At 27.8% G+C, this 115343-nt stretch carries 100 protein-coding genes, 1 pseudogene, 1 riboswitch and 1 other annotated feature (2 of these 103 cut by a window edge); of the genes and pseudogenes, 23 read left to right on the forward strand and 78 right to left on the reverse strand.

From position 1 onward, the window contains the following. The 22 genes from dpaL to ACTG44_RS11035 form a co-directional block, all read right to left on the reverse strand. Positions 1-966, reverse strand: the 5' portion of a protein-coding gene (dpaL, locus tag ACTG44_RS10930; RefSeq protein WP_479916892.1) for a diaminopropionate ammonia-lyase. It extends 249 nt beyond the left edge of the window; the window shows 966 of its 1215 coding nt (coding positions 1-966); its start codon is at positions 964-966; the stop codon falls past the left edge of the window. Between the two features lie 357 nt (positions 967-1323). Then, positions 1324-1995, reverse strand: a complete 672-nt coding sequence (locus ACTG44_RS10935) for a flavodoxin family protein (RefSeq protein ID WP_021384946.1) — start codon at positions 1993-1995, stop codon at positions 1324-1326. Positions 1996-2076: 81 nt separating this feature from the next. Next, positions 2077-4293: a xanthine dehydrogenase family protein molybdopterin-binding subunit gene (locus ACTG44_RS10940; protein ID WP_479920451.1), complete on the reverse strand. Its 2217-nt coding sequence runs from the start codon at positions 4291-4293 to the stop codon at positions 2077-2079. A 2-nt stretch (positions 4294-4295) separates the two neighbouring features. Continuing rightward, positions 4296-4766, reverse strand: coding sequence for a (2Fe-2S)-binding protein (locus ACTG44_RS10945; protein WP_021384954.1), 471 nt, complete (start codon positions 4764-4766; stop codon positions 4296-4298). Between the two features lie 61 nt (positions 4767-4827). Beyond that, complete coding sequence (locus ACTG44_RS10950; RefSeq protein WP_479920452.1) at positions 4828-6222, reverse strand: amidohydrolase family protein; 1395 nt, start codon at positions 6220-6222, stop codon at positions 4828-4830. 73 nt (positions 6223-6295) lie between these two features. After that, positions 6296-7657: a uracil-xanthine permease family protein gene (locus tag ACTG44_RS10955; RefSeq protein WP_021384951.1), complete on the reverse strand. Its 1362-nt coding sequence runs from the start codon at positions 7655-7657 to the stop codon at positions 6296-6298. 288 nt (positions 7658-7945) lie between these two features. Beyond that, positions 7946-9268 (reverse strand): uracil-xanthine permease family protein, encoded by a 1323-nt coding sequence (locus ACTG44_RS10960; protein ID WP_479920294.1) that lies wholly within the window; start codon positions 9266-9268, stop codon positions 7946-7948. Positions 9269-9623: 355 nt separating this feature from the next. After that, positions 9624-10664: a sigma-54 interaction domain-containing protein gene (locus tag ACTG44_RS10965; protein ID WP_021384940.1), complete on the reverse strand. Its 1041-nt coding sequence runs from the start codon at positions 10662-10664 to the stop codon at positions 9624-9626. 353 nt (positions 10665-11017) lie between these two features. Next, a complete protein-coding gene (locus ACTG44_RS10970) occupies positions 11018-12286 on the reverse strand; it encodes an McrC family protein (RefSeq protein ID WP_021384945.1) in 1269 nt (422 codons plus the stop codon). After that, complete coding sequence (locus tag ACTG44_RS10975) at positions 12279-14213, reverse strand: McrB family protein (protein WP_479920453.1); 1935 nt, start codon at positions 14211-14213, stop codon at positions 12279-12281. Before ACTG44_RS10975 ends, ACTG44_RS10970 begins: the two co-directional genes overlap by 8 nt. 27 nt (positions 14214-14240) lie before the next feature. Then, positions 14241-14969: an FtsZ/tubulin family protein gene (locus ACTG44_RS10980; protein ID WP_234781116.1), complete on the reverse strand. Its 729-nt coding sequence runs from the start codon at positions 14967-14969 to the stop codon at positions 14241-14243. 42 nt (positions 14970-15011) lie between these two features. Further along, positions 15012-15989: a helix-turn-helix transcriptional regulator gene (locus ACTG44_RS10985; RefSeq protein ID WP_021384943.1), complete on the reverse strand. Its 978-nt coding sequence runs from the start codon at positions 15987-15989 to the stop codon at positions 15012-15014. 30 nt (positions 15990-16019) lie between these two features. Further along, positions 16020-16547 carry a QueT transporter family protein gene (locus ACTG44_RS10990; RefSeq protein WP_479920454.1) on the reverse strand — a complete coding sequence of 176 codons (528 nt, stop codon included), beginning with the start codon at positions 16545-16547 and terminating at the stop codon, positions 16020-16022. Between the two features lie 283 nt (positions 16548-16830). Next, positions 16831-17139, reverse strand: coding sequence for a hypothetical protein (locus ACTG44_RS10995; RefSeq protein WP_021384952.1), 309 nt, complete (start codon positions 17137-17139; stop codon positions 16831-16833). 140 nt (positions 17140-17279) lie between these two features. Then, the gene (locus ACTG44_RS11000) at positions 17280-19544 is read right to left on the reverse strand and encodes a xanthine dehydrogenase family protein molybdopterin-binding subunit (protein WP_479920455.1); all 2265 of its coding nucleotides are present in this window, start codon (positions 19542-19544) and stop codon (positions 17280-17282) included. A gap of 3 nt (positions 19545-19547) precedes the next feature. Beyond that, positions 19548-19997 (reverse strand): (2Fe-2S)-binding protein, encoded by a 450-nt coding sequence (locus tag ACTG44_RS11005; RefSeq protein ID WP_479916899.1) that lies wholly within the window; start codon positions 19995-19997, stop codon positions 19548-19550. After that, positions 19997-20785: an FAD binding domain-containing protein gene (locus ACTG44_RS11010; RefSeq protein ID WP_479920456.1), complete on the reverse strand. Its 789-nt coding sequence runs from the start codon at positions 20783-20785 to the stop codon at positions 19997-19999. Before ACTG44_RS11010 ends, ACTG44_RS11005 begins: the two co-directional genes overlap by 1 nt. 192 nt (positions 20786-20977) lie before the next feature. Next, the gene (locus tag ACTG44_RS11015; protein WP_021384937.1) at positions 20978-22246 is read right to left on the reverse strand and encodes a cation:proton antiporter; all 1269 of its coding nucleotides are present in this window, start codon (positions 22244-22246) and stop codon (positions 20978-20980) included. A gap of 346 nt (positions 22247-22592) precedes the next feature. Next, positions 22593-22754, reverse strand: coding sequence for a hypothetical protein (locus tag ACTG44_RS11020; RefSeq protein WP_021384941.1), 162 nt, complete (start codon positions 22752-22754; stop codon positions 22593-22595). Between the two features lie 148 nt (positions 22755-22902). Next, positions 22903-23985: a lysylphosphatidylglycerol synthase transmembrane domain-containing protein gene (locus ACTG44_RS11025; RefSeq protein ID WP_021384944.1), complete on the reverse strand. Its 1083-nt coding sequence runs from the start codon at positions 23983-23985 to the stop codon at positions 22903-22905. A gap of 103 nt (positions 23986-24088) precedes the next feature. Beyond that, on the reverse strand, positions 24089-25684 hold the full coding sequence (locus tag ACTG44_RS11030) for a putative ABC transporter permease subunit (protein ID WP_479920457.1): 1596 nt from the start codon (positions 25682-25684) through the stop codon (positions 24089-24091). Between the two features lie 46 nt (positions 25685-25730). Further along, complete coding sequence (locus tag ACTG44_RS11035; RefSeq protein WP_021384953.1) at positions 25731-26438, reverse strand: ABC transporter ATP-binding protein; 708 nt, start codon at positions 26436-26438, stop codon at positions 25731-25733. Between the two features lie 254 nt (positions 26439-26692). Between ACTG44_RS11035 and ACTG44_RS11040 the strand changes: the two genes are divergently transcribed. Further along, a complete protein-coding gene (locus ACTG44_RS11040) occupies positions 26693-27838 on the forward strand; it encodes a DEAD/DEAH box helicase (protein WP_479920458.1) in 1146 nt (381 codons plus the stop codon). 93 nt (positions 27839-27931) lie between these two features. Here ACTG44_RS11040 and ACTG44_RS11045 read toward each other — a convergent pair whose 3' ends face one another. Then, positions 27932-29308, reverse strand: coding sequence for an NCS2 family permease (locus ACTG44_RS11045; RefSeq protein ID WP_021384949.1), 1377 nt, complete (start codon positions 29306-29308; stop codon positions 27932-27934). A 93-nt stretch (positions 29309-29401) separates the two neighbouring features. Further along, a riboswitch (purine riboswitch) is annotated at positions 29402-29504 on the reverse strand. Positions 29505-29890: 386 nt separating this feature from the next. On the opposite strand from ACTG44_RS11045, the gene ACTG44_RS11050 reads away from it, so the two are divergent. Continuing rightward, the gene (locus ACTG44_RS11050; RefSeq protein WP_479920459.1) at positions 29891-31285 is read left to right on the forward strand and encodes an SLC13 family permease; all 1395 of its coding nucleotides are present in this window, start codon (positions 29891-29893) and stop codon (positions 31283-31285) included. A gap of 127 nt (positions 31286-31412) precedes the next feature. On the opposite strand, the gene fsa is transcribed toward ACTG44_RS11050, so the two are convergent. Continuing rightward, positions 31413-32087 carry a fructose-6-phosphate aldolase gene (fsa, locus tag ACTG44_RS11055; RefSeq protein WP_479920460.1) on the reverse strand — a complete coding sequence of 225 codons (675 nt, stop codon included), beginning with the start codon at positions 32085-32087 and terminating at the stop codon, positions 31413-31415. A gap of 270 nt (positions 32088-32357) precedes the next feature. On the opposite strand from fsa, the gene ACTG44_RS11060 reads away from it, so the two are divergent. Then, the gene (locus ACTG44_RS11060) at positions 32358-33122 is read left to right on the forward strand and encodes a DeoR/GlpR family DNA-binding transcription regulator (RefSeq protein ID WP_479920461.1); all 765 of its coding nucleotides are present in this window, start codon (positions 32358-32360) and stop codon (positions 33120-33122) included. 245 nt (positions 33123-33367) lie between these two features. Here the strand turns inward: ACTG44_RS11060 and ACTG44_RS11065 are convergent, their stop codons facing one another. The 6 genes from ACTG44_RS11065 to ACTG44_RS11090 form a co-directional block, all read right to left on the reverse strand. Continuing rightward, a complete protein-coding gene (locus ACTG44_RS11065) occupies positions 33368-33589 on the reverse strand; it encodes a hypothetical protein (RefSeq protein ID WP_021384971.1) in 222 nt (73 codons plus the stop codon). 407 nt (positions 33590-33996) lie between these two features. Next, positions 33997-35274: a sensor histidine kinase gene (locus tag ACTG44_RS11070; RefSeq protein ID WP_021385000.1), complete on the reverse strand. Its 1278-nt coding sequence runs from the start codon at positions 35272-35274 to the stop codon at positions 33997-33999. Next, positions 35258-35926 carry a response regulator transcription factor gene (locus ACTG44_RS11075; protein ID WP_003424455.1) on the reverse strand — a complete coding sequence of 223 codons (669 nt, stop codon included), beginning with the start codon at positions 35924-35926 and terminating at the stop codon, positions 35258-35260. Before ACTG44_RS11075 ends, ACTG44_RS11070 begins: the two co-directional genes overlap by 17 nt. Before the next feature lie 159 nt (positions 35927-36085). Next, positions 36086-38584 carry a heavy metal translocating P-type ATPase gene (locus ACTG44_RS11080; RefSeq protein WP_479920462.1) on the reverse strand — a complete coding sequence of 833 codons (2499 nt, stop codon included), beginning with the start codon at positions 38582-38584 and terminating at the stop codon, positions 36086-36088. Positions 38585-38874: 290 nt separating this feature from the next. Continuing rightward, the gene (locus ACTG44_RS11085) at positions 38875-39066 is read right to left on the reverse strand and encodes a hypothetical protein (RefSeq protein ID WP_003424459.1); all 192 of its coding nucleotides are present in this window, start codon (positions 39064-39066) and stop codon (positions 38875-38877) included. A gap of 148 nt (positions 39067-39214) precedes the next feature. Then, a complete protein-coding gene (locus tag ACTG44_RS11090; protein WP_021384973.1) occupies positions 39215-39457 on the reverse strand; it encodes a hypothetical protein in 243 nt (80 codons plus the stop codon). 210 nt (positions 39458-39667) lie between these two features. On the opposite strand from ACTG44_RS11090, the gene typA reads away from it, so the two are divergent. Then, on the forward strand, positions 39668-41491 hold the full coding sequence (gene typA, locus ACTG44_RS11095) for a translational GTPase TypA (RefSeq protein WP_021384963.1): 1824 nt from the start codon (positions 39668-39670) through the stop codon (positions 41489-41491). A gap of 89 nt (positions 41492-41580) precedes the next feature. Here the strand turns inward: typA and trxB are convergent, their stop codons facing one another. Beyond that, complete coding sequence (trxB, locus tag ACTG44_RS11100; protein ID WP_021384962.1) at positions 41581-42489, reverse strand: thioredoxin-disulfide reductase; 909 nt, start codon at positions 42487-42489, stop codon at positions 41581-41583. Positions 42490-43358: 869 nt separating this feature from the next. Beyond that, positions 43359-43590, forward strand: a binding site (T-box leader). Positions 43591-43695: 105 nt separating this feature from the next. Here trxB and thrC point away from each other — a divergent pair. The 3 genes from thrC to ACTG44_RS11115 all read left to right on the forward strand — a co-directional run bounded on the left by thrC (position 43696) and on the right by ACTG44_RS11115 (position 47265). Next, a complete protein-coding gene (gene thrC, locus ACTG44_RS11105; protein WP_479916907.1) occupies positions 43696-45177 on the forward strand; it encodes a threonine synthase in 1482 nt (493 codons plus the stop codon). Between the two features lie 9 nt (positions 45178-45186). Further along, positions 45187-46080 carry a homoserine kinase gene (gene thrB, locus ACTG44_RS11110; protein ID WP_021384974.1) on the forward strand — a complete coding sequence of 298 codons (894 nt, stop codon included), beginning with the start codon at positions 45187-45189 and terminating at the stop codon, positions 46078-46080. A gap of 126 nt (positions 46081-46206) precedes the next feature. Continuing rightward, positions 46207-47265 (forward strand): NAD(P)H-dependent flavin oxidoreductase, encoded by a 1059-nt coding sequence (locus ACTG44_RS11115; RefSeq protein ID WP_079747000.1) that lies wholly within the window; start codon positions 46207-46209, stop codon positions 47263-47265. A gap of 164 nt (positions 47266-47429) precedes the next feature. Here the strand turns inward: ACTG44_RS11115 and ACTG44_RS11120 are convergent, their stop codons facing one another. After that, positions 47430-47942 carry a flavin reductase family protein gene (locus tag ACTG44_RS11120; RefSeq protein ID WP_021384966.1) on the reverse strand — a complete coding sequence of 171 codons (513 nt, stop codon included), beginning with the start codon at positions 47940-47942 and terminating at the stop codon, positions 47430-47432. 501 nt (positions 47943-48443) lie between these two features. Here ACTG44_RS11120 and ACTG44_RS11125 point away from each other — a divergent pair. Next, complete coding sequence (locus ACTG44_RS11125; RefSeq protein ID WP_021384983.1) at positions 48444-49379, forward strand: magnesium transporter CorA family protein; 936 nt, start codon at positions 48444-48446, stop codon at positions 49377-49379. Between the two features lie 91 nt (positions 49380-49470). On the opposite strand, the gene ACTG44_RS11130 is transcribed toward ACTG44_RS11125, so the two are convergent. Continuing rightward, positions 49471-51342, reverse strand: a complete 1872-nt coding sequence (locus ACTG44_RS11130) for a tetratricopeptide repeat protein (protein WP_021384960.1) — start codon at positions 51340-51342, stop codon at positions 49471-49473. 191 nt (positions 51343-51533) lie between these two features. Here ACTG44_RS11130 and ACTG44_RS11135 point away from each other — a divergent pair, with 191 nt between their 5' ends. Both ACTG44_RS11135 and ACTG44_RS11140 read left to right on the forward strand, forming a co-directional pair. Continuing rightward, complete coding sequence (locus ACTG44_RS11135; protein WP_479919020.1) at positions 51534-52460, forward strand: AEC family transporter; 927 nt, start codon at positions 51534-51536, stop codon at positions 52458-52460. Positions 52461-52598: 138 nt separating this feature from the next. Continuing rightward, on the forward strand, positions 52599-52745 hold the full coding sequence (locus ACTG44_RS11140) for a hypothetical protein (protein ID WP_021384980.1): 147 nt from the start codon (positions 52599-52601) through the stop codon (positions 52743-52745). A 110-nt stretch (positions 52746-52855) separates the two neighbouring features. Here ACTG44_RS11140 and ACTG44_RS11145 read toward each other — a convergent pair whose 3' ends face one another. Next, the gene (locus tag ACTG44_RS11145; RefSeq protein WP_479920463.1) at positions 52856-53380 is read right to left on the reverse strand and encodes an N-acetyltransferase family protein; all 525 of its coding nucleotides are present in this window, start codon (positions 53378-53380) and stop codon (positions 52856-52858) included. A 46-nt stretch (positions 53381-53426) separates the two neighbouring features. Beyond that, the gene (locus tag ACTG44_RS11150) at positions 53427-53651 is read right to left on the reverse strand and encodes a hypothetical protein (RefSeq protein WP_021384965.1); all 225 of its coding nucleotides are present in this window, start codon (positions 53649-53651) and stop codon (positions 53427-53429) included. A gap of 197 nt (positions 53652-53848) precedes the next feature. On the opposite strand from ACTG44_RS11150, the gene ACTG44_RS11155 reads away from it, so the two are divergent. Then, a complete protein-coding gene (locus ACTG44_RS11155; protein ID WP_479920464.1) occupies positions 53849-54970 on the forward strand; it encodes a DUF3810 domain-containing protein in 1122 nt (373 codons plus the stop codon). Between the two features lie 478 nt (positions 54971-55448). Here ACTG44_RS11155 and ACTG44_RS11160 read toward each other — a convergent pair whose 3' ends face one another. The 5 genes from ACTG44_RS11160 to ACTG44_RS11180 form a co-directional block, all read right to left on the reverse strand. Next, the gene (locus ACTG44_RS11160; protein ID WP_479920465.1) at positions 55449-56273 is read right to left on the reverse strand and encodes a DUF5780 domain-containing protein; all 825 of its coding nucleotides are present in this window, start codon (positions 56271-56273) and stop codon (positions 55449-55451) included. A 345-nt stretch (positions 56274-56618) separates the two neighbouring features. Continuing rightward, positions 56619-57674, reverse strand: coding sequence for a flavodoxin-dependent (E)-4-hydroxy-3-methylbut-2-enyl-diphosphate synthase (ispG, locus tag ACTG44_RS11165; protein WP_021384984.1), 1056 nt, complete (start codon positions 57672-57674; stop codon positions 56619-56621). 188 nt (positions 57675-57862) lie between these two features. Then, positions 57863-58867 (reverse strand): RIP metalloprotease RseP, encoded by a 1005-nt coding sequence (gene rseP / locus ACTG44_RS11170; protein WP_021384977.1) that lies wholly within the window; start codon positions 58865-58867, stop codon positions 57863-57865. A 12-nt stretch (positions 58868-58879) separates the two neighbouring features. Next, positions 58880-60034, reverse strand: a complete 1155-nt coding sequence (locus tag ACTG44_RS11175; RefSeq protein WP_479919025.1) for a 1-deoxy-D-xylulose-5-phosphate reductoisomerase — start codon at positions 60032-60034, stop codon at positions 58880-58882. Between the two features lie 162 nt (positions 60035-60196). Beyond that, complete coding sequence (locus ACTG44_RS11180; protein ID WP_021384994.1) at positions 60197-60400, reverse strand: helix-turn-helix domain-containing protein; 204 nt, start codon at positions 60398-60400, stop codon at positions 60197-60199. A gap of 545 nt (positions 60401-60945) precedes the next feature. Here ACTG44_RS11180 and ACTG44_RS11185 point away from each other — a divergent pair. After that, positions 60946-61305 carry a hypothetical protein gene (locus ACTG44_RS11185; protein ID WP_479920466.1) on the forward strand — a complete coding sequence of 120 codons (360 nt, stop codon included), beginning with the start codon at positions 60946-60948 and terminating at the stop codon, positions 61303-61305. A gap of 128 nt (positions 61306-61433) precedes the next feature. Beyond that, a complete protein-coding gene (locus ACTG44_RS11190) occupies positions 61434-62015 on the forward strand; it encodes a hypothetical protein (protein ID WP_479916914.1) in 582 nt (193 codons plus the stop codon). Positions 62016-62107: 92 nt separating this feature from the next. Here ACTG44_RS11190 and ACTG44_RS11195 read toward each other — a convergent pair whose 3' ends face one another. The 12 genes from ACTG44_RS11195 to ACTG44_RS11250 all read right to left on the reverse strand — a co-directional run bounded on the left by ACTG44_RS11195 (position 62108) and on the right by ACTG44_RS11250 (position 76027). After that, complete coding sequence (locus ACTG44_RS11195; protein ID WP_479920467.1) at positions 62108-63919, reverse strand: putative bifunctional diguanylate cyclase/phosphodiesterase; 1812 nt, start codon at positions 63917-63919, stop codon at positions 62108-62110. A 158-nt stretch (positions 63920-64077) separates the two neighbouring features. Next, a complete protein-coding gene (locus ACTG44_RS11200; RefSeq protein ID WP_479920468.1) occupies positions 64078-67119 on the reverse strand; it encodes a diguanylate cyclase domain-containing protein in 3042 nt (1013 codons plus the stop codon). A gap of 684 nt (positions 67120-67803) precedes the next feature. Beyond that, positions 67804-68583, reverse strand: a complete 780-nt coding sequence (locus ACTG44_RS11205) for a phosphatidate cytidylyltransferase (protein ID WP_021384981.1) — start codon at positions 68581-68583, stop codon at positions 67804-67806. 12 nt (positions 68584-68595) lie between these two features. Next, positions 68596-69330, reverse strand: a complete 735-nt coding sequence (locus ACTG44_RS11210) for an isoprenyl transferase (protein WP_021384985.1) — start codon at positions 69328-69330, stop codon at positions 68596-68598. Positions 69331-69358: 28 nt separating this feature from the next. After that, complete coding sequence (locus tag ACTG44_RS11215) at positions 69359-69562, reverse strand: hypothetical protein (protein ID WP_021384961.1); 204 nt, start codon at positions 69560-69562, stop codon at positions 69359-69361. Positions 69563-69564: 2 nt separating this feature from the next. Next, positions 69565-70122, reverse strand: coding sequence for a ribosome recycling factor (frr, locus tag ACTG44_RS11220; RefSeq protein WP_021384992.1), 558 nt, complete (start codon positions 70120-70122; stop codon positions 69565-69567). Positions 70123-70147: 25 nt separating this feature from the next. Then, on the reverse strand, positions 70148-70852 hold the full coding sequence (gene pyrH / locus ACTG44_RS11225; RefSeq protein WP_021384989.1) for a UMP kinase: 705 nt from the start codon (positions 70850-70852) through the stop codon (positions 70148-70150). Between the two features lie 84 nt (positions 70853-70936). After that, positions 70937-71848: a translation elongation factor Ts gene (tsf, locus tag ACTG44_RS11230; RefSeq protein ID WP_021384993.1), complete on the reverse strand. Its 912-nt coding sequence runs from the start codon at positions 71846-71848 to the stop codon at positions 70937-70939. A gap of 78 nt (positions 71849-71926) precedes the next feature. After that, entirely contained in the window at positions 71927-72640 is a 714-nt protein-coding gene (gene rpsB / locus ACTG44_RS11235; RefSeq protein ID WP_003424537.1) for a 30S ribosomal protein S2, read from the reverse strand. Positions 72641-72847: 207 nt separating this feature from the next. Next, entirely contained in the window at positions 72848-74032 is a 1185-nt protein-coding gene (locus ACTG44_RS11240; protein WP_021384995.1) for a D-alanyl-D-alanine carboxypeptidase family protein, read from the reverse strand. A gap of 103 nt (positions 74033-74135) precedes the next feature. Continuing rightward, positions 74136-75191: an ion channel gene (locus ACTG44_RS11245; RefSeq protein ID WP_021384996.1), complete on the reverse strand. Its 1056-nt coding sequence runs from the start codon at positions 75189-75191 to the stop codon at positions 74136-74138. A 191-nt stretch (positions 75192-75382) separates the two neighbouring features. Then, complete coding sequence (locus ACTG44_RS11250; RefSeq protein ID WP_021384958.1) at positions 75383-76027, reverse strand: helix-turn-helix domain-containing protein; 645 nt, start codon at positions 76025-76027, stop codon at positions 75383-75385. 182 nt (positions 76028-76209) lie between these two features. Between ACTG44_RS11250 and ytaF the strand changes: the two genes are divergently transcribed. Then, positions 76210-76833 (forward strand): sporulation membrane protein YtaF, encoded by a 624-nt coding sequence (gene ytaF / locus ACTG44_RS11255; protein WP_021384999.1) that lies wholly within the window; start codon positions 76210-76212, stop codon positions 76831-76833. Positions 76834-76887: 54 nt separating this feature from the next. Here the strand turns inward: ytaF and ACTG44_RS11260 are convergent, their stop codons facing one another. The 7 genes from ACTG44_RS11260 to ACTG44_RS11290 all read right to left on the reverse strand — a co-directional run bounded on the left by ACTG44_RS11260 (position 76888) and on the right by ACTG44_RS11290 (position 85791). Continuing rightward, a complete protein-coding gene (locus tag ACTG44_RS11260) occupies positions 76888-78804 on the reverse strand; it encodes an endonuclease MutS2 (protein WP_479916920.1) in 1917 nt (638 codons plus the stop codon). A 524-nt stretch (positions 78805-79328) separates the two neighbouring features. Continuing rightward, positions 79329-80396, reverse strand: coding sequence for an RNA ligase RtcB family protein (locus ACTG44_RS11265; RefSeq protein ID WP_479919030.1), 1068 nt, complete (start codon positions 80394-80396; stop codon positions 79329-79331). Positions 80397-80647: 251 nt separating this feature from the next. Next, a complete protein-coding gene (locus ACTG44_RS11270) occupies positions 80648-81628 on the reverse strand; it encodes a protein kinase domain-containing protein (protein ID WP_234781117.1) in 981 nt (326 codons plus the stop codon). Between the two features lie 181 nt (positions 81629-81809). Further along, on the reverse strand, positions 81810-83069 hold the full coding sequence (locus ACTG44_RS11275) for a VanW family protein (RefSeq protein ID WP_021384988.1): 1260 nt from the start codon (positions 83067-83069) through the stop codon (positions 81810-81812). 237 nt (positions 83070-83306) lie between these two features. Further along, positions 83307-83936, reverse strand: coding sequence for an endonuclease/exonuclease/phosphatase family protein (locus ACTG44_RS11280; RefSeq protein WP_021384987.1), 630 nt, complete (start codon positions 83934-83936; stop codon positions 83307-83309). A gap of 192 nt (positions 83937-84128) precedes the next feature. Then, positions 84129-84290 (reverse strand): hypothetical protein, encoded by a 162-nt coding sequence (locus tag ACTG44_RS11285; RefSeq protein ID WP_003424559.1) that lies wholly within the window; start codon positions 84288-84290, stop codon positions 84129-84131. 340 nt (positions 84291-84630) lie between these two features. Continuing rightward, a complete protein-coding gene (locus ACTG44_RS11290) occupies positions 84631-85791 on the reverse strand; it encodes a DUF819 family protein (RefSeq protein ID WP_021384976.1) in 1161 nt (386 codons plus the stop codon). 474 nt (positions 85792-86265) lie between these two features. Here ACTG44_RS11290 and ACTG44_RS11295 point away from each other — a divergent pair, with 474 nt between their 5' ends. The 6 genes from ACTG44_RS11295 to ACTG44_RS11320 all read left to right on the forward strand — a co-directional run bounded on the left by ACTG44_RS11295 (position 86266) and on the right by ACTG44_RS11320 (position 92182). Next, on the forward strand, positions 86266-87306 hold the full coding sequence (locus tag ACTG44_RS11295) for a M42 family metallopeptidase (protein WP_479919032.1): 1041 nt from the start codon (positions 86266-86268) through the stop codon (positions 87304-87306). Between the two features lie 378 nt (positions 87307-87684). Then, on the forward strand, positions 87685-87936 hold the full coding sequence (locus ACTG44_RS11300) for a TM1266 family iron-only hydrogenase system putative regulator (RefSeq protein WP_003430584.1): 252 nt from the start codon (positions 87685-87687) through the stop codon (positions 87934-87936). A 14-nt stretch (positions 87937-87950) separates the two neighbouring features. Further along, positions 87951-89159, forward strand: a complete 1209-nt coding sequence (gene hydF, locus ACTG44_RS11305; protein ID WP_479920469.1) for a [FeFe] hydrogenase H-cluster maturation GTPase HydF — start codon at positions 87951-87953, stop codon at positions 89157-89159. 35 nt (positions 89160-89194) lie between these two features. After that, positions 89195-90280, forward strand: a complete 1086-nt coding sequence (gene hydE / locus ACTG44_RS11310) for a [FeFe] hydrogenase H-cluster radical SAM maturase HydE (RefSeq protein ID WP_021385018.1) — start codon at positions 89195-89197, stop codon at positions 90278-90280. Beyond that, a complete protein-coding gene (hydG, locus tag ACTG44_RS11315; protein WP_479920470.1) occupies positions 90281-91657 on the forward strand; it encodes a [FeFe] hydrogenase H-cluster radical SAM maturase HydG in 1377 nt (458 codons plus the stop codon). A gap of 90 nt (positions 91658-91747) precedes the next feature. After that, a complete protein-coding gene (locus tag ACTG44_RS11320; RefSeq protein ID WP_021385013.1) occupies positions 91748-92182 on the forward strand; it encodes a hypothetical protein in 435 nt (144 codons plus the stop codon). Between the two features lie 74 nt (positions 92183-92256). Here ACTG44_RS11320 and ACTG44_RS11325 read toward each other — a convergent pair whose 3' ends face one another. The 7 genes from ACTG44_RS11325 to ACTG44_RS11355 all read right to left on the reverse strand — a co-directional run bounded on the left by ACTG44_RS11325 (position 92257) and on the right by ACTG44_RS11355 (position 98682). Then, positions 92257-93576, reverse strand: a complete 1320-nt coding sequence (locus ACTG44_RS11325) for an aminotransferase class III-fold pyridoxal phosphate-dependent enzyme (RefSeq protein ID WP_044213613.1) — start codon at positions 93574-93576, stop codon at positions 92257-92259. A gap of 292 nt (positions 93577-93868) precedes the next feature. Beyond that, the gene (locus ACTG44_RS11330; protein WP_021385009.1) at positions 93869-94657 is read right to left on the reverse strand and encodes a putative ABC transporter permease; all 789 of its coding nucleotides are present in this window, start codon (positions 94655-94657) and stop codon (positions 93869-93871) included. Positions 94658-94772: 115 nt separating this feature from the next. After that, positions 94773-95732 (reverse strand): VanZ family protein, encoded by a 960-nt coding sequence (locus tag ACTG44_RS11335; RefSeq protein ID WP_479916925.1) that lies wholly within the window; start codon positions 95730-95732, stop codon positions 94773-94775. A gap of 155 nt (positions 95733-95887) precedes the next feature. Then, positions 95888-96205 carry a hypothetical protein gene (locus ACTG44_RS11340; protein ID WP_479920471.1) on the reverse strand — a complete coding sequence of 106 codons (318 nt, stop codon included), beginning with the start codon at positions 96203-96205 and terminating at the stop codon, positions 95888-95890. Between the two features lie 96 nt (positions 96206-96301). Then, entirely contained in the window at positions 96302-96802 is a 501-nt protein-coding gene (locus ACTG44_RS11345; protein WP_021385039.1) for a GNAT family N-acetyltransferase, read from the reverse strand. 52 nt (positions 96803-96854) lie between these two features. Then, positions 96855-98054, reverse strand: coding sequence for a DHHA1 domain-containing protein (locus ACTG44_RS11350; RefSeq protein ID WP_479920472.1), 1200 nt, complete (start codon positions 98052-98054; stop codon positions 96855-96857). A 262-nt stretch (positions 98055-98316) separates the two neighbouring features. Continuing rightward, positions 98317-98682 carry a hypothetical protein gene (locus ACTG44_RS11355; RefSeq protein WP_479919038.1) on the reverse strand — a complete coding sequence of 122 codons (366 nt, stop codon included), beginning with the start codon at positions 98680-98682 and terminating at the stop codon, positions 98317-98319. 347 nt (positions 98683-99029) lie between these two features. Here ACTG44_RS11355 and ACTG44_RS11360 point away from each other — a divergent pair, with 347 nt between their 5' ends. Continuing rightward, positions 99030-99998 carry an L-lactate dehydrogenase gene (locus ACTG44_RS11360; protein WP_021385008.1) on the forward strand — a complete coding sequence of 323 codons (969 nt, stop codon included), beginning with the start codon at positions 99030-99032 and terminating at the stop codon, positions 99996-99998. Between the two features lie 110 nt (positions 99999-100108). After that, positions 100109-101062 carry an L-lactate dehydrogenase gene (locus ACTG44_RS11365; protein ID WP_479920473.1) on the forward strand — a complete coding sequence of 318 codons (954 nt, stop codon included), beginning with the start codon at positions 100109-100111 and terminating at the stop codon, positions 101060-101062. Between the two features lie 148 nt (positions 101063-101210). Here ACTG44_RS11365 and ACTG44_RS11370 read toward each other — a convergent pair whose 3' ends face one another. The 5 genes from ACTG44_RS11370 to ACTG44_RS11390 form a co-directional block, all read right to left on the reverse strand. Continuing rightward, positions 101211-102341 carry a helix-turn-helix domain-containing protein gene (locus ACTG44_RS11370; protein WP_479920474.1) on the reverse strand — a complete coding sequence of 377 codons (1131 nt, stop codon included), beginning with the start codon at positions 102339-102341 and terminating at the stop codon, positions 101211-101213. A 149-nt stretch (positions 102342-102490) separates the two neighbouring features. Next, positions 102491-103444, reverse strand: a complete 954-nt coding sequence (gene msrA / locus ACTG44_RS11375; protein WP_021385038.1) for a peptide-methionine (S)-S-oxide reductase MsrA — start codon at positions 103442-103444, stop codon at positions 102491-102493. A gap of 125 nt (positions 103445-103569) precedes the next feature. Next, positions 103570-104475 carry a patatin-like phospholipase family protein gene (locus ACTG44_RS11380; protein ID WP_021385003.1) on the reverse strand — a complete coding sequence of 302 codons (906 nt, stop codon included), beginning with the start codon at positions 104473-104475 and terminating at the stop codon, positions 103570-103572. A gap of 359 nt (positions 104476-104834) precedes the next feature. Beyond that, positions 104835-106427: a hydroxylamine reductase gene (gene hcp, locus ACTG44_RS11385; RefSeq protein WP_021385025.1), complete on the reverse strand. Its 1593-nt coding sequence runs from the start codon at positions 106425-106427 to the stop codon at positions 104835-104837. A gap of 57 nt (positions 106428-106484) precedes the next feature. Then, positions 106485-107213, reverse strand: coding sequence for an ATP-binding protein (locus ACTG44_RS11390; protein ID WP_479919041.1), 729 nt, complete (start codon positions 107211-107213; stop codon positions 106485-106487). 161 nt (positions 107214-107374) lie between these two features. Between ACTG44_RS11390 and ACTG44_RS11395 the strand changes: the two genes are divergently transcribed. Beyond that, complete coding sequence (locus ACTG44_RS11395) at positions 107375-108079, forward strand: Crp/Fnr family transcriptional regulator (protein ID WP_044213616.1); 705 nt, start codon at positions 107375-107377, stop codon at positions 108077-108079. Positions 108080-108248: 169 nt separating this feature from the next. Here the strand turns inward: ACTG44_RS11395 and ACTG44_RS11400 are convergent. From ACTG44_RS11400 to ACTG44_RS11430, 7 genes and pseudogenes are all read right to left on the reverse strand, one after another. Then, a pseudogene (locus ACTG44_RS11400) lies at positions 108249-109520 on the reverse strand (dicarboxylate/amino acid:cation symporter). A gap of 592 nt (positions 109521-110112) precedes the next feature. Further along, positions 110113-110862, reverse strand: coding sequence for an amino acid ABC transporter ATP-binding protein (locus ACTG44_RS11405; RefSeq protein WP_479920475.1), 750 nt, complete (start codon positions 110860-110862; stop codon positions 110113-110115). Between the two features lie 106 nt (positions 110863-110968). Beyond that, positions 110969-112144, reverse strand: a complete 1176-nt coding sequence (locus ACTG44_RS11410) for a M20 metallopeptidase family protein (RefSeq protein WP_479920476.1) — start codon at positions 112142-112144, stop codon at positions 110969-110971. Between the two features lie 132 nt (positions 112145-112276). After that, complete coding sequence (locus ACTG44_RS11415) at positions 112277-113074, reverse strand: amino acid ABC transporter substrate-binding protein (protein ID WP_021385033.1); 798 nt, start codon at positions 113072-113074, stop codon at positions 112277-112279. A 59-nt stretch (positions 113075-113133) separates the two neighbouring features. Further along, complete coding sequence (locus tag ACTG44_RS11420) at positions 113134-113796, reverse strand: amino acid ABC transporter permease (protein WP_479920477.1); 663 nt, start codon at positions 113794-113796, stop codon at positions 113134-113136. A gap of 237 nt (positions 113797-114033) precedes the next feature. Further along, positions 114034-114702 carry an amino acid ABC transporter permease gene (locus ACTG44_RS11425; protein WP_021385036.1) on the reverse strand — a complete coding sequence of 223 codons (669 nt, stop codon included), beginning with the start codon at positions 114700-114702 and terminating at the stop codon, positions 114034-114036. After that, positions 114695-115343, reverse strand: the 3' portion of a protein-coding gene (locus ACTG44_RS11430) for a transporter substrate-binding domain-containing protein (RefSeq protein WP_479920478.1). 155 nt of this gene lie beyond the right edge of the window; the window shows 649 of its 804 coding nt (coding positions 156-804); its start codon lies off the right edge, out of view — the gene reads right to left on this strand; its stop codon occupies positions 114695-114697. Before ACTG44_RS11430 ends, ACTG44_RS11425 begins: the two co-directional genes overlap by 8 nt.

Raw genomic sequence — 115343 nt, forward strand, 5'->3', positions numbered from 1 at the left:
CCAGTCTGGTGCTGAAACAAATGCTGCAGCATGATTTTTTAATACTTCAAATCCTATAGTATTTGGTTCTCCACAAGCAAGACCAGCCATTATAGTTGGCATATCTCCTCCAACAAATCTTGGTTTTCCATCTCCTGCTTCTGCTGATTTATAGTAACAATCAGCTTCATCAGCCTCTACTACTACTGTTATTGGGCATTCATCGTATATTGAAGCAACATATCCTTGAACTGCTCCAGCAAGTGAACCAACTCCTGCTTGCACAAATACATGTGTTGGTCTATCTACTCCATATTCTTTTAATTGCTCTATCGCTTCTTGAGCCATAGTTCCATATCCTTGCATTATCCATGCTGGTATTTCTTCATATCCATCCCATGCTGTATCTTGAACCATTACTCCATGGTCATCAGCTTCTGCATAGTCATTAGCTAATCTTACTGCATCATCATAGTTTAAGTCTGTTATACTAGCGTCTGCTCCTTCTCCTTTGATTTTATTTAATCTAAATTCAGAAGAACCTTTTGGCATTAATACAACAGATTTTTGACCTAATTTATTAGCTGTCCAAGCAACTCCTCTACCATGATTTCCATCTGTAGCTGTAAAGAAAGTTATTTCTCCTAACTTTTCTTTTATTTCATCTGAAGTTAATTTATCATATCCTAACTCAGATATATCTGTATCTAATCTTTGAGCTAAATATTTACCCATAGAGTAAGAACCACCTAAAACTTTAAATGCATTTAATCCAAATCTATAAGATTCATCTTTAACATATACTCCTGCAACTCCTAATTTTTTTGCTAAACCTTCTAGGTTTGCTAATGGAGTTTCTTTATATTGAGGAAAGCTTTTATGAAAATTTCTAACCTTAGTTATTTCTTCTTCATTTAAGAATTTAATACAATTTTCCTTGTCACCTTTTGGCAAATTATTTACTTTCCATTTAATCTCTTTTAACATCTAAAATACCTCCAAATTATTGTTAAATTTTTATACTTTAATATATAAGCAATTAACATGCCAACACTAAATATATGTTGGATATTTTTCTATGACTGTTTAATATAGAAATTGCAATGCTTTTATTGTTTTTTCTTATCTACCTTTAGTTAATACAATGTGTGTAGAATTTAATAACTGAAAAACCTTTTCTATCTTCTCACTTTTTAATTCTCATTTTTAAAATTTAAAAACAATTCTTAAAATACTCTGTTTGTACATTTTTAATATCTAATATATAAAATCTAAATTAAAACATAAATAGTGATGCAATAATCTATTACATCACTATTTACATATTCATAATATAATAAGTTTTTAATGGTCTCTAAGAGGTGACTTCTCGTCTTTTTTAACATCCAATTCCTCTTTTACAACATTCCATTTTTCAAGACCAAACTTAGAAACCATAACAGCTTCTGCTGCTCCTTTTCCAAGTCTTTTTACAGTATCCATACCTGTCTCGTCCTCTTGAGCACCTTTTGCTTTTCCATCTTTACTCCATATTGTACCACCTATATAACATCCACCTAAACCTCCAGATACTAACATTTCATGCATTAGGAAGAAATTTATTATAGGAAGTTTTGTAAGTTCTTGACCACCATATCTAGTTCCACCAGTAGTTATTGCTGCCCCAATCTTATTTTGAAGCTTTCCTGGATGTACTAAATACATTGGACGAAGCCTGTTAAATACTGCTGTAAGTTGAGCAGTTATATTCATATCATATACTGGAGAACCTACTATAATTCCATCTGCTTCTAATATTTTTTGCTCTAATTCTTGTATATCGTCTTTTATAATACACATAGTTTCTTTTCTTATACATGCATCACAATGTACACAAGGACTTATTTTTTTCCCTCTAACTGACCAATACTCCGTTTCTATACCAGGTATAGTTTCAGCTTCTTTCAAAGCTTCTAATACTGCATATTCTGTTGCTCCTTTACGTGGACTTCCACAGATACCTAATATCTTTGCCATAACAATATCTCCTCATCAAATAAATCTATTTTTATTATCCATTTACAGTACAATAAATTTTTATTTCTACTTTAACTTCTATTACTTTAATTTTATTGGTAATGAATGTATTTCTACATTAGTTGCATTGTATACTGCATTTGCAACAGCTGGTGCAACTGGTACAACAGCACATTCTCCAATACTCTTACCACCAAAAGGTCCAGCTTTTTCATAACCATTTACAAATGCAACTTGACACTTTGGCATATCTACAGTTCTAAATAATTTATATGTTTTAAAATCAGTAGCTTTAGGTCTACCTTGCTCATCAAATGCCAACTCTTCACTTAATGCGTAACCTAGACCCATATGAATTCCACCTTCTAATTGACCTTCTAAGTTTAAAGGATTTATAACTCTACCAACATCATGTACAGCTACAAAATCAACCACTTTAATATCCTTAGTTTCTTTATCTACTAAAACTTCAGCAAAATGTACACCATATGAAGTAAGTCCAGCTGGAGAAGAATAGTCTTCAACAACAGTCAATTCTCTTAAAGACTTACTTTGACTATATACTGCAACATCAGATAATGATGCTTTGATATTTTCATCAAGCTTACTAATTACATATCCACCATCTAAATATAATTCATCTCTTGATGTTTCAAGTAGTTTTTCTGCTTCTTCTAATATAAGTGTTTTTAATTTTTCTGCTGTTTTTTTAGCTCCTCCACCTTCTACAAACACACCTCTACTCGCATAATCTCCAAGATTGAATGTACATGCATCAGTGTCAGTTTCAAATGTATCAACTTTATCAGGTGTTATTCCTAAAACTTCAGCTACCATCATTGTTTGCATAGTTACAACACCATTACCCATATCATGTGCTCCTGTAAGTAGTGTCAATGTACCATCTTCATTTAATTTAAGAGTCAATGTAACGACGTCCCTATGTGCACCAAAAACTCCATTACCATGTGCACCTATTGCCATACCTATACCTCTTAAATATTTTCCTTCTTCTTTTGGAAGATTTTTCTTTTCATCCCACTTAAACATTTTCTTACCTTGTTCTATACAATCCAGTACTCTAGGATTTCCAAGAGAACCATGGAAAATTATATCAACATCATCTGGCTTTACTGCATTTTTATTTTGGAAATCAACTAAATCCATACCTATTTCCTTAGCTATCTTAGCAAATTGAGCCTGTTGAGCCATAAATATCTGAGGTGAACCATATCCTCTCATAGCTCCTGCTATTGGTGTATTTGTATACACAGGCATTCCAGTAAATTTTATATTTGGTATTTTATAAACCTTAAATACTTTATGGCTAAGTGCACCTATAACATTTAAAGCACTTGATGCATAAGCTCCTGTATTTGTATATATTTTTATATCTTGTGCTATTACTTCTCCATCTTTATTTACACCAGTTTTTAATTTTACAAAAGACCCATGACGAGTTCTTGTTGATATCATAGATTCTTTTCTTGTAAGAACCATTTTAACTGGTCTTCTAGTCATTTTTGATAATGCTGCTGCTACTGGTTCAATTGTAAGTTCTAATTTTCCACCAAATGAACCTCCAATAGCAGGTCTTATAACTCTTATTTTATTTAGTGACATCCCAAAAATTTGAGATAGTATTATTCTAAATCCAAATGTATTTTGGCAAGGTGTATGTACAGTTAGCTTATCATTATAATCATAGTGTGCAATTACACTGTGAGTCTCTATTGCACTATGATGTATCGCTGGAGTAGAGTATTCATCTTCAAATATATAATCACATTCTTCGAATCCTTTTTCTACATCTCCTCCATTTATGTTGTTTTGGGAAACTATATTTGAATCCCCATGTATACATATAGCATTTTCTTTTATTGCATCCTGTATAGTAAATACAGCTGGTAATTCTTCATATTCTACTTTTATAAGCTTTACAGCTTTCTCTGCTATTTCTGGCGTTTCTGCTGCTACTGCTGCAACACGGTCACCAACAAATCTAACTGTATCTGAAAATATAACTTCGTTTTCAGGTATATTATGTTCATAAAATCTCAAAGAACCGTTGTATTTTCTTTGTGATGTATTAAGATGAGTAGCTATAGCTCTAACACCGACTACTTTCTCTGCTTCACTTATATCTATACTTTTTATCTTTGCATGTGCTACAGGACTTAAAAGCATTTTAGCATGAAGCACATTCTGTGGTTTCATATCAGCCACATATTTCATTTGACCAGTGACTTTTAAAGCTGCATCTTTTAGAGGGTATGATTTTCCTATTACCTTTTCCATAATTATCTACCCCCTAATCTAGCTGCAGATAATTTTACAGCTTCTATAATTTTCACATATCCTGTGCATCTACAGAGATTTTCTTTAAAGGCCTCTCTAATTTCATCCTCATTAGGAGATGCATTTCTATTTAAAAGAGCTTGTGTAGTTATAATCATACCAGGAGTACAATACCCACATTGCACAGCTCCAACTTCTATAAAAGCTTCTTGTATTGGATGAAGATTTTCTCCATTAGCAAAACTTTCTATAGTGTATATAACTTTACCTTCGCAGTTTCTTGCAAGAAGTTTACAGGATTTAACGTCAACTCCATCTATCAAAACTTTACATGCTCCACAACTGCCACTATTACAACCTTGTTTCGCTCCAGTTAGATTTAATTTTTCACGAAGTACATGTAAAAGGGTTTCACTCTTTTCAACTTCTATTTCATACATGTAATCATTAATATTTAATTTTATTTTTTCCATTTTCTCCTCCTACAGATAAACTAATGTTGTAATAGAATATTATTACAATCTCATTTTAATATTAGTATAAGCTATTCCACTTATGCCCTTCCATTCTATTAGTTACATTAGCTCTCTTACATAATTCTTCTGCTGCATGTTGTGCATTCAATAATACTTGTTCTTCACTTTCGATTGTAGTTACTTTTCCATTTTCAAGTATTATATTTCCATCAACTAGGACACTTTCTACATTATGCATACTAGCTGAGTATACCAAAGTCGATACAGGATTGTGAAGAGGTATTGATTTTGGAGAAAGCATTGAGTTAAATATTACTAAGTCAGCTTTTTTTCCAGTCTCCAAAGAACCTATTTCATCTTCCATTCTAAGAGTTCTTGCTCCCTCTATTGTAGCCATTTCAAGAACTTTTTCTGCAGAAATAGCAAGAGGGTCACAATTATTTACTTTATGTTGTAAAGCTGTTAGTTTCATAAGCTCTATCATATCTTGTGCATTATTACTTGCTGCACCATCAAGACCTAAACTTACATTTATACCTTTCTTTAACATTTCTGGAACAGGTGCAACCCCAGAAGCAAGGTACATATTACTTGCCACATTATGAGAAACTTTTATATCGTACTTTTTAAGCATTTCCATGTCTTCATCAGTTACGCATACACAGTGTACTGCTACAACTTCTGGACCTACTATACCCCATTTTTCAAGTAATTTTATATCGATTTCTCCATGTATATCCTTTGTTGCTGTTCTTGCAAATTCTGTTTCAGATATATGAACTGTAAAATATGAGTCATATTCTTTAACTATATTCCAAAGCATTTTACCCATTTCTTCAGATATAGCCCACATTGAAGAAGGTGCTACACAGATTTTTATTCTTCCATTTTCTGAGTTATGATATTTATCAAATACCCTTCTCAAGTCTTTTTCAACCGTTTCCACATCTTCTATAAGCTCTTTATGAATACCTAAGTCTATACAGCCTCTACCTACAACTCCTCTTATACCTAAATCTTTATATGCTTTTACTATTCCATCTGTAAGACCTGGTCTATTATGTGTATGCATATAATCAACCATTGTAGTTATACCACTTTTTAAACCTTCCATACATCCAAGCATTGCAGCATCATAAGTATCTTGCTCTGTTAAGAATTTTGCTGATGGAAACATCATTGTATTTAGCCACTCATGAAGTGCCATATCATCACCTAAACCTTTTAATAACACTTGGAATAAATGGTTATGAGTATTTATAAAACCAGGGAATATCACTTTTCCATTAGCATCTATAACCTTTTTAGCATCAAGATACTTTGGCTCAATATCAGCTGTATTTCCTATATCTAAAATTCTGTCGCCTTGAATAGCTATTGCTCCATCAAATATGACTTCTCTACCTTTATTAACTGTAACAACTATTGCATTTTTTATTAGTATATCAATCATCTTAAATCCCCCTTATTAATACTTTCATTACAACATTTTATCATATGGCTTTCTCATATCATATCTAATACATTTATCCAATATTTTCCTCAAGGTTTGAAGTAACGTTTTCAGACTTTTTACTTGATTTTAATTTAAATAATGTTTGAAGTAATATAGCTATTATTGCTCCAGAAACTATACTTGACCCTCCAAGGACAGTTCCAATTGTTGCTGGGAATTGGTCTAAAACTTGTGGTGCAGTTGTAAGACCCATACTTGTTGCTATAGATACTCCTGCTATAAGATTGTTTTCTTCAGTAAATCCATCCATACTCATAATAGAGAAACCAGACATTGCTATTGATGAAAATACAACTAACGTTGCTCCACCAACAACACAAGATGGTATAGTTGTCATTATTGCACCTAATGCTGGAGATATTCCTGCTAGTAACAATACAAGTGCGCCAAGTGCTATTACAAATCTACTTGTAACTTTATTCATAGATACTATTACTGTATTTTGGCTAAATACTCCAGTTGGAAGAGCTGCAAATAATGATGAAATTATAGAAGTTATAGAATTTCCTAAAACAACTGATGATAACTCTTCGTCAGTTACCTCTCTATCCATTGCTCCTATTGTAGCTATTGTACATGCACCCATCATATCAGCTATACCTATTATGTAAATAATAGTAAACATTACTATTAACTCTGGTCTAAACTCTAATCCGAAAGCTGCTGGTGTTGGTAAAGATACTATAGCTGCTCCTTGAACTGCTGAGAAATCAACCAATCCTAAAACTAAAGATATAGCATAACCTACTAATATTCCTATTAATATTGAAGAATTTTTTACTAGACCCTTACCGTATTTATTTATCATTATTATTACAAAAGCAACTATAACTCCTACTGTAAAGTTTACTGGGCTTCCAAACGTTTCTGCCCCTTCTCCACCTGCTAAATTCTTTATAGCAGTTGCAAATAATCCAAGTCCCATACATGCTATTATTGTTCCAGAAACTATTGGAGTGAATATATGTCTAATTTTCTTAACTCCAAATCCTACAAAGAATACGATTACCCCAGCAGCAATCTGTGCTCCAAATAGAGCTGCTAAACCATCCTTAGCTGCTACTGAAAGACAGGCTCCTAAAAATACATAACTCATTCCCATCATTACAGGTAATCTTGAACCTAACTTAAATCCTTTAAATAAAGGTATTGGATATAATTGTAAAAACGTTGCCAAACCTGCTGCTAACATAGAGCCTTGAATCAACATTGTCGCTTGCCCCTGGTTAAGTCCTACCACGTTTGCTATTAATATCGCAGGTACCATGTTTCCTACTATCATTGCTAACAGATGTTGTAAAGCTAAAGGTATTGATTCCTTTAGTGGTGGTATCCCATCGACATCATATTTTGAAGTATTACGTGTTTTCATAAAATAAATCCTCCCATACATAAATATCTTGACTAAATATTTTTATAATTATTTTCTATAAATATTTTTATGACCATGAATTTATTGCTCAACCGATAAACACAGCTAAACTGAGCTATTTTTATAAAAAATTAACAAATATACCCTCCCCGATTTTCTTTTTGAATAAATATTAATTGTCTGGTATACATTTTTTTGATAAATTTTTTATTAAAATGAATAGCTATCAAAAATAATCTAACAATCTCATAATAAATAATTTAAACAACCCTTTCAAATTATCATATCTTAATTGGCCTCTTCCATAACAGCTCTTTCTTTAGCCTCATCCTCTAGGCTTTTATTTGGTATTATTAGATTTAAAACGAATGCAACCAATGTTGCAATTACTATTGGAGATTCTCCAAATACTAACTTTACAAATGAAGGAAATGCTTCTTGGGCTGCTGGGACTGATGTTATTCCCATGCCTAAAGCAATTGCCAAACCAACAATGGTAATATTTCTTGATGACAACTCTTCTGTAATAATTAACTTTATACCTGTCATTGTTATCATACTAAATATAGATATTGTAGCTCCTCCCAAAACTGAATATGGTATAGTAGTCATTAATGCACCAAATTTAGGTACAAACCCCGACAATAACATAAATATACCAGCTATTCCAAGCACAAATCTACTTATTACTTTGTTCATAGCTACCATCCCCACGTTTTGGCTATATGATGATGGTGGCAAACCTCCAAACAAAGCTCCTATCATAGTACAAATTCCACTTCCTATTACTCCACTTGATAATTCTTTATCTGTAATATCCCTGTCCATACCTCCCATTGTAGTAGCTGATAAATCTCCAATTGCTTGAACAGCATTGATTATACTTACAATTACTACTGATATTACTACAGGCATATCAAATTCTAATCCAAATTCAAGTGGTTTAGGTACTGCAAACCAAGCTGCCTCTCTAATAGGGTCAAAATTTATTATACCCAAAACTAAAGATACACAATATCCAACTATAATTCCCAAAAATATTGCCGCCAATTTTGCATACCCTTTCGCAAATTGACTAAGACCTATAACTACCACTAGTGTTATAGCTGCTACTGCCCAATTTTGCATAGAGCCATAAGTAGGGCTATTTACACCACCTGCCATATAATTTATTGCTATAGGATATAAAGATAATCCAATTGTAAAAACTACTGTTCCTGCAACTATATTAGGAAAAAATCTTCTTATCTTTTTTATAAATAATCCTATTAATACTGTAGCAACTCCCCCTATTAGTTGTGCACCCAAAATGCTTGCTAGTCCGTAATTTCCTCCAACTGCTACAAGTGTTGGTACATAAGTAAATCCAACTCCAAAAATTATAGGCAATCTTGAACCAATATTTCCTATTGGATATAGTTGTATAAGTGTCGATATGCCAGCTATTATTAATGCATATTGGACTAAAAGCGTTATTTGCGTAGGGCTAACACCCACAGCTCCTCCTACGACTATAGGTACTGTAACAGTTCCAACTATCATTGCTAATATATGTTGCATTGATAGTGGCAGACACTTTAAAATTGGTGGCCTTCCATCAATATCAAACATAGAAACACTTTTTTGATATTTACTCAAGGTTATCACTCCCAACTATTTTTTAATGACAGTTATTATTATCTCATACAACATCCTTTCTTTTTTTATTTTGTCATCTCAATTTACTATGAAGCAATTATAATGCCAATTTTTTAACAGAATTGTTTTACACATATAAATTTTATTATATTTGTTAGTATTTGATAATTTGATAAAGCATTTATTTTTTTTAATTCTTTTAAATTTTTTTTATTTTTGGATAATAAAATACTATTACACAAAAAAACACTTGGAAAATTATTTTCCAAGTGTTTTTTATCAATTTTATAATTTCAAATTTTAGAATTGAGAATTAAAAAGTTAATTATTATACATCTATTTTTCTGTATAAAGTGGCTAATGATATTCCAAGTTTTTTAGCAGCTAACTTTTTAGACTTAGTATCATTACCATAAAACTTCAACACTTTCTTTATATATGCTCTTTCAAACTCTTCAAGCGTAAGTATCTCTTGTTCCATACTTATCTCATAGTCATTTTCCTCAAGTAGTTTTATATTTATATTGTTTAGCTTAAAATATTCAATTATCTTTCTATTTATTATACCTTTATGTATTATACCATCTTCTTCAAGGAGATTTAAGGCTAATTCTATAGTGTTTTCCAACTCTCTAATATTCCCTGGCCAAGGATATTTAAGCAACATTTGCTCTACATCTGGTTCTATATGGTACACATTTTTCTTCATCTTTCTGGAATATTTATCTATAAAATTATTTATTAGTATTTGTATATCGTCTCCTCTTTCTCTAAGTGGAGGTACCTCTAGAGGTATTACGTTTAATCTATAGTATAAGTCTTCTCTAAATTTATTTTCTTTAACCAATTCAAATAAGTCTCTATTAGTAGCTGATATGATTCTAACATCTATATCAATCAGTTCGTTTGAGCCTATTCTCGTAAACTTTTTTTCCTGTAACACTCTCAATAACTTCGATTGTAGTTGAATTGGCATATCTCCTATCTCATCTAGAAATACAACTCCACCATTAGCCAATTCAAATTTACCAATCTTACCTTTTGAATCTGCTCCACTAAAAGCTCCTTTTGTATATCCAAAAAGTTCACTTTCCAGTAGAGGTTCTGGTATAGCAGCACAGTTTATAGCAACGAATGTTTTATTCCCTCTGTTTCCTGCGAGATGAATGGCCCTTGCTATTAACTCTTTTCCAGTACCACTTTCTCCAGTTATAGCTACAGTAGAATCACTATTTCCAATTTTGCGAATTCTATTTTTTAGAGCACGCATTACATCAGAATCTCCAATTATAGAGTCTACTGTTGTTGTCCCCCAAATATTGTATACTTCCATTCCACCATACATTACTGAATCACTGTGTTTATCCATAAAATATCAACTCCAAATAAGTATTCTATATAATAATCCTTCAAATTATCTATTTAATTATATCATAACAGAAAAGTTTAGTTATAATTTAATAATATTTTATTTTTCAAGTTAAGATTAATAAAAAGTATATCTCCCAAATCGCAAATTAGTAGATATACCTTTCTTAATCTTACGCACATCCTATATTAAACAAGCAATTAGAATGCCACACTTTACATATAAATACTTTTCAAAATTTTAAATTTAAGATTTTTATAAATTTTTTTCTATACATCAGAAATTTTTCTATACGTATAGAATCATATTTACCCTTTTTTAAAGTATTTTTATTATTTTTATAATTCTTATTTCTAAAATTTATAATTAAAAATTATTTTTTTCAAATCATCTTTTGTGTTTTTCACATCATCTAATCTCACAGTTTTTGCTTCTATAAATTTACCTTTAAATGATTCTGATAATTTCCAAGAACTATAATTTTTATCCTTTTGAATACAAGGATATAACAATATGCATCTTTTTGCATTTTCATAGGTTGTTATGTATGCATACATCTGATATATATCACTTGACCTATAAAAAACATTTGAATCTACTTCAATAGCCTTCCATTTTGTATCAATTATAATTTCATATTCATCTTTTAAATCATATAATACTATATCTGGTCTTAGATTAAAATTTTTCTTTCCTGTTTGTTCATTTTTTAAAAGAAATTTACTCTTATCTTGTATATAAGTTTCTCTAAATGAATTATCCCATATATTTTTTATTAAGACACCTATATATTCTTCATATAAAGTATTTATTTCAAATAATATAGAAAAGGCCTCTTGATTGTTTTGACTATTATCCATAGATAAATTTAGAAGTATAAGCCTAGCCAACAAATAACAATCTTTAAATCTATCATTATTTTTATAAAATTTATAATCTAATAGTTTTTCTTTATCTACATAAATTAGGTCTACATTTTGAAAATAACTCAAAATTTTTTTAATCTTACTTTGAATTAAGTTATCATTTATTCTACATAAAATAGATACACATGCTTTTTTAAGAACTTGATTCAAGAAATTATTTTCACTATATTCATCGTACTCACATTTTATTTTCATTGGGGAGATACCTTTTTCTCTTGCATATGTACTCAATAATATTTTACCTCTTATAACATTTGAATTTTCTATTTTATTTACATATTCAAAGTGAATTCCTCTTTTAATTTGTGTTTGCATATTTTCAATAAAATACATAACAAAGAAATTTAAAAGATTATAATTTTTTAAACTTAATCTTATGCTTTCATTCATTATAATTGGAATTTTATTACATATAGAAAGCATCTGTAATAACATTTCTCTGTCTTTTACAAGATTATCACTTAATGACAATTTTGGAAGTACTTCAAGTATTACATTTTCAAAGCATATGATACCTACATAGTTTATAAATCTAAGTTTTTTGTACTTAATATCTATTATATTACTCTTTAATACATCATTATTATTATCTATATATTTAAGCAATTTTTCATATTCAATTTCTGTAAGCTCATTTTCACCATTACCTACTCTTATCCATTCATAAGTTTCTTTAACATATATATTTTTACTCATATATATTTTTTAACTCCTCACTAGATATGTTTTGCTTTATACAATAGTTAACTTTATTTTCAATCACAGATGTATTATTTTTTTTAAACAATTCAGAGGCCATAAGTTCTTCTTTGTAAACAATATATTTATCTTTTTCATCTTTTCCTATACCACCTAAAATAAGACCTACTTTTTCTGAATCATAATAAAAATACTCTTGAAGGAGTGGTATTATTTTACTTCTAAATACCAACACTATATCATCAATATTATCTACATTAAGTAAGTAAGCTTGTCCAATAACATGGTCTCTATCATATAAAAACTCTATCCTTTTATTAATTGTATATAGCATATTTTTAACATCTATACCATCTACAGTAGACAATAAATCATAATCTGGCATAATTTCTTCAAAACTAAATCTTCTTCTCAAAGCTATATCTAAGAGCGCTATTGATTTATCTGATGTATTCATAGTTCCAACTATATACAAATTTGGAGGTAAAGAAAATTTTTCTTTTGAATATGGTAACTTGACAATAGTTTGATTTGATTTAGTGAGTCTTTTATCTTCCTCAAGTAATGTTATTAACTCACCAAATATTTTAGATATATTACCTCTATTAATTTCATCTATTATTAAAATATAGCTTTCTGATTCTTCAAAATTAAAACTGTCACTAAACTCTATATTTTCTAATATCAATTTCTTTTTTCTAGCTTTTATCTCTTCTAAAGTCAAATTATTTTTTTCCAACTCAAGATTCAACTTTTTTTCAAACTTCAATGCATCATAACATGCTTCTATAGATATATCCTTTAATATTCCATCCTCTGGTTTGAAATTTCCCTTACCATCAGACTTTAGCCCTTCTATAAACTCCTCATATCCATATGATTGATGAAATGTACAAAATTCCACATTATTTCTATAATTTACATTACTTATATAATCTCGATTTTTTAAATTAGTTTCATTTATCAGATTATAAACTATTTGTTTTGCATTGTATGTTTTACCAGTTCCTGGGGGGCCATAAAGTATAGTATTTAAAGGCATTTTATTAGCAAACCTTTTTGTGTATTTTTCAACTAAACTATTATTTTCAAATATAACCCAAGCGTTCCCATCTATATTTTCTTTTTCATACTCTATCCACTTAACAGGTAGATAATATCCACCTTCTAAAATGCTTATCTTCTCTTTATCGAATCCTTCCATGACTTGACATACCCCAAATATACTCTTCATTGTATGGTCATTCTCACAGATTACTTTCTCACTATTATGTAATAAGATATAATCATCTGTATTTATATTTTTCAGATATTCTAATTGCTCTATATTAGTAGGCTGAATAAATAGCTCTTCATTGTCTATACATTTATCTACATTTTTATAATAATAGTTTTTTAGATACCATTTATTATTGTCACTCGCTTCTATCATTTTTCTCAATGATTTCTCATCTTGTAACTTAATAATTTCTAAGTATGAACTAATATCATCATTACTTAATTTATAAAACTCACTTGTATATGCTTTGCAACTTGAAACTGTATCAAAATTGTACATCCATTTTACTGGTAATGTATGCCCCAAAATATGACTTAATTCATAACCATTTTCAAAGCTTTCTTCAACTATACCAATAGATACACTACATTTAATTTTTTCTTCTATATTTTGATATGCCTTATATAAAAAGTAATCACCCTTTTTAATTGACATAAACCTTTTTATAAAGTCTTTGTCATTACAGTTGTCATTGATATATTTTTCTGATTTTTTTCCCATATTGAGTACTTCTTTTAAATTTATTTTTATATCAAAACCAAGTGCAATTATACTTTCTTCTCTAAAAACTTGTGGTGTATCTGTTTCCTGATAAAAAAATTCTTCCATTAACCAATATTCTGTAACTCTTATATTTTCAGACATATCTTTCTCCTTAATATCTAAAACATACTAATTATACAACAAAGCAACTTTAATCTTTCCGTCTAAATTTTCTTTTAAGTATAAAGAAAATATCACTTCATATTTTTCTTCTATTTTACTTTGAATATTATTTATTAAATCATTCAATTCTACTAGAGAAAAGTCCATATTTCCTTCAACAAATACAATGCCTTTTTTGTTTATGAATTCTTCACCTAAATACTCCATTTTTTCAAATAAAACGTTGGCTATGTCACTATATTCTTTTGTATCTTCAAATTCTTCAAAAGAATACTTAATTCCCTTATCTCCTATAATAGCTTCCTTTAAATCGGTTATATCTATATTTATCATACAGGAATCCGAAATAGACTCTATCATAATATTCATTAAATCAACAAATTTAAAGATATTATCATTATTGATTTTAAATTCTCTCCCAAGTTCTAAATCTTCTTTATTTTCCTTCTCTGAACAATTCATTCCTATAGATAAAATTCTTCTTTCATTTGACATATATGAAATAGCTTTTATAATCTCTCTACTTTGTTTGTCTTCAGTTGAATATGCTAAAAATAATATCTCTACTCCATCTAAAAGGCTTCTGACATATTCTTTTTCAACTTCTTGATTTATATTAATTCTTTCTATGTCTACATTTTCTTTTATTTTTTCTTCTATTTCATTTATTATATTAATACCTTCAGTTCCAATACCAATTATCTTAGCATTCTTATTAAAATCTTCCATTATCATACATATCTCCTTAATAATTATTTGGTTTTAACATTTTAAATATTATAACATATTTTCTTCAAAAAAATATTTTAACTCTTTAGCCTTGTTATAAAGCAATTTGTTTATAAATTTTGGCTCTATCACTCTTGCATCTTTACCTATTGAAAATAAAGTAGATACATACCAATCTATCTCACCTTGCTTTATGAATGTATCAATTATACCACTACCATCTTCCTTTATTCCCACATCTAAATCGTAAGAATTATTCTTTATTTTGGATATACCTTCTTTAGTTAATAGTACACATAGTTTAATACTTTCACCAAATTTTTTAGTAAATGACATATTTTCATATGCTTTCACATATACTGTATCTATCCACTCTTTCAAACTTATATTTTTCTTTTTACTCTTACCTATCCTTTTAAATTCAATCACATTTTCCATACAAATTAATATAATCTTATCACTTTCATAGTCATATACAGGTGTAAACCACACACACCTCTTTAAAAATATACCCATAGGACATACATTTTTCTCTAATAATTGATTTCCAGACTTATATTTAATATTTAAAATGCAGGACTCTGAGGAAGCTCTAAAAATTTCAACTATATCACTACTTTTATACCTTCCTTCATTAGGTATAAACTCAATATAACTTTTTATATTATCTATCCCTTCTTTTATACTGCTTTTACGCTCATAACTTATTTTTCTTATTATAGAATCAATTTCTTTATCTATCAACATTGACTTATAAATTTGAAGTGATTTAAGAGCAAAGAAGATAGACATTACTTCTATTTCTGTAAATACAACAGGAGGTATATAGCTATTATTTAAAACCCTATACCCTCCATTCCTACCCTTTTCTGTCTGAATTGGAAGTCCCATTTCGTTTAATTCTGTCAAGTATCGTTGAATAGTCTTAGTTGAAAGATTAAACTCTTCTGACAACTCTTTAATTGTAAACTTCTGCTTATCATTAATATATGTCCAAACATCAGTTAATCTTTTTATCTTTGACAAATAAAATCCCCCTCATTATTAATACTAATCTTAATCTATGAAATGATAGTGTATTTTTTTAAATTTAATATCAATGACATTCTTATATTTTTTCATTAAAAAACTAAAAAATGGTACTCCAACTACTGTCACAACCACAAATTCTCCAAAACCTACCTGTATCATAGATAAAATCAAAGGAAGTCCAAAAAATATGTTTAACATCAATCCAACTACAACTGCATTTACGATAGTTGGCCATATAGAAGCTATAATCAATGTACCCTTACTTTGTCCACCTATTTTTCTAGTAAAATAAATCAAACTCCCACTTATAAATGTAGCTAATGTCCCAAATACTATATCAGGTACACCGTATGGACCTATAACATTTGCTAAAAAACATCCTAATGTAAGACCTACTATGTATCCTTTATCTAAAAACGCTAAAAGCATCATAATCTCTGCTACTCTAAATTGTATTGGACCATAACTTATAAATCCCAATGACAGGGTTAAAACCGCATAAATTGCTGTAACAACTGCTGTTAATGCTATATTAATACTCTTTCTTCTCATATCTGTCTCCTAGTAAAAATTTTCTTGCTAAAAATTAATAATATAACTTTATTTTATACAAATTCTATAAACTTAAACAGTTATTTTATATAAACAAATTATTTTAACGAACTATTTTATTAATTCAATTTATATTATACAATATGATACATATAAACTCAAATAGCTATATTTTAAATATATGTTATAATTATTGTATACAAATTCAATTTTAATTTTCTATTATTCTATAAAAACATTAAAAAAGAGCCTTAAAATTAGGCTCTAATAATTTATGTCAAAATCAATGAACTCTGCTATCTTTTAATTTAGATAATATCATCCAAGTACCTACACAATCAATTTCTAATTGTTTTTCTATCTCATCATACAGCATTTCTTGATATGATGTATTTAAAACAACATTTTCAACAAGTTTAGAAATTTCCTCTTCTGCAAAGTCAATTTCTATTTGGTTTTGCTTTTCCTTAAAAAACACTCTTACTTTTCTCTGACTTATCGAACGACCCTCAAAGCTGACTAAACATTCTAAAATGTTTTTATCTCCTCTAAAATTATTTACTGCTCTCATGTTATTTAGATTTCCAGCCAAAACATCATCCCCTTAGTTAATTTTATATTTTATAAGTAAAATTCATAATATTATAATAACTACTTATTAAATATCTTTCAACAGGTATGACATAACTGGTTGTTTAACATGTAAAACTAGTCTAAAATCTTCATAAATAATTATTTATTCATAGCCATAAATACTTTTTCAGGTGTAATAGGAAGTGTATTTATTCTCACACCAACACCATTAAATACGGCTTCTTGTATTGCTGGCAAAGGTGTATTTATAACAACTTCTCCAACCGACTTAGCACCAAATGGCCCTGTTGGTTCATAAGTTTCAACAAAATCTACTTCTACATTTCCAATATCACATCTAGCTGGAATCTTATATTGCATAAATGTATTTGTATCCATACTACCTTTTTCTGTATATCTAACTTCTTCAAATAGTGCCATTCCAATTCCTTGAACAATTCCACCTTCCACTTGTATCTTAGCTAGATTTTTATTTATAACTGTTCCACAATCTACTATAGCTACATAATCTACTAAATCAACCTTACCAGTTTCTTTGTCGATTTCAGTTTCTGCAAAACCAGCAATAAAAGGAGGTGGAGATACTGGACTACCATGAGAAGCAAAACCTATCAATTGATTAGTATCTGGTCCAATTGTAGAATCTACTGCTATATCAAACAATAATGTACTACCTTTTTTGCTAGTTAAGTTTACACCATCAAATTCTACTTCATCTTTATCAACACCCAGTTTAGTTGCTCCAGCAGAAATTATTTTTCCCCTTAAGTCTTGAGCAGCTTTAACTACTGCCATACCAGTTACATAGGTAGTACTTGAAGCATATGAACCTGGGTCATATGGAACCAAGTCAGTATCAGCTGATATGACTGTTATATTTTCGATACTTGTTTCAAGTACTTCAGCAGCCATTTGAGCTAGGATTGTGTCACTTCCTGTACCCATATCAGTAGAACCTATCATAAGTGTATAATCTCCACAGTCATTTAATTTAATTTCAGCTGAAGACTTGTCAAGACCTTGTATACCAGACCCTTGCATAGTAATTCCCATACCAACACTTCTAATTTTTCCATTATCAAGATGTTTACAAGGATATTTTTCATCCCATCCAATAAGCTCTTTGCCCTTATTTATACATTTTACTAAATCCACACTATTTAAAGTTTTTCCATATGCAAATGTAGTTTCACCTTGTGTTACTACATTTTTTAATCTTAAATCTGTTGGGTCCATGTTTAATTTATCAGCAAGCATATTTATAGTTGATTCAACAGCAAAACATCCTTGAGAAGCTCCATATCCTCTAAGTGCTCCTGCTGGCATTTTATTAGTGTATACTACATCTGCAATAAATCTTGTTGCTTCAACTTTATTATACATTGGTAAAGTTTTTTCTCCAACCAAACCAATAGTTGTAGAGGCATGCTCTCCATATGCACCTGTATCAGAAAGTGCATTTATATCTATAGCTTTTATTATTCCATCATTAGTAGCACCTAATCTAACCTTTAATCTCATTGCGTGTCTACTTGTTGAACAATTGAAAGTTTCTTTTCTATTATAAATTATTTTAGCTGGTTTACCTGTTTTTAAAGTTACAATTGCCGAAAAAATCTCCACACATGCAGTTTGTTTTCCGCCAAATCCACCGCCAATTCTAGGTTTTATAACTCTAATTTTACTAGCTGGTAGCTCTAAAGCACGAGATAAATGTCTTTTAACATGAAATGGTATTTGAGTTGAACTTACTACAACCAATCTTCCAGTATGGTCCAAGTAATTGTAGGCTCTATATGTTTCCATCATTGCATGTGCTTGAGCTTGAGTATAGTAAGTTTCTTCAATCACTATATCACAATTACTTAATACTTTTTCAATATCACCTTTTGTATAATCATGATGTGATACTATATTATTTTCTCTCTGCATACCTATGTCAAAGTTACAATGTCTATCTTCATCATGCACTATAGCTTTATTTCCTATTGCCTCTTCAAAATCCAAAACAGGTGTAAGTACTTCATACTTTACCTTGATAAGATTCATTGCTTTAATTGCTGTTTTTTCATCTACAGCTGCAACTATAGCTACTTCATCACCTACATATCTCACAACATCTTCAAGAATTAATCTATCATATGGAGATGGTTCTGGATATGTTTGACCAGCAAGTGTAAATCTAGATTTTGGTACATCTTTATATGTTAAAACACATTCAACACCATCGACCATTTCTGCCTTTGATGTATCTATATCTTTTATCTTTGCATAAGCATGAGGACTTCTAAGTATCTTTACCACCAAAGCATCTTTTGCTGATAAATCATCTGTATATACAGGTTTCCCCGTTGTGATACTCATTCCATCTATTTTTTTGATTCCTTTTCCAACTATATTCATGTTCTACTTTACCTCCAGATAAGTTTTGATAGCTCTTAACTGTCCCATATACCCTGTACATCTACATAGATTTCCTGTCAGATAATGTTTTATTTCTTCATCTGTAGGATTTTCAAGCTCATCTTTCATTGCAAGTACAGTAAGTATAAAACCAGGAGAACAGAAACCACACTGTTCAGCTCCCTCTTTTACCAAAACCTCACTAAATTCTCTAACTTCATTTTCTAAACCTTCAATTGTAGTTATTTCTTTATTTAAAACCCTCAACGTTAATGTTGCACAAGATAATGTAGGTTTCTTATCAATTAAAACTGTACAGAGACCACAACATCCTGTGTCACAACCTCTTTTTACACTCAGATTACCAACTTTTCTCAAAGTATCAACTAGATATTCTTCTGGCTCTATATCTACACTTTTTTTCTTTCCATTTATATTAAGCTTCACTAACATTAAATAACCTCCATTATAGCTCTTTTTAAAAGTACTTTACTCATAGCTTTTCTATAATCCCTAGATGCTCTCATATTAGAACCAAAAGTTAATTCTTCTGATGCTATTTCTATTGCTTTATCTATATTAACTTCATTAACTTCATTATTAGATAGGAATTCACTAGCTTGTTTTGCAATCATAGCTTTTTGAGGTCTTGCACCTACACATAATTTAAATTTTCCCATGTATTTTGATACAGATACATTTAAGAGAGGATAATCACTCTTTGCATTTCTCAGTGATTTATAAGAAGCATTTTTATTTGTCTTCTTTATATATACCTTAATTAGTAAATCTTTCTCATAATCTCTATTAAGAAAATCTTCAAGACTAATCCTTCCAGCCTTATATAATTCTACTTCTGTATCTAATGAAAGTAATGCTACTATCAAGTCAGAAAAACCATATTTAGAAAATACTGTAGCTCCAACCGTTACTACATTTCTAAACTGGATTCCTATTATATCTTTAACTGAATCCTCTATTATTTGTCCAAAATTTTTTTTGATTATTGGACTTATCTCTAATGTTCTAAAAGTAGTCATAGAACCAATCTCAATATAGTCTTCATCTTCTTTTATATAATCTAAATTTAAATTAGATAATTCTATTCCTGTCCCTATTCTTTTTTTCCCCATTCTTAAAAAAGCACTTCCACCAATCACCTGATTAGTTTTTCTTTTATTTAAAATTGAGTACGCTTCTTCTACTGTATTTGGCTGTACAATATCCATAACCGTAAACATAAATTTCCTCCCTTATTTGCTATTCTTATTTTAAATACAACTAATTATATCATAGCTTCAACAAATTTTGATAATAAATATATCCCATATGTAAATTCTGTAAATTAGTTCTACATAAAAAATGACTATTTCAATAATTATCATTAGATAATTTTAAAATAGCCATTATTGTGTATTATTTAAAGTGAAATTTTAAAAAGTTGATACTTTTTCACTTATATTTATCACTTCTTCTTCTAATAATCCAAGTTTTTTAGCTACCAATTTTGTAGTACTTCCTTGTATTACTAATGTGATTAGTATAGTCATAAATACTACTGATGAAATTACTTCGTATCCAGGAACTTTCATTGCTGAAATGATACCACAAAGTGCAGCTGGTATTACTCCTGTTTCCCTTACCCACATCATAAATAACATTTCATTTTTACTCCATTTTGCTTCTCTATCCACAAGTGTACAAACTAAAACACAAAGTGGTCTTGCTATAAACATTAATACTAGTACTGTAATTACAGATGGCACAAAATATTTACCTAATTGAGCTAAATTAACTTGGCTACCTAATATTATAAATATTGCCATACGACAAATAGTACCTAAAGTTTCAGCAACATAGAAATCTGCATCGTAAGATTTTTGACTTAACCAAATTCTAAAGTTTTTCTTATTTCCAGTTATTATACCTACAATAAAGCAAGACATGTATCCACTTCCACCTAATTTTGTAGATAATTCATACGCAACTACAACTGAAATAACAGATATTATTGGTGCAAAATCTTTGAATATTCCATATGGTTTATCATTAACCAATTTCAAAAGCAGTATTCCTGTAATTAAACCAATCACAACTCCGACAATAACCATTGTCCCTAATTCATAAATATTTTCACTTAATGAAAATTTATTTGATAAAATTACAGCTAACACTGCTGATGTTAATATAGCTCCTGTTGCATCATTAAAAGCTGATTCACTTATTACAGTTTGTTTTACTCTATCCTTTATTTTTACCTGATTAAATATAGGTACAAGAGTAGCTGGGTCTGTTGATGCTATTATAGTTCCTGCTAATAAAGCAGTCATTGCACTTATTCCAAAAGCAAAGCTTATTACTTGTTGCATTATAAAAGCAGATATCACAACTCCTAAAGTAGCTAGTAAGAATACAGATATCTTTACATTTCTCAACACTTTTAAACTTATTTCTTTTCCACCTAAGTATAAGATAAATGCAGAACCAAATGTAAGTATTAGTTGATTTTCTATTTGAAATCCGCGAATATCTATAAATTTTAAAAATGATGGTCCTATTAGAATTCCTACAAGTAAAAATAGTACAACATCAGGAACTTTCAATATTTCGCTAAGCTTGCTACAAATTATTCCAGTTATACTTACAACAGCAAAAATCACCAATAAATTATTACTGGCAATTGTGTGTATAGATGATTCCATGTCAGTCTCTCCTCCCAATATGCATGCATTATATGACATACTCGTTTATTCATTTTACTATATAATTATAGCACACAAATAAATGTTATCAATCATATTTTTTGGACTCTGCAACTTAACCTTCATTTTTGATAATTAAATAACGCTTATATAATTTTAATATTTTTTACCAGTCGTTAAAAGGTTGATTTTGTCAAGTTTATAGTATATATATAATAGCATTATTTATATGTATATCTTTTTTAGATATTTTTCGACTTTTTTTCTTATTAAAATAACTTTAAATTTAACAATAAAACATTTCATTATATATTTTTTTTAAAATGTACTATTTTCAACATTTTCATTAGCTTGGTCTATTCATTTTTTTCTTATCTATTCTATATCCAAGCATACTTCCTATATTTTTATTTGGTTGTAATTCTTCAGCTACTTCAAGTTTATTATCAAGATTTTTTTTCATCCTAAAAATCTTACTTTTATTTTCATCTTTTCTATCTTTTTTCATATTTTCTCCTTTCAAAACAATATAAATTTTTCTATTTATTACTTATTATTTCAAATTTCTATAATTTTAATCAAAAAAGGGAAATTTCTCAATACAATATAGCTTATTTAACACTATATTTATATCTAGAATTTCCCTAATTATTTTGCTAATTAAATTTTTCAATGACTTCTTCTAAATTAGAATTTACTCTTTCTTCTTTTTTCCAATTATTTAATGTATAATGCGTCCTAAACGTAAATATACCTGAAATTATTAATATAAAATAATATACAAACCCACTATATAAGAGTACTGAATACCCTAATAACTCTTTTGGAATTATTTTTGAAAACATAGTAAAGAATGTAACCTCATTTGCTCCAACATTTCCTGGTGTTGGCACTGGCGATATTGCCATATACAAAAATACTTGTAGTGTCATTATATGTATATAAGATACTCCTTTTAAATTTGAAGCTTTATAAACACAATAGACTATACTAAAATACGCGATTAGTTGTAATACAGTAAGCAATATACTTAAAACTAAAACTCTCACATTTTTGATAAATATTTTTATAGAGTAATTATAATCATCAATATAATGATTTACTCTATCACGTTTTGAATCTAAGAATTTAAACGTCTTAAATTTAGATAAAAGATTAATCAAAATTTCTGCTACCATTTTTACTTGTTTGGGACTAAATACTATTAGTAGTCCACCTAACAACATACTTACATTCATAATCATACCAACTGTTATTAACACTCTAACAGAATGTACTTGTTGCATTAATAACGACTTATTTAACAAAATTAAAATTCCACAAAACAGAGTAACTGTACTTTGAAATACCACTGTCTTATTAGTAACTATAGCTACTGACTTACTAAGACTCACATCATATTTTGTAAGTGCATATATTTGCATGGGTTGACTTCCAGATGCAAATGGAGTAACTAAATTATAGTAAAATCCCATTGTAGCCATTTTAATACCAATAAATTTTACTTTTGTTTTTTGAACTGCATTTATTATCAAATGAGTTACAATAGCTTCAATTAGCATATATACTAATATTATTAATATTCCAAAGAATATATAAGCCTTATTTACTAGCCTTATAATTTTAGGTATTAGTTTTATATCTAAAGTAGTTAACACTAAATAAGTAGTAATACATATCAAAAATAGTAAAAATCCATATTGAATAAAATCTTTTTCTTTTTTGGATAGTTTTCTCATTCATTTTCTCCTAAATTTTTTCATATCACTATATCATAGTATACTACTTAACATATTCTTTGCAATACTAAAAAAAATAAGTCTCTATTAGACACAAACACATCTACAAACTTTTAAATATTTTTACTCCTTTAGTAGAAATAATTCTCCATATCATAAAATCTAATATTAATGTAAGCACACTTGCTAAAACAATATACATATTTAAAAATGAAATTCCCAGTAATATATAGATACCTCCAAGTATAACTATATATACTAATGATGCTAACATTGTAACTATCATACTTGCACTTCTCTTTACCACAGCCACTTCATTTTTCCAATCAAGGTTTGGATATAATAAATTTGTTAATAAACCCATCAAAGCTACAAACATTGAAAGACTTGTAATTAGACAAATTGATACAATAATAAATTGAACTTCAAAACCTAATCTTATAGATACCAGTATTAGACATAAAATAGATAATGGTGCATTTAATAAAAAATTCATCAATATCTTTGACCAGAATATTTCTTTCTCATCTATTGGAGAAGACTTTAATATCCATAAATTTTTTCCTTCAAAAGAAATCGAACAATATGTTGTACAATTCATTACTATTATAAAGAATATTACACCTAATAACTGCATTTTTATAAGGCTAAAATCAATATTCATTTTTAGTAATTCAGCCATTTTATCTGCACCAAATACTAATATTAAAATTGTCCCTACTATTAGAAATAACAGACCAACAGACGAATTTAAAAAGTAGATGAATGAAGAAGAATATCTCTTAAACTCCTTTTTTAATAGAGCTTTTGATGGTCTTGAAATTTTTTGACTCTTGAATTCATAACTTTTTGATTTATAACTTTCACGCATCTTAGAATTTATATTTTTAAATCTTTTAGCAAATAAAGTTACAAACATAAAAAATGGTATTATTGATATTGCTATAAATACCAAAAATGAAGTTATACTTCCTGTTTTAAGAGCATCAACAAAATAATATGTAGGTGGATATATTTTTCTAATAGTCTCTGAAATAGATGCACTATTTTTTAACATTTCAACTGATATAGAATTCAATTTTGACATAAATAAAGTATAAAATAGAATCAATATAACACTACCTATGATTAACACTAAATTTTTATATTTTATTCTTGATGATATCTGCCCTATAAATAGAAAAATTATTGATGAAACAATTATTGGTAATAAAGGCAAAGCTAAAAATAATAATATTAAATAAGGGAAATAGGTTATACTTACATCAGAATTTAAAAAATAAACTACTGCTGGTATAATCATACATATTGAAGAAAATAAATAGTTTGCTCCAATTAGCATCACTATTTTACTTGCTAATACAGTAGATTCTTTTATTGGTAAACTAGTCAAGAGGTCTAAATCTTTTGCTTGAAATAGATATGATGAAGTTTTGTATAATGATGTAACAATTGTTGTCAATGTTGATAGTCCAAATCCAAATATCAGTAATATTTCCATTTGATTTATTTGTTTCAAAATATCAACTAAATAAAGACTTAAACTAGTTACATAAAAAATCAACAGACCTGCTATAATAATAATCGAAAATACCATTCCTATTATTTTTTGCTTTTCTCTGCCATCTGCTTTTTTTAAGGCATTTAATTTAAATTCATTTATTATATTAGTTTTTATTAATATACTTAGATTGCTCATATTTTATCATTCCTCACTTTAGACACTATATTGTATAAAAAACATTTTATTTTTCTATTAATTCCATAAAGATACTTTCAAGTGAATTACTTCCTTTAACTTCTTCTGTAGTTCCATAGGCAATTATATTTCCATCTTTTATTATGGCAATCTTATCACAAATTTTTTCAGCAACTTCTAAAACGTGTGTTGAGAAAAATATACAACCACCTTTTTCACAAAACTCCTTCATAATCTCTTTCAATATAAATGATGCTTTTGGGTCAAGACCTACAAAAGGTTCATCAAGAATTAAAATTTTTGGATTATGTATTAAGGCTGAAATTATGGCTAATTTTTGTTTCATACCATGTGAATATGAAGATATTAAATCCCCTAATGCTTTATTAAGTTCAAACTTATTTGAATAATATTTTATTAACTCTTCTCTTTCATTTTTATCAACTTCAAATATATCTGCTATAAAATTGAGATATTGTACTCCAGTTAATGATTCATATAAATCTGGATTATCAGGTATATATGCCATTTCTTTTTTACATTCAACAGGCTGTTTTTTTATAGATTTAGAATTTACAAGTACCTCTCCCTCTTCAAAATCGTGTATCCCAACTATTGCTTTAATAGTAGTAGTTTTACCTGCTCCATTATGACCTATAAACCCAAAAAGTTCTCCATCATTTACATCAAAAGAAACATTATTTACTACTTTTTTATTTTTATATGATTTAGATACATTGATTATCTTTAACATAATTTTCCTCCTTAATTATAGTCTTGATATTTGTTATATATAATATATAACAAATATCAAATAATTACAACTTTTATTTGTTTATTTTTAAAGTTTATACAATACAAAATCATCAGAAATATAGAAATACAAATTATATTTAATTCTAAATTACACATAATTATAAAAGAATGTATAGTTCGATTTGCCTAAACAATGTATAATAAAAAATAGTTGACTATAATAATATAATGATTAAATAGAAGGAGCAAAACATGAATACATTTGAACAATTAAAAATAAGTTCTACTCTAATAGATGGGCTTAAAAAACAAGACATAACTTCTCCAACAGAAGTTCAATCACTTGCTATAGAAAATATAATACAAAATAAAGATTTATTGATTAACTCTCAGACTGGTACAGGGAAAACACTAGCATACCTTCTACCTATATGTGAAAAAATTGATACGTCAAAAAGAGAGACACAAGCTCTTATACTTGCACCTACACATGAATTAGTAATGCAGATTACAAATCAAGTGGAATTATTAGCTAAAAACTCAGAAATTCCTTTGACCTCTTTAGCTTTAATCGGGGAAGTAAATATACAAAAACAAATAAAAAATATAAAAACAATAAAACCACATATAGTAATCGGCTCTTGTGGAAGAGTTTTAGACTTAATAAAACAAAAGAAATTAAAATCGCATAATATAAAAACTATTGTCTTAGATGAAGTGGACAATCTATTAAATGGAAAAAATATAACTTGTATAGAAGATATAATAAGAACTACATTAAAAGATAGACAAATTATAGGATGCTCTGCAAGCCTTACTGATAATACTATAAAAGTTTGTGATAAAATTATGAAAGAATTTGAAATAATAAAGACGAAAGAAAAGTCACAAATAAATCCTAATATAAATCACTCATATTTATTAGGTGAGATAAGAGATAAGTTCACTTTTCTTAGAAAGACATTAGCTGCCACAAATCCAAAAAGAGCAATTGTATTTGTAAATAATGAAAAAAATATAGAAGTTTTAGTATCAAAACTAAATTATCATAACTATAAAGCAATAGGGATTTTTGGAAATATGGCAAAAGAAGATAGAAAAAATGCAATAAATAAATTTAAACTTGGAAAAGCAAAAGTTTTGATTACAACTGATTTATCTGCTCGTGGACTGGACATAGTAGATGTAAGTCATGTTTTTAATTTAGATTTTCCAAAAAGTAAAAATGAGTACTTGCATAGATGTGGTCGAACTGCTAGAGGAAATCGAAGTGGTAACACAATATCAATAGTAACAAAACAAGAATTAGATATTATAAAGGATTTGCAAAAAGAATTCAATATAACAATTACGCCTAAAACTTTACAAAATGGGAAACTAATAGATACAATTAAATAGTCTAATAATACAAAAGAGCTATAATTTCTCATCAAAACAGATTAGAAATTATAGCTCTTTGTTTTATTAAATTAACTTTTTAAATAATATCTATTATAATAGCCAAAGTTTTATTATAAATAATATAGCCAAAACAATCATTACTATAGAAACATGTTTCTTGTCCTCTGCCTTTTTCGCTCCAAATATATTGTAAAATACATTTACGAAAACATAAGTTAATATACCTAAAGTCAAACCATCACCTATACTATAAGTTAATGCCATACAAGCAATTGTAACAAACGCTGGTACACCTTCAGTTATATTATCAAACTCGATATCTTTAACTGTACCAAGCATTAAGTATCCAACATATATTAAAGCTGGTGCTGTAGCACATGATGGAATTGCTATAAATACAGGAGAGAAAAACATTGCAGCCAAGAATAAAATACCAACTGTTACTGCTGTCCATCCAGTTCTTCCACCTGCTATAACTCCTGTTGAACTTTCAACATAAGTTGTAACTGTAGATACTCCAAGTCCTGCACCTACTGTAGTTGCAACTGCATCTGTAAGTAAAGCTCTACCTACATTAGGAACATTTCCTTTTTCGTCTAGCATATTTGCTTTAGAGCAAACACCAACCAATGTACCTACTGTATCAAAGAAATCAACAAATAAGAACGTACAAACTACTACTAAAAATCCACCTATATTTGTTGGATGTAATACATATCCTAAATCTATTTTACCTGCTATTGGTGCTAAACTTTCAAATTTAAATAATCCACCAGGTAAATATATACCTAATTTTTGTGCATACTCTGGATTCATAAAAGCAAATCCCCAAGCAAGTAATGAACTTACTACTATTCCAAAAAGTATAGAACCTTTAACTCTTTTTTTATCTAATACGGCAATAATTATTAACCCTATACAAGTTATTATTACTGCTGGTGTAAATCTACCCATTTTGATAAGAGTAGCTTGGTCTCCAATAACAATTCCACTATTTACTAAACCTATAAGTGCAATAAATATACCAATACCACCTGTAACAGCTAATTTCATATTTTTTGGTATTGCATTTACAACAGCCTCACGAACTCCACTTACTGATAACACTATAAAAATAATACCTTCTACAAACACTGCTGTAAGAGCTACTTCCCAAGGAACACCCATTTGTAAAACTACTGTATATGCAAAAAATGCATTAAGACCCATGCCTGATGCTAAAGCAAAAGGAAGATTTGCAACTACACCCATTAAAATACATCCAAATGCTGCTGCTAAACATGTCCCTGTAACAAGTGCACCTGCTGGCATACCTGTTTCAGATAAAATATTTGGATTTACAGCTATTATATAAGCCATAGTTAAAAAAGTAGTTACTCCTGCAATTACTTCCTTCTTCATATCGACATTTTTATTAGTCAAAATTGGAAAAAGTTTCTGCATGGTACTACTGTTTGTTGTTTGCATAACAACACCTCCTATTAAATTTTACAAAAAAACGACACAGTAATTGATAAGCTGAGCCGTATCCTTCATAATTCAGTTAATTAAATATTTAATTAACTAAATAATAGTATACATAGTCAGAATATTTACGGTATTCCGGTAGAAACTTATGACCCATATTGTCAAAATTATATGTTATACAATACAAAACATTATTTTTTCTTTACGAATATTATTTTAATTTATATAGTTAATTTTGTCAATATATACGTATATATTATACTGATTTTGTATTAATATTCGATTATATTAAGTATTAATTTCTTTAATTCAGATTATAATTATATTCTTTACATTTTCGAAAAATATATGATATTTTAATACAATTTATTTATAATTGAAATATAAAACTTAGTCTAAGATTATATTATAATAAATTGATAAATTTTTTATTTAGAAAAATAAAGTGAAGAATTTAACTATATGCCATAAAGGGCATTAAAAAATTAAAGTTATTGCAAATCATATAATCAATGAATAATCTTTTGATAAAATGTATTTACCTCCATTATGATATAATAAATTATGGAGGTGAATATAAAAATGGGTATTATTCTTAAGCCAAAAAAATTTTATATGACTATCATAGCTACAATAATTCTGTATTTTTCTCTTAATTGCAGTTTTAATATAAAATTTTCTATATGCTTATCTTTTTTAACCATCTTAATTTGGGCTATAGACTCTGTTGAAAAAACTGTAGTTGCATTATTTTTCGTAATTCTAGCATTTATTTTTAACATTGCACCCTTAAATGTAATTTTACAATTTTTATTTACAGAAAATTTTTATATAATAGTCCTTGCCTACATAATTACTAATGCAGTTACAAAAACAGGAGTTGCAAAGATTATTTCTGAAAAACTAATTTTAAATATTGTAGATACACCTAAAAAAATGATTCTTTTATCATATATTTTGGGTATATTGTTAATATTTTTTATCCCACAACCATTTCCGAGGGTTATTCTAGTATCAGCTTTTTACAAAGAGTTTTTAAAAGAGCAGAAAATAACTGAAGATTCAAAATTTATACTTTTGTTTAGTATATTTACAGCATCTACATTTACATCAATGTTTTTTATAAATGGGGATACTCTTTTAAACTATGTTGTATTAGAACTTGGAAACTGTAATATAAATTGGGGTCAATGGGCTTTTTATATGTCTGTTCCAACCATAATTACATGTTTTATAACTTATTTTTTATTTATTTTTATCTTTAAAAAAGAATTATCTTCAATAGAATTTATTTCTCATGGAAATCTTGATTCCAATAAATTTCAGTTTTCATATTCTAATTTTAAAAAGGAATTTAATTTATTAAATAAAGAACAAAAATATACTTTTTTATGCCTAGGAATAATGTTTTTCATGTTTTTAACCCAGTTTATGCACAACATAAATACTCTAATTATAATGTCAATTTGTGTACTTCTTTTATCACTGAGAAAAATAGTTGGATTCAATACTTTAAAAGAAATAAATTGGAAAGTACTTATTTTTTTCATAGCAGCATTTTCAATTGGTGGAGTATTAAAGTACTCTGGAGTTGTAGATATAATGGGAAATTATCTGATAAGGTTTATACCAAACTCTTCAGAAATTATTTCAATCTTATTTTTAATAACTCTGACAATAGTATTGAACATATGTCTAGGAAGTGCTGTTACTACATCATCTGTGGTAATACCATTACTTGGTAGTTTGCACATACTAAGAGAAAATAGCATTACTTTGTGTCTATTTGTCTACATTATAGTAAGTATACAATACATATTACCATTCCATCATGCCACAATAATGGTTGGGCATGGTGAAAATCTATATAATAGCAAGGTTATTTTTAAGTATGGTTTAACTCTGATTCCTTTAACTTATTTTATAATAATATGCGTGACATTCCCATGGTGGAAACTTATAGGTTTAGAAATCTAAAAAAGATGAAAATATGAATTAACTTAAAATAATAATAGCTTAGATTATTAAAAAAAATTCATATTTTCATCTTTTCATACAAGTCTACTTATATAATTGTACATAAAACTACTTTTTAATCATAATGCTAAAAATTATTTGTTTTACTACCTTTTCCAAAAGTATTCTCCCAATCTTCTATAAACTTATCTACACTCCAGTCTGTCAATGGATGATTCATCATAGCTTTACAAATATCATATGGTACTGTAACGCTATGTACTCCATGTTGCATTAATTCTATAACTTGCTGTGCATTTTTAAAACTAGCGGCAAGTACTTTTGTATCCATTTTATAGGTATCTATTATTTTTATAAGTTCTGAAACCATGGATACTCCATCGCCAGATATATTATCAAGTCTATTTACATAAGGTGCGATATAATTTGCTCCAGCTTTTGCAGCTAGAAAACCTTGATGTGCTGTAAATATTGCAGTAGCAGTTATTTTTATCCCTTTTTTATGAAGGTCTTTTATAGCTCTTAAACCATCTTGTGTTACAGGTATTTTTACATATATATTTTTTCTCAAACTACTTATGTATAATGCCTCTTCTAATATTTCTTCATACTTTGTACTTAGCACTTGAGCATGTATAGGCATATCCTCACCTATAATCTCACCTATCTCATTTATAAGTTGCTTAAAATTCTTTTTTTCTTTTGAGACAATACTTGGATTTGTAGTTACACCATCTATTGGTAAACAAGTACATAATTCCTTAATCTCCTCCACATTACCTGTATCTAAGATTAGTTGCATTAAAATATCCCCCTTTAATCTTTATTTATTCTTATTATATATTGATTTGGTATTATTTTCAATAATTTTATTATTGTTTTATCTTTTTTATTATTGTTTTGATTTTTTTTAATTTTATAATCTCTTTATTTATTAAATTTTAAACAGATAATTAGTAAAAATATACTTTTTATATTAAATTAATTTTGTATTCCATGTTAAAATAGTTGATATATTGTATTTTATCTTATAATATTTACTATAATACTACATTAGGAAAAGAGGGAAAAAATGTTTGCAGAAGAAAGGATTCAAGCTATATTAAATATCCTAAAAAAAGAAGGCAGAGTTACTGTAAAAGAACTCAGTTCTAAATTTAATGTTACAGAAGATTGTATAAGAAAAGATTTAAAAAATATAGAAAAAATCTCTTCAATACGAAGAATTTATGGTGGGGCTGTATTAGCCAGAGAAACTCTAGAAAATCAAGATACAAAAGATAGAAAAGAAATCAACATTCCAACAAAAAAAATAATAGCAGAAAAAGCATTTAATCTAATTATGGATAGAGAAACTATATTTTTAGACATCTCTACAATTAATATATTACTTGCAAAACTTTTAGCTGAAAGCAATAAAAAGGTAACACTGGTCACAAATATGTTAGATATACTAAATGTAGTTACTTCAAAACCAAATAATTTAAATATAATTTCTACTGGGGGTTTATTAAATCTTAGCTTAGATGGCTTTGTTGGTACTCCAACTATAGACTTTATATCAAAATATAAATTTGACAAGACTTTTATGGGTAGCTGTGGTGTAGATGTATTCAACTCTTCACTTACAACTTTTGAAATTGAAGATGGTCTTACAAAAAAAGCTATAATAAATTCAAGTAAGAAAGTGTTTATAGTTATGGAAGATAAAAAATTTAAATTTGATGGAAACTTCAAATTTGCTCATTTAGAAGATATTAGTTCTATAATTACAGAAAAATCTCCTACCCCTGATATAGTAAGTACTTTAGCCGAATTTAATGTAAATATTTTATAAACTCAATTACAGATTTTATATATTTACACCTAAATATATATTATTATTTTGTAAATATCCTTAAAAAGCCTAATTCTACAACAATCATTTTATAATTGAATTTAATGGTTAAAAATTAATTTGAAATAGACTTTCTAAATATAATACAGTTATTTTTAGAAAGTCTATTTCTTTAACAAACCATTTAATAATACTATTCACTTTAATATATTAGCAGAATAAATATATTATAGATGAATAAAGTCTTATTTCATTTCATCTTTCATTTGCTTTTCTATTTCTTTAGCAAATTTTTTTTGCTCGTATCTTTCCATCATCTCATCTTTTTTCATTTCTAAATTTACCATAGCACCTTGTGCATCATCTTTTAAATCCTCAGCAGTATTCTTCATTACATAAGCTGTCTTTTTAACACCTTCTTTTATATCTTCTTTCATATTTTTCATGTCTCTTTTTAATCTATCCATCAAAACTACCTCCTCTGTAAATATAATATTTCTTATATTTATTTTTCCCAAAGTGCATATATTTATTTGTAATATCAATTATAATTTTTAAGTCATTAAATGTAATTTAAAAGTATCTAAATATATAAATTTCAATATATTAGATATTTTTTGTTTCAAAATAAAAATAACATCAAGCATAAATTATATACTTGATGTTATTTTTTAAATTCACAGTAACTTAATTGTTGGGATTACTATAATGATGACTTATATGGAGGATGTAAGGGAATCTCATCATTATAGTTTGGTGTATTTTATGGTTTAAAACTTCTTTTATTTATATTTATATAATACATTTTTAGTATGAATTTTTCATGATTTTAAAATGAACTATTATTGAAACTTATATTATTTATATAAACAAATCAACTTTTAAATTCAACTGTAAATACTACAGAGTTTTCTTTGTTTTTTATACTATAATCAAACCCATGACTTTTAAAAATTTGACTAACTATATAAAGTCCAAGCCCACTTCCTCCAGTTTTTCTTGAGCGAGATTTTTCTATTCTATAAAATGGATTAAATATCTCTTCCAAGTAACGTTTCTCTATAGTCACACCAGTATTTTCAATTTCTAAAACTACTCTTTGATTAGAAGTCTTTTTATTTATGCGTTTATTTTTATCATAAAGTCTAATTATAAGCTCTGAACCCTCAGGAGAATATTTTATGGCATTATTTATTATATTATTAATTGCCTTAGTTATTCTCTCTTGGTCTGCTTTAACTTCTAGGTTTTCTTCTATATTTAAAATAGTTTTCATATGTTTTTCTTCTATTAAAAATACTTGTCTTTTTACCAATCTATTTAAAAGCTCAGTTATATTTATTGATACCAATTTCAAATCTTTTTCAAGTATCTCTGATTTTGAAACTTCTATCATTTCATTTACTAAATCTTTTAATTCTTGCGTACATTCATATGATTTTTTCAGATAAGTATCCCTATCTTTATACTTCCCTACACTATAAATCATACCTTCAATTTGACCACTTATTATGGTTATTGGAGTTTTTAGTTCATGTGATATTGTGGCGACAAAATCCTTTCTTCTATATTCTTGTTCTCTCTCACTCTCTATTATATTTATAAGAGGTTTTGTTATTACAATTGAATATATATAAGCTCCAATAATTGCTATTAATATCGCTATTGATATGATGTATGGCATTAACTTTCTTATAACTTCGTTTGCTTCATCAATTGGCTGTAATGGCATAACGAGTTCTAAAGTATATGGCCCATCTTTTGCATCTTTAGTATATATAGGTATAGATGTTCTGTATTCATCCTCAATACTATTAATCATGTACTTACTATATCTTAAAATAACTACTTCATTTTTTCCATATACAATTTTTCCTTGACTATCTTTTAATAAAATAGCTAGATTTTGGTCTTTAGCCATATAATAAAGTCTTTCTTCTAAAGTATATGTATCAAAGTGAATTGAACTATCTACTAAAGATTTTAAACTCTCTTGAAGAGACTCAATTTTATACTCATGATAATATGATGGCAATAAAAAATATAAAATTAGATATATTATTAAAGCTAATGCTATTAATAATGATGTCGTTATAGAAAATAACTTATATTTTATGCTTAACTTTTCCCACTTATCAAATATCCTTCTCAAGTGTATATCCTATCCCTTTTACAGTTTTAATATATGGTAATGATATTTTTTTTCTTATATTTTTTATATGTGCATCAACAATTCTAGTATCTCCATAATAGTCATAACCCCATATACTATCTAAAAGACCTTCTCTAGTTATAACCTGAGGATACTTCTCTATCAGAGCTTTCAATATATTAAATTCTTTTAGTGTAAGCTCTATAGGTTCTCCATCTATCTCAGCTATATATGTGTTTAAATCAAGCTTTAATTTTTCAAATACTATAAATTTATCATTTATAGTTTTGTTACTTCTTCTTAATATAGCTTCTACTCTTTTTATAAGAAGATTAAATGAAAATGGCTTTGTTATATAGTCATCACATTCTAAATCAAACCCTTTAAGTTGGTCCCCTTCATCATTCAAAGCAGTCAAAAATATAATTGGAACGCTTGATGATTTTCTTATCATTTTACAAACCCCATAACCATCTAGATTTGGCATCATTATATCTAATATTACTAAATCATAACTTCCTTGTTTAAACTTTTGTATACCTTCCAATCCATCATTAGCTGTATCAACTTGATAACCTTCTGCACTTAAAAATTCTGATATTAATTCTTGTATATTTGAATCATCTTCAATTACAAGTATTGACGAGTTCATTCTATCAATCCTTTCTATTTTATTTAAAATTTCCTATATTACTTATATTTTATCTCATTGTTGTGAATTTTACATGAAAAAAGAGCTATCTTAATTTGTAAATTAATTCTTTTAATTTAAAGATAGCTCTTTTTTATACATTTTATTTAACTTATTAATCTAGTTTCTTTTATATGCCTTGAAATTTTTAAGTCTAAGTGCATTTGAAACAACTGAAACTGAACTTAAACTCATAGCTGCTGCTGCAATCATTGGGTTTAATAGAGGTCCTCCAAATACATACAACAATCCCGCTGCTACAGGTATACCAATCGTATTATATCCAAATGCCCAAAATAGATTTTGTTTTATATTTTTTATAGTTTCATGACTAAGTTTAATTGCTGTTGGAACATCCATCAAGTCACTCTTCATAAGCACTATATCGGCAGACTCAATCGCTACATCCGTTCCACTACCTATTGCTATTCCTATATCTGCTTTCGCAAGGGCTGGAGCATCATTTATTCCATCCCCCACCATTGCAACAAACTTACCTTGATTTTGTAACTTTTCAACTTCTTTTGATTTATCTTCTGGCAAAACTTCTGCTAAAACCATATCTATACCTACTTGAGTTGCTATAGCATTTGCAGTTTTTACATTATCTCCAGTAACCATTGCAACTTTTATTCCCATATCATGAAGAATCTCTATTGCTTTTTTACTACTTTCTTTAACTACATCTGCCACTGCAATTATTCCTGCTAACTTTCCATCTACAGCTATATACATAGGTGTTTTACCTTGACTTGCCAATACATTAGATTTTTCTTCTAAAGCTTCAAGGACAATATTATTGTCATTCATAAGTTTTTTATTTCCAAGTAATATATTTTCGTTATTGATAATAACTTGTATACCAGCACCTGGTATAGCTTTAAAATCATCAACTTTTTCTAATTTTATATTTTCTTCTTCTCCATATTTAACTATCGCTTCCCCAAGTGGATGTTCTGAACCTTTTTCTGCACTCGAAGCAATCTTAATAAGATATTCTTCTTCCACATTATTTAATACAATATCTGTTACCTTTGGTTTTCCTTCTGTTATTGTTCCTGTTTTATCAAATATTACTGTATTTACTTTATGTGCAGATTCTAGTGCCTCTCCACCTTTTATCAATATACCATTTTCTGCACCTTTTCCAGTCCCAACCATTATAGCAGTTGGTGTTGCTAAACCTAATGCACAAGGACAAGCAATTACAAGTACTGATATAAATATAGTAAGTACAAAGACTATATCTTTTCCACCTACTAAAAACCACAATAATGACGCCACTACTGCTATTGCAATTACTATTGGTACAAAATATCCAGACACAGTATCTGCAAGTTTGGCAATAGGTGCCTTTGTACCTTGAGCATCTTCAACTAATTTTATTATCTGAGCAAGAGCTGTATCTCCACCAATTTTTTCAGCCTTAAACCTAATAACACCATTTTTATTTATGCTAGCTCCTGTAACTCTACTTCCAACGTTCTTCTCTACTGGTATACTTTCACCAGTAAGCATTGATTCATCAACTGATGTATACCCTTCTATTACAACTCCATCCACAGGTATTTTAGTTCCTGGTTTTACTAATATTATATCTCCTATTTCTACTTCTTCTATAGGAGTTTCTACTTCTTTACCATCAACTAATACTATTGCAGTTTTGGGCTGTAATCCCATAAGTTTTTTAATTGCCTCTGATGTTTTTCCTTTTGATTTTGATTCCAGATATTTACCAAGTAAAATAAGTGCTATTATTATTCCTGCACTTTCATAATACAACTGATGATGGTGCATACCTTGAATTTGACCATTTGCTATTTGTATTGTTGTGTATAAGCTATACAAAAATGCTGCTAGTGTCCCAATTGCAACTAAAGAGTCCATATTAGGACTTAATGAAAAAAGTGCTTTAAATCCATTTATATAAAATTTATATCCAGCTATCATTACTGGTATTACTAAAACTAGTTGAATTAATGCATAATTCAAAGTATTCGTCATAGGATTTATAATTTCTGGCAAAGGCCATGGCCCTATAGGCTTTATTATCATAGGTCCCATTGCTATATAAAACAATGGGACTGCAAATACTATTGCTACTATAAATTTAACAAATAAAGACTTCATTTCTTTTTCTTTTCTTAATTTATCTTCATCTACATCAACCTTATCTCTTACCTCTTCTATTGGCTTATATCCAGCTTTTTCAATAGCTGCTTTTATTTGAGATAATTTTACCTTTGATGGATTGTAGTCTATATTAGCTTTATCTGTTGCTATATTTACACTAATACTCTCTACTCCATCCAATTTTTTTACTACTCTTTCTACAGCTTTTGCACAAGCTGCACATGTCATTCCATCAATTTTCATATCAATTTTTTTATTGCTTTCTTCCTTTATAATTCCATATCCAGCTTTTTCTACAACCTGTTTTATATCATCAAAGCTAACTTTAGAATTGTCATATTCTATTTTCAGTTTTTCAGTAGCTATATTTACGCTTTGGTCATATACTCCATCCATTTTCTTGGTTACTCTTTCTACTGCCTTTGCACAAGCTGCACATGTCATACCTGTAATTTTATAGCTTTCTACTACTTTATTTGAACTCATAATAATTCCTTCCTTTCTTTCAACATATTTTCAATCAATTTATAACTATTTACTTTGATATGTACTCTTGATAAATTGTTTATTTAGAAATCTATATTTTAATTATACCCCCTATAGGTATATTTAATCAATATTTTTTTTATAAATAAATTTATTAGTTATATTTATTTGTATTTACTAGAAAAGTATACTCATAATTAAATATATACATAAAAATAGAGTATATAAATTGTTTAATGTTTGTACAATTTATATACTCTATTTCTTATAATTTATATTCTATTTATAGTTTATTCCTTACATGCTTCGAAGAATTCTGCTTCTGTTTCTTTTATTTCAAGCTCATTGTCTATTATTCCAACAGCTTCTTTTTTAAATGCTCTACATTGACCTATACAACCAGTCTTTACATTTTCTTCTCCAACTAAAGTTTTTAACTTATTTACATCCACATTTGAACAGTTTGGACATACTCTTATCATATTTAAGTTCCTCCTAATTAATGTCTAATTAATAATTTTATACCCAAATATAAAATTTATAAAAATCTTTTTTGTTATAAATTATTTCCATATATTCCATTTTTATCATATTATCAACATTATATAGCCATCTTATAGTTTTTTAGTACTACATGTATGGTGGTATTTGCTGTTTTCTTATTATTTCTAATTCTTTAATTTCTAAAGATTTAATTACATTTACTTTGTAGTTTTCTTTAGATTTTATATATAAAACATCTTCTGTCTTTTTGCCTTCAATAAATTTATGAGACCATTCTAATAGTTCATCAAAATTACAAATCTCTTCTTTTAAGAAAGTATCACTTTCACTAGCGAAATACTTGATTATTATTTTGGTTACTTCCAACATATATCACCCTTTGCTTTTTATTAATATTTTCATTTATAAAGTTATTATTTGTCTAAAAACTTTTTTTAAACAGAATAAATTTTTACATACAAAACTAGCATTTTTGCTCAATTTAAGCTATATTAATACATTTTAATCTATTTCTCCTTGTACCTAATAGTATATTGTGATATAATTAGTAAGTTATTTTAATCGAAGGGAGCAACAAAAATGTCACAAAAACATAAAATTATAAATATCGCAGTTATAGCCCACGTTGATGCTGGAAAGTCAACATTGGTTGATGCTTTCCTTTCTCAAAGTGGTGTTTTTAGAAAGAACGAAGTAGTTAAAGACTGCGTTATGGACAGTAACGACCTTGAAAAAGAAAGAGGCATAACTATATATTCAAAAAACTGCGCAATAAACTATGAAGATTACAAAATAAACATAGTTGATACTCCAGGACATAGCGACTTTTCTTCTGAAGTTGAGCGTGTTATGAAAACTGTTGACACAGTTATTTTATTAGTTGATGCTAGTGAAGGCCCAATGCCTCAAACTAGATTCGTTTTACAAAAATCTTTAGAGTTCGGTTTAAAACCAATATTATTTATAAACAAGATTGATAAAAAAGACCAAAGAGCGGAAGAAGTAGTTAATGAAGTTTTCGATTTATTTGTAGACTTAAATGCAACAGATGAACAATGTGAATTCCCTATAATTTATGGTATAGCTAAACAAGGTATAGCTAAACTTGAAATGGATGATGATAGTGAAGACCTTTCTCCTCTATTTAAAACTATTGTAAATCATGTTGAGGCTTATCCTGATTACGACAATGAACCTCTACAATTCCAAATATCAGCTCTTGCATATGATGATTATGTAGGTAGACTTGGTATAGGTAGAATTTATAAAGGTACTCTTAAAAGTAATACACAAGTTGCTATATGTAGAGAAGATTCTGCTATATCTAAAGGAAAAGTATCAAAACTTTCTGTATATGAAGGTTTAAAACAAGTTGAAGTTGATGAAGCTACTAGTGGAGAAATAGTAGTTATATCTGGTATACCAGATATATCTATAGGAGAAACTCTATGTGATTTAGATAATCCACTACCTATGGAGATGATAAGAATAGAAGAACCTACTCTTTCAATGAACTTCTTGGTAAACGACTCTCCATTTGTTGGAAAAAGTGGAAAATTCGTTACAACTAGACATTTAAAAGATAGACTTGAAAAAGAACTTGAAGTAAATGTAGGGCTTAAAGTTGAACCTCTTGAAACTACTGATGGATATAAAGTTTCTGGACGTGGAGAACTTCACTTATCTATACTACTTGAAAATATGAGACGTGAAGGTTATGAAATTGGTGTTTCTAAACCTGAGGTTTTAATGCATAAAGAAGATGGAAAACTAATGGAACCAGTAGAAAGAGTTGTTGTAAACTGTCCTGAAGTTTATTCTGGTACTATTATAAACGAATTGAACTTAAGAAAAGGTATGATGGAATCTATGTCAATAGAAGGAGACTATGTAAAAATAGAATTCTTAGCACCTACTCGTGGTCTTTTAGGATATAGAAGTGAATTTATAAATGCAACTCGTGGAGAAGGTACTCTAGTTCGTTCATTCGAAAAATTTGAAGAATTCAAAGGAGAAATACCTTCAAGAGGAAATGGTGTTTTAATAGCACAAGGACCTGGTGTTACTATGGGTTATTCTCTTAATGCTTTAAGTGATAGAGCAGTAATGTTTGTAGACCCTGGTGTAGAAGTTTATGAAGGTATGATAATCGGTATGAATTCTAGAAAAGATGATATGGTAGTCAATCCTTGTAAAAATAAGAAAATGAGTAACGTTCGTGCTTCTGGTTCTGATGATGCTATAAAATTATCTCCTCCTAGAATATTTACTCTTGAAGAAGCTCTAGAATTTATAGAAGATGATGAATTAGTTGAAATTACACCTGATTCTATAAGACTTAGAAAAAGATTCTTAAATGAACATGATAGATTAAGATATAATAAATCTAGACAAGGTAAATAGAACATATATTTATCTCTAGTTACTAAAATAGCCATATATACTAAAAGATATCTTTAAGTATATATGGCTATTTTTATTTTAAATTTATATTATTCAATATTTATATAATTAGCTGCTTGAACAGCTGCGATTGCTCCATCTGATGCTGCTGTTATTATCTGGCGTAAAAATTTAGTTCTACTATCTCCTGCTACATATACACCTTCTACCGATGTTGTACAAGATTCGTCTGAAATTATATACCCACCTTCATCCAAGTCAAGAACATTTTCAAACATTTTATTATTAGGTTTAAGACCTATAGCAATGAAAATACCACTCACATCTATGATTCTTTTCTCTTCAGTTTTTAAATTCTTTACTTCTATTTTTGATACAGTCTTTTCTCCTTCTATTTTTTCTACACCATGACTATAAAGTATCTCAATATTCTTTCTTGCCTTCACGGATTTCTCCAGTACTTCTTCACCTCTAAAGCTATCTCTTCTGTGAATTAAATACACTTTTGTACAATTATTGGCTAAAAATAAAGCATCTTCTAAAGCAGTATTTCCTCCACCTACTATAGCTACTTCTTTATCTTTAAAAAATGCCCCATCACATGTGGCACAATAAGATACCCCTCTACCTGTAAATTTTTCTTCTCCAACACAACCTAGTTTACGTCTTTCAACTCCATTTGCAAGAATAACAGCCTTTGCTTTATGCTCACCTGAAGATGTCTTTACAACCTTTATCTTTCCTTCTAAGTTTATCTCTTCAACTTCATCAAACTGAATGTCAACACCTTGAGCAACAGCTTGATTGTATATATTATTAGAAAATTCTACCCCAGAAATTTTTTGAACTGCTGGATAATTTTCTACCTCAGAGGTACTTGCAACTTGACCTCCATAAATACTTTTTTCAAATACTGTAACACTTAATCCTGCTCTCATAGCATAAATTGCTGAAGTTAAACCTGCTGGACCAGCACCAATTACAATGATATCTACCATAACGTTTTACCTCTCTTTATATTATTATTTCTTATATATTATTCTCATTATCTTTATACTTTACTATTATTATCCATATATACTATAAATAAAACATTATTTTTTATTGGTTGATAAAAAGCATTCGTTTAAAAGTTAATAATTCTTTATTTAAATATAATGATTATTTTTTATTAGTTAACTTTATTTTGCAAATATATAAAAAAACTGCAAATAAAATTGACTTTTATTTACAGTTCTTACTCATTTATATAATTTAAAACCTTATTGGTTATCATTTACAGTGTCTTCTAATATATTGTTCTCTGATATATATGATAGAATTGAAAGTCCATACATAACCAAAACTAATGCTGTTGTTATAAGTACTATTCCCATATTTAATACCTCCTTTTGTTTACAGTATACTATTATTATGTGAAATACTTGTGAATTTAATTTGAATATAGCTGTAATTTTACATTAACAATTTCTTCAAATTAAATATTATTAATTATATACTTTTATTAAGTCAATTACGATTAATAGTTTAAATATTAACATTATTTGCTTATATTTATATCATATACCATATAATTACATTTTTCAAATTAAAGTTTTGTAAACTTTTTTTGTAATATAGTGTAATATAAAACTGTAATATTACAGAGATGTAACTGTTCTCTCTTAATTAATTATATTAAAAACAGCTTCACTACTATGAAAATCCAGATTCCCAAGAATTTAAAAAAAGTTAAAAAAATATTTTTATTTGACTCAATTTGATTACAATTTTTTTACAATTTAAAAAACATTTTTTCCAAATTTTTATATTAATGCTTGACTTTGTCTGTTTTATAATCTAGAATAATTAATAATATTAAGAATATTGAAAGGCTTTGATTAGGAAGAGTAAATCTGAATCGGTTACCAGAGAAGGAAACTATTAGCTGAAATGTTTCCCTAATTAGAAAGATTGAAAACTACCTATGAGCTTCTATCTGAAGTTATCTCAATGATTTTAGTAGGAATAGACGTTTTTATTACTTACGTTAAAGTATCAAGTGGATTTTTTTAAATCAATTTGGGTGGAACCGCGGGAAACAGATTCTCGTCCCTTTTTAGGGATGAGGGTCTTTTTTTATTACCTAAAACTAATTTTTAAAATATTCTGTACTTAACTTAATTAGCTAATTAAAAATTTAAAATATATGGAGGGTTATAGAAATGTATTATTCAAGTACAAGAGGCACCAAAGAAAAAGTAACTGCATCGCAAGCAATAATAAAGGGAATCTCAAATGATGGTGGTCTTTATGTCCCAAGTGAATTTCCAAATGTTGAAAATGAACTTATAGATTTAGTGAATTTAACGTATTCTCAGATAGCATTTTTTGTGCTTAGTAAATTTTTATGTAATTTTACTGAAGATGAGATTAAGGGCTGTATAGAAAATGCATATGATGAAAAGTTTGATTGCACTAGTATAGCTCCATTAAATAAAGTAAATGATACTTATTTCTTGGAATTATATCATGGACCAACTTTAGCATTTAAAGATATGGCACTTACTATAATGCCTCATCTTCTTAAAACATCTATTAAGAAAGATAATTTAGATAAAGATGTTGTAATTCTTACAGCTACATCTGGAGATACAGGAAAAGCTGCACTTGAGGGATTTAAGGATATTGATAAGATAAAGATAATTGTATTCTTCCCAGAAGATGGTGTAAGTGCAGTACAAAAGCTTCAAATGAAGACTCAGACTGGAAAAAATACATATGTAGTTGGTATAAAAGGAAATTTTGACGATGCACAATCTGGTGTAAAGGAAATTTTCTCTGACAAAGAATTTAATCAAAATTTATTAGATAATAACTATATATTATCTTCTGCTAATTCAATTAATATAGGAAGACTTCTTCCACAAGTTGCATATTATTTTTATTCATATATGAAATTAGTTGATAATGGAGAGATAAAGTTAAATGATAAAATAAATTTTGTTGTCCCAACTGGTAATTTTGGTAATATTTTAGCTGGATATTATGCTAAACAAATGGGTCTTCCAATAAACAAATTAATATGTGCATCAAATGATAATAATGTTCTTTATGATTTCTTTAAAACTGGTGTTTATGATAAAAATAGAACATTAAAATTAACTTCTTCTCCTTCTATGGATATATTAATATCTAGTAATTTAGAAAGATTGTTGTTTGAGATATCAAATAGAAATACTGACATTGTAAATAAACTACTATCAGACCTTAACAATAATGGAATCTACAAAATAAACGAAGATATGGAAAAAAATCTATCTTCATTTTATGGGGAATATTCAAACGAAGAAGAAGTTAAAGAAACAATAAATAGCGTATTTAAAAATTATAATTATTTAATAGATACTCATACTGCTGTTGCATACAATTGTTATGAAAAGTACAAAAAAGAAACTTCTGATAACACAAAAACTGTTATTGTAAGTACTGCAAGTCCATTTAAGTTTTCTGAAGATGTTCTAAAATCTATAGATTGTGATTTTGAAAAGCTTGATGACTTTGCTATAATTGATAGATTATCAAGTATTTCTAAAATAGATATACCAAAACCTATTAAAAATCTTAAAGATGCAGAAATACTACATAAAGATATTTGTGAAAAAGATGAATTAAAACTAGCTATAAAAAAATTCTTGAAAGTATAGGTGATTATTATGTTAGAGATTATAGTTCCTGCAACAAGTGCTAATATAGGTCCAGGATTTGATTGTCTTGGAATTGCATTAAATATATATAATAAATTTTATATTGAAGAAATCGAAAGTGGTCTTGAAATAGAGGGCTGTGAAGATGCCTATAAAAACGAAAATAACTTAGTTTATACATCTATGAAGTACTTTTTTGATAGAGTTAAGCCAGACAAAATACCTACTGGTATCAAAATAAAAATTCAAAGCGAGGTACCTATTTGTAGAGGTCTTGGTAGTAGTGCATCTTGCATAGTAGCTGGTGTGATAGCAGCAAATGCTCTATCAAATGCTAATTTAGACAAATGTCAATTGCTAAATATAGCATCAGAAATAGAAGGTCATCCAGATAATGTTGCTCCTGCAATTTTAGGAAATATGATTGTCTCTGTGACTGATAACGAGAATATACACTATGATATTATAGAAATTCCTAATGAGCTTAAATTTTGTGCAATGATACCTAATTTTAAGTTATCAACTGAAAAAGCTAGGGGTGTTTTACCAAAAGAAATACCATATTCTGATGGTGTATTCAATGTTAGCAGAGTTGCTTTACTTGTATCGGCTCTACTAAACAAAAACTTTGACCTTCTTAAAGTAGCTTGTCAAGATAAATTACATCAAGATTATAGAGGAACTCTGATTGAAAACTACAGTGATATTGTTGAAAAATCTGAGCAATTAAATAGTATTGGAGTCTTTTTAAGTGGAGCTGGCCCTACTATAATGTCTTTAATAAAAGAAAATGATGATAGTTTTGTAGATAATATGAAAGCTTACCTATCAAAATTAAAATCTGATTGGGAAATAAAAGAGTTATGTTGTGATTCTAATGGAGCCGTTTTAAATATTATATAATTATCATCTCATCTATAAAATATAACTACTCTTTTATTATAATTTGTAGTATAATAATTAGGACTAGGTAATAATATTAAGTATTATAATCTAGTTCTTTAAACATGTTTACATTGAGGAGGGATTATCATAAAAGAGTTAATAATTAGAGATTTAGTTGCAAAAGTTCCGATAATTCAAGGTGGAATGGGCGTTGGTATATCTAGATCATCATTAGCTGGTGCAGTTGCTAAGCTTGGTGGTGTTGGTGTAATTTCTGGGGTTCAAATTGGATACGATGAGGAAGATTTTGAAACTAACACTATAAATGCAAATTTAAGAGCTATAAAAAAACATATTTCTAGAGCTAAAGAAATCTCAAATGGTGGTATTATTGGTATTAATTTTATGGTGGCTATGAAAGAATACGAAACATACGTAAAAGAAGCTGTTAAAGCTGGTGTAGACCTTATAATATCCGGAGCTGGATTACCTAATAAGCTACCATCATTAGTAAAAGGAAGTAATGTAAAAATAGCTCCTATAGTTTCAACTGCAAAAGCTGCTAGTGTAATTTTAAAAATGTGGGATAGGAAAGAAAAAACTACTGCTGACTTAATAGTTGTTGAAGGTCCAAAAGCTGGTGGTCACCTTGGATACTCTAATGAGGAACTTGATAACATAGATTCTATAGACTATGATAAGGAATTTGTTGAAATTTTAAAAGTTGCAAATACTTATGGAGAAAAATTTGGTAGAAATATTCCGGTTGTTGCTGCTGGTGGTATAACATCTAGCAGTGATGTTAAAAAATATATAGACATGGGAGCCAGTGGTGTGCAAGTTGGTACAAGATTTGTTGCTACTTATGAATGTGATGCACATGAGAACTTTAAAATGGCATACATAAATGCTAGTGAAGACGATGTTCATATAGTTAAAAGCCCTGTAGGCCTTCCTGGACGTGCTATAAGAAATAAATTTATAGAAGAAGTTAAAATAACTCGTCCAGAAATAACAAAATGTTACAATTGCTTGATTCCTTGTAACCCAAAAGAAACTCCTTACTGTATTTCCCAAGCTTTAATCAATGCAGTTAAAGGAGATGTGGAAAATTCACTTTTATTTTGTGGAAATGATGCATATAAGATTGACAAGTTAAGCACTGTTGAAGATGTTATCAATGAATTAATTTCTGAGTTGTAATTTAAAAAATTATAATTTAAAATTTTATCAAGCTAAGGAGTTTAAATATGTTATTGATTAATCTTTATTAACATATCTACTTCCTTAGCTTTTTTATATACTTTTATATGTCAATCTATTTTTACTATTCTTCTATTCAACTCAATGTAATAGTAGTCTTATATTTAATCTTCTTTTACAAGCACATTAGTTATTTCAGCTATATACAAAGTGTGATAATCCTTTTGTGGATACCATCTTCCATCTATGCCTTCAGCAATAAAACATTGAGGCTCGATTTTCTGACTATACATTTTTTTACATATAATAGCCATCTTTGCTTCTTTAAAATAAGGTGTATTATTTAAGTATTCTATATTAAATCCAATCTGTGATATCTTATCCTCTTCTCTACCAGATACTTTTCCACAATATGAAAGCTCTTTACGGAAATCTTCCTCAAAAAAAGTAAGAGAAAATTTATCTGTATTATCTATAAATTCCTTAGTATAACGCTGTGGTCTTATTACTACAAAGGCAACATCTTTTCCCCACATAACTCCAAGACCACCCCAACTAGCAGTCATAGTATTTACTTTACCTTCTTTTTCTGCTGTTATAAGTGTCCAATCTTTGCCTATCAATCCAAATGGGTTGTTTTTAATCTCTTCTGCCACAATTTCTTTAAATTCACTCATATCTCAATACCCTCTCATTCTCTTATATTTATGGTACTCTTATTTTCCTTACAAACTATAAATAAAATACCCTTTTTAAATATATTATTGTAAATAAGTAAATATATGAATACACACTTATTTTTTTAATATATTTAATATTTTCACTCAGAATATATATATTCTTTATTTAAATTAAATATAACCTCTATATTTTGCATGTAAATTTTGGTAAAAATATTATTTAATCAAATCAAAACTTGATTTATATACCTGGAAAAGGTATTATATTAAAGAGTGCTTAAAATACGAATTTCGTACATAGGTATCTATAAAATAATAAATAAGGAGAGTGATGGGCAATGGATACTAGTCCGTTGCGGAGAGAATTTTTCACAATCTCATCACTTAATAATATCTAAAATTAAAACTAATACATATATTCAGTTATATAAATTAGCTAATTAATAGATACTATTAAATGATGAGATTTATATAAAACTGAATAAAGGATGTGTTGCCATGATAAGATATTACAAAACTATAGATTCAAAACTAGAGAAACTTAGTTTTTTTGAAGATGGCTGTTGGATAAATCTTGTTGAACCTAATCATAGTGAAATCAACGAAATTTCTAATTTATTAAATATAGATGTAGAAAATATAGAATCTGCACTAGATGAAGAAGAACGCTCAAGAATAGATGTTGAAGACAATCATACTCTTATACTTATAGATATACCAGTAGACGAAAGTGACTCTAATTCTTCTCATTATACTACAATACCCCTAGGTATTATAATAACTAAAGAAGCTATTATAACAGTTTGTAATGCACAAACTAAGATTTTAAACGACTTTATAGTTGGTCATATTAAAGATTTCTTTACATTTAAAAAAACTCGCTTTTTACTTCAGATTCTTCACAAAAATGCAGCTTATTACTTGCATTACTTAAGAAAAATAAATAAAATGACAATCATAATAGAGCGAGAAATTTACAAATCAATGAAAAACAGAGAATTGGTTCAGTTATTGGAATTAGAAAAGTCTTTGGTATACTTCTCTACTTCACTAAAATCTAATGAACTGGTTTTAAACAAGATGGTTAGAACTGCTGGTATAAAGAAATACCCAGACGATGAAGACCTATTAGAAGATGTTATAGTCGAAAATAGACAGGCTCTTGATATGGCTAAAATATATGGAGATATATTGAGTAGAATTATGGATGCTTTCAGCGCAATTATAAGTAATAATCAAAATAATGTTATGCAAATTTTAACAGTAGTTACACTAATTTTCTCAATACCTACAATAATATCAGGATTTTTTGGTATGAATGTTATAAATATGCCATTTTCTAATAATCCAAATGGATTTTGGATTATTCTTCTTATTACCTCTATAATATGTATAGTGATTACATTTTTCATGTCAAGAAATAAGCTATTATAAAATATTAATAAAAAAAGCCCTTAGAATAAATTGACTTCATTTATTCTAAGGGCTTTTATACATTTAAATCTATATACTCTTATAAAGTTTTTTAATTATCATGTTCTTCATCTATAATCATTTCAGTTTCAAGACCTTCTAACATTGAATCTAGACTCTCTTTTATATTTAATATATAAATAGGCACATACTCTTCTTCGTCAATTACTTCTTCTTGTAGCTTAAATGGAGGAATTAATACTTCATCAAAATTTATATTTAAATTAGGAAAATCTTCTACTATTTCTTCACAATTATCATATTCTTCATTAGCTAAAGAAGTATACATATCTAAACTTTTTTTGTAATAAAGACCTGCAAGCATATACTCACACTTCTTACTTCCATATTTAATACCTTCTTTATAATATTTCTCGGCTTCTACATCATCATTTAATTTCAAATAAATTTGTCCTAAATTATATATTGATTCAACACAGCCTTGTGCTCTAGACTTTTCATACCAAAACTTAGAATTTACATAATCTTTATAAAACATATCATAAATTAATCCTACCATATGTTGAGCATACACATTATTTTCATTAGCGGGTGTATCAAACATCATTTTGGCTTCTTCCAATTTTCCTTCTCTGAAATAAATTCTACCTAAGTGTATACGAGCATTCATATGGTTTTTGCTACTTGCCATCTCAAAATATTTTCTAGCATTTTTTGTGTTACCTAGATTTTCATATATGCATCCCAATCTATAGCTAGACCTAGTATCTCCATTTTCAGATGCTTTTTTGTACCAAATTATAGCTTCTTCGATATTGTTTAAATCTTCATAGATGTTTCCTAATTTGATTTGACAAGATGCATTATTTGGAATCCTTGAATAATACAAAATCGCTTTTTCTATGTCTTGATTTTGATAATATAAATCTCCAAGATTTTCAAGGGAACTTTTGCATCCAACGGCTATAGCATCTTCATAATATTTAATAGCATTTTCATAATCTTTTTCTTCAAAATATATACCTGCTAGATTATTTTTTGCCTCTGTTATGTCATCTTCTGCGGCCATTTTATAATAAGTTTTTGCTTTTTCTATATCATTCTCCCTATTATATAGGTTAGCAAGTCTATATTTAGAAAGTGTATGATTTTTTTCTATTGCCTTCTCATAATAATAAATTGCATCTCCTAATTCTTCTTTTCTATCATATACATATGCAAGTCTGTATTCAGATTTTACATCTTCTCTATCTGCACTCTTTTTATAATACCTCTCTGCTTCTTCTAGATTATCATTTATTTCCATAATCATACCTAAATTAAAACAACCTTTTATATGACCTGATTTGTATAATTGCTTATATAAACTTACTGTTGATTTATTATCTTTCTTTTTCCCATTTAATATTGCTAAATTATATTTTGCATCATCATCTAAGAGTACAGAACCTTTTTTATAATATTCATATGCATCATCATCTTTTTCTAAAAAAGTATATAATACTCCTAAATTAAAACAAGCTTTACCTAGGTTATTGTCTGCTGCTTCTTTTAACCATTTTTCACATCTTATAAAATCTTTCATTTTAAAATGGCATACACCCAAATTATTTTGTGCTTGTAAATACCCTAGCGTTGCTATCTTTTCATACCAATATATAGCATACTCGTAACCATCTAATCTATAATACATATTACCTAAATCAAAAGCAGCATCATCACTTCCACTTTTATATGCCATTGAGTACCATTTTTCTGCTTCTTTAAATTGTTTCTTACTTTCATATATATTCCCCAAAGTGTATTGAGACTTTACATAATTATCCAATGCTGCACTCTTATATAATTCTATTGCACTTTCTGTCTTACCCATCTTTTCAAGAAGAGCCCCTTTAGTGTGTACAACTTTAGGGTCACTGGATATATTTTTTATTTTTTTTATAGAAAATTTTGTATTTTTCATTATTAGCTACCTACCCATTTTATAAAATATATTCTCTCAAACATTATTATACATTATAATCCATAATTAATGCTATAATATTGAATTTTTACCTTTTGTCACTATATTGTAACATTAGATTTTAAATTTTATAATCATTAGATTTTATTATATAATTGGTATATAATGTATATATAGGGAGGGGACATTTTATGAATTTCAGCAACATTTTTATTCAAGTAGCAGTTTTATTTATAATTATTTTAGTCGGATATTTTGTCAGAAAATTCAACTTATTAGATGACCACTGCACATCTAAGCTTTCAAATTTAACAATGACGGTTTTTTTGCCATCAATGATAATTAGCTCCATGCAAATTAACTTTGATAATAAAATGATACAAAAAATACTATTGTTATTATTTACATCTCTGATTATGTATATAGTCTCAATTATAATTGCATTTTTATTAAAATACATTTTGAAATGTGACAATGAAAAAGATTTGGGGATATATCAGTATATAGTTGTTTTTTCAAATGTTGCTTTTATGGGCTATCCTGTAATTGAAGCTGTTCTAGGTCATGAAGCGATATTCTATACTGCGATATTCAATTTACCATTTAACTTGTTTTCTTTTACTTTAGGAATTTACCTTCTATCTAAAGGTAGTACAAACAAAGGTTTTTCAATGAAATCACTTATAAGCCCTGCTACAGTAGCTGTGGTTATTGGACTTTTTTTATTCGTGACAGGGCTTAGATTACCTCAATTTATAAATGACCCACTTAAGATGTTAGGAAATATCACTACACCAATATCCATGATTATCATTGGAAGTTTACTTGCTAATTCTTCAGCTCTAGATTGTTTTGTCAATAAAAAATTATATCTAGTCACTTTTATAAGATTATTGATACTTCCTGTAATTGTATATTTTATTCTAAAGGGATGGGTAAATGATAATATGATTTTAGCTATACCAGTAGTAATTTCTTCCATGCCTGCTGCTGCAAATACTGCTATAATGGCTAATCAATATGATTCTAATATAACACTTGCTTCACAATGTGTGTTTTTTACAACACTATTTTCAGTTATATCTATACCTTTTATAAGTATTTTATTGTTGTCTTGATTTATTCTTTTATGTATTATATAATAACATATTCAATAAATTACAAATATAAACATTTTATTGTAGTATATTGATGGAATTTTTTCCTAGATATTTGTCAATAATATCTATATGTATTATAGAATAGGAGGCTTAAATATGGACATAGATTTACTCTTTAAAATAGTATTTGCTATAGTTGCTATAGGTGTTTCTGTAAAAATTATCAAGACTGTTGCCAGTCTAGCTTTCAAAATAGCTTTGATATTGCTAATAATTTTATTTGTATATAGAATGTTTTTGTAAGCATTTAAAAATAAGTTTTTTAATACAATAGAGAAGTAGAATAAATTATCTTTAATGAAAACCCTCTATTAAAGACAATTTATTCTACTTCTCTATTACCACTTACTTCTTTAAATTAAATTTTTATTATATCTTCCCATAATATAGATATCTTCAAACTTTCCATCTCTAATTACAGCATATCTCTTAATACCCTCTACTTCAAAACCTAATTTTTTATATAAATTTAATCCTTTTTCATTGTCCACAATTACTTCTAGTCCTACTCTAGCTAACATAATCCAATTGTCTGCTATATCTAAAAGCTGTTCTATAAGTTTTTTCCCTACTCCTCTTCTATGATAGTTCTCATTAACAGTTATTACTAATTCTGCACTATGTCTTAATCTTGGAGAAGAATTTACATGTAAACCAGCAAAACCTATTACAGTTTTTTCTCCATTATTATCAATTTCAGCTACAAACATGTAATCATTTTCTCCTAAAGAATCCAACATAGCTGTCGTTTTATCCACTCTGTCACTCATTAAAGCCAAAGTATTTCTCATAACACCGTATGCCCTTCTCATTTCATTAACAGTTTGTGCATCTTCTCTTCTTACAGGTCTTATTGTTATATCTATAGCATTACTCATATTGGATTCCCCCTTTTAAACTTTCTTATTTAAAACTTTCTAAGTCTTATTTTATACCTTTTAAATCTATGTATGCTTCTATTTGAGGCACATATATCATATTCTCTTTTATATGTGTATTTCCAAATTCTTTTAGCTCTGTGCCATCTTCATCCTTAGTTATTTTATATCTAATTGACTCTTCCCCTTCAGTTACTTCAGCATGAAAAAACATACCTTCATATTGCTTGAATCTAAAATTAAAATTGTCTTTAGTAAGTTTTATTACCATGTTTTTATCTACTCCTTATATAATTAATATTTTTTATTATTATTAGTTGTATACATATTGTTTATTCATATTAATATATTATAACTTATCATTTATTTAGTATAAAGTTATAAATACATATATCTATACTTATTTTACAATCTATCTCCAAGTGATATATAATAGTTTTATATAAACTAGATTCTGTGAGGTGAAATATGAACAAAAAAGCAAAATATTTTTCTTTAATTCTTTTTCCTATTGCTTTACTTTTAAATTTTATAGCAAGTAAAATTCCACATATTGTTGAAAAATATTACTCTCAAATCATAGACAAAACAATTATACAAATACTGAGTAAAATTTCAGGAATTTTTCCATTTTCTCTCTATGAAATTACAATGTACATAATCGTTATATCTGTCTTTTTATTTTTATGTTCTACTATATTTACGATTTTTAATAAGAAAAAAAATTTAAAAACATTTTTGAAAAATGCTATTTTAAATATATTATCCATTGTATCAATAGTATACTTTCTTTTTATAGTGCTTTGGGGGATAAACTATAATAAAATTCCACTTGAAACTACCCTCATAAATCAATATAATTTAAAAAACAATAGCTCTATTCAATCAAAACAACATAGTGTTAACGAGCTTGCTAGACTATATAAATTCCTCGTAACTAAGTCAAATAAAACTAGAAAACTCACATTACAAGATAAGAATGGTGTTGTAAAATCTAATACAGATTATAAAGGTGTCATAAATAGAGCTCAACTAGGCTATGATAATATTCTAGATATATTACCTAGTGTTAGTGGCAATTATTCTAAGGCTAAATATATTATTTCATCAAATCTTATGTGTTATACAGGAATAACTGGTATATATTTTCCTTTTACAGGCGAAGCAAATGTAAATGTAGCAATACCTGACTTGTATATTCCTTGTACAGTTGAACATGAGATGGCACATCAAAGGGGATTTGCTAGTGAAGATGAAGCTAATTTTATAGCGTATCTTACTTCTATAAAACACCCTAATATTGATTTTAACTATTCTGGTTATATTCTAGCTTTAAATCATACTGCTTCTGCATTAAGTACAGTTGATTATGATGCCTATATTGAAATTTCTGCTGGTATTTCAGATTCTGTTCGTAGAGATTTAAAAAACCAAAGTGAATTCTGGCAAAAATATGAAGGTAAAATCAATAAAATTTCTAATGAGTTTAATAATTCTTATTTAAAAGCTAATGGTGTCGCTGAAGGTACTCAGAGTTATGGCAAAATGGTCGATTTATTATTAACCTATTATGAATTATATCCATATTAAGTACTACAATTCAAAATTCTATTAACAAACAGCTGGTGTTAAGTCAGTTGTTTGTTAAGTTAAATAAATTATTTCAATCAAATTGCTTACGTATAATTTGAAACTATGTATATTTTGGATGTAAAATAGCGCTTATATTTCTAATTTTATTTGATTTTAAAACAAATATGTTAAATAACAATACATTCTATTGTATAATTATAGAATATAACTATTTCGCCTTATAATATCTATATAATATTTTCACTTCTAACTATTCTATTACAAATATTTTCATCATCTTTGATAAATATTTTATCTAAGATTTTAAAATAAAAAAGCACATATCAAAATCTGATACATGCCCATAATCTTATATATAATTCATTTTATTAGAATCAAAATATCTTTGTGTAACTTATATTCCCAACTAAATCATTGGAAATTTAACCAGCTTAGTATTAGCTAAATGCCTACTTAATTTTAATTTCATCAAATATTACTTATAGTAATTTTCTAATATACTAGTAGCCACTGATTTTCCTTGAAAACCTTTCAACCAATTCTCATATGCTAAATTTTTCCACACACTACCATCACTAAATGTTACTTGTTTTACACATGATATTATATACTTTACATCATGCTCTCCAGTTGATTGTTTCCATTTGTCAAACAATAGAAAAGCTTCATCTTGCTTATTTCCTGATTTTATTGCATTTTTCTTTGCATATTCTTTCTCCATTTGCTGCCATTCTTTCAGCCATTTTTCTACCCATGCCTTACCTTGTTGTTTTTCAAACATACTTATTATATCCTTTGGTGGCTGTTGTTGCATTTTTCTATAAATATGTAAATATGATTTTGGAGACACAGGAGATATTCCTGCTACAATGCCATAGTCTACACCATCTGGACTAAATCCAACACTTCCTACTTCGCCATTTGTTGCTACATTTTGAGCATCCCAATACAACTCAAGTGGTTTTCCATGTTTATCATATGCTAAACATGTAATTTCATAGTCCATAATTGCCTTTTTACTGGTATTTGTTAAATTTATAACATTACTAGGCCAATGGTATGGACTATCATCATACTGTACTTTGCTATTATTTATAAATAGTGGAATATTTTTGTTATAAACAAGACCTTTACTATTTGAAGTATATGAGACTTTATGTGTTGTAGTACTTTGTGTATTTTCTGAGTATGAATTTATTCCTTCTGAATTGGTTGTATTAAGAGAAAATGTTGTTGTAGTTCCAATAATCAACAAGGCAACAACTAAAATGGGTAAACTAAATATTTTTCTATATTTCATAGTTCTTCCCCCTTTCTTTTATTAATTTATACTAAAATAATTTACCAAAAATATTAAGACTTACATTTACATAATATTCCAGTAATTTTAGTAATTAAATTTTATCACAATGGCAAATAAAATTCAACATTATCCCAGTATTTTTTCATTATATTAAATTTTATTTTATTTTCATAAATCTAGAATAGAGCTTAGGTCATGTATATATAATTAAATTAGAATATAGATTCCTTATATTTTTTAAGATTTATCAAATTAAAAATGGCTAGATGATTAAATATTCTAGAAAAAACCTATTCTAAAAATATTAAAAAATCTAGCCAATTAACATCTCTCGATTGTATACTATAACTTATCAATCTCTTCTAGTAACTCATCAACTAACTTGTCTCCATCAATCATTCTCACTATTTCGCCTTTTTTAAATAAAAGACCTTCACCTTTACCACCAGCAATACCTATATCTGCTTCTCTAGCCTCACCAGGTCCATTTACAGCACATCCCATAATTGCAACAGTAATATCTTTTTCCATATTACCAATCTTTTGTTCAACCTCATTTACAACACCAATTAAATCTATATTACATCTACCACATGTAGGACATGATATAACCTTAATCTTATCATTCAAAAGACCCAAACTTCTTAAAATTTGTTTACCAACAACAACCTCTTCAACTGGGTCACCTGTCAAAGATATTCTAACAGTATCTCCAATTCCTTTAAGAAGGAGTGCTCCTACACCTATAGAAGATTTTATTGTTCCTTTATGGACACTTCCAGATTCTGTGATTCCAACATGAAGAGGATAATCAACTTTTTTTGATATTAATTCATATGCATCAACAGTTTTATAAATATCAGATGATTTTAGAGATATAACGATGTTATAAAAATCTAAATCTTCAAGAATCTTAATATGTCCCATAGCACTTTCAACTAATGCTTCAGCTGTTGCAGAACCATACTTTTTTAAAAGTTCTTTTTCTAAAGAACCACCATTAACTCCAATTCTAATTTTTAAATTTTTTTCCTTACATTTCTCAACTACAGCTTTAACTCTTTCTACGTTTCCAATGTTACCAGGATTTATTCTAATTCCATCAGCACCTTGTTCTATAGCTTCAAGAGCCAACTTATAATCAAAATGTATATCAGCTATAATAGGTATATTTACACTAGACTTTATCTTACCTATATTCTTAGCTGCTTTAATATCAGGAACAGCCACTCTAACAATATCACAACCAGCTTCCTCTAATCTCTTTATTTGAGCTATTGTAGCATCTGCATCTCTTGTATCAGTGTTTGTCATAGATTGTATACTTATAGGATTCTCTCCTCCTATTTTTATACTTCCTACACTTACTTCTCTAGTTTTTCTTCTTTCGTAACTCATATTCCACCTCTATATATTATTTTATATTAACTCTATTTAACTATTAAAAATACTCTAATCTACATATATATATTATAAATTAAAAAGCTATATAGTTAAATAAATAAGAATAAATTTCATATATTGAAACTTATTTATTCTTACTTAAAACTACATAGCCCTTTTCTTAATCTTTATAAAAAACTAAATTATTGAAATAACCTTAATATATCTTTATATGTGATAAAAAGCATAAATAACATCAAAGCTCCAAAACCAACCACATTTATCATACCTTCTTTATTTGGGTCAAGTTTTTTACCACCTCTAACTGCTTCTAGTAATAACATAAGTATTCTCCATCCATCAAGGGCTGGTATTGGCAATAGATTTACTATACCTAAATTTAAACTTATTATAGCAGCTAAATACACTACATTTATGATACCTGTACGAGCTGCATCTGATACCATACCAATAACACCTACTGGTCCTGCAACAGCATTACCAATTCCTCCTGGAACACGTCCTGTAATCATTTGACCTAAGAATGTCAACATTTGCTTTGTCATATCTACAGTAGTTTTACATGCATTTACAATTGAACCAAAAAAATCTTTTTCTCTTTGAGGCTGAATTCCTATTTCATACTTTCCATTGTTGTTTTTAGGTGTTACATTTATAACTTTGTCACTTCCATCTCTAGTTATACTAAGTTTCAATTCTCCACCAGAGGAAGTATTTATTATATTTGCAACTTCATCCCAAGTCTTAACGGAATTACCATTAATTTTATTTATCTTATCCCCTACTTGAAGTCCTACAGATTGTGCAGGAGTATTTGGCATTATCTTTCCTAATTGAGTGGTTGGAGAACCTATATATAAGAATACTGGTACCAAAAGTATCGCTGCTAATATTATATTAAATATTGGCCCTGCTACAATAGTACTAAATCTTTGTAATATAGATTTATTTCCAAAAGAATTTGGACTTACTTGTTCTTCATCTTCGCCTTCCATACTTACATACCCACCAATCGGAAGTGCTCTTATAGAATACTCAGTATCTTTTTTTACACTATATATCTTAGGTCCCATCCCTATAGAAAACTCATTTACCTTTATACCACTTCTTTTTGCAAATATAAAATGTCCTAACTCATGTATTAATACAATTATACTAAATAGTATTAATGCAGCTATTATAGTCATAAATTCACCTTCCTATTTTTTTATCAGATTTGTAACATAAGCTCTACTCCATCTATCTGTTTCTAAAATTTCCTCTAATGTTGGTTTACTTATGCTACTATGAACTTCTAAAGTCTTCTCTATGTAATATGGTATGTCATAGAAACCAATTTTATCCTCTAAAAATTCACTTACCAAAACTTCATTTGCTGAATTTAGAACAGAAGAATAAGTTCCTCCCATTTTTAAACACTCATAAGCCAATTTTAAACATGGAAAAGTTTCCAAATCTGGTTCTTCAAAAGTTAAAGTACTAAATTTTGAAAAATTCATTCTTTCAAAGTTACTTTCCATTCTATCTGGATATGTAAGAGCATACTGTATTGGTAGTCTCATATCTGGGCATCCTAATTGTGCTATTATTGAGCTATCTGTATACTGTACCATTGAATGGATTATACTTTGTGGATGAACTACTACATCTATATTTTCTTGTTCTACCCCAAATAGCCACTTAGCTTCTATAACTTCAAGACCTTTATTCATAAGTGTTGAAGAATCAATACTTATCTTTCTCCCCATACTCCAATTTGGATGCTTTAAAGCTTCATTTTTAGTTATATTTATAAGTTCATTTTTTTTCTTTCCTCTAAATGGACCACCAGAGGCTGTAAGTATTATCTTTTCTATGTTTTTTTTATTTTCTCCATTCAAACATTGAAATATAGCACTATGTTCACTATCAACAGGTAGAATATTTACATTATATTTTTCTGCCTCTCTCATTACAAGTTCTCCAGCAGTTACTAACGTTTCTTTATTCGCTAATGCTATGTCTATTCCCTTCTTTATAGCACAAAGAGTTGGAACTAAGCCTATCATTCCCACAACAGCAGTTAGAAGTACATCAACTTCATCAAGTGATGATATTATTTTTAATCCTTCCATACCTGTTAAAACTTCTATTTCTATATTTTTTGACAACATTTCTTTTAATTTTAATGCCTTGTCTTCCTCAAAAACTGTTACATATTTAGGTTTAAATTCTACTATTTGTTCTAATAATAACTCAATATTACTATTAGCTGATATTGCAACTATCTCAAACTTATCTCTATTTTCTCTAACTACATCCAAAGTTTGTTTACCTATAGAGCCTGTAGAACCTAAAATTGATATCTTCTTCATATAATAATCCTTTCTAATAATAAATATACCCTATCAGAACATTATAACACTACTAAAACAATTATTTTTACTATTCATAGAAATTTCATATAGTATTCTACAAACTAAAATTAATCTATTGTTTCTATATTTTATAAAGTATTGTAAAATGTTTTAGCATCCCTAAATGTCTCTTTTTATTTCAACAACATCCTCTATTTTACAGTCTAGTGCTAGACATATCTTTTCCATCGTATCCATAGAAACAGATTTATCATTTCCTAATCTACCTAAAACAGAAATACTTATACCTGATATATTTACAAATTCCATTTTCTTTATTTTTCTATCAATTAATAATTTCCATAGTGGAGCGTATGAAATCATGTTATCACCTCGCAAAATATATTCTATCACATTTTATCTATTTTGGAAAATTTTCATCTATTTAGATAAATAATTCTTTATATAATATAGATGTCAATTATAGTTTAATAAACATAAATATGTTAAAATAAATCAAAGTAATAGATTCAAAAACTATACTACTCACAGGAGATGATTAAATGAATCAGACTCAAAAAAGAAAACTCGAGTTTATAAAAAATCATTGGGATTTGACTGTCATAGAAAAAGAAAGAAATATTGCTCATATCATTCGTTATACTCTAACAACACTTGCTGTTATTGCTTTTTTTCTTCCCACAAAAATCAAATTCTCCATACACATATTTGTCTCATTATTTTGTTGGATAATGTATTTATTACTATATCCTAAAATGCCAATGGAAATGCCTAAAAAAAGAAATTTAAGAAAATATTATATACCATTTCCTTTCACTGCATGTGTATTATCAATAATGCTTCTTCTTCTATCAACAAATTTATTATATACATCAACAAAAGAGAAATTCAGTTTTGTTTTCATTTATATGATAATATTATTTGTACCTTATGTTCTAATGTTAATTTCAAAAAAAATAAGAGAAACAAAATTTATTATCCTATTGGTTCTCTTTTCTACATTCATCCTTAGTTTTTCTACAACACCAGCTTTAAATTATATTGCTACATTGGACAACCCCAAAACTGAATTTGTAAAGGTTATTGATAAAGTAAGTATTTCTTCTCGTTCTGGAAAGGAACACTATTTTAAAATAGAGGTAGGTAATGAAATAAAAAGAATGAAAGTTTCCAATAAAATGTACAAATCAACAAATAAAAACAAATTAGTCCAACTCTGTAAAAGAAAAAGTATATTTGGTTATGAATACTGGACATTACAAAACTAGAAAAATATCTATATAAAAAATACATACTGTTCTATTGATTTAAAACTCATTATTATAATATGATATAAAGTATATACAAACATTTAATTAAAATTTTTAAAATCATAGTTCAAAAAAAAGGAGAAAATATGCCATATTTATTAAAGATTAATCAATTTGAAAAAAGTTATGATATAGGAATTTTTAAAAATGAACAATCAATATATAAATTTATTGAGAAAATACCATTTGTAAAAAAAGAGAGTAGCAATTTTAATTATACAAATTACTATATTGAATTTGAAGATATTCCTGAATATTATGAAGTAAATTTCAATAACTATTTATACATTATCACTAGATTTTCATTCATACCAGATGGAACTGAGATATTTTTTAGCTGGGATGAAATTCATTGTTGGGATGAAAAAATTGCTACTGAAAAAACTTTTATAAATGGTGAAACATTGGTAGATTCATATAACTTTCCAAACAATGAAGTAAAGGACTATATACAAAAACGAGAATCACTATATAGAGAAACAAAAAGATATTATAAGGAAAAAGGATTAAAAATTGAAAGACATGCACTTGGTTCTGAAGATGGTGAGTATGTTGAGCTTGTAAATGATTCTATTCTTTATTTACTAGATATAGATGCAATTGAAATATGGGAACAATCAAAAAATATAGAAGAATTTTTATATAAATATAAAAACCGTTTTAAGTGATTTATATTTTTTGACCTACATAAATATGCATTGAGTTATTTAATAAGATACAAAATAATTCAATGCATAAATTAGTAGAAAAAATAATTCTATTATTTTCCAATTACATATTTATTAAAAAATTCTTTTTCTTCTATAGGCTTAGAGAAATAAAATCCCTGCCCTACATCACATTTAATTGTTTTTAAAAAGTCTAAGTCTTTTTTAGTTTCAATACCTTCACATACAACAGACATGTCTATACGATGTGACATTTCAATAATACATTGAATAATACTATATACTTTCTCTCTATTAAAGGTTTCTTTAAGTAGGCTTTTATCTAACTTCAAGCCATTAATCGATAAAGAACATAAAAGACTTAATGAAGAGTATCCTGAACCAAAATCATCCATAGAAATTAAAAAGCCCAACTTTCTAAGCTTATCTAAAATTGAAATAACTGGCTTGGATATTTCATTAAAAGCACTTTCAGTTACCTCTATTTCTATATACTTAAAAGGAATTTCATATTCCCTAACAATATCTAAAAATCTTTGGTAGAAATCATTTTGGTAAATAGTAACTCTTGAAAAATTAACTGCAATAGGATAAGTATATTGATTTTTTTTCATAAATGTTTTTTTTATAAATGAACACGCTTTCCTTAACATATAAAAATCTAATTCAATAATAAATCCACTTTTTTCAAATAATGGAATGAATTTATCTGGTGACAGAAAGCCAAGCTCTGGAGAAAACCATCGTACAAGTGCTTCTGCACTCACAACATTTAAAGAAGATATTTGAAATTTAGGTTGCAAATACATATGGAATTCTTCATTTTCTAGTGCTTTATGCATATGATTATAAATATTATTTTCCATTTGTAATTGCTTTAGCAGATTTTCATTATACCATACTGTAGAGGAAATTCCTCTCTTTTTACTTACCTTATGGGCAATATTTGCCTTATCCATTATAGAATTGATAGATTTATAATCCAATTTATCAACTTCAACTAAATATGCACCTATACAATAAGATATAGTTTGAGTTACATTCATATTTAATTCAGATATTATGGCCTCAGTCAGAATCTTAATAATCTCATCTAAGAGAGAATCTCTATATTTTGCAAGTATTACAAAATTATCTGAACCAACTCTTGCACAAGTTTCTTTAGTATTAAAGGTTTTGGAAAGTGCAGTTGCAACTATTATTAAAACTTTATCTCCATATTCATATCCATGTACATCATTAATATATTTAAAATTGTCAATATCAATATTTAATAGTACATACTCTCCCTTATATGCATGATGTAAAATCTCAATAGCTCGATTTTCAAATGCAACTTGGTTTTTTATTTTTGTCAAATTATCAGTATAAAATATTTCGTCAAATTTTCTTTTATTATAATACTCCCAAATCAAGATACTTATTATTGATATTGTAAGATAAATAACTAATGCAGTAGCGAAAGAATGTAATTTTATGTCAGAATGTTTTTCAGATATAAAAACAACTTGACTAGATAACGAAGAATATGTTTCGCTCAATTTGTATAATTTATCACCTGAACCTCCATTTCTAACTTTTATAATTTCTTTTTTCATAGATTTCCACATAGTATCCATTTGAATTAATTTTTCTTGAAATTCTTTATTATCACACCTTTGCAATCCAAGTTCACCCTTACCAGTTCTTAGCTCTATTAAAATACTATCTAATTCTTTTATCAACTTATCATTTCTTTTATTATTCAATTCTTGTTTAACAACCTTTTCAGTTTCACTGCGAATAGTACTAGTATAATTTATAATTTTAATATGTTCTATACTATTGTATAGAGAAAATATAAAAATAATAATAGCAACTAGCCAAATAGCAGCATAAATTAAAAAATCATATTTTTTCTTCATTATTGTTACCTCAATTATAATATATCTATATAATTTGCAATTGACCAATCAGCTATAAAAAATGATTGTATACTTTGCAGTAATATGTATTTATCTCAAATAAATCTATCATCTATATGTCTAAAATAGACTAATCTTTGATAGTATATATTTTGTCTTTAGATAGAAAACATACAATATGTGTTTTTACCTTCTTCTTTTGCTCTATATAAAGCACTATCTGCATGATGATATAACTCATAAAACTGTTCTCCATCTTCTGGATATACAGAGATTCCTATACTAACACTTATTCCAAAATATAAATCATCATATGTAAATGTACTATCCAATGTTTTTAATATATCCAGACTTTTATTTTGAATAATTTCCCTATCTCCATTGTATTCCATAAATGCTATAAATTCATCACCTCCTACACGACCAACTATATCTGTTTTTCTAAAACTTCTTTTTAAACATTCAGCTAAATCAATTAATATTTTATCTCCAAATACATGTCCCATAGTATCATTAACATATTTAAAATTGTCTACATCAATCATAAATAGGGCATATCTCCTATTTTTATAATTTGATAGCAATATATCTCTAATTTTTTCCTCAGTGGTACTTTTATTCAACAATCCTGTCATTAAATCATTTTGAGATTGTTCAATTAATTTATTATACTCCTTCTTCTCTTCATCTATATTTCTTATCTTTCCTAGTATTGATATAGCAGTATCTCCAATCTTATCTGGTTCATTAAAGACTATAGAACACCACAAGTGCACATCATTTTTAGAGAGTATACGTATTTCTATTGCTTCTGGCTTATTACCTCTATGTGCCTCTTCTAAAGCATCAAGTAAGGTCTTACAATCTTCTTTATAAATATTTGATAACTGTTCAGTAATTGTTCCTTTTGGTTCTACTTGAAATATATTATAATAATTATCAGAAAATATGATTGTATTATCTTTAAAATTATATTCAAATAAAATGTCACCCCATTGTTTTAATGCATTCTGATATCGACTAGCTAAGTTATCAGATTTTTTATCTTTTTCCTCATAAGTTTCATCTGTTACATCTACTATACTTGAATAAAAATACTGCTTTCCATCCTTATCATTTTTACATAATCTAGAAATTGTTTCTAAAGAAATCAAACGATTATTTTTACATCTAATACGATAGTGAAGTGTAACTATACCTTTAAAATTAACTTGACTTATTATATCACTAAGGACATTTTTTCTATCTTCTTCAAAGATTAAATCAATATACTTTCCATCAAACTTATTTTTTATTTCTTTTTCTGTATAACCTATTAATGATATAAAGCTAGGAGAAATATAATCTAAGGTAAAATCTTCATCAAAACGAATACATTTTACACATGCAGGAATATTATCTAAAACTCTTCTATATTTCCAATATGATTCTTCCATCTCTAAAGACCGTTTCTTAAGCCTATCATTTTCTATGATAACTACAACTAAACTCTTAAAGCCTTCTTTCCCTCTTACAACATTACCAGTTCCAAGTATCCAGATAGGTGTTCCGTCAGATTTTACTACCCTAAATTCAATAGTTACTATATCACTAATTCCAAGTTGTCTTCTAATTTCATAATTGACGTATTCTATATCGTCTGGATGCACAAATCCTAATGCTTGATTCTTAAATTTTGCTTCCATCTCCTTAATCGTATAACCAAGCATTCTACGATACCCTTCATTACATGTAAGAAAAGTAAATTCATGATCCATTCCAACTTGAAATATACCTGCGTAAGCATTATCTACGAGTTCTTTTACATTTATTGGATGAGTTGGATTGAGTGCAGAGTATACCATACTTTTTTCTTTTTCTAAGGAAGTGTCTTTTGATATAATATCTTCCTGATAATTAAATGAATCAACATCTTTTTCAAAGTAATATTCATAAAACTTGTCTGCATCTATAGGCTCTTTATAATAAAATCCTTGTAGTATTTCTGGTCTCATCTGTTCAATAATTTTTAAAGTTTCTTTATCTTCAATTCCTTCAACATAAACTGTCATATTCATGCTATGACACAGATTAATAATTTGTGAAACGATTTTTTGGTCTGTTACATCATATGTAATACGATCTAAAAGAGTATGATTAATTTTTAAAGAATCTGCACTTAATTCACGAAAAATTTCTAAGGAAGAATGTTTTGCTCCAAAACTATCAAAGCTAATCTTAATACCTTGACTTCGAAGAAAGTCAAAAGAATGTCTTATTTCTTCTATTTTTTTTATATTATTATCTTCTGTCAATTCCAATGTAATTAGAGATGGTGACAGACATTGTTTTTTTATAGTATCTAAAATAAAGAACTTGAAATTAGGGTCTTCAAGCTGTTGATATGATACATTTATGTTCATCTTAAAATTTGGCATATATTTTATCCATATATTCAATTGTTTTAAAGCAGTTCTAATTACCCATTGACTAACTTTATCCATAAGCCCAGAAGATTCTAAAAAAGGTATAAATTCAGTTGGCCCAAGTTTCATTTCAAAATTAGGATTCTTCCAACGAAGCAATACTTCACATCCATGTAGTTTCTTATTATTAGTAAAAATAAGTGGCTGGTAATTTAAATAAAATCCTTCAAAATCATTTAATACACTTTCTCTTAGATACTCTATCAAATTTATAGAATACTGAGAAAAATTTAACTTATCCTTTGAATAGACAAGCAGAGTCTTTTTTCCTTGTTTTTTTGCTTTCTCAAATGTAACACGTGCATTTTGGTACAATATATCACATTCTGTACCATCTTTCGGATAAAAGCAAACACTTCCTGATATGGTAAATGAAATAGCATGTCCATTAATCTGTTTTATACATTGTGCTACATATTGAAACCTATTAAATAGTTTTATTAATTCATAACAATCTCCATTTGGATACAATACCCCAAATCCATTTCCATCCAATCTATATAAACTTACATCTTCAGGTAAAAAAGGTAAAATAGCTCTAGAAAATTTTTTTAAAACTCTATCTCCAAATGAATAAGAATATAAATTATTAATCTGCTCAAAATCATCAATTCCAATAAACATAATCCCATATTGATTCTTCTGATTTTCTAGGTTTGAAAGCATCATTCTAAAATTGTAATTCCCATTTAAATTCGTTAATTTATCTATAATATTATTAGTTGACATTTCCATTAATCCATCCCCCTCAAATTTCAAACTTTTTGAAATAAATATTTATCTACTATTTTTTACTCATATTTTATATTTCTGAAAGTTTTTATGTGTATAATAAATCATGACCTAATTCAAAAGCTATTTTTAAATATCATTCTGCTTTAAATTTAATTATCAACTAAATGACATTGAAGATGGAATATCTAATCTTTTTAATAAATAATTAAAGTACCATTTACCTAGAATTTAACTCTTTGAGTTTATTTTATCATATTATGGAAATATATTCCTTTTTTTTAAGATATTACTTAAGCTGTACTTATATTCCCGAAATTAAAACAATAATCTACTTATCTATTATTAATTATGTCTAAAAATAAAATTTATAAATGGGTAATAAATTAGTTATATTTAGATATATGTATTATAAAAAGATAATAAAGTTAAGAATATCAATATTATTAAACAAAAAAATATTTTTTAATTGCAATTCTCGCATATAAAACATGTATACTACAAATATAGTACAGTTTAATAAAGTAATACATATTTTTATACAATTCCTAAATTATATCCTCTAAAACATTAAACAATGAAAATAGCCATGTAACTAAACAATCGCAGAATTTCTCTGCTTTTAGAAGTTACATAGCTATTTTCATTACTAGCAATTATAGACTGCCCTTTTAAAACCAACCAATCTTATCTAATAAAAAATTTGATAGCACTATACACAAAAGGTGCAACTAATATAACACTATCGAATCTATCTAATATACCCCCATGACCAGGTATTATCTTTCCATAATCCTTTATCCCTACATATCTCTTTATAGAAGATGCAAATAAATCTCCTAATTGAGCTATTATACTTCCTATGCTTCCTATTATTGCTAATTGAAGCAAATCAATACCAAATAAATATCCAAATAAAATACAACAAAGTGTACTTCCTATTATTCCTCCAATAGCTCCTTCTACAGTCTTTTTAGGACTCACTTTAGGAATTAATTTATGTTTTCCAAGTAAATAGCCACTAAAATATGCAAATATATCTGTCATAAAAGATATAACAAATATAAGCCATACATAGATATTTCCTTTTTCAAAACCATTTATAGTTATAACTATAAAATCTAAAAACACTCCTATATAAAAAATTCCTAAAAACGTAATCGAAACATCTATAACATTGTTTTTGCCCATCAACATATAAATTATACCTGCTAAAAATAAAATGAAAATCATTGCATAAGTATACTCTAATGGTAAGTTAAAAATATTTTTTACAGCTAAATAAATAGAAAATATATATCCGATAACAAAGATTGGATGTATATCTTTTATTTTAAATGCCTTATAAAACTCATGTAATGCAATATAAACTATTGCCATCTCAGCTATATATAAAGGAATTCCTCCATATACAACAAATAGAAATAATGGAACCAGAGCTAGTGAAGCAATAATTCTTGTAAGCATAAAATAATCTCCTTACTTAAGTCCTCCAAATCTTCTATCTCTTTTTTGATATATATAAATAGCCTTTTGTAATTCTTTTTTATTAAAATCAGGCCAATGTATATCAGTGAAATAAAACTCAGAATAAGCAACTTCCCAAAGTAAAAAGTTACTCAATCTTTGTTCACCACTTGTTCTTATTACCAAGTCTGGATCTGGTATAGACTTTGTGCTTAAATAGTTTTTTATAATATCTTCATCAATATTGTTTATATCTATTTTACCACTTTCACAATTTTTTACTATATCTATAAGAGCATTTTTTATATCTGCCCTACTTCCATAGTTTAATGCTAAATTTAAATTAACTCCTGTATTGTCTTTTGTCATTTCCTTAGCTGAGTTTAATTCTCTTATACAAGTTTTTGGTAAAGCACTTATATCTCCTATAGCTGTCACTTTTACATTATTTTGATGAAGCTCAGCTATTTCATTTTTTAAGTATGTAGATAATAAGTTCATAAGTGTATCAACTTCAATTTTTGGTCTCTTCCAATTTTCTGTTGAAAATGCATATAATGTTAAGTGCTTAACTCCTAAATTTGAGCATTCTTTTACTATATCTCTTATAGTTTCTACTCCAGCCTTATGTCCTGCAGTTCTTGGAAGAAATCTAGATTTTGCCCATCTTCCATTCCCATCCATTATAATAGCAATATGAGTAGGTATGTTATTTAAGTCTATGTCATACATAATGTTGTTATTCATATTTTGCCTCCAATATTGTTCTGACTCCTTAAATTAAGGAGTCAGAAAAGTATGTGATTATTAGTTCTACATTATCACCTATCTCAGATATTTTTATAACTCTAGGAACTACAAGTTTATCTTTATCCTTTTTACCTTCAATAGATTTTATGGTATAATTTACATTTTGTTCGTCAAAATATTGTTTTACCTCATCTACATGAAGACCTAAAAGGTTATAATATTTTTTCAATATTATACCTCCATTATATCCTTTTCTTTTTTAGATAATAATGCATCTATTTCTTTTATAAATTTATCAGTCATTTTTTGAACTTCATCTTGTGCCTTTTTTGACTCGTCTTCAGTTAATTCTCCGCCTTTTTCCATTTTCTTAATCTTTTCATTGGCGTCTCTTCTTTCATTTCTTATTCTAACTTTAAACTCTTCTGCAGCTTTACTAGCTTTTTTAGCTAATTCTTTTCTTCTTTCTTCTGTTAAAGCAGGTACAGAAAGTCTTATAACTTCACCATCATTTGATGGATTTAATCCTAAATCTGAATTAGATATAGCTTTTTCTATTTCATGCATAGCAGATTTATCCCAAGGAGATATCATTAATACTCTTGGTTCTGGTACAGATATAGCACCAATTTGATTTATCGGAGTTGGAGTTCCATAATAATCAACTCTTATCTTGTCTAACATTTGTGCATTAGCTCTTCCTGCTCTTATAGTCCCAAATTCAAACTTCAGAGCATCAATTGTCCCATTCATTTTTTCTTCTAACTGCTTATGTATTTCTAGTTTCATAATTTTACTCCTCCTTCATTCTTCATTATTTTACAGTAGTACCTATATTTTCACCTTTTACTGCTCTTATTATATTCTCTGTTGTAAGCTCAAATACCTTTATTGGAATCTTATTATCCATACATAAAGATGTAGCTGTAGAGTCCATTACTTTTAATTCTTTTTGTATAACTTCCATATAACTTAATTCTGTAAATTTCTTAGCATCTGCATGTACTTTTGGATCCTTGTCATATACTGCATCAACATTTTTAGCTAACAGGATAACTTCTGCTTCCATTTCAGCAGCACGTAAAGCAGCAGTTGTATCTGTTGTAAAGTAAGGGTTTCCTGTTCCTGCACCAAATATAACAACTCTTTCCTTTTCTAAATGTCTAACTGCTCTTCTTCTTATATATGGCTCTGCAATTTGTCTCATATCTATAGCAGTTTGAACTCTTGTAGCAACCTCTATATTTTCTAGTGCATCTTGTAATGCCATCGCATTCATGACTGTAGCTAACATTCCTATATAATCAGCAGTAGTTCTGTCCATTCCTTCGCTAGTTCTACCTCTCCAGAAGTTTCCTCCACCTACTACTACAGCTACTTCAACACCTATTTCTTGTATTTTTTTAATAGCAATAGCAATATCATTAACTACATCATTATTTATACCAAAACCTCTTTCTCCAGCTAATGCTTCTCCACTTAATTTTAACAATACCCTTTTGTACATTGGTTTATCCATCAGAAACCTCCTATTTCAATCCTTCATATCCATTTTTTTCTATTTTTTAAAAAAGAGAACACCTGCGTGTTCTCTCTTTGGTTATTACTTAAGTTGCTTCGCAACTTCTTCTGCAAAGTTTTCTTCTCTCTTTTGTATACCTTCACCAACTTCGAATCTCACAACTTTAACAACTTTTATATCAGAACCTACTGCTTTAGCAACATCAGCAACTAATTGTTTAACAGTTATATCTGGATTTTTAACGAAAGTTTGCTCTAATAAACAAACTTCTTTTAATTCTTTTTCTAATCTTCCTTTAACCATTTTTTCAACTATATTAGCTGGCTTTCCTTCATTTAAAGCTTGTTGAGTTAATACTTCTGTTTCATGTGCTATGTATTCAGCATCTACTTCGTCTCTTGAAACATACTTAGGATTCATAGCAGCAACTTGCATAGCTACATCTTTACCTAATTCTAAAACTTTAGCATCTCTAGCTTCTGTTTCCATTTCAACAAGAACACCTATTTTTCCACCACCATGGATGTATCCAGCAACTTGTCCATTAGTTACAACTTTAGCAAATCTTCTAAAGTCTAATTTTTCACCGATTTTTGCAACTCTATTATTTAAAACTTCTTGTAAAGTTATTCCTTCTCTATGAGTCTCACCTAATAAAGAAGCTATATCTTCTTTATCAGTAGCTAATGCCATACAAGCAGCATCTTTAACGAATACTTTGAAGTCTTCATTTTTAGCAACGAAATCTGTTTCTGAGTTAACTTCTACCATAGAAGCAACTGTATTATCATCGTTCATTTCTATTGCAACTAGACCTTCAGCAGCAACTCTACCAGCTTTTTTAGCAGCTTTTGATAATCCTTTTTCTCTTAATAAATCCACTGCTTTTTCCATATTTCCTTCAGCTTCTTGTAAAGCTTTCTTGCAGTCCATCATTCCTGCGCCTGTACTCTCTCTTAACTCTTTTACCATTTGAGCAGTTATATTAGCCATTTTTTAAGTTTCCTCCTACTTATTCTATTCCATATTATAAATGGTAAGGGCGACCCTTACCATTTAATTGTCAAATTATTATTCTTGGTCTTCAGCTACTTCTTCTTCAGCACCTTGTCTACCTTCGATTACAGCTGTTGCCATAGCACCAGTTATTAATTTTACGGCTCTTATAGCGTCATCATTTCCTGGTATAGCAAAGTCTAATTGCTCTGGGTCACAGTTAGTATCAACTATACCAACTACTGGTATACCTAATCTATGAGCTTCTTGGATAGCTATGTTTTCTTTTCTTGGGTCAACTACGAACATTGCACCTGGTAATTCAGGCATGTCTTTTATTCCACCTAAGTATTTTTCTAGCTTCTCTTTTTCAGCTCTTAATTTTATAACTTCTTTTTTAGGAAGAACATTAAATACACCTTCTTCTTCCATTTTTTCTAATTCTCTTAATTTATTTATTCTAGTTTTTATAGTTTTGTGGTTTGTTAACATTCCACCTAACCATCTCTCATTAACAAAGTACATTCCACATCTTTCAGCTTCATCTTTTATTGCATCTTGAGCTTGTTTTTTAGTTCCTACGAATAAGATTGGCTTTCCTGTTTCAGCTACTTCTTTAGTGAATTTGTAAGCTTCTTCAACTTTTTTAACTGTTTTTTGTAAGTCGATTATATATATTCCATTTCTTTCTGTGAATATATACTTAGCCATCTTAGGGTTCCATCTTCTTGTTTGATGACCGAAGTGAACACCTGCTTCTAATAATTGTTTCATTGATATTACTGACATATTCTACCTCCTGGTTTTATACCTCCAGCTTGATCTTCTCCCTAAAAAACCATGTAATAGGCACCTTTTAAGGATCCCAATGCTGTGTGTGATTTATTTTATTTTTTCACCTCTAGTAGTATATCATAGAGGTGAAAAAATAACAATATTTTTTCCATATTTTCTATTTTTATATTTTTTTGTGTATTTTATACCATTTTTTTGAATTTAATTTGCAAGTTTCATTTTTAATTTTGTTTTTAATGATACATTGTCTACACTATTATTACTTACTATATCTACACTTCCAAGTAAGTCACCTGAGTTAGTATAGTATTTTATAGTACCCATAGTATCACCTTTTTTAACAGGATATTCTATATTTTTAATCTTTACTTCCGATTTTATACTTTCATCATCTTTTAATATTGTATAAAGTTCATCTTTGGCCTTTAAAGTAACCTCTAATTCTTTCATTCCTTTTATATATTTCTTACCTATAAAACTATCTTTTTCAATTACTTTTTTCATATTGAAATTTTCTTTTCCATATTTCAGTAGTGCTAAAGAAGCAGACGTTCTTTTATTTTTGTGATTAGCACCCAATACTACACCTATTACTCTACGTTTTTTCTCGTTTTTATCATTTTTGTCTACAATCATAGAAAATGATAAGCAATATCCAGCATTACCAGTATATCCAGTTTTTATACCATCTACTTCTGGTATAATTCTTAATAATGCATTTGTATTGCTTTTTTCAAAACTTCTATCTGAATTTGTATATGTCTCCATATCAGTTATAGCTGTTACTTGTTTTTCATAATGGTCAAACATGTATTTTCCAAGAATAGCTATATCCCTTGCAGTAGATTTATTTTCTTTCGCTGGTTGTTTTGGATTACTCAAATCGTATATTGGAAGACCATTTGGGTTTAGAAAATGTGTATTAGTCATCCCTATTTCTTTTGCTTTTTTATTCATTCTATCTACAAATGCTTCCTTAGTTTTACAAATATGTTTTGCTATAGCAATTGCCGCATCATTTCCTGATACAATCATAAGACCTCTCATAAGCTCTATAAGTGGCACTTCTTCACCATCTTTAAGTTTATAGCTTGAACCTTTTACTGATGCAATAGACTTGTCTATTTTTACTACATCAGTTTCTTTTACTTCTTTATTTTCAATAGCTTCTATTGCAAGTAAAAAAGTCATCATCTTACTTAAACTAGCTAGTGGTACCTTCATATCAGGTTCTTTACTATATAAAACTCTACCTGTCTCTTGGTCTATAAGTATAGATGTTTTTGAGTATTTGTCTACAGATTTTTCATCTGCATATGAATAAGTTGGTATTATAAAAACTAGTATCATGGCTAATGCTATAATTTTTTTTATTGCATTTTTCAAATTTTTCACCTTCTTGGATTATTAAGTATATTTATATTTAAATTTTCCCTATTTAGTCCAATTTATATCTAGTAATTAATACCTATCCATATTTAAACAGATATTATCTTATCATCCTTTTAATAATTACAGATGCCCAAATTGCTCCTATTGTAACTCCAAAAAATACTTCTATTCCTGCTAAAGCCTTCCCAATTAAACTTGTAGCAACCATATCTCCATATCCCACTGTACTAAATGTAGCCATACTAAAATACCATAAGTCTATATACATTCTGAAAATCTCACTTAATGAATAATTGCCTATGTTATTTATATTTAAAGCTACAAGTGTACTATTTGAACTTTCTATACCTACAAATAAGTATAATAAGGCAAAAACACTTATTATTACTATAATCACTAACAATATATTCCATGGCTTTTCTCCATAACCTGTAGTATAGCGTGCTATTTGGTCAAAAAACTTTTCAACTAAATAGTCACTGAAAGTAGGATAATCAGAGCGTTTCATTATTTTACTACTATAAATCCTTTCCTTATAATAATAAAATCCTATCATTTCGTATTCTCCGATTCTTGTTGCTTGATTTCTAGCTATTCTATAATTTATCTTTCCATGCTTATACTCACTTTTACCATACTCAACATTTTTTAGTACAAATTTTGTACAGGTGCTAAAAATGATTCCATCCATTCGAGGAAAGTTTTCTACATTATTAACTACTAAGTCAGGCCCTTTAAATTTTACTTTTTCAAATATACGGTCATTTACATAGGCTTTGCTGAATCTTGTTTTATTAAAATCACAGTTTTCTAGGAATACACATCCATTAAAAAATACACTCTCTTTAAATTCTGTATAGTTAAAAATAACATTCTTTTTAAAAATGTATTTTTTAAAATTTACTTTCTTTTTAAATATTACTTCAGAAAAATTCAGTCTTTTATAATCATAAGTTAATATTTCCTCTGCATTAAATTCATTTTCAAATATAAACCCATTGAATTCACTGATTTCTTCTTTATAAATAGTATCCATCATTAGTTGTATATCTTTATCAGACTTATGTTCTTTATGAAAGATACAATATCCAGAAGAATCTGCTTCTCTATCGCACTTTTTTCCATCTTTTTTAGATATCCATTTACAATTCATAAATATCCTCCAGTACAAAACAATTATTACTATTTTGTATTAGTTTGGATATTATTTTATTTTATATACTTAAATACTTACAAAATATATATTAAATTGTTCGTTTTAAAATTTTAGTATGTTACTTACAAATAAGAGAGTGAATTTTATCTATATTTTCATTTCTTTACACAATAAATACAAATTTAAATTTACTTATCATTTTTAAGCAATTTAGTAACTATATTTAGTGCTACTAAATCATCCATAAACCCTATTGGAAATACAAAATCTGGAATAACATCCGTTGATATTACAAAATAAAGTAACATACTTCCAATCAATAAATATTTCTTTATTGTAAGTCCTTCTGTACAAAAGTCAGCATACATTTTTCTTAATCTATCTGTAAATTGACCTTGCTTTTCAATAGAATCTATCTTTTTATTAAAATTATCAAAAAGTAGTTTTTTACCTTCATCTGTCTGTACATATAATTTACACTTACTCAATTCTTTTTCAATATTTCCATTAAAACTCTTATCATTGATTAAATTTGCAAATCCAAGAATATCATCAAAATTACTGAAATCACTATCTGTATTAAATATTTGATTATTATTGTTCCTAAATTCATATCCTGATGCTTGTAGTAGTTCTTCTAGATTAATATTTAAATGTATTGCTATCTTTTCCAAATGATTTATATTTGGTTTTTGCTTATTATTAGCTATACGAGATATAGTGGCTTTATCAATTCCACTTTTTTTACTCAATTCTCCCATTGAGACTGATTTTTCTTCTAGTAAAATTTTCAATAAATCCCCGAAGTTCCCAACCTCACTGTGTTGTTCCATTATTTTCACCTGCTTTATTATGATTGGTTTTATATTATTAATATGATTTATTTGTTATTTAGGTGTTGTATGATGTTGAAATTTTATCAACAATTTATTGGTTTATCTGTAACAATTTATCCATTTTTACAATACTATAACTAATATAGTACAAAATTTAAGAGAAAGGATGTTAATCTACTGTGATTGAATCAATTTTATTAGTAACTTCTCTTTGTATAGATGCCTTTGTAACAAGTTTTGGATATGGCGTAAATAAAGTTAAAGTTCCTTTATATTCAAATATAATTATTAGTGTAGTTTGCTCAACTATTTTGGCAATATCACTTTTTGCAGGTACAATAGTTAGAGATTTTTTACCTCAAAACATAACAATGCTAATATGTTTTTTTATCTTATTTTTATTAGGAAGTGCTCGACTAATTGAAAGCTTTTTTAAATCTTATTTTAAGAAAAAATCCATACATTCAAAAAATTATAAACTTAATATGTTAGACCTTAAATTGAATTTTAATGTAAGTATTGAACCTGATACTTTAGATACAAGTAAATCTAAAATAATTAAGTCTGCTGAAGCATTTACACTTGCTATTGCTCTAAGTTTAGATGGATTAGCGATTGGATTTGGTAGTGGTCTTGTAGGTGTAAATTATATACAAGTTATTCTATTTTCTTTACTATCAAACGTAATTGCAGTTTTACTTGGTTGTTTACTAGGAAATATATTTGTTAAAAAAATAAATTTGAACTTATCTTGGTTAAGTGGTTTAATCCTGTTGGTCATTGGATTTATGAAGATATGTTAATAAAAAAGCTATCTAAAAATAAAATTTTATATTTAGATAGCTTCTTTTATATTTTTATATTTGTTTTCTATTCTCTCTAATTTCTTTCTGAATCTTTTTAAGAGCTTTCTTCGAACCTCTCTGAATATCTTTTTCTAATTTTCTATCCTCAAAACTAGTAAACAATGTATCCAAGTCATATCCTTCTGGATATAATTCTGATGCTTTTATGCTAAGCTGCAATCTTTTTATGTTTACTGAAATAAAATTATCTTTAAATAATACTTCTACATTATTAAACTTGTCTATTGGTTTATATACAACTCCAAAATCATTTTCATCTAATAATTTTACTTTATCTCCTATATTATAATCTGTATAGTTTGGAATAATTTCAGAATTATTACTGTCTTCAACATTAGATTGTAGTTTACTTCTTTTAACTAAATCTAAATTGTAGCTTCTATCAATTATATATTCTTTAGCTCTCTCTAATACTCTATTTTTTATCCCCATTTTTTTTGAAATAAAAAGAGCATTACTATCTTCAGATTTTCCTATAGTTAGCTTATACATTGGTTCTAGAGTTTCTTTATCAAACATCATACCAGCATTTTCGAACTCTGGATGTAAGTTAGCAAACTTCTTTATTTCTCCATAATGAGTTGATGCTATCGTTATACATCCCATTCTATAAAACTCTTCTAATAATGATATTGCTAATCCTGAACCTTCATTAGGTTCAGTTCCACTTCCTATCTCATCAAATAGAACAAGAGTAGAGTTATTTGATAAACTCATAATCTCTGCGATATTTTTTATGTGTGATGAAAAAGTACTTAATGCATTTTCAATACTTTGATTATCTCCTATATCCACAAAAACTTTTTCAAATACACTAAATTCACTACCTTCTTTTGCAGAAACATCAAATCCACATTGCACCATTAAAGTTAATAGTCCAACAGTCTTAAGAGTTACAGTTTTTCCTCCTGCATTAGGTCCTGTTATTACAAGACTCCTATAATCTCTGCCTATTTCAAAATCTAAAGGTACTACATCTCCTGTTAGAAGTGGATGTTTTCCTTTAATTATTTTTATATATCCATTATTATTTATTTTTGGAGTAATACCTTTTATTTTTTGACTATACTTAGCTTTTGCAAATACCATATCATATTCAGAAAGTATTTCTATATTCAATTTTATCTGATTTATCTTATCAAATATAAGTTCTGTTAAATAAGATAGTATTTTATATTCTTCAATAGTCTCATCAGCTTTTAACATAGTCAACTCTGTACTTAAATTTGAAATACTTCTAGGCTCAATAAATACAGTATTTCCTTTTGATGATGTATCTAATATAGTCCCATCAACCTCATTTTTATATGAGGATTTAATTGGTATTACATATCTATCATTTCTTTTACTTATTATAAGCTCTTGTATATACTTTTTATTTATAGTTGATGTTATAAATTTATTTAATCTATCTTTTATTTTGCCTTCTGTAATTTCTATATTTCGTCTTACTTTTTTTAATTCTTTACTAGCATTAGAATCGACTTTATTCGATTTTATACAGTAATTTATCTCATCTTCTATATTTTTACATTCTGTTATATTTAAAGCATAAGAACTTAATGTAGGCGAATAAAATTCTTTTTCTAGCATAAAAGCTTTAATCTTCCTACATCCTCTTAAAAAATCTTCAATATTTATAAGTTCAATTGGTTCTATTATCATTCCTTTTTCAATTTTATCTATTGTAGAACCTGCATTAAATAATCCTTCAAGTGGTATATGATTGCTATTTTCAATTATCTTTCTAGCTTCTTTATTTTCTGCTAACTTTCTTCTTACTACTCCAATATTACCACTAGGAGTTAATTTATCTATCAGATTTTTTCCAAGTGAACTTACACAATATGCTTTTATTAACTCTTTAACTTCGTTTAGTTGTAATCTTTCAAATGTATTACTATTCATTATTTTTTCTCCTTTATTTATAAGTCATAGGCTTTTAAATTACCTTATCATTTACTTTGATAATAGTTATTTTGTGAACGACTTAATAAATAAGGAGTTATTATGCATCAAACTCCTTATTTATTAAGAAGTTTAACCCCGGACTCATTACTATTAGTATTTTTCTTCATAAAAAACTGCTCCTTTTCTATTTTTACTTAATTATTTATCTTAGTGCTCCTAATATTATTTCATAAATTCCATCTTCATGTCAATAAAAATAATTTCATTGATGTTTTTTCATAATAAAAATACCTACAACACTTGCTATTAAAATAAAAATAGTGCTTATACTCTTATTTATTAGCACATAATAAGCCTGTCAATCTGCTTCCAACAAAAGAGCTAAGCAAGTGTAACGTATTAAAAATTCTGGTTGATAACCCCATAAAAAATAGCTGATAATAGTAAAACACTTTTACATGTTCTAATAAAATCAGCTATTTATAATCTAATATGGTTTTAACCTTTTTTGACTTTGAAAATTAACCTTTATAAGTAATCAGTGGTTTCATAGTTGCCACCACTTGAATAAGTTTATATTCTATCAAACTTTCAATAATTTGCTCTATGTTTTTATATGCTTCTGGAGCTTCTTGAAATAATAAATTTATATCATTACATAGAATATGACTTTTAAATTTAGTTTGTTTTATGGTATCTTTATTATACTTGTTTTTAAGGCGAGATTTACAAATTGAACGAGACCATTTTCTACCTGCTCCATGTGACAGAGAGTATAAAGATATCTCTGTATTTTCAGTAGGCATAACTATATATGATAAACTACCTCTTGAACCTGGTATAATTACAGCTCCACTTTCACTCGAAACAGTACCTTTTCTATGTATAAATTTATCTTCCCTTTTCTCTATAAAATTATGATTTATAGATAATATCTTTTTGAGATTTCCAGATGTACCTATTGACTGCATAATTTTTTTACTGATAACTTCACGATTACGCTCTGCCCAAATTAAAGCCTTATCATGATTTTCCATATAATCTCTTGCTTTCTCACTTTCAACCTCGATACCATCTTTATTATAAAATTTGTTCAAAATAGTCTCTCCATAATTTCTTGAGCCACAGTGAACCAGCATCATTATATCATCCTCTGAAAATCTTAATTTTTCAAATTTTTCTTTATTATAGACCTCATTTACACATTGAAATTCTACAAAATGATTTCCACTTCCAATAGTTCCTAAATTTAAAATTGGACTTTCTTCTTCATATCTATTTGTTATTTCTATATCAGATAAGTCTTTAATCTTGCCAAGAGACTTAATCCATCTGTCTTTTTTAAATTTCTTTTTTAAAATCCCAGTTTTAAACAAAGTCATTCCACACCCTATATCATTTCCAATTATATGTGGATAAATAATATCTCTAGTTTCAACAGCTAAACCCACAGGTATTTTACCTGCATGTAAATCAGGTAATCCTACTACTTTTAAAACTCCATTTAAGCTTGAAATATCTTCAAGTTGTCTCTTTGCTATATCTTCAATCCAACACTTATTACTTGCTATTATTTTTATTTTACTCATACTTTGCTCCTTTTTAATATGCTCCTGCCTTTAAAAAGTAGCAAAAAAGCTGTGACCTTTAGCCCCAGCTTTTTATTCTAAACTACAAAAGCAGGTGGCTATTTGTTAAAATATGCTTAGATATTTGATACCTCATTATTTTTTGCTAACATAATAACCACTTCCTCTCATTATTTATGAATACGTTAAATTTTACATCTATATGTATATTATTTATAGATATTGATTTTAAAATATGTAATATATAATTTTTATATTATAGAACTAATAATAATCATCGAAATCATGACTATTGCTAGACCAGCAACAACAAGTTTTTTATGTAATTTCTTTCTCACTTTAATTTTTTCTTCTTTTTTTACCTGTACGACTTTATCTCGTTTCTCTTCCTTCTTTTCATCTTCAACTTCTATATATGCTTTTTCATACATCACTTTACTTAAATCAACAATAATATCATTGGCCCTAGTATACTTATTATTTCTACCAAGAAGCCTCTTTATAACATTTATAAGTTCTATATTTCCATTAATTGCTTTTATACTATTCCAATCTAAGCCTTTATCAATAGATTGTAATATTTTTTCTTCTGAATTTGATTCTCCAAAAGGTAATTTTTTAAATATAGACTCAAATAAAATAAGTCCTGTTGCAAAAAAATCACTTTCTTTATCGGTATAATTTATACATAGTTGATGTGGACATAAATATCTTCTATTTCCATAGCTTCTTGTATTAACCCCATTATTTGCTTTTGTAATTCCAAAGTCACAAATTTTGATATTATATTCTGTATCTACTATTATACTACTTGATTTTAAACTGCCATGATATGAATGATTTCTATGTATCATTTCTAAAGCTTTTAAAACTTGTATCATTATATTTACAATTGCTTCTAAATGAAGATAATTACCTAGAATTAATTCATCTAGCCCAATACCATTAAAGTCTTCACTTACAACGTAATACAGTGTTGTTTCTTCTGTACAATGAATTCCAACATCTATTATTTTTAGTATATAAGGAGAGTTTATTTCATCTAAAGCAGTACTTTCATCAATTAAATTTGAAACAAAATCCTCACAGATATAATTATTGTGCTTTATGACTTTTATTAGCACATTTTTTCTGTAAAAAACATCTCTAGCTTTATAGATTTTGTTAATTTCTAAAACGTCATCAGAATTTACTACCTCATATCTATTGCCTATAAAATTCAACCATGTCACCTCCTCATACATTTTATATAACTAAATCTATTTACAATTATACCAATATATAGGAATATTTTCTATATATTAATGACTCTAATATCAAAACAAGAATCAATAATGTTACTTTTATACAAAAAAAACAAGAAAGTCAGAGGCTTCCTTGTTTTTTTGTATAAATATCACTTTAAAAAATGATTTATTTTTTTAATTCTTTATAGGAACTATTTGATATATGTTCTTTTTTTATGACTTTTCCATTTGAATCTTTAAATATTCTATATGTAGAATACTTATTTTGCCCAGTCTGCTTCACTTCTATCGATATATTAGGTTTGTCACTAGAGTTACCATATATTACTGATGACACACTTCCTCCACCTGCATAGTTTTTAATATATACAGGATGGTTATATGGATTTTTAAACTTTAAATTTAATCCACCATCACTCACAGTAGCATCTCTTCCTTTAGGTACATAAGTTGATGCAGATGAATGATTTGTAACTTGAGTTATTTCCATTCCTGAAATAAGAGCAGCATTATAAACTGTTGAAGATGTCTGACAAACACCTCCGCCTGCTGATTGCTCTAATTTTCCATAAACTATAACTGGTGCATCCTTATATCCATTAGCTTTGTTACTAGGTCCTGTAAGTTTATTATATGAAAACTCTTCACCTGGCATCAGTAATACATCGCTAGTTTTTCTTGCTGACAGACCTACATTATACGACCTACCTTCCACGGCCTGAGAATAAGTAGTTGAATATTGACCTATAACAGAATTCACAGTTTTTACTTGTTCAGTTGTTATATCTGGTTTTTGAAGATTTACTTTAAGTTCTAAAGATTTATGCTCTTTATTTTTTATCATATCATATATAGATTCTTTGTTTGCTGATAAATCGAACTCTCTGCCCACAACAGAATCTGTGTAATTCAATCCTCCACTTCCAACACTAATAGATGCATTTTTCATTTTGACATTAATACTGTCTGCTATAGAAGATACTTTAGAACTAAGCTTTGCTTCATCATAACTGGATTCTATTTTTAGAGCTAGTTTATTTATTCTTATATCAATATATTTTTTTAAGTTTTGAAAGTAAGAGCCTTTTTTTGTAGTCTCATACGCATTTTTTACAACTTCTTCTGTATTATATCTTAAATCAATATCTTTTGGAGATATCGTATATTTTTTCCCATCATAGCTAAGATTTAAATCTTCTGGAGTATACTTACCTGTTATAGCTTTTAATGCTTCTTCTTTAGTCATGTCAGATACATTTACTCCTTCTATATACACATTTTTAGCGATTTTCCCATTATACAGAAATTTGTTATTAAAAAAATAAGTAAATCCTCCTATAGCTACAACTAAAATTGCTAATACTATTATAAGATTTCTCTTTCTTTCTTTTCCTAATCTTGAAACCCTTGTTGCACTTCTGCCCATAACTTCACCTCATTTTAACACTCTTAATTTTGCCTGATAGAGTTTCCATTTCAAAACTACTTTAGATTATATTTGAATAGCTTTTTTTAAACAAGGAATTTAATCAAATGTAACTTTATTGTAAATTTATGTCTTATAATTAGTTTTATTTTTGATATTTTTTTATTATATTTTTTTATTATTTCTTAATAAAAAAATTAAGGGTTTTATAATAATTAACTTGATTTATATTAGAATTTAAATATAACCTATTACAGGATAATGGTCTGATAGGTAAACTTTTTCTACTTCATATCCTTTTAATTCAACATTTTTATTAACAAAAATGTAATCTATTCTAGATTTTGATTTTTCAAATGTTGGTAAATAAGACTTGTTTAGTGAAATGGCCATATCATTGAACATGCTTAAAAAGACATTTTTCTCATTAAAGTCACCACACAAAACAACTATACCTACTAATCTATTCCTATAATCTATTATTTCATCCAATTGTTTTGCTCTTTCTTGTCTATCAAGCCCCAAGTGAGTATTTATTACATTTATAATTCTTGCATATGCATCTATAGTTATACAAAGTGCCCCTCGTTGTTCTTTTTTGCTAGTTAAGAAAAAATGATTGCTATTTAATATTTTAAATTTTGTAAATGTGCAAATACCATATATCATATTTACTTTTTTCACATTTGTAGCAAATACACCATCCATATTTAAAACAGTTTTTAAAGCTAAAAATTGAGGATATAATACTTCTTGCAAACAAATTACATCACAATCCAATTTTTTCAAATATATTCCCATTTTAGTTAAAGTTAATCTATTATTTGAATCCATGCCTTTATGAATATTGTAGGTTACTATTTTCATAATAATATCACCTCTTATGTAATATAATACTTATTAAAATTTAAACTTATCTACTCTTTATTTAAAACTATTACTTAGGTTATAAAATCAACTAATTATAAACTTTATCACAAAAAAACCTAACTTAAGTATTTATATTCTACATAAGTTAGGTTTTATAAACTATTATAATATTTATTATTTCATTCATTTCTAATGATGATTCTCCTTTTTTATCTTTTTCAATTTGCCTTCACTAACAACAAATAAAAATCCCATCTTCTTATATATTTCATCCAATTCAATTAAAGTTACTTCACCATTTTTTAAATTTGTTAATGTTATATCTTGTATTCTTCTTGATGGAATTATCATAAGTTATCAACACTCCTTTAAATTCTTTTTAATCTTTATATTTAAATATATTTATGTATTCTGGTATATATTCATAAATTATTAAAATAAATTCAAAAAACACCCGTTCTGCAAACATTCGTTCTATATACTTATTATACATCATACAGACGTTCGATTCAATACAAAAATTAAATATATCTCGATTCTAGTAAATTTTCCAATATTATGCACTAAATATGTCAAAATATATTTTTTAAACGAATTATATTGTCAAACAAAAAAGTCATCTCATAAAAGCTTACACTTAAATTGAGATGACTTTTCTTATATAAAATCATTAATTCTGTATTATTTTTTATTAAGCTAACATATGTAATATTTGAGTTACCATAAGAGCACAATAAGTACCTATGACATTTCCTAAAAGTCCCATAAGCACACCTACTGGTATTAATACTGGATTATGAACTCCAGCAATCATAGGAGCTGTAGTTACTCCTCCTATATTAGCTATACTTCCTACCTCACAAGTAAATAGGTCCAGCTTAAACAGTTTCGCAAGTCCTATAAATGAAATAGCATGTACAAGAACTACTACTAAACCAAACATTATGTAAACAGGAGCTTCTGACAACCCAAAGAAATTTGCTTTACTACCTGTAGCTGCAAGAAGTAAATACATAAACACATTTCCTACTAATGTACTTCCCTTAAGTTTTGATATTTTAGTCATACCTAATAATATTGATACTGTAGATGCAACAAGTACTACCCACATAGTTTCATTAAGTATACCTGAAGTTGGAAGTATCTTAGATACAATTTGTGCGAAAGCTGCTACTCCAAATCCAACAGAAAGTAAAGTCATAAGTTCTACAAATGTAGGTGCTGTATTATCTTTATTTTCTTTTTCAAGCTTTGATGTAACCTCATCTATAAAACTTGTGTCACACTTTGTCCATTTATTAAATTTAGGACCAAATTTTACAGACATTAGACAAACAGACATCCATACTGTATATCCTATAGAACCCATAAGTATTGCATAGCTAAGACCTTCTTCCGCAACTCCTAGAGCATTAGCTGCTGCAATCATATTTGATGAGCCACCTATCCATGAACCAGATGCTGCCCCAAGAATTTTCCATGAATCTGCACCCATTGAACCTTTAAAAATTATAAATGCTATGACAAATCCAAGCATAAATGTAAATGTAGCACAGAAAAACGATAATAACATTTTAGGACCCATTTTTAATATTTTTCTTAAATCACATTGAATTAACAAGAACACTAACATTAATGGCAAAAAATTTACTGTTATTATATTTTGATACGTTCCAACATCATCATTTTGTGCAAACAAACCAAATGATGCTAGTATAGCTGCTCCTAAGTAGATTAAAAGCATCGGATTGATGACATCAAATATTTTCCACTTCAATTTATCTACCATAAAAAAAATTACACCTACAAATACAACCAAGAAACTACAATATACAAATCCATTCTCAATCACATTATACACATCCTCTCTTTTCCTAATTAATTTTATTTTTTATGATTCCTAATAAAGACCTTTTCTTCAGAAAATAAACAATTAAAATAAATATTTTTATCTATATTGTGCTAATTAAATACATATATACCTAGCTATTTACATATATTAATAAAGGTTTGCAGATTAATTACTTTAGAAATGAATAATCTGAATTTAAAATCTTTTTCAACAATTATTCTATTACTAAAATTTTTATTTGTAAAGATAATTAAACTAAATATTTCATTTATTTATTCGTTTTGTTTTATATTTATCTTTATTAATTATGTAATAAAACTATTTTTACTTTAAATCTATATAATATAAATTAAATTTATTTTATATACTTTTTTTTTAAATACGTTTAGATTTTTTTCTTTCATTTTTAGTTTTCAGAACATTCGTATTTATGTTATAATTTGTATGAATATATATTTTTTAGGAGGAAATAATATGAATTTAAATTTAACTAATACTATAAATTTAATGAAAAAATATTTAGATATCCCAAGTCCAGCTGGATATACTGAAAATGCAGTTTTAGAAAGTAAAAAAGATTTTGAATCATTAGGTCTTAATACTATTCTTACAAAAAAAGGTGCACTTATAGCTACTCTTCCTGGTGAAGATGATTCAAATCAAATAACAATATCTGCACATATGGATACACTTGGAGCTATGGTAAAAGAAATATCATCTGATGGTACTCTTAAATACCATAAAGTTGGTGGTGGATGTTGGGCTGCTATAGAAGGTGAAAACTGTACTATTATAACTAGAAAAGGTAAAAAAATTAGAGGAAGTGTTGTATTTAAATACGCTTCTACTCATATATATGGTCAAACAAAAGCTGCATCAGAAAGAAATGAAGAAACAATGATTATCCGACTTGATGAAAAAGTATTTACAAAGCAAGATGTATTAGATTTAGGAATAAGTGTTGGAGATTTTGTATGTCTAGACCACCGTTTTGAAGCTACAGAATCTGGTTTTATAAAATCTAGATATATAGATAATAAAGCAGCTGTAGCAATGGTTCTTGAAATATGCAGATATTTTAAGGAAAATAACTTAACACCTAAACATACTACCAATTTTTATATAAGTAATTACGAAGAAATTGGACATGGTGTTTCTAAAGCTTTACCTGAAAAAACAAGAGAATTTGTAGCAATAGATATAGCACCAACTGGACCAAGTCAAACATCTAGTGAACATGGTGTGACTATAGTTGCAAAAGATAATTTATCATTGTATGATTTTAATTTAAGAAACAAGCTTGTCGATGTTGCAGAAGACAATAATTTAGACTACACTGTCGATGTATTTACTTTCTATGGTTCAGATGCTTCAGAAGCTATTCGTTGGGGAGAAGACGTTCAAATAGCATGTGTTGGTCCTGGAACAAACAATAGTCACCACTATGAAAGGACTCATATAGAAGCTATCGAAAACACTCTAAAATTGCTTATAAACTATATGCTTAAAAAATAATTAAATACAAATTTTACTAAAGTCATTTCTTAACAAATAACCAAATTTAAGTTTTATTTTTATACAAAAATTGGTTTTTCTATAGACTTAATTTAAATTTACTACTATTATATAAGTAGCTTCAATTTTCTTCAGTTAATTTTTATATAAGTCACATAAATTATATAAAAATTTTCTTTAGTTAATTGTTGTTAAATTAAATTTTTACAAGCTAACCCTACCAGAAAAGAGTTATCTAATCTGTAAGGAAATAGTTTAATATAGCACATTATACTTGTGTAATTAATAACTTTTCTTTTGTAGAAACTTTTCTTTAAAAGAAAAGTTTTTTGATTTTGGATTTGTTTAAGACATATTTTCTGAGTTAGGAGGATATTTATGAAAAAGGTTGCAGTCATAAGTGCTATTTTAGAAGAGCCAAAAGAATGTCAGCTTAAATTTAATGAGGTTGTGTCAGGTTTTAAAGGTATTATTAAAGGCAGAATGGGAATTCCTTGTGAAGAAGAAGGTGTATCGATTGTATGTATAGCAGTTGTTGGCGAAATGGATACTATCAATAGTTTGACTGGTAAATTGGGAAACATACCTCATGTATCTGTAAAAACTAGTATATCAAAAAAAGAAATTTAAGGTGGTGAGTACAAATGAGTCTAAATTCTACTCCACAATCAATAAGAGTACATATAGGTCTCTTTGGTAAAAGAAATGCAGGTAAATCTAGCATAATAAATGCTATAACAAATCAAAGTGCTGCGATAGTGTCAGATGTTGCTGGAACTACTACAGACCCAGTATTTAGACCAATGGAAATCCTTCCTATAGGACCTTGTGTTCTTATAGATACTGCCGGTCTTGACGATGTTGGTGAACTTGGTGAACTTAGAATAAGTAAATCATTAGATGTTTTGGAAAAAACAGATATAGCTTTACTAGTAGTTGATTGCCAAATTGGTATATCAAAAGAAGATTTAATACTAATTGAAAAGTTTAGTGATAAGAATATACCTCATATTTTAGTTCTTAACAAGATTGATACAATTAAAAATCACTCTGAAATTTTAGACTTAACTAAGAATAAAGTTAAATGTCCAGTTGTTTCTGTCTCATCAACAGATAAAATTGGAATTGAAGATTTAAAGAATGAAATAATAAGAGTCTTGCCTAAAGACAGTACTGAGTTTAAATTGGTATCAGATTTAATTGAACCAAATGATTTAGTTGTTTTGGTAGTTCCAATAGATAAAGCAGCTCCAAAGGGAAGACTTATACTTCCTCAACAGCAAGTTATAAGGGATATTTTAGATACTGGGGCAATTTCTATCGTTACAAAGGAAGATAGTTTAAAAGAAACTCTATCTAGCTTAGGCAAAAAACCAAAACTTGTTATTACTGACTCTCAAGTATTTCCAAAGGTAGATAAAGATACTCCAAAAGATATTCCTCTTACATCTTTTTCTATATTATTTGCTAGACAAAAGGGAGACCTTAAAGAATTAATTAATGGCGCTTATGCTTTAGAAAATTTAAAAGATGGTGATAAAGTCTTGATGGCTGAGGGTTGTACTCATCACAGACAGACTGATGATATTGGAACAGTAAAGATTCCTAACATGATTAGAAAGAAAACTGGTAAAAATATTACTTTTGAATTTAGTTCCGGAGTATCCTTCACTGAAGATATAAATAAATATGCACTTGTAGTTCATTGTGGAGCTTGTATGATGAATAGAGCTGGAATGTTATCTAGAATAGAAAAGGCAAAATCTTTCAATGTACCTATAGTAAACTATGGTATTTTAATAGCATATGTAAAAGGTATTTTAGAAAGATCACTTGAACTTTTCAATTACTAAAAATTTAACTATATTTAATAATTACATATTTGTATATGACTAAAAATAAGATTAAATACTTTATAGATAAACTTTACAGCATAAATTCATTAAGCTTTGATGAACTACTATATTTAATAGAAAATATCGACAATGAAGAATATAACTTTGAACAAAATTTAAGAAACTATCTTTATAAGCAAGCTAGCGACATGAGGAATAAACATTATGGAAATATAATCTATTTGAGAGGACTTATAGAACTTACAAACTATTGTAAAAATAATTGCTACTATTGTGGAATACAATCTTCTAATAAAAATATCACAAGATACAGACTTTCACTTGATGAAATACTTGAATGTTGTGATATAGGTTATAAAATAGGATATAGAACATTCGTTTTGCAGGGTGGTGAAGATACATATTTTAATGATGATAAAATATGTGAAATTGTTTCTAGCATAAAAAATAAATATGAGGATTGTGCCATAACACTATCATTAGGAGAAAAGAGTTATGACTCATATAAAAAATACTTTTTAAGTGGTGCAGACAGATATCTTTTAAGACATGAAACTGCTACAGACAGTCATTATAAAAAATTACATCCACCAAACATTGAACTTAAAACTAGAAAGGAATGCCTAAAAAACCTTAAGGAAATTGGTTATCAAGTAGGTGCTGGATTTATGGTTGAATCACCATTTCAAACCAATGAGGACCTTGTTCGTGATTTATTATATCTAAAAGAATTAAATCCTCATATGGTTGGGATAGGACCTTTTATTCCACACCATGATACAATATTTAAAGATTATAAACATGGAGATTTAGAAAAGACATTACTTATGCTTTCAATTACAAGACTTCTACTTCCAAAAGTTTTATTACCTGCTACAACAGCCCTTGCATCTATAAACCCTAGTGGTAGAAATGCAGGTCTTTTAGCTGGCTGTAATGTAATTATGCCAAACCTTTCTCCTCAAGAATTTAGAAAACAATATTCTCTTTATGATAACAAAGCCTTTACTGGTCAAGAAGCTTGTGAGTATCACGAAAGTTTAGAAGAAAACATCAAGTCACTAGGACTTAAAGTCGACTATTCTCGTGGTGATAATATTGAATGGAGGCGTTTGTAAATGTTCATAAAACATGAACTGATTAATTCTTTGTTAGAGGATGCAAAAAATTCAACTTATGATGATATTGAAAAGGTACTTGATAAGGCTGATAGAAGGGAAAAACTTAGTTATAAAGATATAGCTACTCTTCTTGAAGTAGAAGATAAAAAACAACTAGATAGATTATTTAGTATAGCTGGGCAAATAAAAAACGAAATATATGGTAATAGAGTGGTTTTATTTGCCCCTCTTTATGTATCAAACTACTGTGTAAATGAATGTGTTTACTGTGGTTTCAGTACATGCAACAAATTTAAAAGAAAAAAACTTACTATGGATGAAGTAAAAGAAGAGGTTAAAATACTAGAAAAAATGGGTCATAAAAGACTTGCTCTAGAGGCTGGTGAAGACCCTAAGAACTGTGATATAAATTATATTTTAGATTGCTTAGATGCAATTTACTCAACATATAACGAAAATGGAAATATAAGAAGGGTAAACGTTAACATAGCTGCTACAAGCGTAGATGAATACAAGTTACTAAAAGAAAAAGGAATAGGAACTTATATATTGTTCCAAGAAACTTATCATAAACCAACATTTATAAAAATGCATGGTCAATCTATAAAAAATGACTACTATTACCATTTAACAGCTTTTGATAGAGCTATGGAAGCTGGTGTTGATGATGTTGGTGCTGGAGTCTTATTTGGTCTATCTGACCCAAAATTTGAGGTTCTAGGACTTATGATGCACAATGAGCACTTAGAGGAAAAATTTGGAGTAGGATTCCATACTATATCTTTTCCTAGATTAAAAAAAGCTGAAGGAATGAGTTTAGAAGATTTTCCTCACTTAGTTTCTGACGATATGTTCAAAAAAATAGTAGCTATAACTAGATTGGCTGTTCCTTTTACTGGAATCATAATGTCCACTAGAGAAACTGCTGATATGAGAAATGAATTGCTAAAGTATGGTGTATCACAAGTCAGTGCAGGTTCTCTGACAGGTGTTGGAGGATATAAAGCATATGAAGATGGTGACAATACAGAACAATTCGAAGTTGGAGACCATAGAAACCCTGTAGAAGTGCTTAAAGAATTAATAACTGATGGATATATCCCTAGTTATTGTACAGCTTGTTATCGCAAAGGTAGAACTGGAGATAGATTTATGAGCTTAGCTAAAAGCCGCCAAATCCACAATGTCTGTACACCAAATGCTCTTACTACATTAAATGAATTTCTAATTGATTATGGTGATGATGAGCTTAAAGCTATGGGCAAAAAACTTATCACAGAAGAAATAGCTAAGATAGAAAGAGAAGATATAAGAAACATAGTATCTAACAATATGACTGCCTTAGAGCGTGGAGAAAGAGATTTATACTTATAAAATTTTGTTACTTATATATTATTTATTGTATATTCTATAGGTTAGTAGTAATATTATCTAAAGGGAAAGTTTAAGGGAGGGAGATTAACATTGAAAGATAACAACAATACCAATAAAACTATTCAATTTGGAGAAAAAAAAGCTAGCCTAGAAAGCAATATTCAAAAAAATAAAAATATCAAACTTGATAATACACACAAAGTCATTCCTTACCCTAAAAATAGAAAAAAGGATGATAAAAAGAAAAGTAACAAGAAAAAGAATACAAATACCAATAAATCTAAAGTTAATAAAAATAATTATGGTCATTCTTTTTTTAACAACAAATATAAATATAAAAGAAAACCTTATGTTATTGCTTTATACACAGTAATTTTTATTCTTTTAGCAATCTTAATTATAACTAAATTGACAGATAATACGAGCAAAGGTAACTATTCTCGTAATACTGTTTCTGATGCTCACAAGAATGACATCCAAAACATGACCCTTAATGAATCAACTAATCTTCTTACTTGTGGGTAATTTAAAAGAGTTATCTCATTTCAGAAATCACTTTCTAAAACTGAGATAACTCTTATTTTTATTTAATATTTATTTTACCAACCTTGAGTTACTTCATATACTTCATCACCAATTCTACCATTTAAGTAATCATCTATTGCAGAATCTATGATGCTCATTGCTTTATCTACTTGTTCCTTAGTTATTACTAGAGGAGGTTGTACTCTTAAAGTAGATTGTCCTAAGAATATCATTATTAAACCAGTTTGTATACATCTGTAGCATATCTTAGCTGTAGCATCTGGATTTTTTTCATTAGAACCATTTCCTTTAACTATATCAACTCCTATAGATAACCCTAAAGCTCTTATTTCTCCAATTATATCGTATTTTTCTCTTAATTTCTCAAATCCTGCTTTAATATAATCTCCCATTTCTATACTCTTTTGAAGTAAGTTTTCTCTTTCGATTATTTCTATAGATTTTAAAGCAGCTACACATACTGTTGTATTTCCAGCTAAAGTAAATAGATGTGCTGGTGCATCAAGACTTTGCATTATCTCAGTTCTTCCAACAACTGCTCCTAAAGGTAATCCACCTCCAACAGATTTTCCAAGAACTAGAAGGTCTGCTTCAACACCAAAATTTTCTATACCAAACCACTTACCTGTTCTTCCCATACCTTGTTGTATTTCATCACTTATAAGTAGTATTCCATTTTCTTTACATATTTTACTTAAACCTTGTACCCACTCTACTGGAGGCACTATTATTCCTGCATCTCCTGCAATTGGTTCTATAAATATTGCAGCTACTTCTTCTGCTGGTAGATAGTGTGCAAAAGCATATTCTATCTCATCTAAACATTCTTTAGCTGTTCTATTTTTATCAGGATAGTGGAAGTGATAAACTTCTGGTAATAATGGACCCATTTTTCTTCTCATATTTGTACTTAATGCAGATATAGATATAGCTCCATAAGTACTTCCATGATAAGATTCATACATAGATATTATTTTTGTTCTTCCAGTATACCCTCTTGCTAGTTTTATAGCAGCATCTATACAAGCAGAACCTGTTGCACTGTATAATACTTTTTTATCATTATCTCCAGGGGCTATTTCCACAAGCTTCTCAGCTAATTTTACAGGAGGATCACTATGGAAATACGCAAGTGTATATTGTGTAATATCATCCATTTGTTCTTTAACTGCTTGTGAGATTTCCTTATTTCCATGACCTACATTCGCAGAGCCTGCACTTGCTAAAAAATCAACATACTCATTACCTTCATAATCATATAACATTGCACCATCACCTGATTTAAATGCTACTGGATAGTAAGGTATTTTTTGAGTTTTAGCAACATATTTTTTTTCTTCTGTACTTATCATTTGACTAGTTATCTCGCTCATTGGCAAATCATCCCCTCTTTAAATAGATTTATGTTTTAAAATTATTGCGATTTATAAAGATATTCTCATATAAAATTCTTTATATACTTAATGTTATTATCTTTGGCACAAATTGTCAATATATGTTTTTATAATTTTCAAAATATTTGTTATTCAGAAACAATATATTTTATTCTTATCAAATAAACATTATTCCACAAAAAATAAAGGACTCTATTCTATTTTTATAGAGTCCTTTGCAAATTAACTTATAAATACTATTATTCTGTTTATTTTTTATTAAATTATATAATCATCTTTTACTCTCCCTAATAATCTCTTTAAAATGCTCTAATTGCTCTTGTTGTTTTTTATGTTTTATATATGGGAAAGCTTTGATAACTCTTTTTTGTAATATGATATTGGATTCTATACGGTCTAATTTACTGTTTATTTTGTTTATTTTTTCTCTAGTTTCTAATTCATCATTATTTACTGTTTTAAATAAAGACTGTATCTCTCCTCTATCAAATTTATCAAGCTTCACATTTATATCATTAAGGTCTGTAATTATCTCATCTAGCAAGCTTAACTTTATATCCAATTTTTTAAGTGTTATAATAGTAACAATCAAATCAAGCATAGTCCAAAGTGTTGTAACTACAGCTATTGATATTAATATTCTATATGGAATTGTTCCTACAAAATACTTTATAAATGGATGTATTAATTTTATTATTAAAACAGACATTATACCAAAGTATATTGCATTTTTTAAACATACTCTACCCTTTATATTGAATTTTCTGTCAGAATAATCCCACCATTTTGCATGAAATAAGGTTTCTAGAATAAATCCTGTAAAGTATTCTAATATTGTAGTTAAAATCATACCTAAGAGAAATATTATGATTATATTATCAAACCTTCCCAATAGTGATATTACAATTACTGCTCCAAAGCCATAAACAGGACATATTGGACCATTTAAAAAGCCTCTATTAATTATTCTTTTACTTGCTATAGAACATCCTATACTTTCTACTATCCATCCTAAAAAAGAATATATAAAAAAGTATAAGATATACCTTATTATTTCCATAATTTATCTCTACTCCTTCACTAAGTTGTCTTATTTTATGCATAATGTAAAAATAATTATAGAAATAGTTTTTTCGTTTTTTATATTTGTTATTCTTTTATTTTTAATTAATATCCTATTCATTCAATCCAATTAACAATTTACTAGCCACAATTCCATGTTTATCTTTTGATTGGTTTTCTTTATCAATCCAAACATAAAATGCATCATATTTCCTTAACAAGGGTAAATTCTTCACATCAAATTCCTGATATTTAACTATGTCACTTTTTGATTCTTCAGTAATAACATAGGATACTAATCTTGTATTTTCATTTAAATAAATTCTTATGTTTCCATTACTATCAATTATATTTTCTGGTCTCTTAACTCTATTACTAGAACCTGTTTTAATGGTTATTGCGCCTTTTTCAAAGTTCTCAAATGTACCAATTATGTCCACTTCATCTTTATTTATATCTTTAATTATTTCTTTATTTTCTTCAATTAATATTTTTGATACTTTTTTATCTGGTTTAAATCTAAGCTTTAGTAAATCTTGATAATTTATAGAAATAATTCCTAATCCTATAACTCCTAAAACCAAGCTAGTACCTATTATAGCCTTGAATTTTGTTATATTATTAGGAAATAATTTAGTCATATTTATGTAAATAGTAATACCAATTATACCACCCAATGAATTTAAAATAATATCGTCTATATCACTACTTCCAAGAGCAAAAATATATTGTATTGCTTCAAATGCTAAACTAATAAATACAATTACTGTAAAAATGTTTCTTTTACTTAACTTTTTAAATAATATAGGAAAGAAAATTCCCATCGGAATAAATATGCATACATTTCCTATGATATTTGCAATAGCTCTCATAAAGCTAATATTACTGTCTGTGATAAATTCCCATATTGTGTAAAATGGGATTAAATTTACAGACCTAAATATTCCTTTGGAAATAGTGTAAATTGGTACATCTTTAAATAAAATTATTCTTATAAGCACTAGAATATATACAAAAAATATTATATATACAATTGATAGCAAGAATTTTTCTAATTTTTTATTTTCTACCACTGATAAGCACCTTCTCTCTTAATATTTAAATGGTAACAATAAATATTTAAGACGATTTTAAAATTTTCTTAAAATTTTCTTAAATATTTATTAAAAACATAAAAAAGCCTACACTTAAAAGTGTAGACCTTAACAAATTCTTATACAAATATCTCCTATTGAACAACGAACAATATAAGTGTAGAAGAAACAATAACCAAGGTTAAAAGAAGTCTAGCATATAAAAAGTTTTTCTCTTTTAACATAACCCCAGAAATCCCAAATATAAAAAATATAGATGCAATAAATTTACCAAGAATATTATTATTTGGATAATAACTAAAAAGCATAAAACAAAGTACAAATGTAAGTACTCCTATTGCATTAAATATAATTTTATTAGATGCTATTTTTCCTTTATTAAAAAAGAAGCAAAATATTGATACTAAATCTAAAAATAAAAATACATAAAACATTCCTTTGAAAACGTCCATTTTTATACCCCCTAAAAATTATAATTATAATATCAGATTTATTTCACATAATTATCAATATACTAATAACGCCTATAATATTATAGGTTTATATTACTAGTGTATTACCTCATATTCATACATATTATAATCACACTCATACATATTTAAAGACTCATATGTTGCTTTTGCATTTATGTTTTCTTTTTCTACATATAATCTCATCCCAACAATATTTTCATCTCTATCACACATATTTTTTATATAATTAAATAAATAATTAAAGATACCTTTTCTTCTATATTCTTTCTCTACGTATACGCTCTGAATCCAAAGAAAATTTCCATTTCGCCAATCGCTCCACTCATATGTATACATAATCTGTGCAACAACCTTATCAAACACTGTATAGACATGATATTTACCTTTTCTTTCATCTAACAATAATGCTTTTACACCTTTAGTAAGAACATCCATATCAAGCTCTTTTCCTTCAGTTTCTTTAGCTAAATTATAGTTAAATTTTGCTATTACATCCAAATCATCTATACGAGCTTCCCTTATCTCTATTAATTCTTCATTTTCGTATAACTCTATGTAATCCTTTTGTTGCTCCATATTTATTCCCCCATATCTATTTTATTACATTGATGTTTTTGCTTAAACATATTTATAGTGTCTTTTCTATCTTCATAAATGCATAGTCAAATGTAGCTTCCAAATTCCCATTATTTTTTCCTCCACCTTGAGCTAATACTTGACTTCCTCCACCTTTACCATCTATAAGGCTTATTGCGTCTTTTAATAAACTTCCCATGTTAATGTTTTTCAAATTTTTAGAACATGCAAAAACTAGGTTTATTTTATCCTCAAACTTAACCGCTAATAGTGCAATCTTATTTTCATCTTCTGTAATCTTATTTGCTATTTTATTTACATATTTTAAATCTTCATTATCATAGACCTTTTTAATAACTGAAACAGTATCAATTTTACTTGCATTTTCAATCATTTCTTTAACTTGATAGTTAGCTACTACTTCTTCAAGTTTTCTTTTTTTACTTAGAGCTTCTTCTACTTTATTGTTTAAATTTACGATACCATTTATAGCATCTTCTTCACTACAACTCAAATATCTACATATTTTAGTTAAATATATATCCCTTTTTAATACTTCATCTACTGCCCTTTTACCTGCTAAAAATTCTATTCTTGTACTTGACTTATGCTTTTCCCATTTCTTTATTTTTATCATTCTCAATTCGCCAGTTGATTTTGGATGCACTCCACAACATGCATTCGTATCTAAATCACCTATTTTTACTACTCTTATCTCTTCATCAGTATTTGGTAAATCACGTCTTATCCAAATTTTTTTTAATTCTTTCTTTGTTGGAAGTAATGTCTCTACCTGTATATTCTGACGAATAATTTCATTGGCAAGTAACTCTATCTCCCTAATTTTATCCTCATCTAAATTACCTTCTATATCTACTGTACTATACTCATTTCCAAGATGAAAACCTGTCGTATTTGCATTAAAGGTTTTAAAAAAACATCCAGATAATACGTGTTGTCCAAAATGTTGATGCATTCCATCTTCTCTTCTATCCCAATCAATACTACACTTTACCTTATGTATCTTTATAGGTTTTTTGTCTAACACATGATATACTTTTTTCCCATCTTCATACACACTTATTACATCATAATTATCTATTCTTCCTAGGTCTCCAAACTGACCTCCTCCCCCAGGAAAAAACGCTGTCTTATCTAACAAAACATGATACTTATTTTCTACTTCTTTTATTTCAATTATTTCTGCTGTAAAATCTCTTATATACTGGTCTGTATAATATAACTTTTCCATTTTAATCCTATCTCCATTTTCTTAATTCTAGACTACTTTACTTTTTAAATACAAATTTCAAGCTATACTTAATTTAATTGTATTAAAATAGAACTCATACTAATTCTTTAAAAATCATCTTCTACTATATTTTAACATATAGATATTAGTGTTAACAAATTTATAATTGTATATTATTCCAATATTTCATAACATGTATTCTTACTTATTTTCTTAATATAATAAAAAGTATATTAAAACATGTTAAATTACAAAATAAGCTTTAATCTCTTTTACTAATCTCATCTGTTATTAATGATTTTGAAATATACATTGCTTTTATAATATTCTTAAAGCGTGTATGATGAGAGGTCCCCTCAGAAAACTTTATCTGTCCTTTTTCACATTTGCTAATAATTGAATTTACAGGTGGTAAAGCTTCTATTAATTCTTCTTTCGTATATTTATCTATAATATCTTTAGATTCTATCAATAACTTAGAAATATATAAGGCTTTTATTCTATTTCTAAGAAGGGAATGTTGAGAAGTACCTTCTGCAAATTTTGGTTGTACTTTTTCACAATTAATAATACTTGAAGATACCACTCTCAGTGCTTCTATCAATTCTTCCTTTGTATAGCCATTCATAATATATCTTCTCCTTTATTTTTTAATTTGAAGAAATAGTATACCTCAACTTAGTCTCATTATCAACTAATGTCATTATTATTTGTACGCATCTTTTAACTCATAAATATTTTAAATATAAGTGACATTACATATTTTAATACGTATTAATAATTTTTAATATACATATATTACTTAACATTCATTAATATAAAGTACATTAACATTGCTTTTTTAAAAATTTTAGTATAAAATCATATTAAATAAATTTTCTGAAATAATAGAATATTTAAATATATAAAAACAGCTTTTAATAACATTATAATTTTCTTATAAATGTGTCGTTGTTTTAGGGGGAGTGATTTAAAATGGCAATAAAGCCAAGAAAAATATCTATTGTGGGGTCAGGACATGTTGGCTCTCATTGTGGATTTAGTTTGATAACTCAAGGAGTTTGTGATGAGCTCTTTATGATTGATATAGATGAGGCTAAAGCAAAAGCTCAAGCTTTAGATTTAGCTGATGCAGTTTCTTATTTACCACATAAAGTATCTATAGAAAAGGGAACTTTTGCTGACTGTCAAGATTCAGATATAGTAGTAATAAGTGTTGCTGACTCTTCAGAAGGACCTTTACGTAGACAAAATACAACTAGATTAGACCTACTAAGACCAACCATTGGAATGATAAAATCTATAGTAGAACCTATAATTAATTCTGGTTTCGATGGCATATTTATAGTCATATCTAATCCTGTTGATGTAGTTACAAATTATATTTGGGAAAAATCTGGTTTTCCTAAAAATAAAGTTATTGGAACTGGTACAGCTTTAGATTCGACAAGACTTAGAAGACTTCTATCTGAAGAAACTGGAATAGCTCAACAGTCAATACAAGCTTATTCTATGGGTGAACATGGAGATTCTCAAATGGTTCCTTGGTCTCATGTTTCAATTGGTGGTAAACCAATCTTAGACATGATAAAGGACAATCCAAACACTTATGGAAAGCTAGATTTGCCGTCAATAGTTGAAAAAAATAAAAAAACAGGCATAAGTATAATAAATGGTAAAGATTGCACAGAATTTGGAATAGGTACTGCTTTAGTAGAAATTGTAAAAGCTATATTACATAATGAGAAAAAAATTCTACCAATTTCTACTCTATTAGAAGGTCAATACAATGAAACAGATGTATTTGCAGGTGTTCCTTGTGTTATCGGAAAAGATGGTATAGAAGAAATCATTGAAATCAATCTCTCTGAAGAGGAACAAAATGAATTTAGTAAATCTTGCTCTGTTTTAAGAGAGCATATTGCACTTTCAAAAACACTTTAGATTCAAAATTATTTTAAAGTAGTTTTATCTAAATAATTTATGATACTCTATGATTATCGTAGAGTATCATAATATGTATACATAAAACAAAATGTAAGGAGATGTTAAACTTGGCAATAAAACCTAGGAAAGTATCAATAATTGGAACTGGCCACGTTGGTTCGCATTGTGGATTTAGCTTGGTAACTCAAGGGGTTTGTGATGAGTTACTAATGGTTGATATAGATGAAAGCAAATCAAAAGCTCAAGCTTTAGATTTAGCTGATGCAGTTTCTTATCTGAAACATGCTATAAAAATAAAGAGTGGCTCACTTGATGATTGTAAAGATTCTGATATTGTAGTGATAAGTGCTGGTCCGTTACCTGAAAAAAATCAGACTAGATTAGATACACTTGAATCTACAATTAATGTTATAAAGACGATAATAAAGCCTATTGTTAAAGCTGGATTTGATGGGATATTCATTGTAATTTCAAATCCAGTAGATGTAATTACTGACTATATATGGAAGACTTCTGGTTTACCTAAAAATAAAGTTTTAGGTACAGGTACTGCACTTGACTCCTCAAGACTTAGAAGGCTTTTGGCAGAGACAACAAATATTCCTCAACAATCAATACAAGCTTATTCTATGGGCGAACATGGAGATTCTCAAATGGTTCCTTGGTCTCATGTTTCAGTTGGTGGTAAACCATTATTTGATATTATTAAAGAAAATCCCAATACTTATGGTAAATTAAATTTAGATGAATTAACTGAAAAAACAGCAAGAGCTGGTTGGGATGTTCTTTACGGTAAAGGCTCTACTGAATTTGGTATTGGAACGGCCCTAACAGAAATAGTAAAAACTATATTCCACAATGAAAGAAAAATTATACCTGTCTCAACTTTACTTAATGGTGAATATGGACAAGACAATGTATTTGCTGGTGTGCCTGCTATAATTGGTGCAAATGGAGTTGAATCTATAGTAGAAATAAACTTAACTGAGAATGAACAAGATAAATTCAATAAGTCATGTGATATTTTAAAAAAATACATTAAAGTTGCTGAGAATCTTTAAATTGATAATAAAATAATATAGCTTTAGAGCAATATTGTATTTAAAATTTTAACTAAAAGCAGGTAAATACTCATAACAAAAATAGATTAACTAAGTTAATGTTCAAGTTATTTATACCTGCTTTTAATTTTAATACTAAAATATCAATCTACTTTTTTTCACCAAATTTTATAACTTTGCTTTTTTTATTTATATTTTGAGATAGGAATCCTTTTTTTAATCCCATCAACAATTCTAAATCTTCTGGATAAAGATTTATTCCAAATTCTTCTAAACTTGATACTATACTATTTGTACTCATTATTTTATTTTCTATCAATAATTCGACTGCTTTTTTTAAATATGTTGGGCTTGAGCCTTTCATTTTATCTAGTGGTTCTTCTACTAACCATCCTCTTTTATCCATCTCATTCATAAGATAATTGTATTTTTTGTAATTTATCTTTCCTAGATTATATGCTCTAAAAATCATAGCAGATATAGGTACAATCCACTTCTTCTTTAATTCTACATAATAGTCCACATCTTCTGGATGACTTAAATCTTCCAAAAAAGTCTCTTTAGGTAATAAAAATACACAGGCATACTCATCTGCTGAAAATTGTTTATTTGGTATTTTTAATTCACTTGATACTATATAGCCAAGCTCATATGCCAAATTATAATTTCTAATTGCTGCTGATTTTTTGTCATTTCCAAGAGATATTAAGTATTTAACTTCTTTCCCAATTCTCTGTTTTTGAGTAAAGATTGTCGCCCCTTTTTTATCTACATTCATACCTGATATTATAACTCCATTAGATTCTAGTAAGTTTACCATATTTACTATTGGACTTTTATTTAAATTCCAAAACTCTCTAGTTTTATATGCAAGGCTTTCTATATCATTTATATTAGTATCCGCCATTATTCTTTTATTTGGTAAATTTTCTTTTGGAAACTTAATATAACTCTCCATAAATGAGTATATTTTATGAATAATTATCATTTTTTCTCTATAAGAAATTTCTTCTACTCTAGGCAGTTTAGATTGAGGATTAAAATGACTATCCTCAACAATAACATTCATATTTTCATTTCTATAAAAATACTCTTTTGGAAAATTTAATACATTTGATAATTTTAATGTATTTTCCATATTAGGAATATATTTATTTTCTTCAAAAGCCTTCAAATCTTTCTTATTTATTTTAGTTTCATTGGATAACTGTTCTATAGTCTTTGCTCTAAAAGTTCTAGCTGATTTTAATCTCTTTCCATTAAAGTCTTTTAAATTCATTTGTTTTCTCTCTTTCAAAATTAAATTCTTAATCTATCAATATAAATTATAAGATTACAATTAATAATTTATCATATTATTGACAAAAAAACAAAAGATGAAAATATATATTTTCATCTTTTATCTAAGCTTATAATAAATAACTTTAATTATTTAAAAAGTTTGAGATATTCTCCATATCCTAAACCTTCCATCTCTTCTTTAGGTATAAATTTAAGAGAGGCAGAATTTATGCAGTATCTTAAACCTCCAATTTCTTTTGGTCCATCATCAAATACATGACCTAAGTGAGAATTCCCTTTAGCACTTCTTACTTCAACTCTATACATACCTTGTGAGAAATCACTTCTCTCAACTATAGATTTATCTATTACTGGCTTTGAAAAACTTGGCCATCCACATCCTGCATCAAATTTATCTTTTGATGAAAATAAAACTTCTCCACTTACAATATCAACATAAATCCCTTCTTTATCATTATCATAGTATTCATTTTCAAAAGGTACCTCTGTCATATCGTTTTGAGTAACTTCAAATTGTATAGGAGTTAAAGTCTTTTTTAATTCTTCTCTATTTATATTGTTTCCATCCCAGTGACTTTTTACAAAATTATATCTACCTGAACCTTTATAATACATATTATAGTTTAATGGTCTTTTTTTATAATAATCTTGATGATTTTCTTCTGCCTCATAAAATTTAGTTGCTGGAATTATAGCAGTTACTATTTCACTATCGAATATTTTACTATTTTCCAAATTTTCTTTTGATTTTAAAGCTATATTTTTTTGTTCTTCATCATGATAAAATATAGCAGTCTTATATTGAGTTCCCCTGTCACCAAATTGCCCACCATCATCTGTAGGATTAATCTGTTTCCAAAATATATTTAGTAGTTCATCATAGCTTATTATGTCATCATCATAAGTTATTTGAATAGCTTCTACATGACCAGTTGTTCCTGAACATACCTCTTGATATGTAGGATTTTCAACATGACCACCTATATATCCAGAAATTACCTTTATAACCCCATCATATTTATCAAAAGGCTTCACCATACACCAAAAACATCCACCTGCAAAAGTAGCAAGTTTTATCATTTTTATCACTCCTTAAAAAAAATTATATTTTATTTATTCCCTAAGAAGTAGGTTAATAATCTTGTATTTTATTGTTTTTATCCAATTGATAAAATAGTTCTTATAAATATAATTCTACATTAAATCTATTTTCTATAAAAACTTTTTTTATTTATCCATCCAAAAGCATCTTTTATGTCACAATTTTCTCCCAAAGATATCAAGTATTCTAACTCATCATAATTATCCATAGCCACATCTTTTTCCATTTTGGGATTTAGTCTATAGTAATTATCTCCAAGAAGCTTTTGAGAAAACAACTGGCTCATTTGAGAATTTCCTTCTAATGTTATAGATATAATTGGTAAATCGGGTTCTTTATTAATTATCCAATCAATAGCTCCCCATTCAGTAGTATCTGCCTTTATACTATTATATACATATCCAGTTCCTATTGAAAAAAGTCTTGTATTTTTAAGTTTAAGCCCACTATCAATGGCATGAATTATACATGCTAAACTTGGGTCAGTTGCTATTATTCCACCATCAATATGTCGATTATACGTTGGAAAAAACACTGGAGCAGCACTACTTGCCATTGCTACATCTATAACTTTACTAGTCTTTGTAAGAGAACTTGGCATATTATTATAAAAAACTGGTTTCCATGAGTTTTCTTCATTTCCTATATAAAAACTTGGTATCATTACTAATTTTTTTAAGTCTTTTAATTCTAGTTCTTCTGGAAATATACTTAGTAAAACTTCTTTTAAATTTTTATTTTCATACTTCGGTCTCAGCATTTCTGCATAACTTTTACTGAAAATATGCTTTGAATTTTCTATTGAATAGAGTTCTTTTATGTCTTTTGGACTTACACCATACGCAAGACCTAATGCGATTAAACTTCCTGTAGACGTACCTCCAAACATATTTATATTATCTAATAAATTTGGATACTCATTTACCATTCTCTCAAGTATAGCTATACTCAATGCTCCTCTTAATCCCCCACCATCAAAAGTTAATATATTAAAATTAGAATTCTTCATATACATATACCCCCACATAAAATACCTTATTGATTTTAAATTTCGGTTAAAATAATTTCATTATAGTATATATATTTTATGCAAGTTCTATATAACGATGTTACCATTTCGATATTTAAAGTACTTTGTACTGTACATACCTTATAATATCTAAAATAAATATTATAGAATATCGTATTTGTTTTAGATATTATAAGTAATAAAATTGATGTATTAAAATAATTTCTGTACCTTAATATATTATAAAAAATAAATAAGAGTTATCTTTTAAGTAAAGACAACTCTTATTTATTTTAATTGCTTATATTTAAAAATATTTTAATTACAAATACTTCTCTTCTTAAATATATTTATTTTCTTTATCCTAGTATTTTCTTCATATCTTCTTCTGGAGTAGATATAGGAGTTAATGCAAATTTGTCAACCAATATATCTAATACATTCTGAGATAAGAATGCTGGTAAAGAAGGTCCTATATAGATATTTTTAATGCCTAAATGAAGTAATGTAAGAAGTATACAAACTGCCTTTTGTTCATACCATGATAATACCATGCTAAGAGGCAACTCATTTACTCCACAGTCAAAAGCATTTGCCAATGAAACTGCCACTTGGATTGCACTATAAGCATCATTACATTGTCCCATATCCATTAAACGTGGTAAACCACCGATTTCTCCAAGGTCTAAATCATTAAATCTATATTTTCCACATGCAAGTGTCAATATAACAGTATCTTTAGGAGCTTGCTTTACAAATTCAGTGTAATAATTTCTTCCAGGTTTTGCACCATCACAACCTCCAACTAATAAAAAGTGTCTTATATCTCCACTTTTCACAGCATCTATTACTTTATCTTGTACAGATGAAACTGTACCTCTTGCAAAACCAGTAGTTAATGTGTCTCCTCCATTAATACCAGTCATATGAACATCTTCTTTATATCCCCCAAGTTCAAGAGATTTTTCTATTACACTAGAAAAGTCTTTGTCTTCATCAATATGAATCATACCTGGATAAGCAACTACTTCTGTAGTAAATACTCTATCTCTATAACTATCTTTAACAGGCATTAAACAGTTTGTTGTAAATAGTATTGGAGCAGGAATATTATCAAACTCTTTTTGTTGATTTTGCCATGCTGTACCAAAGTTTCCTTTTAGATGCTTATATTCTTTTAATTTTGGATATGCATGTGCTGGTAATAACTCTCCATGAGTATATATATTTATTCCCTTATCTTTTGTTTGTTCTAATAATTTGTGTAAATCATAAAGGTCATGTCCTGTAACTACTATGAATGGTCCTTTCTCAATTTTCATAGGTACTTGAGTTGGCTCTGGTGTTCCATAAGTTTCAGTATTTGCTCTATCAAGTAATTCCATACATTTTAAGTTTATTTCTCCAGTTTTCATAACCAATCCTAAAAGTTCGTCAATAGACAAGTCCCCTCCAACAGCTATTAATCCTTCATAGAAAAATTCATTTACTTCTTTGTCTGTATAACCAAGTACCATTGCATGATATGCATAAGCAGCCATACCTCTTAGACCAAACAGAATTAATGACTTTAATGAACGTATATCTTCATTATCACTCCACAAATCCTTCATATCATAGTTATCATTTCTACTACAAGTTGTTGCACAGTCTGAACATCTAGGTACAAGTTTACTTTTTTCTATCTCAGTTTTTTCAATTTGTCTCTTTATAGCTTCATCATCAAAACTTACATTTGTTATGGTAGTAAATAATCCCTCTATCATAACTTTATCTGTTTCACTTGTTGGTCTATTTTTATTTCCAATTGTTGCTCTTGAAAGACCAATTAATACTCCTGTAAGTTCATCTTGTAAATTGGCTGTACCCCCCTTTTTACCACATACCCCATTTATAGTACATCCTTTACCTCCTGCTGTTTGTTCACATTGAAAACAAAACATATTCTCCATCTTTATTCCTCCCTTTTTATTTATTAAAATTTATTATATTTTTTGTAATTAACTTAATTAAATTTCTTCATCTACTATTTTTCCATCTACAGATATAGTAACTATTTGCCATGGTATCATCTTTCCACTGTTTTGTAGTGCTGTCTTAACAGCATTTACTATACCACCACAACAAGGAACTTCCATACGTGTTACTACTATATTTTTAATATCATTCACTTTTAAAATCTCTGTAAGTTTTTCAGCATAATCTACTTCATCAAGTTTAGGACAACCAATTAATGTAACTTTGTTTTTCATAAACTTATTATGGAAATTTCCGTATGCATATGCTGTGCAGTCTGCTGCTATTAAAAGACTTGCATTTTTTAAATATGATGCATTAGCTGGTACCAGTTTTATTTGCACTGGCCACTGATTAAGCTGAGACCCTTGTGCTTCAACTACTACATTATTGTTTATCTGTTTACTATCTGAAACTTCTCTATTTATAGATTTAGACTGAGAACCTGGACATCCACACGCTAGATTTGTCTTTTGTGCTTTCTTGGCTTCCATGTTTGCTTTTACTGCTGCTTCATCATACTCTGCAGCTTCTCTATACTCAAATGAAATAGCATTTGTTGGACAAGTTGGTAGACAATCTCCTAGACCATCACAATAATCATCTCTTAAAAGTTTTGCTTTTCCATTTACCATTCCTATAGCTTCTTCATGACAAGCTTCAACACATAGTCCGCAACCATTACATTTTTCCCCATCAATTTTAATTATTTTTCTCATCATTTATATCACCTCATAAAATTTTTTTAATTTAAAGTATTAATTTCTTAGGTATTTATTTTTAAAACCTACATCTTTTTTCAAAGTTTTTGTAGTATGATTTTTATATCTCCTTGCTTTTATAAATTTAGTATAGTACAATAAAAACAAATTATCGGTTGCATATGCAACAAGGAAGTGATTATTTGAAAAAATTTTTAGAAAAACATATAAATCTGCTAAAAAAAATTCCTCTATTTGAAGGAATTAAAAACGACGAACTTGAAGCAATGTTAGAATGTCTAGGTGTTGTTGATAAGATTTATCCAAAGGATAGCATAATATTCTCAGTTGGAAGTGAAGTTACTTCTATTGGAATTATGCTTAAAGGAAGTGCACATATAATAAAAGAAGACATTGAAGGTAATAGGAATATTGTAGCTGAGCTCTTACCTGGAGATTTATTTGGAGAAGTATTTGCATGTACTAGACTACATAAAAGCAATGTCACAGTAACTACAACATCTTCTTGCGAAGTTTTATTTATAAAGTTTAAAAGTGTAACTGGTATTTGTTCATCTACATGTGTATTTCATAATAGATTAATTGAAAACATGCTACAATTAATAGCTGAAAAAAATATTTTACTTCACAATAAAATAGAATTACTTTCTCGTAAAACTACTCGTGAAAAATTACTTATGTATTTTTCACGACAAATAGAGCAAACAGGTAGCAACAAGTTTACAATTCCTTTTTCAAGAAATGAAATGGCTGACTTTTTGTGTGTTGATAGAAGTTCTATGTCAAGAGAGCTTGGTAAGATGAGAGATGAAGGTTTGTTATATTTCAATAAAAATAAGTTTGAAATATTCTGTTTTCAAAAATAAAATATATATTTAAATTTTATCTATTTTAAGATATTATATAAACTTAAGATTCAAAGTATAAATATTATATTTGAATCTTAAATTTACATTTTTATTCAAAAAGTTAATAGATATCTAATTCATCAAAATTAAGATATCTATTAACTATATATATTAATTAATTTTATAATTAGCTTATTTTTTTTGTAGTAAATGATGTTTTATCTATAAGCCAATCTTTTCCTTCCACTAATCTTGCAACTAACATTGATGTTACTGTATTTCCAGTTGTATTTAATATAGTATTAGGAATATCAGTTATAGTAGTTATAACTGTCAACAATGGAATTGCTTCCACTGGAAATCCGAAGATGCTAACCACGAGCATCTCACCGATAAGTCAGCCACCTGCTACAGGAGCCATAAATACTCCAACAACAAATACGGTTACAAATAATTGACCTATTGTTGCTGGATTTGCCATACCACTACCTAAAATACCTGATAAAAATGCAACTTTTATTATTACTGCTAAAACTGACCCATCTTTATGTATATTTATTCCAAGAGGTATAACTGTTTCTGATATATCATCAGGAACTCCTATATTTTTACTAGCTTCTAAGTTTGATGGTATACATGCTGAACTCGAAGAAGTAGCTAATGCTGTTGCTATTGGTTTTATAGCATTCTTCCAGAATTGCCTAAACCCTTGTTTTCCTGCAGATAGAAAAGCATATAAACTGTAAAATAATAAGAAATACAATGCTGCTGTTATAGAATAAATTAAAAACACCCTTACATATCCTTGAATTATTTTACTTCCAAGTTCTCCAATTATTGTAGCTGTATAACAGCCTAACCCTATAGGAGCATAAAGCATGACTATACTTACTACTTTTAATATTGCTTCTGTTCCTTCTGATAAGAGCTTTCTTATAGTATTTCCCCTATCCCCCATCATAGCTATTGCTGTTCCAACTAAAACTGCAAATATAACTAATTGTAATAAATTACTACTAGAAAATAAATCTCCAAAATTTTTAACTGTAATACTTGATACTACTTGGTCTAATAATGTTCCTTTCGATTCTAAAGTTTCTGCATCTTGAGCCACCATTAAACTTTTTACACTCGATACATCTAATCCTTTAGATGGATTAAATAATAATGCAGATGTAATACCTAAAACTGCAATTACAAGTGTTGTTCCCATAAATACTATAGCTGTATTCTTCATTATTTTTCCGAAGCGTTCCATGTTTTTTACACTAGCAACACCTGAAGAAACACTAAGAAACACTAATGGTACTACTATCATTAATAGAGCATTTATAAATAAATCTCCAAATGGTTTTAGTATTGAAGCTTTTGGACCAAGTACTAATCCTACTATTGCTCCTATTATGGTACATGATAAAAGTATAATTGATGACTTATAATTTTTTAAAAAGTCCCTCATTTATATTTTCCCTTCTAATGTTTTATATTATAAATTACCCAAAACTCTAAAAAAATTAAAGTAAATTATCTAATGCGCATTAATAATTTTTGTAATTTTCCCCAACAGCTACTTTAGCAAATACTGGAATATATGTCAATTTCTATAGTTTTTTTGTATCTTTAATATTTTTCTAATAGTTCATATCTATATATAAATCTTAATAAAATTCTACTTTTAAAACTTTTTTTCTATATCAATTTCAATAAAATAAACAAGATAAAAAAATATATATAATACAGTTTAATTATTCTCAAGTTTAATAATTTATACTTTAAGATAAAATTTCAGTATAGTCACTTTAATTACTGCGTTGTACTATTTCATTAAGATGTTATTGCAAATACGTATGATATTTTATCAAACATTGTTTTTTTATGTATTTAAATATTTTATAATATTTTTAAAACCAAAGGCAAATAAGTTGTATTTCTAATTTAAAATTAAATAATAAATCTAAGAATAAAAAAATACTCCTATTAAATCTATTATCTAACTTATAAATTTAATAGGAGTATTTTATATATCTTAAAATAATTAACTTATACTTTTTTTAATTAAATGCTTCTTCTTTCCTAATGATATTTAAAAATTTTGCAGTTCTTTCGTTTTTAGGATTATTAAATATTTCATTAGGAGCTCCTTCTTCAGCTATTACACCATTATCCATAAATATAATTTTATCAGCAACTTCTTTTGCAAAATTTATTTCATGAGTTACAATAAGCATTGTTATTCCTTCTTTTGCAAGCGATTTTATAACGCTTAACACTTCTCCAACAAGTTCTGGGTCTAGTGCAGATGTTGGTTCATCAAATAATATTACATTTGGATTTACTGCCATTGCTCTAGCTATACCTATTCTTTGTTGTTGACCTCCAGATAATTTTGATGGATAAAAATCTTTCCTATCCAACATACCTACTTTATCTATTAATTTTAAAGATATTTCTCTAGCTTCTTGTTTACTTTTTTTATGCACTACTATTAATGCCTCCATTACATTTTCTAGTGCTGTCTTATTTTTAAATAAGTTATAATTCTGAAATACCATAGATGTATGTTTTCTTAAATTTGCTATATCTTTTTTTGTTGCTTTTTCTACATCTACCCTTACATCTCCAATCATTATCTTTCCTTTTGTAGGCTCAACTAGATAATTTAAACATCTAAGTAGTGTAGATTTACCTGTCCCAGATGGACCAAGTATAGCTACTACTTCACTTTGATTTATCTCTAGATTTATACCTTTAAGAACTTCTGTCCCTTTAAAATTTTTATGCAAATTTTCTACTTTTATCATTGTTATCCACCTTTTTAATAAATATAATAAATAATATATTCGATATCAAAATTAATATATTAGTATTAATTTTAAAAACAGACTAAATATATTTTATAAATATACTCTAAAATTGACATAAATAATCTACTGCAAGCTGAGATAATAAGGAAGATGCTACGCTCAAGCATTTTTCATCTATATCAAATTTATTATTGTGCAATCTATAGTTTATATTTTTTTCTTTATTTCCTACACCTATATACATAAATAAACCAGGTTTTTCTTTCATATAAATAGCGAAATCTTCTCCTGTCATTGCAGGGAAATCAATCATTTCAACATTCTCATCTCCAAGTATTTTGCAAGCGCTTTTTCTTCCCAGTTCTATCATATTTTTATCATTTATAACAGCATCTCCTCCAGCACTCTTTTCAAACTTGCAATCTGCTCCATGTGCTTTACATACACTTCTTACTATGTTTTCTAGAATCTTACTTACTTCAATCACTTTTTCCTGACTTACCGCTCTAATAGTTCCTTGAAGTGTACACACATCTGGTATTATATTTTTAGAAACACCAGAATTAAAAGAACAAACAGACACTACTACTGGTACAACTGGGTCAATTTTTCTCGAAACTATCTGTTGAATAGATGAATATACTGCATTTCCAACTGCAATTGGGTCTATACAATTGTGAGGTTCTGCTCCATGTCCACCCTTGCCGATTATTGTTATTTCGAAAGTATTAGTTGCTGCCATAGCACAATTTCTAGCTATTCCAATTTTTCCTGATTCAATAGTTGGCCAACAATGACCAGCTGCTAATACATCTACACCTTCAAGTACATTTTCTTTAATTACAATATCAGAACCACCTTTTTCTTCACCAGGTTGAAATAGCAACTTTACATTTCCATTCAGTTCTTCTTTTATATCATTTAAAATCATTGCTGTTCCTAACAACCATGAAACATGTGCATCATGCCCACAAGCATGCATATTATCATTTATTGATTTAAATTCTAAATCATTTTCCTCTTTTATTGGAAGAGCATCCATATCCGCTCTAAGTAGTATAGTTTTACCACTAATATTTTTTCCTTTTATAGTAGCTAATACTCCTGTACCAGCAACATCTATATACTCTATATTAAGTTTATCTAGTTCTTCTTTTATAAGTTTGGATGTTTTAAATTCTTTAAATGCCAACTCTGGATTACTGTGTATCTGTCGTCTTATTTTTATGATTTTTTCCATATTTTTTAGTGCGATAGATTTTATTTTAGTTTCAATCATTTGAAATACCTCCATAACTTATTTTTATTTATAAAGACTAATAGAAATACATTGTAATACACAGATAACTATAGATAAATTTAGTATACTTATCTATAGTTATCAAAACTTTATATTTTAATTTTGGAGTACTTATTTTTGTATATCAGCACTTACATCCATTCCAAACCATTTTTCAGATATTTTTTTCACTGTTCCATCTGCAAGCATTTCCTCTATTGCTTTGTTTACATCTTCTTTTATAGTTTTAGATTTTTCATCATTTTTCTTAAAGAAATATGCTATATTAGTAACTGATAATTTATCATCTAATACTCTTATCTTCATGTTAGCTTTTTTAGCATCACCTACAACAGTAAGTTCCGCATCAATCCATGCACTAACTCTTCCTAAATCTAAATCTTGAATACCATTAGTTCCATCACCATAAACCTTTTCTTCAAATAAATTGTCTTTATTAACACTAGCTGCAACCTGTTGACCTTGAGAACCTTCTGAAATTGCTACAACTTTTCCTTTTAAATCTTCAAGCTTATTAATTTCATTGTTCCCATCTTTTACAGCTATACATACAGCATCAGAACCATAAGGTATAGAAGCATCGTATTTTTCTAATCTTTCTTTAGACATTCCAAAGAAGTTGGCTGCTACATCAACTTTACCAGAATCTAACATACCAAATATAGAACTAAAACCTGTTGGCTCCATTTTTATTTCATATCCACTTCTTTTACCAATCTCTTTCCACATATCAACTTCAAAACCTTTATGCTCACCATTATCAACATAAGAATATGGGTCAGCTGAATTAGATGAAGCTACAGTTATAACTTTTTCATTCTTTACTTCCTCTTTTTTTGAACAACCAGTAGTTACAACTGTTAATGCTAAAACTGCTACTAAACATTTTATAATATTTCTTTTTATCATATCTCTTCTCCTCACACCATTTTTATGTAAAAATACTTTATATGTATTTTTTTAATACTCTAATAATTGCTTATTTTCTTCTCTATTTTTTTTTGTCCCCATCCTAAAGGAGTTATTATACACCAATAAATCACCATAACTGCTCCATATACTTCAAAAAACTTAAAACTCAATGCTCCTTGTGATTTAGCAGCACCCATTATATCATTTACTCCAACAACAAAAGCTACAGAAGACCCTTTAATTAAATCTATGAAATTATTGAATAATGATGGCAATGCAACTCTTACAGCCTGTGGTATCACTATCCTTTTCATTGTTTGTAAATTTGTTAATCCCATTGCATATGCTGCTTCTATCTGACCTTTATCAATTGAAAGTATGGATGCCCTTATCGTTTCAGACATATAAGCTCCCATATTTAAGCTAAGTACTATAGATGTTGCAAATACTGGGTCCATATTTTTAACAAAATCGCTCATATATGCCAGTCCAAAATATAGAAAGAATAACTGTGGCATAAGAGGTGTCCCTCTAAAGATAGATACATATACTTTACATATTTGATTCAATACTTTCACTTTGTAATAAGATGATAACGCTACTATTGTACCTATAATTAATGAAAATATTAATGAACTTATTGCCAAAATCACAGTTACATTGAACGATTTCATTATTATTGGAAATAATTCTAAAAAATATTTCATACTAAAAATCATAAAATAAGTCCCCCTCACTTAATGTTGTTTTTTGCAAGCTTTTGTCACATGTTAAATTATAATAGAATTTTCTTTATTTTTCCAATAGAAAAAAACTATTTTATCAATTGATTATATAGACCCTTTTGATACCATATTTTTTTTGATATTTAGACTACTAAATTCATTTTTTCTAAAATTAAAAATTTATTTACAAGAGGGAACATATCTGTATAACCTATCTTTAAACACTAAAATCTAATATGCTTTTCCTATCCTTTTTTCAACCTTACTTTGTATATTACTTAATACTATAGATACCGCCCAATAAATTAGTATCGTTATCATATATATCTCAAAAAACTTAAAACTCGAAGCAGCTTCTACTTGAGCTACTCCCATCAAATCCTGTATTCCTATAGTTAAACCTAAAGAAGAACCCTTAATTATATCTAGTGTACAACTTACAATAGGAGGTACTGCAGATGTAGCTGCTTGAGGTAAGATTATTTTAACCATTGACTGATATTTACTTAATCCAAAAGCATAGCAGGCTTCTTGTTGTCCTTTATCAACACTCTCAATAGATGCTCGTATAATTTCTGCCATATATGCAGATGAGTTTACCCCTAAACAAATCACTATTGCTAAATAAGGTGAGCAATCTTTCATAAAAGAAAATACCATTGGAAATCCGAAGTAAAAGAAAAATATTTGAATTAAAAGTGGCGTTCCTCTAAAGAATGAGATATACACCTTAGTTATATATTTCAAAATTTTTGACTTTGTCTGTGTAAAAAATGCAAGTATCACACCTAATAATATTGATATGAAAAACGCAACAATAGATATTAGTATTGTTATTCCCAAGGCTTTAATTAAAAATGGAAATATACTTAGACAAAATTCAAAGTTAAAATTACTCATTAGTAGGCTCCTTAGTGATATCCTTTCCTAGCCAAGTTTCAGATATTTTAGTCAAAGTTCCATCTTTGTGCATATCTGCAATTACTTTATTTATTTCTTTTGTCCATTCTTCACCTTTTTCATTTTTTTGAAGTGCAAAAGAACAAGCACCAAATTGAATTGGAGGTTCTACCATTTTAAGATTTAATTTTTGTTCTTTTATGGCTATTAAAGCCTCAACATCCTGTGCAACCACTGCATCTAATCTTCCCATTTCTAGGTCTTGATAGTTCCCTTTAAGAGTTGCACTTGAATAATTTACTATTTTTATTTCGCCATTTGGATACTTTTCTTTTAGTATTTCATTTGCCACTGCTCCAGTACCCACGCCTACCTTTTTACCAACTAAATCATCTATTGATTTTATACTATTATCATCTTTTCTAACAATAATATTTGTTCCACTATAATTATAAGCATCTGAAAAGCCATATTTTTCCTTTCTTTCAGGTGTCGCAGTAAGTTGAGCAGATACTACATCTGCTTTATCAGCTTCTAATAATCCAAATAATCCACTAAAATCAGTTAATACCCATTCAACTTTACAATTAGTTCGTTTAGAAAATTCGTCCCAGAAATCTACTTCAAATCCTTTAAGTTTA

The sequence above is a fragment of the Clostridioides sp. LIBA-2809 genome, from assembly GCF_056688965.1.

What these genes read in the sequence shown, in the direction of transcription:
- ACTG44_RS10935 (WP_021384946.1), bottom strand. Translation starts at nt 1,995, where the DNA reads ATGGCAAAGATATTAGGTATCTGTGGAAGTCCACGTAAAGGAGCAACA.
- ACTG44_RS10940 (WP_479920451.1), bottom strand. Translation starts at nt 4,293, where the DNA reads ATGGAAAAGGTAATAGGAAAATCATACCCTCTAAAAGATGCAGCTTTA.
- ACTG44_RS10945 (WP_021384954.1), bottom strand. Translation starts at nt 4,766, where the DNA reads ATGGAAAAAATAAAATTAAATATTAATGATTACATGTATGAAATAGAA.
- ACTG44_RS10950 (WP_479920452.1), bottom strand. Translation starts at nt 6,222, where the DNA reads ATGATTGATATACTAATAAAAAATGCAATAGTTGTTACAGTTAATAAA.
- ACTG44_RS10955 (WP_021384951.1), bottom strand. Translation starts at nt 7,657, where the DNA reads ATGAAAACACGTAATACTTCAAAATATGATGTCGATGGGATACCACCA.
- ACTG44_RS10960 (WP_479920294.1), bottom strand. Translation starts at nt 9,268, where the DNA reads ATGTTTGATATTGATGGAAGGCCACCAATTTTAAAGTGTCTGCCACTA.
- ACTG44_RS10965 (WP_021384940.1), bottom strand. Translation starts at nt 10,664, where the DNA reads ATGGATAAACACAGTGATTCAGTAATGTATGGTGGAATGGAAGTATAC.
- ACTG44_RS10970 (WP_021384945.1), bottom strand. Translation starts at nt 12,286, where the DNA reads ATGAGTAAAAATATATATGTTAAAGAAACTTATGAATGGATAAGAGTA.
- ACTG44_RS10975 (WP_479920453.1), bottom strand. Translation starts at nt 14,213, where the DNA reads ATGTCTGAAAATATAAGAGTTACAGAATATTGGTTAATGGAAGAATTT.
- ACTG44_RS10980 (WP_234781116.1), bottom strand. Translation starts at nt 14,969, where the DNA reads ATGATAATGGAAGATTTTAATAAGAATGCTAAGATAATTGGTATTGGA.
- ACTG44_RS10990 (WP_479920454.1), bottom strand. Translation starts at nt 16,547, where the DNA reads ATGAGAAGAAAGAGTATTAATATAGCATTAACAGCAGTTGTTACAGCA.
- ACTG44_RS11000 (WP_479920455.1), bottom strand. Translation starts at nt 19,544, where the DNA reads ATGAATATAGTTGGAAAAGGAATCAAAAAAATAGATGGAATGAGTATC.
- ACTG44_RS11005 (WP_479916899.1), bottom strand. Translation starts at nt 19,997, where the DNA reads ATGTTAGTGAAGCTTAATATAAATGGAAAGAAAAAAAGTGTAGATATA.
- ACTG44_RS11010 (WP_479920456.1), bottom strand. Translation starts at nt 20,785, where the DNA reads ATGTTTACGGTTATGGATATTGTACAGCCAAATACAGTAGAAGAAGCG.
- ACTG44_RS11015 (WP_021384937.1), bottom strand. Translation starts at nt 22,246, where the DNA reads ATGGAATCATCTATACACACAATTGCCAGTAATAATTTATTGGTGATT.
- ACTG44_RS11020 (WP_021384941.1), bottom strand. Translation starts at nt 22,754, where the DNA reads ATGAAAAAAGATAGAAAAGATGAAAATAAAAGTAAGATTTTTAGGATG.
- ACTG44_RS11025 (WP_021384944.1), bottom strand. Translation starts at nt 23,985, where the DNA reads ATGAGAAAACTATCCAAAAAAGAAAAAGATTTTATTCAATATGGATTT.
- ACTG44_RS11030 (WP_479920457.1), bottom strand. Translation starts at nt 25,684, where the DNA reads ATGAGCAATCTAAGTATATTAATAAAAACTAATATAATAAATGAATTT.
- ACTG44_RS11035 (WP_021384953.1), bottom strand. Translation starts at nt 26,438, where the DNA reads ATGTTAAAGATAATCAATGTATCTAAATCATATAAAAATAAAAAAGTA.
- ACTG44_RS11040 (WP_479920458.1), top strand. Translation starts at nt 26,693, where the DNA reads ATGAATACATTTGAACAATTAAAAATAAGTTCTACTCTAATAGATGGG.
- ACTG44_RS11045 (WP_021384949.1), bottom strand. Translation starts at nt 29,308, where the DNA reads ATGCAAACAACAAACAGTAGTACCATGCAGAAACTTTTTCCAATTTTG.
- ACTG44_RS11050 (WP_479920459.1), top strand. Translation starts at nt 29,891, where the DNA reads ATGGGTATTATTCTTAAGCCAAAAAAATTTTATATGACTATCATAGCT.
- fsa (WP_479920460.1), bottom strand. Translation starts at nt 32,087, where the DNA reads ATGCAACTAATCTTAGATACAGGTAATGTGGAGGAGATTAAGGAATTA.
- ACTG44_RS11060 (WP_479920461.1), top strand. Translation starts at nt 32,358, where the DNA reads ATGTTTGCAGAAGAAAGGATTCAAGCTATATTAAATATCCTAAAAAAA.
- ACTG44_RS11065 (WP_021384971.1), bottom strand. Translation starts at nt 33,589, where the DNA reads ATGGATAGATTAAAAAGAGACATGAAAAATATGAAAGAAGATATAAAA.
- ACTG44_RS11075 (WP_003424455.1), bottom strand. Translation starts at nt 35,926, where the DNA reads ATGAACTCGTCAATACTTGTAATTGAAGATGATTCAAATATACAAGAA.
- ACTG44_RS11080 (WP_479920462.1), bottom strand. Translation starts at nt 38,584, where the DNA reads ATGAGTTCAAATAAAGTAGTAGAAAGCTATAAAATTACAGGTATGACA.
- ACTG44_RS11085 (WP_003424459.1), bottom strand. Translation starts at nt 39,066, where the DNA reads ATGATAAGAGTATGTCCAAACTGTTCAAATGTGGATGTAAATAAGTTA.
- ACTG44_RS11090 (WP_021384973.1), bottom strand. Translation starts at nt 39,457, where the DNA reads ATGTTGGAAGTAACCAAAATAATAATCAAGTATTTCGCTAGTGAAAGT.
- typA (WP_021384963.1), top strand. Translation starts at nt 39,668, where the DNA reads ATGTCACAAAAACATAAAATTATAAATATCGCAGTTATAGCCCACGTT.
- trxB (WP_021384962.1), bottom strand. Translation starts at nt 42,489, where the DNA reads ATGGTAGATATCATTGTAATTGGTGCTGGTCCAGCAGGTTTAACTTCA.
- thrC (WP_479916907.1), top strand. Translation starts at nt 43,696, where the DNA reads ATGTATTATTCAAGTACAAGAGGCACCAAAGAAAAAGTAACTGCATCG.
- thrB (WP_021384974.1), top strand. Translation starts at nt 45,187, where the DNA reads ATGTTAGAGATTATAGTTCCTGCAACAAGTGCTAATATAGGTCCAGGA.
- ACTG44_RS11120 (WP_021384966.1), bottom strand. Translation starts at nt 47,942, where the DNA reads ATGAGTGAATTTAAAGAAATTGTGGCAGAAGAGATTAAAAACAACCCA.
- ACTG44_RS11125 (WP_021384983.1), top strand. Translation starts at nt 48,444, where the DNA reads ATGATAAGATATTACAAAACTATAGATTCAAAACTAGAGAAACTTAGT.
- ACTG44_RS11130 (WP_021384960.1), bottom strand. Translation starts at nt 51,342, where the DNA reads ATGAAAAATACAAAATTTTCTATAAAAAAAATAAAAAATATATCCAGT.
- ACTG44_RS11135 (WP_479919020.1), top strand. Translation starts at nt 51,534, where the DNA reads ATGAATTTCAGCAACATTTTTATTCAAGTAGCAGTTTTATTTATAATT.
- ACTG44_RS11140 (WP_021384980.1), top strand. Translation starts at nt 52,599, where the DNA reads ATGGACATAGATTTACTCTTTAAAATAGTATTTGCTATAGTTGCTATA.
- ACTG44_RS11145 (WP_479920463.1), bottom strand. Translation starts at nt 53,380, where the DNA reads ATGAGTAATGCTATAGATATAACAATAAGACCTGTAAGAAGAGAAGAT.
- ACTG44_RS11150 (WP_021384965.1), bottom strand. Translation starts at nt 53,651, where the DNA reads ATGGTAATAAAACTTACTAAAGACAATTTTAATTTTAGATTCAAGCAA.
- ACTG44_RS11155 (WP_479920464.1), top strand. Translation starts at nt 53,849, where the DNA reads ATGAACAAAAAAGCAAAATATTTTTCTTTAATTCTTTTTCCTATTGCT.
- ACTG44_RS11160 (WP_479920465.1), bottom strand. Translation starts at nt 56,273, where the DNA reads ATGAAATATAGAAAAATATTTAGTTTACCCATTTTAGTTGTTGCCTTG.
- ispG (WP_021384984.1), bottom strand. Translation starts at nt 57,674, where the DNA reads ATGAGTTACGAAAGAAGAAAAACTAGAGAAGTAAGTGTAGGAAGTATA.
- rseP (WP_021384977.1), bottom strand. Translation starts at nt 58,867, where the DNA reads ATGACTATAATAGCTGCATTAATACTATTTAGTATAATTGTATTAATA.
- ACTG44_RS11175 (WP_479919025.1), bottom strand. Translation starts at nt 60,034, where the DNA reads ATGAAGAAGATATCAATTTTAGGTTCTACAGGCTCTATAGGTAAACAA.
- ACTG44_RS11180 (WP_021384994.1), bottom strand. Translation starts at nt 60,400, where the DNA reads ATGATTTCATACGCTCCACTATGGAAATTATTAATTGATAGAAAAATA.
- ACTG44_RS11185 (WP_479920466.1), top strand. Translation starts at nt 60,946, where the DNA reads ATGATAATATTATTTGTACCTTATGTTCTAATGTTAATTTCAAAAAAA.
- ACTG44_RS11190 (WP_479916914.1), top strand. Translation starts at nt 61,434, where the DNA reads ATGCCATATTTATTAAAGATTAATCAATTTGAAAAAAGTTATGATATA.
- ACTG44_RS11195 (WP_479920467.1), bottom strand. Translation starts at nt 63,919, where the DNA reads ATGAAGAAAAAATATGATTTTTTAATTTATGCTGCTATTTGGCTAGTT.
- ACTG44_RS11200 (WP_479920468.1), bottom strand. Translation starts at nt 67,119, where the DNA reads ATGGAAATGTCAACTAATAATATTATAGATAAATTAACGAATTTAAAT.
- ACTG44_RS11205 (WP_021384981.1), bottom strand. Translation starts at nt 68,583, where the DNA reads ATGCTTACAAGAATTATTGCTTCACTAGCTCTGGTTCCATTATTTCTA.
- ACTG44_RS11210 (WP_021384985.1), bottom strand. Translation starts at nt 69,330, where the DNA reads ATGAATAACAACATTATGTATGACATAGACTTAAATAACATACCTACT.
- frr (WP_021384992.1), bottom strand. Translation starts at nt 70,122, where the DNA reads ATGAAACTAGAAATACATAAGCAGTTAGAAGAAAAAATGAATGGGACA.
- pyrH (WP_021384989.1), bottom strand. Translation starts at nt 70,852, where the DNA reads ATGGATAAACCAATGTACAAAAGGGTATTGTTAAAATTAAGTGGAGAA.
- tsf (WP_021384993.1), bottom strand. Translation starts at nt 71,848, where the DNA reads ATGGCTAATATAACTGCTCAAATGGTAAAAGAGTTAAGAGAGAGTACA.
- rpsB (WP_003424537.1), bottom strand. Translation starts at nt 72,640, where the DNA reads ATGTCAGTAATATCAATGAAACAATTATTAGAAGCAGGTGTTCACTTC.
- ACTG44_RS11245 (WP_021384996.1), bottom strand. Translation starts at nt 75,191, where the DNA reads ATGAATTGTAAATGGATATCTAAAAAAGATGGAAAAAAGTGCGATAGA.
- ACTG44_RS11250 (WP_021384958.1), bottom strand. Translation starts at nt 76,027, where the DNA reads ATGGAACAACACAGTGAGGTTGGGAACTTCGGGGATTTATTGAAAATT.
- ACTG44_RS11260 (WP_479916920.1), bottom strand. Translation starts at nt 78,804, where the DNA reads ATGAATAGTAATACATTTGAAAGATTACAACTAAACGAAGTTAAAGAG.
- ACTG44_RS11265 (WP_479919030.1), bottom strand. Translation starts at nt 80,396, where the DNA reads ATGAGTAAAATAAAAATAATAGCAAGTAATAAGTGTTGGATTGAAGAT.
- ACTG44_RS11275 (WP_021384988.1), bottom strand. Translation starts at nt 83,069, where the DNA reads ATGGGCAGAAGTGCAACAAGGGTTTCAAGATTAGGAAAAGAAAGAAAG.
- ACTG44_RS11280 (WP_021384987.1), bottom strand. Translation starts at nt 83,936, where the DNA reads ATGAAAATAGTAACCTACAATATTCATAAAGGCATGGATTCAAATAAT.
- ACTG44_RS11285 (WP_003424559.1), bottom strand. Translation starts at nt 84,290, where the DNA reads ATGATAATTCCATCAAGAAGAATACAAGATATAACATTAACAAATTTA.
- ACTG44_RS11295 (WP_479919032.1), top strand. Translation starts at nt 86,266, where the DNA reads ATGAATTTAAATTTAACTAATACTATAAATTTAATGAAAAAATATTTA.
- ACTG44_RS11300 (WP_003430584.1), top strand. Translation starts at nt 87,685, where the DNA reads ATGAAAAAGGTTGCAGTCATAAGTGCTATTTTAGAAGAGCCAAAAGAA.
- hydF (WP_479920469.1), top strand. Translation starts at nt 87,951, where the DNA reads ATGAGTCTAAATTCTACTCCACAATCAATAAGAGTACATATAGGTCTC.
- hydE (WP_021385018.1), top strand. Translation starts at nt 89,195, where the DNA reads ATGACTAAAAATAAGATTAAATACTTTATAGATAAACTTTACAGCATA.
- hydG (WP_479920470.1), top strand. Translation starts at nt 90,281, where the DNA reads ATGTTCATAAAACATGAACTGATTAATTCTTTGTTAGAGGATGCAAAA.
- ACTG44_RS11325 (WP_044213613.1), bottom strand. Translation starts at nt 93,576, where the DNA reads ATGAGCGAGATAACTAGTCAAATGATAAGTACAGAAGAAAAAAAATAT.
- ACTG44_RS11330 (WP_021385009.1), bottom strand. Translation starts at nt 94,657, where the DNA reads ATGGAAATAATAAGGTATATCTTATACTTTTTTATATATTCTTTTTTA.
- ACTG44_RS11340 (WP_479920471.1), bottom strand. Translation starts at nt 96,205, where the DNA reads ATGGACGTTTTCAAAGGAATGTTTTATGTATTTTTATTTTTAGATTTA.
- ACTG44_RS11345 (WP_021385039.1), bottom strand. Translation starts at nt 96,802, where the DNA reads ATGGAGCAACAAAAGGATTACATAGAGTTATACGAAAATGAAGAATTA.
- ACTG44_RS11350 (WP_479920472.1), bottom strand. Translation starts at nt 98,054, where the DNA reads ATGGAAAAGTTATATTATACAGACCAGTATATAAGAGATTTTACAGCA.
- ACTG44_RS11355 (WP_479919038.1), bottom strand. Translation starts at nt 98,682, where the DNA reads ATGAATGGCTATACAAAGGAAGAATTGATAGAAGCACTGAGAGTGGTA.
- ACTG44_RS11360 (WP_021385008.1), top strand. Translation starts at nt 99,030, where the DNA reads ATGGCAATAAAGCCAAGAAAAATATCTATTGTGGGGTCAGGACATGTT.
- ACTG44_RS11370 (WP_479920474.1), bottom strand. Translation starts at nt 102,341, where the DNA reads ATGAATTTAAAAGACTTTAATGGAAAGAGATTAAAATCAGCTAGAACT.
- msrA (WP_021385038.1), bottom strand. Translation starts at nt 103,444, where the DNA reads ATGATAAAACTTGCTACTTTTGCAGGTGGATGTTTTTGGTGTATGGTG.
- ACTG44_RS11380 (WP_021385003.1), bottom strand. Translation starts at nt 104,475, where the DNA reads ATGAAGAATTCTAATTTTAATATATTAACTTTTGATGGTGGGGGATTA.
- hcp (WP_021385025.1), bottom strand. Translation starts at nt 106,427, where the DNA reads ATGGAGAATATGTTTTGTTTTCAATGTGAACAAACAGCAGGAGGTAAA.
- ACTG44_RS11390 (WP_479919041.1), bottom strand. Translation starts at nt 107,213, where the DNA reads ATGATGAGAAAAATAATTAAAATTGATGGGGAAAAATGTAATGGTTGC.
- ACTG44_RS11395 (WP_044213616.1), top strand. Translation starts at nt 107,375, where the DNA reads ATGCAACAAGGAAGTGATTATTTGAAAAAATTTTTAGAAAAACATATA.
- ACTG44_RS11405 (WP_479920475.1), bottom strand. Translation starts at nt 110,862, where the DNA reads ATGATAAAAGTAGAAAATTTGCATAAAAATTTTAAAGGGACAGAAGTT.
- ACTG44_RS11410 (WP_479920476.1), bottom strand. Translation starts at nt 112,144, where the DNA reads ATGATTGAAACTAAAATAAAATCTATCGCACTAAAAAATATGGAAAAA.
- ACTG44_RS11415 (WP_021385033.1), bottom strand. Translation starts at nt 113,074, where the DNA reads ATGATAAAAAGAAATATTATAAAATGTTTAGTAGCAGTTTTAGCATTA.
- ACTG44_RS11420 (WP_479920477.1), bottom strand. Translation starts at nt 113,796, where the DNA reads ATGATTTTTAGTATGAAATATTTTTTAGAATTATTTCCAATAATAATG.
- ACTG44_RS11425 (WP_021385036.1), bottom strand. Translation starts at nt 114,702, where the DNA reads ATGAGTAATTTTAACTTTGAATTTTGTCTAAGTATATTTCCATTTTTA.